A 115,343-nucleotide genomic window follows, 5' to 3' on the forward strand; every position below is an offset into this window, starting at 1 on the left:
AGATGAAAAGCTGACCACTTTTCATCCCCTTACATTAACTCGTCCCACTGACGATTTGCGCATCGGCATCCTGACACTTTCGGAGAAATGGGAGCAAGCGCTACATCCTACGAAAACCAACCGAATACTGCGTCCGGAGCTCACAGGGCTATTTGAAGGTGATGATATATCAACAGATGAGAACTGTACCTGGATAAACAGCCGATACCTGCCGACCGAACAACTGGTTACGCAACTCAACAATTTAAGTGGAGGTCAATACCTTACATACGGAGACACGATCATTGCCGCCAACGTAGATGGCGCAACCTCCCGGCAGTGGCTTGAAAATGGGGAACCCGATTTCAACACCCTTTTTGTGCTGGAATCCAATGATTTTTTATCTATTGACAACCTCTGGGATCTATTCCAGCTGAACGGGCAGGAAATCGTTCGCGATATCGAACTGCTAAGAATCAATAACAATATAAATGGCACCGTTTCGGATCACGCCGTGCTCGAAAAAAAAGACCAGATCTATATACAGGACGGTGCCACCATCGAAGCCGGCTGCGTGCTTAATGCTTCAAAGGGACCTATTTTTATTGGCGAAAATGCCACCATCATGTCGGGGACTCATATTCGTGGCCCGGTAGCCATCTGCAAAGATGCTACTGTTAAGATGGGCGCTAAAATTTATGAAGATACTACTGTCGGGCCGGTCTGTAAGGTGGGAGGCGAAATAAACAACTCCATCTTCCATTCCTATTCCAACAAAGGTCACGACGGATTTGTCGGCAACTCCATTATTGGCCAGTGGTGTAATCTGGGGGCTGATACCAACACCTCTAACCTAAAAAACAATTACAGCACCGTGCGTATTCCCGACTGGTCTAACAGCCAGGAGATTGAAACTAACCAGCAGTTTTTTGGAACCGTTATGGGCGATCATACCAAAACAGCCATCAACACGCAGCTGAATACCGGTACAATCTGTGGGGTCAGCTGTAATATTTTTTCGAATGATTTCCCTCCCAAACAAATCCCGTCATTCAGCTGGGTGGGCTCCAACGTCATTCAAACATATCGCCCGGATAAGGCTTTGGAGGCCATGGAAGCCATGATGGCGCGCCGCGACGTATCCCTCACCGAGGAATACAAACAGATGATAGAAGCTATTTTTGACACAAAAAATCATCCCCAATAACTACCGGCAGAAAAATATTTGAATAATAAATAGGTATTGTACAGAAATAACACTACCTTGGGTTGTTATATTTAATTACCCACCCAGTAAGTTACTTCTTTGAAACGACGCGTTAATTCAACTCCTTTCATCAAACAGAGCCGACAGGTGTACACAAAGACACAGTTATATAGTTATGAAACAAGGAAAAATAAAGTTCTTCGACACTAAAAAAGGATTTGGATTTATTGCACCTGATGAAGGCGGCGATGATATTTTTGTCCACAGAAACAATGTCGAGAACCTCGATTACAACCAAGGACTTGAAGACGGCGAAGCCGTTGAGTTTGAGGTAGAAGAAACTCCCAAAGGCTTAAGTGCTACTAACGTAACAAGCCTGGATTACAAATAGATCCGAGATTTTATATTGGATTTTAGAAGCCCGCTTTTTAGCGGGCTTTTTTTATGGCTTATATTTTGTTTGGAAACTTGCCTATACAAGAATGACCCACAAATAAGCCCCTAATAGGGTTTCAAATTAGTGATGAAAACTCCTATATTTGAAACCGCTAAAAATTCAGTAACTCTGTTAGTTTTTAAGCCCAAGTGGTCCTCCTACGCTTGCAAAGCTTCGGAGGATAAATTAATACTGCCTGACGGCAAAATGACAAAAATATAAGCTCAACGCAGCTTTAGCATAGTTGAGCCCAAGTGGCGGAATTGGTAGACGCGCATGCTTCAGGAGCATGTGGGGATTATCCCCGTGGAGGTTCGAGTCCTCTCTTGGGCACTCAAATCCCTGTAAGTTATTGGCTTGCAGGGGTTTTCTACTTATATCTATTCCCCCCCTTGCTCCCTATATAAACCATACTTCCATAGTAATTCAATGAAGAAATATACTATTAGAAATAAATATTTGTCTTACCTCAATTAGCCAATATGACGTCTTGTGATCTAACTTTTGAACATTTGGAAACACAACAAATCCGTATTTCGAACAGTTAATCATTGGATTCTCCCAAGATACCATCAAGAAAAAATATTAGACAGGGGTAATTTATATCAAGGATTTCTCTAAAACCTAATTACAACTTTTCTGCTGCCCCTTCCAATTGTCGATCATTAGCTTATAACTAATTATTATATTTTCTCAAGAAATTTTGCCCATTCTAAATAGTATCAAGCTTGATAATTAAGATAAATTTCTTAAGCAGCACATTGATTAACCGATAAATACATGACGTGGTATAGATTTATGTATTTATAGTTCAAAATACTTCCAAGTAAAGTTTAAAGAAAGTGAGGAATAGTAATCAAAAAAATCATCCAACAATTTTTCCCTTATTTAAAGTTAAGGCAATTGCTGATATAAATATATGTGTTAAAAAAACAATTTTTCTATCGTTAAAAATAAGTAGTTAAGCCATCACGATAAAAACACAATCTGCTTTTTGTAGATAAGTTTGTTCATCGGTCGAATAAAAACCATACAAGAAATTTTAAGCGACGAACAATCATCCCTTAGACTTAAGCTGGTGAATACATTAACTAAACAACTAAAGGGTAAGTTAGAAATTAACGGCGTAAATTTTCCACTTTACGACTCGTTTTCACAAAGGGATAAATTCCTTTGTTAATCCCAATGAAATACACAAAAAATGGACACCAATGTTAAAGTATTAGATCAGGAACGACCGTTTAAATATCACGAATTATTTTTTTCTATTACGGACTCAAAGTCAAACATTACCTACGCCAATGATGTATTTATCCGTATCAGTGGATACCAACCAGAAGAAATTGTAGGAGAGCTACACAAAGTTATTCGGCATCCGCATATGCCAAGATCTGTTTTTAAAATATTTTGGGACCACCTCAACGAAAACAAACCCGTGGCAGCTTATGTCAAAAATCTGGCTAAGAACGGAGCCTACTACTGGGTAATGGCACTTGCTTTGCCCTGTGATGGGGGATATATGTCAATTCGGCTGAAACCAGGTAGCAACCTATTTGATAAAGTACAACGTATCTATAGAAATACCCTGAAATATGAGAAGAAAAAAGAAACAGAATTGGGGAAACGTAAAGGTATGTATCAGTCTGAGGAATATATTATTAAAGCACTCAAAGAAGAAGGATATAGTTCCTATGATGATTTTATGTGGAATGCTCTTAAAAAAGAGATGCGTAATAGGGAAAATGAACTGGAAAAGCAGAATTTTGACTTCTTCGAAGAAGCCCAAAACGTGCCAAGTCATTTGAAAGCACTACAAATGGTCTTGGGAAAACTTTTTACCCGCTTGGAAAGCCTTAGTAACCTACACGATGTTTTATTAGAGCACTCTGATTATATGTTGAAGCTCTCCCGATCAATTTTACTACTTTCCATAAATGCCCAAGTGAGTTCAGCCCGACTTGACGGAAGTGATGATTCAATTTCAGTTGTCGCAGAGAATATGGGCATGCAAACCCAAAAAGGCGAAGAACAATTGCTGGATATACAAGGTCTTGTAAAAGAACTCAACGAATTACTTCGATCACTAAATTTCGATATTATTTCGTCGAAACTTCAAGTAGAGATGGCGAATTCATTTCTACATGAACTTACCGGTGAACAAAACATCGATAATTTCAACCAAGAGATTACCGGTGAGACGACCATAGATCTGCTATATCATGGATTTGTACCAAAGCTAACATCCATTCAAAAAAGTGTAAGGCAGTTGCCTCGATATATAAGGGATTTGCGCTCACAAGTGGATGGAATTGAAAAATTTCTACAGATTTTACGGTACATCCATACCACTGGTAAAATTGAGGTTTCTAAAATGACTCAAAAAGCAAGTTCATTTAAAACTACCTTCCAAGATTTAATTGCTGAAGTTGATTCTGCCCAAACCAGGTTAGAAGAACTTTCTGATGTTCTTTATAATAATGAAATAACAAGCTCCATTTTTGCCGAGAGTGAAACAACCTTACAAAATGCCGTCCTCAAGATTAATGCTAAATAATTTGCAGTGATTTCTATCCTATAAAATACATTATAATTTCAATTCATTATATAAATAGCTTTTAAACTATGTGGCATACTTGCCATACAAATACTCGACCATTAGAACGAGCCCTCCTAAAAAACCGCCTCCCAATATCTGTACGAAGGGCAGCAGCACTATGGCCACTCCCGCCTGTGCATTTTGCGGGATTTCCGGCGTAAAATAGAACGTTTTCAAATACACCGCCAGTGATGTAGCTACCAAAAGAATGGCAATACCCAGCACAAGCCAAGCTTTTAATCCTTTATCATCCACCCTATAGCTTAACAACCCTAAAACTGCATAGGGACTTATGACCAAGCACAGCATTAAAATATCAGAGATAAAAGAACTTACTGTAAACTGGTATGCTACCCCGGGAGCTGCTTCTATGAGAAGCATTATCATTTTTGCAAGTGCCCCCAAGAGCAAAATTATTCTGGATATCCTCGGAATCATACCACTGTAACTACTTGGATCGGTCCGTTCAAATCATCGTTTAAAAAGTAACGTGTTGATGACGTAAACAAATACAATTTCGTTAACATGGCAAAATATGTAAACGGAACAACCAATATATCACCCGTAAAAATTTGTTATCACCCTTCACCCCTGCCCCATTTCACAAATCTACTTTTACACAGTTATTAATTTATCGTACATTAAAATTCATTTTTCACCATATATATTTGATGCATGCGTACAATCGGTATCATTCTTATAGCTATTACCTTTATTTCATGTGCCTCCACGCTTCCGCCTGCAGAGCCGGATCCACAAATGATGGAACAGGCCGATCGTATTATCCTCACTATCGATGAAGCCCCCTCCCAGGCTTATCGGAAATTTGAACAACACCTGGGCAATATGGGATTTACTGTAATACGGTCTAACGAAAAACCGCTTACGCTCGAAACGCGGCATAAAAAGTTTGACCCAACCATCTTAAAACTTTTTGGAAGCTACGCAATGAAGGTAAATGCCACGATCCAAGATTCAACCCTCCAAATAACAGGCACCTTGGTCAGCGGTACCCAAGTAGAAAATGCAGGTGGAAAGAAAAGTCCCGTAAAAGATGGATGGAATAAGTTGGTTAAACTGGCAAAAGAATTTCCCCACCAACAGATGTACTACAGCAGAAATTAGCGGTTACTGTCGGTTATATTTCTATCAGCCAGTTCAAAATATAGAGCTCTGATCGTCTGCTCTACAGGCTGATCGGTCTGTACAGAAATAAAGGTTTCATCCCCCATTTCGCTTGGTGCGCTGTATCGATTTTTAAGCGTTTCAAAATCCTCCAAACGGGCATCCGAGACCACCCCATCTTCCTCATCGCGCTGCCTCAAACGCGATTTCACCACGTCTTCGGGGGCTTTGGCTTCAACAAACAGGTAGTTGACTTCCAGCTCCCGGAATTTTTGAACAAGCTTTTCCCGGGCCGTCCTGTCGCTAAACGTGGCATCCAGAATTACGCTTTTCCCCTCTTTAATATCCTCTTCCATCTTCTCCACAATCGTCTGGTACGTTCGCTCCGACATCGATTTAGTGTATAGCTTATCACGCTGCTTCTCAGGAGTTCGTTTTTGCAGGGCAAGTCCGGCCATGGATTTTCGGATGCGATCAGAAGAATATCGGTCGATATTAAATTTTTGCTCAAAATGCCTGGCAAGCGTTGTCTTCCCTGTGCCCACGCCGCCCATAAATATCAGTACAATGGGCTTAGATCCCAACAGTGCATATCGCAAGGACAGATCAAAATATTGGGATGCCGTCCGGACCGCTTTCTCGCGATCGGCCTGCGGTACCTCCTCCTCTGTGCTCTGTAAACTTTTAACTTTTCCCTTTACGTATGCCCGGTAACACTTGTAAAAATCAATGATCTCCAACAGGTCAGGATCATCCAGCTTGTCGGCCATCTGATCAACGAAATAGCGCCCTTTTTGCCACTGGTTATTAAAGTCGAGATCCATGGCAAAAAACGCTAAATCTACTGCCAAATCTCCATAGCGGAACCGGTCATTAAACTCAATACAATCATAAATCTGTACTTTTTCGGGCGTAATATGAATATGCTCCAGGTGCAGATCGCCATGGCCGTCCACGATGCGCTTTTGTGCAATCCGCCGTTCAAAGAGTTCACTGCGGCGTTCAAAATAGTGGTTGGTAAAATACTGTATGGCCCGGTACATGTTGTCATCAATCGTTTCACCGATAAAATCCTTGGTCTGCTCAAAGTTTTCATCGGTATTTACCTTGATGCTCTCAATTTCTCCGTACTGCAAAATCTGTTCATCGGGCTGCTGGTTGTTATAAAAGTCAGCCAGCTTATCTGCTACGCGATCGAGGTGTGATTTTTTAAGCGTGCCTTTTTCCAGATAGCTGTGCAAAAAGTATTCCTCGGGCAGCTGCTTCATCTTTACCGCATATTCGACCACGGAATCGGATTGCAGTACCTCATCGAATATTTGAAACGAGTCGCCCTCTTTAGTAACCGATACCACTCCCAGGTAAATATCATCCGAAAGCCTTCTATTCAGCTCGACCTCACGGTAACAGTATTTCTTTCGTTTGTCAACTGAGCTGTAATCCAAAAAGCCAAAATCTACCGACTTCTTAAATTTGTAGACGTACGGTGGGGCTAAAAATACGTGCGAGATGTGAGTCTGTACATGCTCAACCGTTTCCGGCTGGTGAGGATAAGCGTTTTTCTTTTGAAGAAATGTTATAAGCTGCGAGTCCATAGTATATTACCTTAGCTTTGGGAGCGTGTTACCAATCATCAGTAATTAGCTAACAATATTTTAAAGTAAGAAATCACCTCCCCAAAAGTGAGCATTCTTACCGATTTTCTTTTAGATAATTCTTTTTTATGGAAACTTATTTTCTATTTGGGTCAACCCTTATGCAAAATTCGGAATGAATAAATTCCCAAATAAATAAGTCATATTAATATTGATATAATCGGCAGTCATCCCTATCCTCATTTATCAAATGCGAAAAATAAATGTGTGAAGTGTTACTATGGAAGAACTGAAAGTAAAGGGCGAAGTGATCGAAATTCTGGAAGAGCAATCCGGACAGGGAAAAAACGGTCCGTGGAAAAAACAGGATTTTATTCTCGAAAAACCCGGCAAGTATCCCAAGAAAATTTGTATCACCCAATGGGGCGATAAAATTGATCAGTTCAACGTACAAGAGGGCGAAGAAATAACCGTATACATTGATCTCCAAAGCCGTGAATACAAGGGCAATTGGTATACCGATGTAAAAGCGTGGAAAGTAGAGCGCGGCGACGAGGTTGGCTCACAAGAAAATGATCCCGATAAAAACGTCATTGATATGTCTGATATGGATCACGATGTGCCTTTTTAAACTTTAAATGACTTGGGTAATCATATATACCGTACCAGCCGTTATTAATGAGAGTATTGCCAAAACGCTATAAGCTTCTACAGCACTGCTGCCATTCCTTTTCATTGCATTTACTGTTTTTTGGATGGGTACTTTCCAAATCCAAACCAAAGCAGCACTTCCTAAGACAATGCTCAAAATTATTAGTACCATAGCGTGATTCCGCAAACTTATTCTTTTTCAGGATAAAATTACAAATCATGATCTTCGTTTGCACCCCCTTAATTTGCACTTTTTGTCTTTATTTACATTCTTGCTAAATAATTGTATCGGGATGTAAATAACACATAACTAAAATAAAAAGAGGAGAGTTTATGAAATGGTACATCAAAGTATTAAAACAGTATGCCGACTTTGAGGGGCGTGCCCGCCGAAAGGAATTTTGGATGTTTTCGTTAATTCATTTCCTGATTGTAATGGCTTTGCAGACCCTGATGGTTATGGTTGGCGGAATGAACCCTGAATCTGGCCTCGGATTAGCAATATCGGGTATATTAGGATTATATGGATTGGCACTTTTTATTCCCAGCCTTGCCGTATCTGTAAGAAGGTTACATGATACCAACCGCAGCGGCTGGTGGATACTTATCGGCTTGGTACCAATTATTGGAGTTATTGTTCTTATCGTTTTCTATGTGCAAGACAGTCAACCCGGAACAAACCAATATGGGGAAAATCCGAAGGGCGGCGTTGATACGGCTGTTGCTTAATTTACCACGCCATTTACAATACGCGTCGGGCTGCCAAAAAGCGATTGCGCCAATAGCTTTTCCCGAGTTTACTTATCATTACGCCGTTCGAGGTTGAGGCATGTAAAAACTCACCGCTATTAACGGCAATACCTACATGCAGGGTCTTACGACCGGTTCTGAAAAATACCAGATCACCGGTTCGCACCGCAGCCCGACGTATACCATTTCCCACATTGAGCTGTTCGCGGGTATTAGTCGGCAGGTCGATACCGAAATAGTCATCAAAAACAATATTTACAAAGCGAGAACAATCTACCCCTTCCTGGGAGGCCCCTCCCAACACATACGGCGTCCCCTTCCAATCACGGTAAGCTTGTATTAGTGATGCTTTGGCCTCATTTAATGATGATACAGCCATAGCTGCATTCGGTGCCGACGATTCCTGATCAGATGATGCCGTATCATCCTCAGCAGATGAAGAAGGATTCCTCTCTCCTGTTCGAGCAGGATTTGTATCTCCTGTAGTAATAGCAGGAGGCTGTGAGGATCGCGGGACCACTCCACAGCTCACAGCAAATCCTCCGATCATAAATATGACTAAAACCTTCCGTAGATCCATTCCCTGCCGTTTCTAAATTTTGAACTTACAATCTCCCTTAAATGATCTATATTTAAGGGTTTAAAGACAACCCTAAATTAAGTGTTTTATTACGATGCAACTTCTGGTAAATATTGATCATGTTGCCACCCTCCGCAATGCACGCGGCGAAGGGTATCCCGATCCTGTTGAAGCAGCTAAAATTTGCGAGCAGGCCGGGGCTTCGGGTATCGTCTTTCATTTACGCAAAGATCGGCGTCATATTAAAACCGAGGATGTGTATCGATTAAAAGAAACCGTCAAAGGCGATCTCGATTTTGAAATGGCTGCTACCGAAGAAATGCTGACTATCAGCAAAGATGTAAATCCCAAACTGGTGACCCTTGTCCCCGAGAGCCGAGAAGAGCTTACCACCGAGGGCGGACTCGATATGGAAAAAGTTTTTGAGGATTTTCGCGATCGGGTATTCCCTGCTTATGCGGATACTGATATTACCACAAGCTTATTTGTGGATCCCAATGAAAAAGATATTGAGCTGGCCGCCAAGCTGGGTAGCGATGCGATCGAACTTCACACCGGTACCTACGCGAATGCAACCACCGAGGCCGACCGTAACCACGAATTAAAGCGACTAAAAGAAGGGGCTGAGCTGGCCCATAACCTGGGCATGAAGGTTAATGCCGGCCATGGATTAAATATTGATAACCTAATCCCCCTTGTTGAAACCGTGCCTCACCTCAATGATATCAGTATTGGTCATGCCTTGGTTTCATCTGCCTTATTTGATGGTCTTGATGAAACGGTGAAAAAATTCTTACTCATTATGAATACTGCTACTAATTAATTGTATTAATTTTCGGAGCTGAAAGCTCCCAATATTTATTACCTCTATGGAAAATACTAAAGATCATCGTTCGGGATATGTTGCCATTTTAGGCAAACCCAACGCCGGTAAATCTACGTTAATGAACCGTCTGCTTGGTAACAAGATCTCGATCACTACCCACAAACCGCAGACCACCCGCCATCAGATTATTGGAATTCATTCCGAAGAAGATCTTCAGATTATCTTCCTGGATACGCCCGGGGTTATTGATCCCAAGTACGAACTCCAGAAGGCGATGATGAAAACAGTGGACCGGGCCCGGAGGGATGCGGATATCCTGCTGCTTATTGTGGACGTGAAGGATCACAATATACCGGGACGCATTTACAAAATGTTTTCCTCCATGAAGGGCAAGCAAATATTCCTGATCATTAACAAGATTGATAAAGTTACTGATCAGGAAGCTGAAGGAGTGGCCCGCAAACTTAAAGATGAGTTCGATTTTGATGACACCTTCTTTGTCTCGGCTCTTAACGGGAACGGGCTGCAAAACCTGATGGATAATATTAAGGATAATATTAAACCGGGTCCGCCCTTCTATCCCAAGGATATGCTGAGCGAACAGCCGGTGCGATTTTTTGTAGCCGAGATGGTTCGCGAGCAATTGTTTCTACTTTACCACCAGGAAATTCCGTACTCCTCCACCATTGATATCGTCCAGTATGATGAACGCGACGATCTGGACTACATCAGTGCCGATATTATCGTAAATCGCGATTCGCAAAAAGGAATACTTATTGGAAAGGGCGGAAAGGCGATTAAACAACTGGGGAAGAATGCCCGGGAGGTTATCGAAGATTTTGTGGGTAAAAAAGTGTACCTGGATCTTCATGTAAAAGTGCGCGAAAAGTGGCGTGAAGATCCGAGCCGCGTACGGCATTATGGGTATTGATACCACCAAAGAAATCCGCAAAGTTTAAAAACTTTGCGGATTTCTATCAATCTCTATCATGTTTATGAGCCTCAATAAAATTTTCTCTCCCGCCAAACCAACTGAGTACCTCTTCTCGGTTTAAGTTAGTTGGCTGTTCAGATAGAAAGCTATGATACGAACTGTATGGCCAGTCAGTAACGTTATCTACAAATCCATGTTTTATTGGATTTCGATGGATACTTCTTTTTAGCAAATCCCATCAACTCTTCCCGACTCTTTATCCTCACCATAAAATGAAAATGATTCGGCATCAGGCAATACGCAAAGGTATCTGCAATAGGCGGAATATACTTTTGATATCTCTTTAAAAAGAATGCGTAATTTGTATCTTCTCTGAAGATGAGATCTTCGGCATTCCCGTGATTATAAACATGATAAATTGTATTCGGCTCAAAAGATTCTCTATTATTCCCCATAACAAGAATAAGTCCTGATGAATATATTAAATAATCTACTCAACGGTTTTTATTTACGAAAACAGAATCTCTACAATGTGCTGAGCTTACTTCTTTCGTTAACATTGCTATTTCCAATTCTCACAACAGCTCAGGATTCCGGCGTACTTACTACTAAAAAAGATTCTCTTCGCGGCTCAATTACCGCCGAACGCGACTGGTGGGATGTGGTCTATTACAATTTAAATGTTACCGTCCAGCCGGAGGACTCCTCCATTACCGGGTATAACAATATCACCTATCGCGTTACCAACGAGCCAAGACAAATGCAGATTGACCTACAAGATCCGCTTACCATCGATCAGATAACACAAAATGGCCAAGCACTTGATTATAACCGGGCCAAAAACAGTTACGCCTACATGGTGGATATGCCCAATGACCTCAAAAAAGATTCGCTTTATACCATCTCGGTTTATTATCAGGGTAAGCCAAAAGTAGCCGAAAACGCCCCGTGGGACGGCGGATTTGTCTGGGAACAAGACTCACTCGGCAACCATTGGATTGCAACGGCCAACCAAGGCTTGGGCGCCAGTGTCTGGTGGCCTAACAAGGATCATCAATCCGCTGAACCCGATAGTATGAGTATCAATATTACCGTGCCCAGTGAAATCAAAAATGTATCCAACGGACGCCTGCGCGATACCACCCGGCACGATAACGGCATGACCACCTGGAGCTGGTTCGTATCTAATCCCATAAACAACTATAACATAGCCGTGAATGCCGGCAACTATGTTAATTTTAAGGATACCTACGAAGGAAAAAATGGCACCCTCGATCTAAGTTACTGGGTGCTGGAACACAACCTGGAAAAAGCAAAAGAACAATTTCAGCAAGTTAAACCGATGATGCAGTGTTTTGAGGATTGGTTTGGCCCCTATCCCTTTTATGAGGACAGCTTTAAACTGGTCGAAACACCACATCTGGGAATGGAACACCAGAGTGCAGTGGCCTATGGCAATGAATATCAAAACGGGTACAAAGGAACGGACCTTTCCGGAACGGGCTGGGGTTTAAAATGGGATTTCATCATCATCCACGAAGCGGGTCACGAGTGGTGGGGCAATAACATCACCACCAATGATGTAGCCGATATGTGGGTCCACGAAGGATTTACCAGCTATTCGGAATCCATCTATGTTGAGTGCCAATTTGGAAAAGAAGCAGCCGCCGAATACAGCCGGGGATTACGGGATCGCATTGAGAATAAAAGTCCTGTTACCGGGCAATATGGATTAAATAACGAAGGTTCTGGCGATATGTATTACAAAGGTCACAATATGCTGCACATGATTCGTCAAATCGTAGATAATGACTCGACCTGGAAAAATATCCTCCGCGGCATACAAAAGGAGTTTCATCATCAAATTGTAACCGCCGACCAGATCGAACGCTACATCATCGAACAATCGGGAGAAGATCTGGATGACGTTTTTGATCAATACATGCACTATGCCGACATTCCAACTTTCCAATATTACATCAATAATGATGTTCTGTTTTACCGTTGGAAAGCCGATGTCGATCATTTTGATATGCCCCTCGAAGTAAAACTTGACGATGATGGATACTCCATGATCTATCCAACATCTGAACGATGGAAACGTTCTAACCTGGAATTATCTGATTTGTCAGATTTTTCATTACATGTTGATTATTATGTAAACAAAGATTCAGTAAATCATGTTGAATAGTTGATGCCAAAGGCAACAAATAAAAAATGGGAGTACAATGACAAAACACACCATAGATAAACTCCAAAAGAATATTTCAGATGGGAGAGACTCCGGTAAAAAAATTTCGAGTATTTTACTTAAAGCCATCGAAACAACAAGCGAGATGGTTGTGGTAACAGATGCGCCGGACAAAATCGGCAATGAGCAAGTTATTTTTGTAAACAAGGCATTCGAACGCATCACCCAATATTCAAGAGACGAAGTTGTGGGCAAATCTCTGTCTTTTTTACAAGGTCCTAAAACGGATCCCGAAGTCATTGAAGATCTCATTCAAAAACTTAATACAAACCAACGCTTCGAAGGAGAAACTTTCAATTATAAAAAAGATGGTACCCCCTATCGTGTCCGCTGGAGTATCGATCCCATTTATAACGAAGAGGGAGACATAACGCATTATGTGTCCGTACAACGCGACCTTACCGAAGATTGGGAGCGGGAACAAAAAATGAAGGAGATGATTGAAGAACGAGAAACACTGATTAAGGAAACACATCATCGCATTAAAAATAATTTGGCCACGATTACCGGCCTGCTGGAATTACAAATAATGAAGACTGACTCCCAGGAAGTTACCGATGTACTATCTGAAAGCATGAATCGCGTGCAATCTATCGCTTCCATTCATGAAAAGCTTTATCAAACAGATGGTTTAGCAAGCATTAAGCTGGAAAGCTACATCCACGATCTTGTAGATCAACTTAGCAAATCAATGGAGAATTTGGGCGGGAACTCAAACATCTCATTCGATTTAAATCTTGCCCCCATATCGCTCAGTACCAGTCAAGCAGTACCATTGGGATTAATTTTAAACGAGCTGATCACCAATGCCAATAAACACGCTTTTGATGAAGATGGCGGTATCATTTCAATATCCTGCTCCGAAAAAGACAATCAGATTCATGTTACAGTCAGTGATAATGGAAAAGGTCTGCCCGATAATCTGGATATACAAAATACAAGTTCGCTGGGACTCAAGCTTATTGAAACTCTCAGCAACCAATTGGATGCTGAACATACATTGCGTTCCGAGAATGGCGTCCATTTTGAAATGAAATTTAATATTGGTGAATAGCTTGGTATACATTCATAAATGGTAATTAAATATCAACTATTTAATACTTGTTTGATTTAAAACAATCACTTATGTTTGATTTGAAATTCAAAAACCAAGACATGAAACGAATTAAAAAACATATTTGTCGCCTCTGTTGTATGTGCATGTGTATGCCGCACCTACAACCGGAGGACTGATTCGTTTTACCTTGTAAAACAGACTCAAAGCCCTTCGGTCGATCCCGAAGGGCTTTTTTAGTTTCTATACGATTGTTCTTTTGATTTAGTGAGCACTCTTATCCAGAAAAGCTGAGGGATCAGGCCCGAAGACGCTTTGGCAACCGTCCCGCACATAACAGTGCGGGGAAAAGGTGCCACTTCCTGCTCCGGTTATCCGGGGAAAGATGAGAGAACAGGCAAACTCATTGCGAGTTTTCTAAGCCTCTTCTGAGATCTTTACCCGACCGGCGTAAGATCTCAGAAGAGGCTTTTTTATTTGCATGAAATTTTAAAAATCCACGGATAAAAGACTCCGGAGAATATTATCAACTAACAACATTATGAAGTCAACATTTAACAACTGGTACGACAAAAAGATGCGGGCGACGGAAGCGCTCAGTGCCGAAACCGATCGCGCCGAGAAAACGCTCGATACTATTTCGACTATTGCTATTGTGGGACTGTCGCGCAGCTTTCATAAAGACAGCCAGTTCGTAGCCCGCTATCTCCAAAATGCCGGATATAACATTGTACCCGTAAATCCCAATGCGGATAACATTCTCGGCGAAAAATCTTATCCGGATCTTAAAAGTATCCCCCATCCCATTGATGTAGTGGATGTATTTCTGCCGCCCGATCACATACATAAAGCAGTTGATCAGGCTGTGGAATTGGAACCAAAACCGAGAGCAATATGGCTGCAGCTGGGAACCGGCGAACAGCCTGAAGAAATTGAAAAAGTGAAAGGAACGGGCATTGAGATTTATGAAAACCGCTGCATCAAAGTGGACCACCAGTTTTTAATACGACCGAAAAAAGAATCAACCAATAACAACTAATCTATAAACCCCAATACTATGAGTACTAACGGAAAAGAAGAACGTAATTTAAAATTTGAAACCCTGCAACTCCATGCGGGACAAGAGCCTGATCCCACAACGGGATCGCGCGCCGTTCCCATTTATCAAACAACTTCCTATGAGTTTGATGATACCGAACACGCAGCTACGCTCTTCGCACTTAAAGAATTCGGCAACATCTACACCCGGATCATGAACCCCACCAGCGATGTCTTTGAAAAACGTATTGCTGCATTAGAAGGCGGCGCCGCAGCTGTTGCCACGGCATCGGGACAATCGGCCCAATTTATGACCATCGCTACCATCGCCCAAGCTGGCGATAATATTGTTTCCACCAGCTTTCTGTACGGGGGAACGTATAATCAATTCAAAGTTACACTGCCCCGCCTGGGTATCGATGTAAACTTTGTTGAGGATGATACTCCTGAAAGCTATGAAGCTGAAATCGATGAAAATACCAAGGCGATCTACGTCGAATCCATCGGAAATCCGCGTGGAAACGTACCCGATTTCGAAGGACTATCTGCCGTTGCTGAAAAACACGGCATCCCGTTAATAGTTGACAATACGTTTGGCGCTGCAGGATCAATCGCTCGTCCCATTGATTACGGCGCTAACATTGTTGTGGAATCCGCTACCAAATGGATTGGCGGTCACGGCACCAGTATCGGCGGCGTTATTGTAGATGCTGGAAACTTTAACTGGGGCAACGGAAACTTCCCAGTGTTTACGGAACCTTCTCCGGCTTATCACGGGCTTAATTTCTGGGAAACGTTTGGTCCCGATGGTCCCTTTGGTAACATCGCTTTTGCCATTCGTGCACGCGTAGAAGCATTGCGCGATTTCGGGTCTGCACCCTCACCATTTAACAGCTTCTTGCTGTTACAAGGACTCGAAACTCTATCACTACGCACCGAACGTCACTGCGAAAATGCTCTTGCGTTGGCCAAGTGGCTCCGTAAGCAAGACGTCGTGGATTGGGTAAACTACACCGGTCTTGAAGATCATCCTTACCACGAACGAGCCAAAAAGTATCTAAATGAAGGGAAATTTGGCGCTGTACTAACCTTCGGCGTGAAAGGTGGATTCGATTCTGCCCGAACCTTTATCGAAAATGTGGAAGTGGCCAGCCACCTTGCCAATGTTGGTGATGCCAAAACGCTGGTTATTCATCCGGCATCTACTACGCACCAGCAACTCAGCGAGGAGGAGCAAGCATCCAGTGGCGTAGAACCGGATTTGATTCGCGTTTCGGTAGGCATCGAGCATATCGATGATATCAAAGAAGACTTCGAAATCGCATTCAGTAAAATTAAGCAACAAGCTTAACCTATAACCCATCGGATGGCACATTCAGCCATCCGATGGGTTATTAAACAATATCAGGATGACATTTTTATCATGAGTAACAAGCAATCACATACTTTTGAGAAACCTTTTGTTACCGAGGACGGAGCTACTATTCCCGATCCGACCATAGCATATCAAACATGGGGTAAGCTAAATCCCGAACGTGATAATGTTATTCTGGTCTGCCATGCTCTTACCGGGAATACGTCCGTCGACAAATGGTTTAAAGGAATTTTCGGTCCAAATAATGCCCTCGATCCAAAGAAGCATTTCATTATTTGTCCCAATGTATTAGGCAGCTGCTATGGATCAAGTGGGCCCAAGTCTATCAATCCTGAAACCGGAGAACCATACCGAGCTAATTTTCCAAAAGTCACCATTCGCGATATCGTGCGTAGCCAACAACAGCTTCTGGACGAGCTCAACATCAATGGCATTAAGTTAGTTATCGGCGGATCGATGGGTGGCATGCAGGCGCTGGAATGGTGTATTACGGATGAGCGTCCCAAGTCGGCCGTTCTTATCGGGATGGGCGAAAAGCATAGTCCCTGGGCAATTGGAATTAGTCATACCCAGCGGCAAGCTATTTATAATGATCCCAACTGGAATGATGGATTTTATTCCGAAGAAAATCCTCCTAAGGATGGATTGGCGCTGGCGCGGATGATTGCCATGAATAGCTATCGGCACCCCTCCGATTTTGATAAAAAGTTCGGGCGCAGAGTCCAAGACGAGCAGTCCCAATACGAGGTGGAGTCGTATCTCAATTACCAGGGCCAAAAACTTGTCAATCGGTTTGATGCGGTCTCCTACGTTCGCCTCACCGAAGCGATGGATTCTCACGATATCAGGCGAAGTCGCCCGCGAATCCAAGAAACGCTTTCAGCATTAACTATCCCAATTACTGTTGTCGGCATCGACAGTGACATGCTTTATCCCGCAGAAGAGTGCCGGGAATTGGCCAACCTATTGCCAAATGGACGTTACGAGGAAATATCTTCTCCACACGGACACGATGCCTTTTTGATCGAGTTCGGGCAACTCAATTCCATTGTAAAATCATTGCAATCAGAACTTTCAGAACAAGCGGTTTAAATTCAAATGTCATACAGAAAAATACATACTCTCAAATTCGGCGGTTCTTCATTACAAAATTCAACACTAATCCGTCAATCAGTCAAAATTGTACGCGAGCGAATGCAGCAAGCACGCCCTGTTGTAGTGGTATCGGCTATTGGCGGAGTTACTGACAAGCTAATTGAACTGGCTGATCAATATCATAAAATTAATCACACATCATACCAGATTATAAACGAGCTTGAAACTCAACACCGACGTATCTTTGACGAGTTGGCACCTCCGGGAGATCCTAAACGGGGTGATCTGCAGGATCTTTTCGCCGAATTGAGAATGACTCTTGAAAACAAAAATTTGAAGGGTAATAATTTTAACGCCTGGAAAGATCACATCTTATCGATTGGTGAGCGTGCCTCGGCACTTATCTTTGCCGCTGCTCTATCTCAATTTAATATTGATTCGGTGGCATACGAAGCATCTCACTTTATTAAAACCGACTCCACCTTTGGTAAAGCACGAGTACAACGCGATGCCACCCACAAACTGATTCAAAAATTTCTTCATCAGTCAAAATCAGTCCCTGTGATTACCGGTTTTATTGGCTCCAACGATCAGCAGCAAATTACCACACTCGGTCGGTCAGGATCCGACTACTCGGCCGCACTTATTGCTGATGCTCTTGATGCCGATCATCTCGAAATTTGGACTGATGTAAACGGTGTACTCACGGCCGACCCGAACTGGGTACCGGATGCAGAATCCATCGAACAGCTCAGCTTCGGCGATATTGCTGAACTCTCATCTCACGGCGCCCGCGTCATTCATCCTAAAACAATTCAACCCATCCAAAACAAAAAAACTACTGTGTTAGTCAAAAACAGCCACAATCCCCAGCATCCCGGCACACTCATTACATCAGACTTTAACACCAATGGCTCTCTCAAAACCATCACTATAACCGGTCCGTTTGTAAGACTACAAATTGATCAAGCACACGCTTATGATCTTTTTGTAAAACTGAACGAATGGAGCGTTGGACATCCTGATGCCAAGCCCATAGAGTTTACACAGCAAACTGAATTTGAAGCAGCTCGATTTTTATTAAAACAATCATTTTTTGATGAAATAAAAGAACAGCTTTCTGCGTGGTCGGCAAATCAAAATACGCTCTTTAATCTTGATGATAACCTGTATAAACTAAAAAAGTTCAGCAATCAGTTTAATGAGGGAGAACAACTATCCGGACGGATCATTTCATTGCTGGATAACAATGGAATTCAACCGTTGCACACCCAACGAAACTACGATGAACGATTCATCTCCTTTTTATTGCCCGAGGATGAAGCGCGTCTGGCAGCGCATTTGATTAACAATGCAATTTCAAAAACAAAGCCTGCTATCGACCTTTTTGTAGCCGGCACCGGGGCGGTCGGGGAAACACTTTTGGAACAACTTAATGAACTGGAAACTTCTGATTTTCAATTTCGATTGCTTGGTACCTGCAACAGCCGAAAAATGCTGTGGAATACAGATGGAATCGACTTGGATGCAGAGCTTAACTGGGATAATGCGGAACAAACAAAGTGGGATAATCTACTGAACAAAATAACAAAAAATCGCCCGCGAAATTTAATTTTTGTGGATGCCACCGGCAGTGAAGAGGTCGCACGGCTGTACCCCAAGCTGTTTGCCAACGGGATCCACGTAGTTACCCCCAGCAAATTGGCCAATACGTTTGAGCAATCATATTTTGATAAGCTGAAAAATCTGACCAAGAAACACCGTAACTCATTTAGATATGAAACGACCGTTGGCGCAGGATTGCCGGTCATTTCTACTATTAATGATTTACAATCCGCGGGTGATCACATTTCTGAAATATCAGGCGTGGTTTCTGGAACGATGACCTACCTGTTTAATCAGCTCGAACAGAGGGTCCCATTCAGTAAAGCTGTTATTGATGCCCGCGAAAAAGGGTACGCCGAACCTGATCCGCGTGATGATCTTTCCGGAGAAGATGTAGCTCGCAAATTCCTGACGCTGGCACGAACACTTGGCATCAACATAGAGCGAGAAGACCTACAGGTAGAATCATTAATTCCAAAAGAGCTTAAAGATGTTGACGGGAATACCTTTTTAGAAAAGTTATCGGATTATGATAACGAATGGAACCAACGCATTCGTTCTGCCCAAAAACAGAATGAGACACTCCGATACACGGGCAAACTTAAAGACGGTAATATTACGATTGGAATAGAATCGGTTCCTCAGGGTTCTCCGCTCGGGCAGCTTAAAGGAACCGATAACCTAATCCAGATTTATTCTGAATTTTACAATCAAACGCCCTTGGTTATTCAAGGTCCGGGTGCCGGTAAAAAAGTTACGGCGGCAGGTGTGCTAAGCGATATTCTTAACACTGCGGATCGGCTAACCTAATACTAATCAACATTTTATAAAAGTCTTTAACCAACGTTAGATTGCTCTTAAAAATATGCTTTTTTGTTTCAGCTTATGTAATGTAGTTGAAGAACAATGACAGTTAGGTTTGAAAAGGGAGTTATCACAACATTCATCCAAAAAGAGCAATTATTCAAAAAGTGAGTAACCCGTTCACAAGAGTAGGAAGATTTAAATATTCATTGAGAATTACTGAACAACGTAACTGTCTATATATAAATATCTACAGCAGCTAATTACATTTGTATGATGGAGTGGCTATTGGGGTAGTCAACTCTGTAAAAGTAAAGGGACTGATCGGAAGATCAGTCCCTTTTTATATTGATGGCTTTTTTGTTCGGTATCTATCTGTGATAAACATCCACGCTCATCACCTATACGATTGAATCGTAGGTGTTTTGGCTACCGGATATTATCATCAAAATTAAATTCTTCCGGAGGGGATATCCCTTTTAAATGCTTTACAAAATAATCCCATCGCATATTCATAAAGTACCGCGAATTGCCAAAACCGTGACTTGCGTTGGGAAACACCATCAGGTCAAAATCTTTATCCGCTTTGATCAGGGCATCGACCATAAGCAGCGTATTCGTAGGCGGAACGTTATCGTCCATTAATCCATGGGCAATTAACAGTTTTCCTTCAAGATTTTCAGCCAACAGCTGATTGGCCTGTTTATCATAATTATCGCCCTGCTCATACAGACCAAGCTCATCTTTATCTATATTCTCTTTCTTTTCTAAAAGCCCGTGCCATTTCTCACCCCAGTCGGCCTCATAATTTCGGTTATCATGATTACCCGCGCCAGAAACCGCAACTTTATAAAAATCGGGATACTCCAGTATAGCACGCGTTGAAGCAAATCCTCCACCTGAGTGTCCCCAGATTCCTACGCGCGTAGTATCTATCCAAGAATGGCGATCGGCCAACTGCCTGATTGTAGCTATTTGATCCGGGAGTCCATTATCTCCCATATCACCGTAATAGGCATCATGGAACGACTTGGTTCGACCGGGCGTGCCCATGGCATTTACTTCAACAACAATAAAACCCAATTCGGCCAGTGACTGCTTGTCCGATCGCGAAGCCCTAAACCCAAATGATCGAATACTGCCCGATTGGGGGCCCGGGTACAAATAATTCAATACGGGATAGGTTTTGGTCGAATCAAAATTAGTCGGCTTATACATCAATCCATACAGGTCTGTTTCATCGTCACGGGCTTTTACGGTAAACTGCTCAGGCGCTTGCCAGCCCATTTCTTCTAACTTGTTGATGTCAGCTTCTTCCAGCTCCATAACGATTTCGCCCTTTAAATTTCGTACCACTGAAACCGGTGGCAAGTCAACGGTTGAATATATATCGGTAAAATATTTTCTATTGTCCGACCACGTTATCTGGTGATGCGCATTTTTGGGCGTCAGATTCGTCAACTCCGAACCATCTAAATTCACCTTATATAAATAGTAGTAATAGGGATTTCCCTCCTCTCGATTCGATCCCGTAAAATAGATCGTGCGGTTTTCCTCATCCACGTAATGCAGATCGAGCACGCGCCAATCGCCTTCTGTTATTTGCCGTTTCATCTCACCGCTCTCCAAGTCATATAAATAGAGATGGCCCCAGTTGTCGCGCTCCGAGAACCAGATCACCTCATTGGATTCTTCAAGCACCGTCCAGCTTTCCTCGCTATATCCCGATTCAAAATAGGTATCGACTTCCTCCTTCAGTATATCGCGCACTTCACCGGTCTCAGGATCGGCTTCACGAAGTTGGGCAACTTTGTGATCGCGGGATGAGGATACAAAAAACAGCTCCGAACCATCAGCACTCCACGCGTTATCCAAAAACCGTCCGTCCCAGTCGGCAATATGATCAGAAATGGTGGAGCGGTGAAAATCAGGCTCCATATCCAAATCAACCACTTTGGGATCTTCTTCATCAGCATGAACAACTATACGCTCAATTTTGAACACCGTACTGTCACCGGGTAGCGGATACTTCCATCGCTTTAAATCAGAGTGTCCTACTTTCGTATTATAGAGATACATCTCTCCTACGCCGCGGCTGTCGTGCCTGAAAGTAGCTATCTTTTCAGAGTTTGGTCCCCACAACAACACCGGGCGATCATTTCTATACCAACCGGCATTATTGGTGGCGTAGCCATAATATTCTTTCCCGTCGGTTGTGAGCTGCGTATGTTCATCGGTTTTGGTATTGCGCATCCACAAATTATGATCTTTGATATACACCGCCTTTTCCCCGTCGGGTGAAAGGATTTCGTTGTCTTTTTTAGTCTGCGGCAACTCCTCGGTTTCATAAGATGATAAATCAGTCTCAAACCGTTTTCCATTCATGCGGTAGGTATAAGCGTTTGCATCTTCATCATAAGAAATAGACTGCAGTGATAGGGTTTCCGGATCAACACTCCGGTCTATATTATTTGACAACGTATCGGCCAATCGCTGATGATCAAACGCCAACTTCTTTTCCCCGGATTCGGGATTAGCCCTGTAATACTTGGTTCCCTCATCAGTCTGAATATTATAGACAAGAACACCGGAGCTCCAATTCTGCCCTGAAACATCATTCAATACTTTATCATGAGTATTCTGCCACAAGAATTTTTCGGCCCGCTTGTAATCCTTAACAGAAACTATCTCGTTTTTTTCGGATTCAGAAACAGATTCCCGGGTAGCATCCTGCTGCATTACGGACTGCTGAGACGAACAGCTCAACATGATGAAAGAGACCACCAAAAGGACAGCAGAAAAAGAGGTTTTAAATCTTAGCATATCGCAAACAGTATTTTTTAGGTGTTCAAATATAGAGTCGATAAGGATAGCTGAAATTTCAATGGGAGGCAAAACTCTACCAGGCTTTTAGTCCATGCCACTCGAAAGTTTACATTTTTCCAAATCCCTACCACACTCTACCACACTTTCCCCATTTTCTAACACTTTAATATCTTGACCCGATTATACTTATAAAAGTGCCTTTATATATAAATAAGGACACTTTTCCCATCTATCATACACTATATGATATCCAGCCATACCAATTTCTACATCTTTCTGCAATAAGTGCTTGACAAATTACATCCTTTAGGGGTACATTGTGGGGTGAAGTGGGAGAATGTGGGAGTTCTAAATCCACTTGTCGAATTCGATAATATTTGCTGTTAATTCTGGGGACCATATGCCAAGTTTCAAGGGTCAATACGAACATAGTGTTGATAATAAAGGACGCGTTAGCTTCCCGGCTAAACTGCGTAAAGCTCTCAACCCCCAGGCCCAAGAGCGTTTTACTATTTTAAGAGGTCTTGAACCCTGCCTTTATCTGTACCCAGAGGATGAGTGGCAGAAAGTAGAGAATCAGCTCTCCCAAATCAACAGCTTTACCAAAGAGGGGCGCACGGTTAAGCGCAATTTCCTGCGTTTTGCCGAAGATGTGAACCTCGATAATCAGAATCGCATTCCTCTCCCTTCACAATTAACAGATTGGGCTGGCATTGATGGCAAAGCCATTTTTATCGGTAGCGGCGAACGTATCGAAATATGGTCGCCCGAGAAACTGAATGAAATCGATTCTGGCCTTGACTTCGAATCGTACCAAGAACTTTTTGAGCGCGTGATGGGTGACGATGATAACCATAATGATGAACAATGATACATATCATGAGCATCAGCCGGTACTGCTGGAAGAATCCGTAGAATACCTTATTACGGATCCCAGCGGGATCTATATCGATGCTACACTTGGCGGTGGTGGACACAGCCTGGCATTGTTATCTCACCTAAATGACGACGCTCAACTTATTGGTATTGACCAAGATGACGAAGCCCTTGCAGCAGCAAATGAACGCATCGGCGACGACAAGCGATTTTCTTCCATAAAAGGCAATTTCGGTTACCTCTCCAGGCTATTACCCCCAGAACTCCATGGGGAGGTAGCCGGAATCCTTCTTGATTTGGGACTCTCAACACATCAAATAAAAGAAGCCGAGCGCGGATTTACGTTCCAAAAAGAAGGTCCGCTCGATATGCGCATGAGCAACCTCCGTGGTATTACAGCATACCAGGTGGTGAACGAATACTCCTACGAAGATCTGCGTGATATCATTTACCACTATGGAGAGGAGCGTAACAGTCGAAAAATTGCCAGTGAAATTATAGACAGACGACCGATTGAAACGACCACCGAACTGCGCAATGCCGTTGAAGCCGTGGTAAAAGGCCAATACCAAATAAAAAGTGTGGCCCGAGTTTTTCAAGGAATCCGAATCGAAGTTAACCGCGAGCTGGATATGCTGCGCAAGGTGCTTGAGCAATCGCTTGAGGTACTAAAAATGGATGGACGCATTGTCGCCATCAGCTATCACTCGCTGGAAGACCGCATCGTCAAGAGATTCTTTAAAGCAGGCAATCACGAGGGAAAAATTGAAAAGGATTTTTACGGCAATCCGCTCACTCCCATAGAAGAAATTTCCGGCGGTATCATTCGTCCCACAGAAGAAGAGATCGAAAAAAATTCTGCGGCACGCAGCGCAAAAATGCGTGTTGCCCAGAAAATAGAAGAACCGGAGGTGAGTTGATATGCTTATAAAATCTCCGATGAAAAAAGACAAAGTAAAAAAGAACAGGCGATCTAATAATAAAAAATCGTCTCGTTCCTCCAACCGCATCCTTATTAACGGAAGTAACGGCAATAAACGAACCAATGGATCAGCAAAAAAGAAAAAGGGCATATCTTTTCCCAAGCTGAAACCCTGGAAAGTAATTGTTGGAGCTATCGTCTTGGGAGCATTGGGTATCGTTTACCTCAATCACGTATTTGCTACCCAGCAGCTGCTGCGCGAGGTCAATCAGCTTGAAGCCGAATATAATCGCGTTCATCGAATGCATACCGACTACAAACTTATTTACGATCGAATGATTGGTCCGGCCGAAATTTATGAAAATGCTCAAGAAGCAGGCTTCATTAATGGCGGACCAGCTGAAAAAGTAATTGAGGTGGAAAAGTAGATGAAAAATACTCGTTCTGCCATATTAAATCGGATGTTTATGGCCTTTGGCCTGGTACTATTGATACCTTTTGCCATAGGACTGCAGCTTTTTCGCGTCAATTTTATAGAGGGTGATGAGCTACGCAATCTCTGGAACGAACAGGCTATTGATTATATATCCATACCTGCACAGCGGGGTAATATCTACGACCAAGATGGCAGCTTGCTTGCGACGAATAACGTAGTATTTAAGGCGGCCATCGATCCTAAAATTGAAGGGCTGACCAATACACAAATTGGTCAAATTTGTGATACGCTGGCTAAATACACCGGTAAACCTTCACGATTTTATCAACAAAAAATTAGGAAAGCTCCCAACCGGTCACGATATGTTGTTTTAAATAAAAGCATTGATACCGAAGCCCACGAGGCGCTGCGCCAACTCAATATTCGGGGCGTCATCCTGGAAGAGGAATATAAGCGAATGTACAATTTTGGAACATTAGCAGCCCATACCCTTGGATTTGTAAATCACGACCTTAATGGCATGACGGGCCTTGAAAAAGAATATGATAATCAGCTTCGTGGTGAAGATGGCGTACAGCAAGTTCGACGCGATCGCAACGGACACATCTATGCCTATTTGGGCGCACCTCGAAAGCAACCACAGCAAGGGCATTCGCTGCATACAACCATTGATTCTCACATTCAAGCTATTGTAGAAGAAGAACTTAAAGCCGGGATTGACAAAACCAGATCCACCAGCGGTTCCGCTATTGTTATGGATCCCCAAACAGGAGCCATTAAAGCGATGGCTAATTATCCCACATTCAATCCCAATAATCCTGCCTCCCTTAACAGTACGAACCGCAGGAACTTTGCGATCTCGGATATGATCGAACCCGGCTCTACTTTTAAGCTCGTCACATCCATAGCGGCCGTCGAGCAAGAGAAGGTACAGTTCGATGAGCAGTTTGAAACCCCCGAAGACGGCAAAACATTGATACACGGGCAATGGATGCGCGACCACGAACCAATGGGAACCCTTTCGTTCCCCGAGGTGATTCAAAAATCATCAAACGTGGCCACGGCCCAAATCGCTATGCGCCTGTCAAAAGACGCATTCTACCAATATGCACGAAATCTGGGATTTGGCACTCTCACTAATATTGATCTCCCAAACGAAGAGAGCGGACGACTCCCGAAACCGTACGAGTGGAGTCAGGTTACGCTGCCCTGGATGTCAATTGGATACGAAGTACAAGCTACCCCCATTCAGATTGCACAAGCATATGCTGCCTTTGCCAACGAAGGAACAATGATGCGTCCCTATTTGGTAGAAAAGATTACAAATGGCCAAGACGAAATTGTTCAGCAAACGAACAAAATACCCGTACGAAAAATTGCCAAGGAGTCTACCATTAACAAACTGTATCCCATTTTCAAGGATGTTGTTTCCGATTCGGGAACCGCTGAATACGCTCAGGTCGACGGACTTTCGATTGTAGGTAAAACCGGTACGGCCCAAAAGTATATCAATGGTCAATATCGTAACGAATATCGATCCTCGTTTGTGGGTGTATTTCCGGCAGATGACCCTAAATACGTATGCCTTATTGTGCTTGATGACCCCGATACCTATCCCCCATACGGTGGTGTTACGGCGGGACCCATTTTCAGAGAAACCGCCAACCGCATTGCCGGGCTGGATAATGAAATTGAAAAGCACATACTGCAAAAAGAACAAGAAGATGACGTTTGGGCTTTTGCTCCCAACCTAAAAGGGTTGACAAAGAACGATGCCAAAGCACTGCTACAAAAACAACAATTGCCTTACAAATTACAGGGCAATGGCGATTGGATTACAAACCAAACTCCCGCAAGCGGAACTGAATTAACACCAGACGATGAAATTGAATTAACGCTATCTAACACCATTGCTGAAACAGAAGTACAGGAGTTACCCGATGGATATTCTCTGATTCCTGATGTGGGTGGAATGAGTATGCGCAAAGCAATGGTACTGCTAAATAACCGCGGTTTCGAAACTCAAAAAATTGGCTCCGGAACAATATACAGGCAGTTTCCCCGTCCCGGTGATATGATGAAACAGGGACGTACCGTAACCATCCGCGGCAAAGCAAAACCACTGGAATCGCTAACAGCAAATAAATCAACCGAGTGACATTCGATAAGCTTATATCGCTTTGTAAACCGATCGACGTCTCCGGACCGGAGCCGAATAGCATCGGTATGCTCCGTCAGGATTCCCGAAAGGTAGAAGCGGGCGATGTGTTTATTGCTATTAAAGGGTTCCAGGTTGACGGGCACTCCTTTATTGATGATGCCATTGCCAATGGCGCTTCTGTAATTATTTGTGAAGACCCATTTTATTCTGATGATGACGTATGCGTTGTTGAAGTTCCGGATACGCGTTCACTGATTGGCCCGTTAGCACAGGCATTTTATGACAATCCTGCTAATAAGTTGACGCTCATCGGTATAACCGGAACCAATGGTAAAACAACGGTTGCCAACCTGGTTTATCAAGCACTACAAAAACTGGGAGCCAAGCCATCCCTGTTGGGAACGATTGCAAAACGCATCGGTGACCAAGAGATGGAAAGCAAACTTACGACTTCAGATCCCATTGAATTAGCCAGCGATATGGCTCAAATGGTTGAGTCTGGATCAACTCACTTGGTGATGGAGGTTTCATCGCATGCACTCGACCAGCAACGGGTTCATGGTGTCGATTTTCAGATTGCCGCATTCACCAATCTAAGCCACGACCATCTTGACTATCACGATGATCTGGAATCATATGCGAAATCAAAAAAGAAATTATTCGATAATCTTAATCCCGATGCAACGGCTGTTATTAATGGGGATGACGATTATGCCAGTTTTATTGTGATGGACTGCCCGGCCTCCGTCATTGACTTCAGCTTTAATAAGGCCCTTGAAGTTGATTGTCAGGTGCTTTCAAATACGATGAATGGATTGGTAGTCCGCATTGGCAAAGTTATGATTGAAAGCCCGTTAGTGGGTACTTTCAACGCCTATAATTTGAGTCAAGCCTTTTTGATTTGTCGTTCGATGGGATATCAAAATGAAGAAGTGAAAAATGCATTGGAAACTTCTACCGGAGCCGCCGGCAGACTGGAACGCGTTGAAGGTTCGGGCAAAGACGGTAATCCTGTAGTATTGGTGGATTATGCTCACACCCCCGATGCCCTCGAAAATGTGGCCTCAACACTGGCTGACATCAAAACCAAAGGCCGAACGTTGCATATTGTTTTTGGATGCGGTGGCAATCGTGATAAAACAAAGCGACCGAAAATGGCAGAAATTGCTGAATCGTATGGCGATAACGTTACCGTCACGTCCGATAATCCTCGTAACGAAGATCCCGATGCTATCATCGATGACATAATGCAGGGATTTGACAATCCAGAATCCATCACACGAATTACAGATCGCAAAGAAGCTATTGAACAAGCCATTAAGGACGCGGACGTCAATACCATGATTTTAATTGCCGGCAAAGGGCACGAAACCTATCAAGAAGTTGCAGATAAACGTCACGATTTTGACGACCGTGCTATTGCCCAGGCAGCATTAGGTAACAGAAAGGTGAATCCTAAAAATGAGGATACCTAATGCTATACGAACTCTTACATTGGTTAGAAGTTAACTATCAGCCGCCCGGCTTTGGCGCATTTGAATTTATCACTACGCGGGCGGCTATTGCCGCAGCCATGGCTCTGTTTATCAGCGTGATGATTGGCCGACGTATTATTGAATGGCTCGAAAAGATGCAGCTGCGCGAAGTTATCCGCGAAGATATTGGACTGGATACACACCTCGGCAAAGCACACACCCCTACTATGGGTGGACTGATAATCCTTCTGGCCATTCTTATTCCGGCAGTTTTTTGGATGAAGATGGATAGCATTTATACCTGGATGATTATCCTCGTTACGTTCATTCTGGGCGTAGTCGGCTTTGCTGATGACTATATCAAGGTAGTTAAAAAGGATAAGTCAGGTCTAAGCGGAAGACTCAAAGTAGCCGGACAGGTTACTGTAGGCTTATTACTCGGGCTTACGCTCTACTTTTGGCCGGAGTTTCAGGAATTCAATACGCTGTCCACTGTGCCATTCCTAAAGAATGTAAACATTGATTACGCCGTATTGGGAGAAGCACTCGGCTGGGTCATTTATATCCCAATGGTCATTTTCGTAATAACAGCTGTAAGCAACGCCGTGAACCTAACCGACGGTCTTGATGGCCTTGCAGCAGGAACATCGGCTATTGCCGGACTAATTCTCGGCATTTTTGCTTATGTATCCGGCCGAACCGATTTCTCAGATTTCCTCGATATCATCTACCTGCCGGGAGCCGGAGAGTTAACCATATTCGCGGCATCATTGGTGGGGGCCTGCATGGGATTTCTGTGGTACAATGCTCATCCCGCCTCCGTGTTTATGGGAGATACCGGTTCGTTAGCGCTGGGCGGGTCTTTTGGAGCCCTGGCTCTTATGCTGCACAAAGAACTGTTACTGCCTATTATCTGTGGAATATTTTTTGTAGAAACCGTTTCAGTAATTATCCAGACAACCTATTTCAAATATACAAAACGAAAATTCGGTGAGGGGAAACGAGTCTTTTTAATGACTCCGATCCACCATCACTTTGAGAAAAAAGGACTACCTGAATCCAAAATTGTAATTCGCTTTTGGATTATTGCCGTGCTTCTTGGAATTCTAAGCCTCTTAACCCTCAAGCTGCGATGAGAGAAGTTGCTAACAAACATATCGTTGTTGTGGGAGCCGCCCGAAGCGGGCTGGCTGTGGCATCGCTATTAAAGCGAAAAGGAGCCGAAGTATTTGTGACCGATCACGGTACCATTGACGAATCTGTAAAGAAAAAACTAAATACACTGGGCATCGATTTTGAAGAAAACGGACATACGAGTAAAGCAGAAGGGGCATCTTTTTTAGCCATCAGTCCCGGTGTACCAACCGAAGCACCCTTGGTGCAAAAGTATTTAAATAGTGATAAAGAAGTGTATTCGGAAATCGAAATAGCCAGCTGGTTTAATAAAAGTCCGATTGTGGCGGTAACCGGAAGCAACGGAAAAACAACGGTAACAAATTGGCTGGATCATACTTGGGAAAAAGCCGGGCGCGACCATATAACCGGTGGTAATATCGGATACGCCTTTTCTGATAAAGTAGACCAAACATCAGAAAACAGCGAAGCCCTATTGGAAGTCAGCAGTTTTCAGCTGGATCATATAGATACCTTCCACCCGAATATAAGTGTGTTGCTAAATATTACGGCGGACCATCTGGATCGATATAATCATAATTTTTCAAGCTATGCAAAATCAAAATTTCGAATTATAGAAAACCAAACTGGTGAAGACTGGTTCATCTACAATTATGATGATCCAACAATTGCCAAGCATATAGATTCGCTTAAAAAAAAAGAAGATGCTCCTCGGCTTCTGCCCTTTTCAACCAGCGAAGATCTTTCAGAAACAGATGGAGCTTTTATTCGAAATCAAAACATCATTTTAAAAATAAATAAACAAGAAGAGGTACTAATGCCAACTCGTGATGTTAAACTTTCCGGTAAGCATAATTTAAGCAATGGACTTGCTACGGCTCTTGCCGCTCGTGCTTCCGAAATTAAAAGTGATGTCATCCGTGAAAGCCTGCGTACTTTTGAAGGTGTAGAACACCGCCTTGAACTGGTGCGCAAGGTCAACGGAGTAAAATACATTAACGACAGTAAGGCAACTAATATCAATGCAGTGTGGTATGCCCTGGATAGTTTTGATGTTCCTATGACCATCATCTTGGGCGGACGTGATAAAGGAAATGATTACTCAGAGTTAGTCAATCAAATCCAAGAGAAAGTCCACACGATTATTGCAATGGGAGAAGCTCAACCAATGATCGAAGAGCAGCTAAAATCGGTCGTTCCTAATTTTAAAACTGCTGAGGATATGAATCACGCAGTACGATCGGCCAAGGAGGTAGCCAAGCGCGGCGAAGTAGTTTTACTGAGCCCGGCATGCTCCTCTTTCGATATGTACGACAATTACGAACATCGAGGAAACGAATTCAAAAAAGCAGTAAATCGACTTTAACAACTCAGCCTTGAGTTTTCAGCTATCTATATATCATCAGATAGCTGAAAGCTGAAGACTGAAAAACAAAAATTATGTTATACACAACGCCAAATAAAAACATATCATCCATACTGGGCACCAGTACAGATGACATTGATACCCCCAAGCAAGGGAGTGACCGTATCCTGCTGGTATCAGTAATTCTATTGATGATATTTGGTGTTCTGGCAGTGTACTCATCCATCGCCTTTTTTGCCGAGACCAAACATACTACGGCCGGCAATCTTGTTGCAGGTCATGCGGTAAAAGTGGGTATCGCTTTTCTGGCCATGCTCATTGTTTCGAAAATTGACTATCACCTCCTGGCCAGGTTTAGCCGGTTGGGCGTAGTATTTAGCTGGATACTGCTAATTGCCGTCATGGTATTCGGGAATGAAGTATTCGGTGCCAAACGATCACTAAGTATTGGCGGTGTTTCATTCCAGCCGGCGTCGTTTGCAATACCGGCACTACTCATTCACATTTCTGTGCTTTTAGAGCAAAAGCAGGAATACATAAAAGATTTTAAACGAGCTTTTCTACCCATCATGTTTTGGGTGGTTATTACCTGCGGCCTTATCGGTATCGAAGACTTTAGCACTGCGGCCTTGCTGTTTTCTCTGTCCCTACTGGTCATGTTTGTCGGACGTATTAGTATGATGCAGCTAAGTACGCTGATACTGATCGGCATTATGGGGGGCGGTGTTCTCATTTGGCAATCTCCTGAGCGACAGAGCCGCATCGATCAATACGTGGACCAAGTTGTAGAAATAAACAGCACCAAATTTAATATCGAAGAAGGATACCAGGCGCAACAGGCCCATATTGCTATTGCAAAGGGCGAACTATTCGGCGTAGGTATTGGCAAAAGCACACAGCGCAATTTTCTCCCGGCACCCTACAATGATTTCATCTTTGCGATCATCGCTGAAGAATACGGCCTATTAGGGTCTGGACTGGTCATACTATTATTTACAGTCATTCTATTTCGAGGTATTGCAAAAATCGCTAAAAATGCCCCGGATATCATGGGAATGCTCATTGCTGTAGGCTGTACTCTTACGATTGTCCTTTACGGATTTATTAATGCCGGCGTTGCCAGCGGGTTACTTCCGGTTACAGGACTACCGATGCCCTTTGTGAGCTATGGCGGAACCAATATTCTTTTCGCCGGAATTATGATTGGTATCCTCATGAATATTTCAAAATACGATAGCAGTAAAAAAGCAGTGTTTTATGCATAGTGCTGTAACAAAGGACATATCATCACAGGACAAACCAGACTCCGCTGCTATGGGCAAAGTAAAAGTGCTCATAGCAGCCGGAGGTACTGGCGGTCATGTATACCCGGCCATCGCCATCGCCGATGCGCTACGGGATTCCTCTGCCAATACTGAAATACTTTTTGTTGGTACGAAAAGTCACATGGAATGGGAAACCGTATCCAAGGCAGAATATGATATTACCAGTATCTGGATCAGTGGATTTCACCGACGATTTACAATTAAGAACCTGTTATTTCCTGTAAAACTGGCAACAAGCATTGCTCAGAGCTTATTTATCATCAAAAAGTTTAATCCTGATGTAGTAATTTCATGCGGAGGATATGTTGCCGGGCCGGTAGGATGGGTGGCAACAAAAATGAGTATTCCTCTTGTCATCCAGGAGCAAAATAGCTTCCCGGGGATAACCAACCGCATGCTGGCTAAAAATGCAGAACTCATTTTTACTGCTTTTGGTGATGCCGAAAAGTATTTCCCAAATGAAAAAACGCAACTGGCCGGTAATCCCACGAGAAAATCGCTGGGTCGGACCAACCGCAAAGAAGCATTGCAAGCATTTAACTTTAGCAACAATAAGAAAACGCTGTTGATACTCGGCGGAAGCGGAGGTGCGAGAAAAATCAACCAGGCAATGCAGAAACATATTAAAACACTGCACAACGACTTGGGACTTCAAATCATCTGGCAATGTGGAAAGCGCTATTATGACAAGCTCCGCAGTGATACAAAACCACAGAACTTTGAACATTTGAGGCTTAAAGATTTTATCCATGATATGCCAGCTGCTTATGCGGCTGCCGATTTAGTGATAAGTCGAGCAGGAGCTCTCTCCTGTTCGGAACTCGCTCTAACTGGAAAACCGAGCATTCTCGTACCATCACCTAATGTTGCCGGTGACCATCAAACTAAAAATGCACGATCTATGGTTGATAACGGTGCTGCAAAATTAGTGACTGATGACCAGTTGGTAAAAAGACTGCCGAATGCTGTTCAGGAAATTATTGATGATGAACAGCGACTTAAAGAAATGAGCAAAGCAGCTAAAAACTTAGCACAACCAAATGCTGCCGAAGAAATAGCAACTGAAATAATAAAATTGGTCCGTAATAAAAAACAAAATTAGTGTCACCTGAATTTATTTCAGGATCTAAATAATCCTGTTGAATAGATGCTGAAACAAGTTGAGCATGACATGTTCGAGATAAAATAAATATAAAATGAGTAAGCAAATACAAACACAACCTATTTTCGGTCGAACCCGCCATATTCATATGGTAGGTATCGGTGGAATTGGCATGAGCGGCATGGCCGAGATATTGCTCCAAAAAGGATATCACATTACCGGTTCGGATGCCAATATGGGGGAAACTATTGAACGACTGCAGGAACTTGGAGCCGAAATATCTATCGGGCACGATGCAAAAAATATAGAAGGAGCAGATGTGGTTGTGTACACCAGCGCGGTAAAAGCTGAAGAAAATATTGAAACCAGCGCCGCCCTCGGTCAGGGAATCCCGGTAATTAAACGCGCCGAAATGCTGGCCGAACTCATGCGTATGAAATACGGCGTAGGTGTGGCCGGTACTCACGGCAAAACGACCACCACAACCATGATTGGACACGTTATACAGGATGGCAGCTTTGATCCTACCATCATGGTAGGCGGCAAAGTGCACAGTTTTTCCGAAACAAACGCCGTGGTTGGAAAGGGCGATATTATTGTTGTTGAAGCAGATGAGTTCGATCGAACATTTTTACGACTTACTCCGAGCTTAGGCGTTATCACCAACATCGAGGCCGAACATCTGGATATTTATGACAGCCTCCAAGATGTGAAAGAAGCTTTTATAGAATTTGCCAATAAGGTTCCGTTTTACGGCGCCGTGGTGCTTTGTCTGGATGATCCCAATGTACGAAGTATCATTCCCGAGATTGAACGCCGCACCACTACTTATGGATTAACACCCCAGGCACAAATACGTGCTGTTGATATTGAGGTCGATCACTTTAATAGTAGATTTACGGTTATCAATGAAGGGGAAGAACTCGGTAAGATTAATCTACAGGCTCCCGGTGAACACAATGTAAAAAATGCGCTGGCTGCTGTAGCTGTAGGACTTGAGCTGGACATTGATTTTGAGGATATAAAATCCGGACTTGAACGGTTTGAAGGGGTGTTCCGCCGTTTCCAATTAAAAACAGAAAAAGACGGCGTAATGGTAATTGATGATTACGCACATCATCCCACAGAAGTACAGGCTACACTTAATGCAGCACGAAAAGGATGGAAAGATCGTCGCATTGTAGCCGTTTTTCAGCCACATCTGTTTTCGCGGACCCAAGAACTTTACAAGGAATTTGGACTCTCATTTTTCGATGCAGAAGTATGTGTCATCACCGATGTTTATCCATCCCGCGAAGAACCCATTGAAGGCGTAACCGGCAAACTTATTGCTGATGTAGCAAAAGAGTACGGGCATCGAAAAGTGCATTATGTAGAAGATAAAAACGACTTGCCGGTGAAACTAAAAGATATTGTAGAACCGGGTGATGTGGTCATCACCATGGGAGCCGGCGACATTTATAAATACGGCGAAGAATTTGTAGAAGCATTGGAAGCAGGAATATCAAAATTGAAATAAATATTAACACAGCTTCAAAGCATCTAAATGACTGAAAACAAGCAACATAACGAATCTCAAAACAGCAACGCCTGGCCGTGGATTGCCGGTGCGGTATTTGTTCTGGGATTAGCAGTTATGGCCGGGCTGTACTGGAACTCAACGATGAAGGTGCAGGAGGTTCAGTTTGAAGGCAACCATTTTGTGTCGGTTCAAGATCTGCAACTGGTGGAAGTTCCAACAGGCATTAGTCCCGACAGCATAAATTTTGGGGAAATCAGAAATCGATTTGAGGAGTTACCTTATGTCAAACATGCTGATATCAGTGTAGAACCAAGCGGTACTATGAATATCAGTATTTCTGAACGACAGCCGGTTGCCCTTTTAATAGATGATAAGAAGAAAATTTATATCGACGATGAAGGAATCAAGCTACCTATTGTATCGGGAAAAACTGTTGATATACCGATTCTCTATGGGTTTAGCGCTACGCCTATGCAGGATACACTGCAAAGCAAAGCTTTTAAAACCGCTTCTGATTTTCTAACAGCTGCTCGCAATAATGATGTGGCCGATGCTACGATAAGTGAAATAGCTTGGTCTTCGTCTAATGAGGGTATTGTAGCCCTGACGAATCAGAATGGTGTAAAACTAATTTTTGGAGAAGGAGATTTTGTTACTCGACTTCGTAACTGGGAAGCATTTTATGGCAAAGTCATCAAACAAGAAGGAATTGAAAAAATGCGTTCAGTCGATCTGAGGTTTGAAGGACAGATCGTAACGCGTGAAAAATAATATTGAAGCAAAGTGTCATGCTGAACTTGTTTCAGCATCTAAAACAGAAAATTGAATGATTACAGATCCTGAAACAAGTTCAGGATGACATAGAAAAAAGAGTTTAATCAATCACATAATAGTACGTGGATAACATTATGGAAGAACAAGAAGATAGAATTGTCGTTGGTCTGGATATTGGCACTACAAAAGTATGCGCGATTGTTGCATCTATCGATCCACAGGACAGAATAAATATCCTGGGAGTAGGTAAAGCACCAAGTGATGGACTGAATCGCGGCGTAGTTGTGAATATCGACAAAACGGTAAATGCCATCCAAACAGCTGTTGAACAAGCTCAGCTGGCTTCAGGTATTGAAGTTAATTCTGTAAACGTTGGCATTGCCGGAGACCACATCCGCAGTATGCGCAGTAAAGGAGTAATTACCATCAACAACCGCGATAATGAAATTACGGTAGATGATGTGGAGCGACTGCTTGAAGATTGTCAGCGCATTATGCTACCGACCGACCAACAAATTATCCACGTGATACCACAGGAGTTCGTTGTTGACGGACAGGATGGCATCAGCGATCCTGTGGGCATGAGCGGCATGCGCATGGAGGCCGAAGTCCACATCATTACAGGACTTGTCTCGGCCGCCAAAAACATTTACCGATGTGTTGAACGCGCCGGCTACCAGGTCGCCGATATTATTCTGGAGCCGCTTGCTTCTTCCTATTCCGTACTCGATGAAGAAGAAAAAGAAGCCGGTGTAGTACTGGTGGATATTGGTGGCGGTACTACGGATGTAGCTATTTTCCAGGACAATACGATTCGCCATACGGCCGTCATTGCCATTGCAGGTAAAAAGGTAACTGATGATATCCGGGTCGGATTAAGTGTGCTCGATGACCAAGCAGAAAAGCTTAAACGGGAGCACGGCGAAGCCTATGTAGATTTGATCGAAGAAGATGAAGCCATTACCGTGCCCGGCATTGCAGGACGTCCACCGAAGGAAATTACAAAAAGCATTCTTGGCAAAATTATCCAAGCTCGCATGGAAGAGATCCTGGAAATTGTGGCCATTGAAGTAAAACGCAGCGGCTACGCCGACAATCTCAGCGCCGGGGTCGTACTCAGCGGCGGCGGTTCGCTAATAAACAATATATGTCCCCTAGCCAACGAAATACTCGGCATGGATGCCAAGATTGGCAAGCCGATCGGGCTCAGCGGCGGACTTATTGAGGAAGTCAATAACCCAATTTATGCAACGGGTGTGGGACTGGTAATGCATGCTATCAAAACCGGTTCCGGCCCTACAAACCAAGCTATTGTTCCGTCATCCACCAAAGGTTCGAGCGTGGAGAAAGTGATGAATCGTATCGCTGAACGGATGAAGAGCTGGTTCAAAGAACTTTAAAAAAATGCCGACAGCCATATCTGCTGTCTCAAAGAGAAAAATATATAGCAATCAAATAGCAATAAATAGTACACAGCAATCTAAAAAAGGAGTAAATATTATGTCTAACCTCAACTCTCGTTTTAGTTTTGACATCGACGGTCAAGACAATGCGAAAATAAAAGTGATAGGTGTTGGAGGCGGCGGAGGTAATGCCGTTAACAACATGATCGAAAAAGGCCTGACCAGTGTAGAGTACATCGCTCTTAATACTGATGCACAGGCCCTAAAAAACAGCATGGCTGACCTTACCATCCAGGTGGGTGCCAACCTTACCAATGGACTTGGTGCCGGGGCACGCCCCGAAATTGGCAGGGAAGCCGTGGAAGAAAATCGACATGAAATTGAAGAAGCCATCGAAGGCGCCGATATGATTTTTGTTACGGCCGGCATGGGTGGCGGAACCGGGACGGGTGGCGCGCCTGTAGTTTCAGGTATTGCCAAACGCAAAGGTATCTTAACAGTCGGTATTGTAACTACTCCCTTCGACTGTGAAGGTCCCAAGCGGATGAAATACGCCCTTGAGGGTATTACTGAACTCAAGAAAAATAGCGACACCGTAATTGTGATTCCCAATGAGCGGTTGATGGATATTGCCGATGAGGATACCACCTTGCTCGAAGCATTTGAGCAGGCTAATCAAGTGTTATACAATGCTACCCGCGGTATTTCGGATCTTATCCTGATGCCCGGACTCATCAACCTTGACTTTGCTGATGTGCGTACAACCATGCTCGACGGTGGTGCTGCCATTATGGGGGCTGCCAACGCAACCGGTGAAGATCGCGCTGAAATTGCGGCTCGTGAAGCCATCAATTCGCCTCTACTCGATGGCGTAAGCATTAACGGTGCGCGCAATGTATTGGTTAATATTTCGTCTGGAGCAAACCTTGGAATGCAGGAAACCAATACGGCAACCAGCATCATCCAGCAAGAAGCCGGCGAAGACGCCGAGATAATTCTCGGTACGGTGCTCGATGAAAGCTTTGAGGATGAGCTTCGGGTCACCGTCATTGCCACCGGATTTGACCTGGCTGAAAGTAACAAAGAAGCCCGCGTAGCTCCCAATGAGAAAAAGAAAAAGGCCCAAAAGAAAGCGGACAATGAGGAACTGGATATGCCAAAAGCCAGTGATGTTACCGGGCACAGTCGGTATTCTGCAACGAATGAACCTTTTTATAAAGGTGAGAAAAATCTCAAGCAGATGGATCAGCCGGCATTCCACCGACGTGGACTTAAAAACGTGCGACCCCTAAACGATGATGAGAAAGAGGAAAAAGAAATGCAGGACGAGCAGGAAAAAAGTAACGAACTACTCAATAATCGTCGCGAGCGAATCGACAAAACTGATTCTGATCAACCGGCGTTCCTGCGCAAAATAATGGATTAATTGTTGATTTGAATCCTGTTTAGATTGCTATGTACATAACGGATGACTGATAACTATCAGCTTCATCCCAATCCCTTTACTCTGGGATTTTGATTGCTATAAACAATAAAGGAGTCCTTTGATCGGGACTCCTTTTTATTTGCCTTCCCTTTAAAACTTTATAGATATAACAAACTTATAATGAAATCGTAAACAAGAACTGTTTTCCATAAAGAATCATTTTTTGTACTGTTAAAGCCTTAACATTCAACAAAAAGTCATCACAATGCGGTTTTCAAAACTTTTTTTACTTTCGCTTCTAACCTTTCTCTTCTCTTTCCATTCACTTACAGCCCAAGATCAAAAGCAAAAACTCGAACCTGAAGATTATGACCAATGGCAACACATTTCTTCAACTGATCTTTCTGCAGACGGGAACTGGTTTTCTTATAACATAAGTCTGGAAGATGGCGATGGATGGTTAATCATCAAGGAGGTCGGGGCGGACTCTACCGATGAACATAAATTTATGCATGGAGAACGAGTTGACTTTTCTCAAAATAACAAATGGGCCGCTTTTCTGATTGGGGTCTCCGAGGATAAAAAAGAACAGCTCAAAGAACAGAAAAAGAAGGTTCGCTTCAAATTGGGGCTCATGAATTTGGAAACCACCAATGTAGATACCTTTCAAAATATTCAGGAGTATACTTTTTCCGATGACGGGAAATACCTGGCTATGAAAAAATATAAGCCCGAAGAAACCGAGAACGATGGAGCTGACCTGATCCTGCGTGATCTTTCCCAGGGAACAAACCAGTTGATTGGAAATGTCTCGGAATATGCCTTTAACGATACCGGATCACATCTGGCTGTCCTTCTTGATTCGAATGAAAAACTTGGAAACGGCGTGCATCTTTATGACTTGCCTTCCAATCGAGTTACCGTTCTGGACAGTGATACAACAACCTATAAAGATCTAAGCTGGCATGAGGATGAAAATGCATTGGCATTTCTAAAAGCAAAAGAACACGAGGATTATGAGGATGTCACACACCGTATTTTAGCATTCAAAAATCTCGATGGAAGCTCCCAAAGGTTCGAATTTCATCAACAGAAAAACAACGCTTTCCCAGAAGATTTTCGTATTGTTGATTACCGCTCACTGGAATGGTCAGAGGATGGTAACACCCTGTTTTTTGGGATTAAAGAGTGGGAAAAGGCTACGACGCCAGACACAACAAAAGCTGAATCAAAGGATGATCTTGATCCCACTAACGTAGAAGTATGGCACTGGCAAGATGCTGATATCCAGCCTAAACAAGAGGTGTTGGTCAATCAGCTCAAAGAAGAGAACCACCTATCGGCCTGGCATCTTGATGAGAAATCTTTTGTCCGGCTCGGCACCGAACAGTTTGATCAGCTTAATTTAACAGGTGACCAGCAACATGCCGTAGCATACGATCCGCATCCCTATGAACCACAATTTGAGGAAGACTGGCGGGATGTCTATTTAGTAGACGTCACCACGGGTGAATCCCAGCAAATTCTGGAGCGTCAAGAGCAAGTACGCACATCTCCCGATGGCAGATACCTGCTCTATTTTAAAGATCAGAACTGGTGGACCTACGATATTGAAAATCAGAAACATCGCAATTTAACAAATGATATTGATACACGATTCGAGAATTATACAAACGTAAATGGACGCGAACACCGTAGACCGTTCGGAACGGGAGAATGGTCAGAAGACGATTCCTGGATGCTGCTTTATGATCGGTATGATACCTATAAGGTTTGGGCGGACGGCAGCAATTACCAAAAAATTACAGAAGGCAGCAACGACAAGATCCGTTACCGACAAGTTCGCTTTAAGTATGACAATGATGGGATAGCACCTGATGAAAATATTTACTTCTCTATGTACGGTGATAAAACCAAAGATCGTGGATATGCTCGTATCAAAGACAACCAAACTGCCGAGACACTGATTTATGATTCCAAGATGTTTAGCAGTCTTGGCAAAGCCGATTCAACAAAAAATTTCGTTTATCAAAAACAGTCGGCTACCGATTCTCCCGATTATTTCTATGTTGATAATGACTTTAATGATCCGATTGCACTTACGTACACCAATCCGCAGCAAGATAAATATCACTGGGCGGACGATGAACTGATTACCTTTACCAACGAAAATGGTAAAGAGCTCGAGGGACGCTTGCTTTATCCGGCGGATTATGATCCCGATAAATCCTATCCGATGATTACCTATATTTATGAAGAGCGATCACAGACGATGCATAGCTACAGTCCGCCGTCAAAGAAAAGTCCATATAACTTTCGTCGCTACTCTTCGGAAGGCTATTTCGTTTTTCAGCCGGATATCACCTATGAACTGAGCGATCCGGGTGTATCAGCGGTTGAAAGTGTAGTTCCAGCTGTAGAAGAAGTTATTAACACCGGCATGATCAATGAAGAACAGATTGGACTTACGGGACACTCTTGGGGAGCTTATCAAACCACCTTTATTATCACCCAGACCAACCTGTTCAATTCTGCCGTCGCAGGAGCCCCGCTTACGAATATGATCAGCATGTATAATTCGATCTACTGGAATACGGGTACCACAGATGCCAAGATTTTTGAAACGAGCCAAGGCCGATTTCCTGAACCCTGGTGGAAAGACTGGGATAAATTCGTAGAAAATTCTCCCATCTTTAATATGGAAGGCGTCCAAACGCCGTTGCTGGTTGAGTTCGGTACCGACGACGGAGCCGTCGACTTTAACCAGGGTGTGGAGCTATATAATACAATGCGACGCATGCAAAATCCTTTTGTGATGCTCGTATATGAAGGAGAAAATCATGGATTGGCGCGCGAAGAAAATCAAATTGATTACGCCACCCGTGCCTTTGAATGGCACGAACATTATCTGCTTGGCAAAGAAGCTCCGGAATGGATTACTGATGGGCTTCCCTACCTGGAAAGACCGGCAATGCAAGAAAAAGAAGAGCAACAAAACGAGTGATTTGTAATCTCGTCAGGTGGCATATCATGCTACCTGACGATTACTTAAAGTATTTGTTCTTTACTGCTATGCAATAATATTACCTTTACACGGTTTGCTGCGGAACCCGTATCTCAATCATTGATGTTTTCTTATCGACAATTTCAATCTCTCCCTGTAGCTGTTTAACCAGCGTGCGGATTAACTTAAAACCCAGTGTATCTTTCGTTACCTCTTCAAAATTATCCGGTAGCGGATGACCGTTATCCCTTACTTGCAAGAAAAGCTCATCATCTCTCATATCCAGCGTTACAAATACCACTCCCTTCGGCAGATCAGTAAAGCCGTGCATAAATGCATTTACCATAAGTTCATTCAAAATCATGGCAAGAGGTACGGCCCGCTCGATATGGATATCAACATCTTTGGCATTCATTGATACTTCGATCTGCTGTTGTGCAGTTTCAAACGATTTTTGTAGCCGATTGGAAAGTTTTATTGCAAAGCTTTTTAAGTTCACTTGCTCAAAGGTTTGCGATTGCACCATTGTCTCATGGATTAACGCCAGTGAACGAATCCGAGAATAGGAATCTTTTAAAATCTCATCATTTGATTTTTCCTCCTCCCCCTTTAGCTGTAGCTCGAGCAAAGCTAATACCATCGTTAAATTATTGCGTACCCGGTCATGAATCGTATCCAGCACGATATCACGTTCATCGAGCGCTTCTTCTAACTTTTTTTGACTCTTTATCAGTTGATCAGTCTTTCGATCCACTTCTTCTTTGAGATTCTTATTCCAACTTCCTACCAGATAAGTGCTCCCCGTCCCTAAGACAAGCACCAAACCGATAGATATCCAGGAAATAATCTCCAGGGAATCGTTTGATTGTATAATTCTTTCTCCAACACCGGCCTCCAGTGCATTAACTTGCTGATACAATGTTTCGGTACCTAAAATCTTAGCAGCAATAATAAAAAGTAATAGCACTACGGTAACACTTGCTATAGAAGTGTAAATCCATCCCAACGTAACATTGGGCAATGGGAAATCAGGAAAAGTTCTCTTGCGGAATCGTCTCACTAAAGGAGTGAACAAATACAAAATAGGACCAATAATAAAGACTGATTGTAAAAACATACCCGTCCACCATCCCTTCCAAAGAGTTATGGTTTCAAACGCATTTAATCCAAAAAAGTCGCTCCATACAAATGATCCCAGTGAACTTGCAATAGCCGCGAAAAATGATATGACTACAAAAAATGCGATACTCTTAAAATCCTGTAAGGCAGGATCAAACGGCAAGCAATAATACGCCAGTCCATAAATAGCTAACCCCAACACAAAGGCAATCCCAAATAGCAGTCCCCAGTAATAGGTTATTGAAGCCGAAAAAGTGATAACAAATCCAGATAAAAAAAGAGGTATAAATCCCCATTCAAATCCCATCCAAAACAGTAGTAACGTACCCAGTATTAATGGGGGATAAAACAAAAAAAACTGGTTTATAGTCGTCTGGTCTTCCTCGAATAACAGAAATTCGGTTGGAGATATCCAAACTACAGAAACGATGGATATGGCTATAATAAACACCCATACTACCAACAATGATACTACTCTTGCTGATGTAGGATTATACTCTTTTAATAAATAATCAAGCGGCAGAGGCAACCAGCGATCAGAAGCAACATTATCTATCAACTGTTTCTCCATTTTTTATCCCAACCAATTTTTAATCACACGCTTAATTTTATTCAATCTGTGAAATTTATGCTTTGAGTCCAAAAGTAATCTCTATGATAAATATCTCTTTGAGTCATTCGGCTCAATAATAACTACTTATCCAATCGGCTTTTCAGATCAAAAAACTTCGATAATTAATTTAATAGCCATGGCAATAGCCAATACCGAAAACGCATACTGCAAATAACGACGATTGATTTTCAGATTAAACAGAGCCCCGAGAAATCCACCTAACAATCCTCCAACCGCCAGCGGAAAAGCCGCCCCAAAATCCACATAGCCCCAATGAAATTTCGTGAGTGTTCCTATCCCGCTTTCAACCAATCCGAGCTGCACCCAGCCCGAAAGAGAAATCAAAACAATAGCCAAAGAAGAAATACTAACTGAGCGAGCAAAGCTTTTTTTAAAGACTAAATTCAGCAACGGCACCATTACACCACCGCCGCCAATACCGGCCAAAGCAGCTACCAATCCCCCAAGTCCACCGGTAACAAACGATTGAGGCAACGTTACAGCTGTATCATTTTGCTCAATTTCTTTTTTATTTCTTGCACCTCGGCGATAAAACATATAAGCCACATATAACAGCAACAGACTAAAAAAAATGACAAACTCTTGCTGGCTGTAGTATGACGATGTAATTACAAGCTTGCCCAAGTACACTCCACCCGCTCCCATCAAGCCAATTGTCATACCCTCTGACCAATAAAAGTTCTTCTGTTGAAATTGACGGACAGAGCTTCCAAAGGCCGCAATAAAAGTACAGAAAAGCGAGCTTCCAATAGTTAGAACCACAGGATTTTCAATACCCGCATCGCTAAATACGATAAACAAAATAGGCGTAAACAGGATGCCGCCGCCCAAACCAAAAAGCCCAGCGACAATACCTGCCACAACTCCCAATAGTAAAAGTATCAGTAATTCCATTATATTTCCATCTGTCCTTGCATCACCGTACAAGCTTCACCTGCTATCTCAACACGGTTATCCTTGTGATGGCAATATACCGTTCCCCCGCGCCGTGAGACTTGTCTTCCTACCAACTTCTTTTTCTCCAGCCGCCTGCCCCAATACGGCGTCAACATGGTGTGAGCCGAGCCGGTCACCGGGTCTTCATCCACCCCGGCATTGGGAGCAAAAAATCGCGATACAAAATCAAAGTTATTACCGTCAGCGGCCGCCGTAACAATAATACCGCGCACATCTGCTTTAGCCAACGCTCGAATATCCGGATCTAAATTACGAACTTGCTCTTCAGATTCTACCACATACAAATAATCTGTATCCCGATAGAGTTCTTTAGGCGGAACCCCTACAGCCTCCTCCAAAAAGTTAGGACTCTCTGTCCTATTTAACTCTGCGGCCGGAAAGTTCATCACCAATCTATCTCCTTCTTTCCGTACCATCAATTCACCACTGTTGGAATCAAAACGAATGATTTGCTGACTATAATCCAGATGCTCAAAAAGTACATGAGCTGAAGCCAGCGTGGCATGTCCGCACAAATCTACTTCGGTGGTAGGAGTAAACCAACGTAGCCGATAGCCCTCATCCTGCTCGACAAAAAAGGCCGTTTCCGAAAGATTATTTTCCATTGCTATCTGCTGAATCAGCTCATCAGGCAACCAATTATCCAGCGGACATACCGCGGCAGGATTACCCTCAAAAGGTTCTGAGGCAAAGGCATCAACTTGGTAAATTGGTAACTTCATATCGATTTCGGTAGTTAATTCTTTGATTACATCTCCCCCTCGAGGGGAGTGTCCTGATTTATCAGGACGAGGGGTATTTATGATTTACACCTCCCGATCCAATCCGTGTTAGCAGATTGGCCCACCCTCCTCAAGGAGGGATTTTTCATTGTGACTTCAATTAAGAATAATTTTACTCTTTTCAAATTCATCATTTCCGCGGGAAGAAGCTTATATTAAGAACTATTTAAAACTATCAATCTACTTATACATTTACAGATTCTGATCCCGGAAGCCTTCGGGATAGGATGACAGGAGACAAAAAACAGATATGCACTTATTCCCGGAACATCTGAGCGATAAAATTGGATTTGAGTCAATTCGTGAAGCTACCGTTAAAAAAGCTCAATCGGATATAGCGCGCAACCGGCTCAAATCCCTAATGCCTTTTTCCGACCGGCAGGTTATTGAACGCAGGTTGGCACAAACCAAAGAGATGATGGATCTGCTGCTTAACGACTCGGCTTTTCCCTTGCGCAACTTGCATGATATCCGCGACTATCTCGATAAAGCCCGGCCAGAAAACAGTATTATACCACTGGAAGCTTTTGTAGAAATTCTGGAACTCAGTATTACCGCGCGTGTCGTTAAATCCTACATCGATCAGCGCAAGGAACACTATCCTGCCCTCAAAGACATTTCGGTTGGACTTATTCCACTGAAAGATTTGGAAGAAACCCTGCAAGATGTTCTTACTGAGAATGGGGAACTTCGAAGCGATGCCAGTCCCAAGCTGCAATCCATCCGAAATAAGATTAATAAGCGAAAAAATGATCTGCGTACAACTATCAATCGGGTGATGGGGCGGCTTTCCAAGGAAGGGATGACCTCTGATGAAGGTGCCACCATCCGCAATGGACGAATGGTGATTCCTGTTCAGGCCGAGTACAAACGGAAAGTACAGGGATTTGTGCATGACGTCTCCTCATCGGGCCAAACGGTCTACCTGGAACCGGTAGAAGCACTAGAAATCAACAATGAAATCCGTCAGCTCGAATCCGAAGAAAAACAGGAGATCGAACGCATTCTCCGCGAGCTAACGACGCATGTTCGGCAACAGAGGGATTCCATCCGTCAAAACCTGAAAACATTAACTACCTTCGATATTATTTTGGCCAAGGCGCAGCTCAGTATCGATCTGGATGGATTTGTGCCCGTCATTTCAGAAACATCTCATCTCTATCTAAAAGAAGCTTACAACCCTCTGTTACTGCTTAAAAACCGGCAAATTCCCAAAGAAAAACAGGAGAAAGTGGTTCCATTGAATATGGAACTTACCGAAGATGAGCAATGTCTCGTTATTACGGGCCCAAATGCCGGCGGTAAATCGGTCGCACTCAAAACGCTGGGCTTATGCAGCATGATGATACAGTCCGGATTTGCCATTCCAGCCCGAGACAGTTCAGAGATTCCCATTTTCAACAGCATTTTTGTAGATATGGGCGACGATCAATCCATCGAAAATGACTTGAGTACATTTTCATCGCGTCTTGAATGGATGAAGCATACCTTGGATAATGCCGATGACCAAAGCCTGGTTCTGATTGATGAGGCAGCAGCGGGAACAGATCCCGAAGAGGGCGGCGCACTGTTTCAATCCCTTATTGAAATCCTGATGGAACGCAAAGCTAAAACGCTGGTTACCACACACCACGGCTCACTCAAAGTTTTTGCCCATGATCATAAACATGCCGTGAATGGCTCGATGGAATTTGATCAGGATACACTTTCTCCCACCTATCGATTTAAAAAAGGCGTACCCGGTAGTAGCTATGCGTTTGAAATTGCTGAGCGGATGAAGCTTCAAAACGAACTTCTGCGTCGATCTCGTAGACTCCTCGGCGAAGCTAAAAGCGACATGGAAACGCTAATTACTGAACTCGAGTCCAAAACACAGGAAGCTGAAGAAATCAAAAGGAAGTACGATCAGCTCAAATCCAAAACGGAAAAAGAGCGGCATCGTTACGAAGAAAAACGCTCGGCCATCGAAAAAGAAAAAGAGCAGATTAGAGAGAAAGCGCTCAAGGAAGCCAAAGAAATAATGGACTCCGCTAACAAAAAAATTGAGGAAGCGGTACAGCGAATCGTCGAGCAGGGACAAAAAGATGATGAAACGATTAAAGAAGCCCGTGAAGAGGTAGAAACGCATCGCAAGAAAGTGACCTCAGAACTCCAAGAACTGGAAGAAGAACAGGAGGGGTATCAGGATTCATCCGACAAGCCGGAAGTGGGTGACTTAGTGCGTTTAAAAGACACCAACACCACAGGAGAATTAAAAGATGTAAATGGTAAAAAAGCCGTTATATCTGCCGGTGGGTTACGCGTCAAGACAAAATACAATAAGCTCATTAAAGTTGAGGACGCTTCAGATCGCAAACCTACAAAGCAAAAGGTAAAAGTTAATTTTGAGGACGGAAGCCGATTTAAGATGGTAAAGCCCCAACTCAGCATTCGGGGCATGCGCGGCGATGCCGCAATGAAAGAAGTGCAGCGTTATATTGACGATGCTGTGGCCGCCGGTAGAAGTGATGTTCAAATTATCCATGGCAAAGGTGAAGGAATTCTCAAAAAGCTGGTACACGAATACCTCGACAAACGCAAAGAAGTTCAAGGGTATGAGATGGCTCCTATTTCACAGGGCGGAGCTGGCTGTACTATTGTGAAATTTAAATAGTATCAGCCACAGATTAACACAGATCTTATCTGATTATATTTCTTTTTCAATAATCTCCCGAATTGAATCCCAGCTTCCCTCGGCCTGTTCATCAACGGTAACATCCTCTGTTTCCAGTTTATCAGTTACGGCCTGATCCCCGGAAATAATATAGGGATCACTAAAATTGGCATTCGGAAAAGCTGCCAACGTTCGGTTCACTGAACGACGAGAGTGAAAGATTACAAACTCAGGTTGATGTGCTGCAAAGTCTTTTCGATACTCCTCCAGTTTATTTTCTTCGGGCCCTTCCAACGTGAACAGCACCAGTTCATTAACCTCAATATCCAGCTCACGAAGCAGAGCGGGCAGATCTTCCGCGGTTTTATCTCCGCAGGGATATAGCGTTTTGCCAATGCGCTTAATCCGCAGCATAAATTCCAGCAGGTTAATCGCCTTTCCCTCGGAATGTGGATGCACCGCCGGAATGCCCTGTTCCTCCAGATAATTCGCAGCATGCTGATTGAGCGCCAAATTGAGCTGATTACGCGCCTTCTCCATCTTATCAAACTCTTGCAACCATTTTACCCAAAACTGGGCATTGCGCTTACTGCCGTGAACGATATTCTCATATTCTTCGAGATTCTCCAAAGCATCCAGAATATCCCCATTATCTTCCAGCGCTTCATAACGCTCCAAGGGATAGTGCAAAATGGATACGGGTTTCTCCTTAAACTTCGATCGAAAGACTTCAGTGTCTTCTCTTGCTGCTGTTAATAAAATTGATCGACTCATATTATCAAAAAAAAAATTAAAATTTAATTAAGCTCTTAGAAAAGAACAGATCTTAAAACATATATCCTACACCAATATATATACGGCTCACATCTTCAGAAAATCCAATTTCCCCGCGCAAAATAAAATCAGGGTTAAAAATAGACATCGCTCCACCGAATCCCACGGTTTGATGGTATCCCTCAAATAAATCATTTACATCGTCTGTTTCAGTAAATACTCTTCCCGCATCAGTAAAAAGCTGTCCCCCAAATTTAAGACCGTAAAGCTGCGGGAATCTTAACAACCATGTTCGTAATTCCAGCGTATAAGCCAATGACGTATTGCCTTTAAAACGATTCAGTGGATAACCGCGAAGCGTTTTTTTATTACCGAGTGTAGAGAGTTCCCAATACGGGGTATCGCCCATAGCATGACGTGCTTCCAATCGATTTGCCACTGTCAACCAATCAAACAGGTAAAAATATTGTCGCAGTTCCAAACGCGCCGTAGCTAAACCATAATTCCCAATCCACTTTGGGGCTGCACGAAGTTCCAGCTCGGCCCTGTTTCCATGATGGGGATCAAATTCGCTGTCGCGATTCTCCCAAATCAATCCCGTATTTAAATTGTTAACCCAGCCCCCCTCACTTCCGTTGGGCGTTTCTAAGGCAAAAGATGATTGAGCATCACTTATATAGGGAATATGATACTCGGTAGCTCCCCCCAGCTGGAGATCGAGCTGCTTTCGTCCCCACTCATATATTGGTTTCCGAATGCGGTAATCAAAGCTAAATCCTATCGATCTGAAAAAATAGTATTCATCATCCCATTGGGCATCAGAAAATGTTGTTCCATTTCCAATCCCAAAAAACTGATCCTGCGTATAGCGATAAAAATAAATATCTGCTATCGATCTAATATTTTGACCGAAGGTCTGGGTTTGTTCATATCGCGCATCCACCTCAATAAAACCTTTTGTGGTAGCTATAGCTGATGTCTCCAGCAAATTATTAAACGGCTGTTGGTTTCCGCGGTAATCGTACCGGCTAAAGATCAGTCCACCCAAAAATCCTTCATTAGAACTATAGCCCGCGGCCGGTACCAGTGCCGTCGATACAGAATCGGGCCCTACATGGGCATCCATCATCTGGGCATTACCCGATGAACTTATTAAGAATAATATGAGAAATGATAGCGATGCGTAGCGAATCAAAATGACGATATTTTATGAATCGAGGTGGCCTTCTTCTTCCAATATTTCGAGGGTTTCCACAGCACGACGCAAATGGGGGATTACGATACTTCCACCAACAACAAGCGCAACATTTAATGCATCAATAATTTCATCTTTGGTAGAGCCATTTTTAGCACATTGTTCCAAATGATAATCGATGCAATCATTACAACGCAGTACTGTGGAAGCCACTAATCCCAACAGCTCCTTGGTTTGGCCCGGAAGTGCTCCATCTTTGTAGGTATTATTATCAAGATTAAAAAAGCGTTTGATCCCTAAATGATCAAGATCAAATACCTTTTCATTTGCTTCTTCACGCTCTTTACGAAATTGTTCCAGTCGGTTGCTTTCTATTTTGCTCATCCTTTTACTACATTCTGTTTGAAAAAAGACCTGTTAAGATACGACATATTCTCAGGAAGTTTAATCATAATTCCAAGCCGGTAGCTAAAACTCCATTTTACCTGTGAGCAGTAAAACAAAACATCCTGAACATAAGCTCGTAGTTCTTGGTGATAGCGTCAGCCAGGGATTTCAAAACGGGGGTATATATCGGACTGATCTGAATTTTCCCAATTTTTTGCGCCAGTGCTGGGAACCTGCACCGGATTTTAATCAGCCACAATTCACTGGACAAGCAGGTATTCCACTTAATCTCGAAGTATTGGCCCGTGGTCTTTCCGATGAGTTCGGTGACTCTATTGAATGGAACGAATATCTACCCGCCATCACTCATCTCTACTCAACACTGCGGCGGGTAAAGCGCTATTGGGAGGGAAATAGAAAATCCCTCAAACAAGATCGGGAGATACCCTACCACAACCAATCGATATGGGGTTTTGCCATGAACGATACCTGGATGATTACCGAACAGAACAGTCGGGAATATATTGAAACCCAACCCGAGACATACTCCATGTTTGATATGCTCCCCGATCACGCCATGTACGTTACTGCGCGATTGGTACTCAATCCATCATTCGATAATAAATTCAGTCAATTCACGCAGCTCGATAATGCAGAATACCTGCAAAAGCACGGGGGCATCGAAAACCTCATTGTTTCAGCGGGACATAATAATGTTATTGGTGCAGTATCCGACCTGAATTTTGAACTTTCCGAAGAAGAGGATTTGGATGAATTCCCATCCAAACGTAACTATACGGTCTATCGTCCCGAACATTTTGAGCAGGAGTATCGCAAGCTGGCCGAAAGGGTGAGTAAAATTGGGGCCGAACGCGTCATCACCCAAACCATTCCTTATGTCACAATTCCTCCTGTCGCGCGCGGAGTCAACGCAGATAAATCCCGCGAAAAGCATACCGGCTACTTCGACTACTATACGCGCTTTTGGATTTGGGATGCCGATTTTGATCCCGACAAACATCCCCATCTCACTAAAGAACAGGCTATCTCACTTGACCAATATGTGGATGAGTACAACACCATTATTCGAGAAGTTGCAGACGAGTACGGCTGGATTACCGTGCCCCTCAATCGATATGTGAGCGGTATTGCGCGCAGGCGACTGGGCGGACGAAAACGCATTCCTTATCCCGAAAAATTTCGAGATGCCTTGAAGCGAAATCCCGCAACCAAACATCTCGTTGACGGAGATGGCTTACCCCAATTAAGTACCGACTATTTACGCATTCACCGGGATTCAGGGAATGTCTACAAAGGAGGTATTTTCAGCTTAGATGGTATTCATCCTACCACCATTGGCTACGGACTTATTGCACATCTGTACAAAGATACAATGGAGAAACACGGTATTAAATTTCAACAACCGCTGGACTGGGATCATATCATTGAAAGTGATACACTGGTCACCGATCCGCCATTCATTCTCGTAGATCTCCGTAAATTTTTACGCTTCTTATCACTTGGAAGACAGGAAAAGCTTTCCATGGTTGGAAACGGATTACTCAATCAGCTTATGGATCTATTTTCTGATCGGGATTAATTCTAACCACTTATGCGAATCGCATCTTACGTCAACCGGCCCATCAAGGAGCAACAAAAAAGGCTACTTTTATTTAGAATTAGTCTAAATAGTTCCTTATTTTCTCCTCGTTACTAATTGGAATTAATATAAATAAAAACAAGCATTGATGCATTCCTCAAATCGCACCCAACTGTTAATAACTGTACCTTTGTTGGCTATTGCACTGCTGATTTCTTCTTGTGATATCAGCGACAGTGACGGCGACAACAATTCTACTATCGAACCTCCCGAAAACTACGAATTTACTCGTGACGGTGAATCCACCGTAGCTTATCCCGGCCAAACCGACCGACTGGACATGGTTGAAGAGATGAAAGAATATATTGCTACAGCTCATGGCGGAGCAACCCTTTATGAGCAAGCACTGAACGACATGTTTAAGAACACAAACGGAGATGGAGGAGGAAACTTTTCGTTTACTTCAGATCGCGATCTTAAAAGCAAAACCTTCAAACCCGACCTCGATAACAATCTTTTCAAAGATTTTTTTGCTAAAGCCGCTGCTGCCAGTGAAAACGGGGAAGCAAGTAATGGAGTTCCAGGTTTGTTGCCACGTGGCGATGGTCATATTCTGGTAGATGCCAAAGGCCGTGAATTTACCCAACTCGTAGAAAAGGGATTGATGGGCGCTGTATTCTACAACCAAATTTTCAATGCCTACCTAACCGATGAAAAAATCGGTCCGGATGTTGAAAACAGCGAGACCGAAGAAGGAGCTAACTACACAACCAAAGAGCACCACTTTGATGAAGCTTTTGGATACTTTAATGCGCCCGCTGATTTTGAATCTGACTGGCCGGATTCGCGAAAAGGTGAGCTACGGTTCTGGAGCAAATATTCCAATGGCTCTGACGCCCAGCTCGGTTTTAATGACACCATTATGGATGCCTTTATTCAGGGAAGAACAGCCATCGTTAACAACAACCAAGACAAACTGAATGACCAAGTTGATGTACTGTATGACTCGCTCGAGCTACTCGCTGCAGCAACTGCTGTTCATTACATCAACAGCACGATATCTAACTTCAACAATACAGGCGAAGCATTTCATGCTCTTTCTGAAGCCTGGGCTTTTGTAAACGCGCTAAAATACAGCCCCAACCGCAAAATCACCAATCAACAAATTGATCAAATCCTCAATACCGATTTTGGTGAAAACGGTAACTTCTGGAAGGCAAAAAAAGAGGGTTTAAACAATGCTAAATCTACCTTAATAGAAACTTATCCTGATCTCGAACCCGTTCAAGATCAGTTGTAAGAATTTCAATCACAGAACCGGATCCTTTTGAGGATTCGGTTCTTATTTAATTCAGCAATCCTATGCTATACTTTCGAACCCCATTTATTGTTACGTTACTTTTGATCTTTATCGGAGCATGCAGTAGTACATCATCCGATGAACAGTCAAACTTTAATCGGGCAGCAATGCTCGAAAATTACGGCAATAACATTATCTTACCAGCTTTTGAATCGCTGCAAACTTCCGTTAATGATTTTCAGGTAGCAGCACAGGATTTTGAAACTGAGCGCACATTGGAGAACTTAGCAACACTTCAGAAAGCCCTCAAAAATACTCGGTTGGCATGGCAGGATGTAAGTCCATTTCGGTTTGGTCCTTCCGAATCCATTACCTCATTAAATACCTATCCGATTGATACCGAAAAAATTTCTGACAGAGTGTCCAGCGGCAAATACTCATTTGGCACCATAGGCAGTGCCAATGCCGAGGGCCTTCCCGCACTCGGCTACCTGCTACACGGTGTGGGCCAAACCGATGAAGAAATCCTGTCGATGTACACCATCGACGCAGATGCCGAAAACCGCCTCAATTACCTTCTTGATAATATCGCATTCATAAAAGATAAAGTAGATACAGCCACAGAAGACTGGAAATCTTCAGGCGGTGATTACATCGGCATGTTTTTAAGTGAAGAAAATGCCGGTACCGATGTGGGAAGTTCATTAGGGATGCTTATTAATAGTTATGTAAAACATTATGAGCGCTTTTTGCGCGACGGAAAGATTGGTATTCCGGCGGGAGTACGAAGCGCGGGAACTCCTCGTCCCGTAGCTGTTGAAGCATATTATGGGGGCTATTCCACAGAATTAGCCGTTGCCAATCTTAAACAAATTGAAAAGACATTTACCGGCGGTAACGGCCGAGGACTGGACGACTACCTTGAAGCCCTGAATGCCGGCGATTTGTCAAACGAAATACAAACACAAATGGATGAAGCACAATCTGCACTCGAGGGACTCAACGATCCCCTTTCGCAACAAATTGAAGAAAATAATGATCCTGTTTTGTCCACCTTTGAAGAAATGCAGCAGGTCGTAACACTTATTAAGGCAGATATGACCTCCATTCTCGGCATAACTATTACCTACCAAGATAACGACGGTGACTAATGACCTATGTTGCCTGAAACAATAAAAAAATACTTTACTTCACGGGTATCCATTGCTCCGTTGGCGGTATTCCGATTCCTTTTTGGATTTATCATGCTTATCAGCATCATCCGCTTTGCCGCCAACGGGTGGATCTACGAGCTGTATGTAAAGCCCGACTATTTTTTCACCTTCTACGGCTTCGATTGGGTTACCCCATTGGGTGAAACCGGTATGTACCTGCTTTTTTTGGGGATGGGACTCGCAGCCCTGTCCATTATGCTGGGCTATTTTTATCGCTTCGGCATCGTTTTCTTTTTCCTGGCTTTCACCTACGTTGAACTCATTGATAAAACCAACTATCTCAATCACTACTATTTTGTCAGTATCATCAGCTTTCTGCTGATGTTAGTACCGGCCAACCGTTACTTCTCTCTGGATGTCCTTCGAAAGCCCCAGCTACGCAGAAAGTATGTCCCCGCCTGGACCATCAATATTTTTAAACTACAACTGGGTCTTGTTTACTTTTTTGCCGGGGCAGCAAAGCTCAATCCCGACTGGCTTATAAATGCTATGCCCATGCGGATCTGGCTACCCGCCAGGGCCGATCTCCCACTAATCGGTCCGCTACTGGAATATACGTCTACAGCCTACATCTTCAGTTGGGCGGGAGCACTTTACGATTTAACGATTGCTTTCTTCCTGCTCTGGAAACCTACCCGCATCTTCGCCTATATCACCGTTATTGCATTTCATCTTCTGACCTATGCCCTCTTCCAAATCGGCATGTTCCCCTTTATCATGATTCTGTGTACGCTGATATTCTTTTCCGCTGATTTCCATCAAAAAATCATTGCCAAGATTTCCCAATTGGGCAACCTCCTTCCTTTCGATTTTCAAGCTTCCGAAACTACATTACAAAAAGAATTTCAGCTTAATAAAAACAGTAACTCGATTATTGGAGGTATTCTAATCCTCCACTTTGTCTTGCAATTTCTGTTACCCTTACGCTTTGCATTATATCCCGGCAACCTGTTTTGGACCGAACAGGGCTACCGCTTTTCGTGGCGGGTTATGCTGATGGAAAAAGCAGGACATATCACTTTTAACGTAACGGACAGGGAAACGAATCGACAATGGCAGGTTCAAAACTGGAAACACCTTACGCCCAATCAAGAAAAAATGATGGCGACGCAACCTGACATGATTCTGCAGTTTGCTCACTATCTCGAAGGCAAATATCAGAAGCAGGGCATCAAAGATGTAAAAATTACCGCTGATAGCTACGTTACGCTCAACGGCCGCCGCAGCCAGCTCATGATTGATCCCAATATGGATCTAACCGAACAAGAACGCGGGTTCGCACATAAGGATTGGATTTTACCCTTTAATAAAAATCAACAAAACTGGTTTAAGAATCTGCAATGATCAAGCTTCGTGTATTATCCTTTTTACTTTTTTTGACCATTTTCTCTGTTAATATAGTATATGCTCAAAGCTTTACTTTATCTGGGACGGTTACTGATAAAAGTGGTGATCCTATTGAAGATGTAAGCATTTTTCTTTCTAAGGATAGCTCAAAAACCGGTAATTCCCTGCCTGTTCAATATCAATATAAAACCTTTACCAATCAGCAGGGGCAATATATTATTCCTGACTTATCGGCTGGCAAATATATTGTTATAGCCTACTATCCCGGCAAACAAACACAAAGCAAAACCGTAAGTATCACTAACAGCGATACCGAAAAGAATTTTCAGCTGAAAGGTTTTGAAAATGAAATGCAAGAGGTTGTTGTTGGTGGTAAACAACAGCAACAAACAAACGGAATTACCCGGCTGCAATCTGTTGAAGGAGTAACCATCAACGAAAGCAAAAAAAATGAGGTTCTTGTCCTCGATGACATGGTTGTTAACAAAGCAACCAATAACAGCCGACAGGTCTATTCCAAAGTGCCGGGACTTAATATCTGGCAAAGCGGTGATGCCGGTATACAAACCAGCGTGGGTGGACGCGGGTTAAGCCCCAAGCGAAACTCTAATTTCAATACCCGGCAAAACGGATACGACATCGCCGCCGATGCCCTCGGGTATCCCGAAAGCTATTATACACCTCCTGTACAGGCCTTGGAACGTATCGAAATTATTCGCGGTGCGGCTTCCCTGCAGTACGGGACCCAATTTGGCGGTATGCTTAATTTCGAATTTAAAGACGGGCCCGAAGATACGCCCTTCGAGCTAAATACCAATCAATCCTACGGCTCATTCGGGTTGTTCAATTCTTTTAATAGCGTGGGAGGCACAAAAGGTGATGTCAGCTATTACGGCTTTTACCAGTATAAAACCAGTAATGGTTGGCGGCCGAATTCACAACTCGATCAGCATACCGGCTATATTTCCTTTGATATAAATCTGACCGAAAAACTTACGTTGACGCCAGAGTATACCCACATGTATTACCTGGCGCAGCAGCCCGGCGGTTTAACCGATGCCCAATTTTACGATGATCCCAGCCAATCGAACCGAGAGCGTAACTGGTTTAAAGTAAACTGGAATATTTTTGCCCTTGATGCCGATTATATATTTAACAGTAAAACCAGGCTCAACAGCCGCTTTTTTGGCTTGCTTGCTGGCCGCGATGCCCTTGGAAACCTGCAGCGAATAGATCGAATTGACTTCGGGGGAGAGCGCAACTTGCTTAAAGATGACTTCCAAAACTGGGGCAACGAAACGCGCCTCATTCACCGCTATAACTTTCTCGATGGGATATCTGTTTTCTTGGCCGGTACGCGTTTTTATAACGGCTATACCCATCGCCGACAGGGTAATGGTCCAGATGGTAGCGAACCCCGATTCCGATATCTCAATCCCGCAAATCTCGAAGGATCTGATTTTGATTTACCCAGTCAGAACCGATCAGTTTTTGTTGAAAATATTTTTAACATTACCCCTAATTTTAGCATTACTCCGGGATTACGATTTGAATATATCAAAACTGAAGCCGAAGGGTACTATCGCAATATCATTCGCGATTTAGCAGGTAACATCTTGGTAGATGAACGCATCACCGAAGACCGCAGTCGAGAGCGATCGTTCTTTCTTTTTGGTATTGGATCAAGTTACCGACCCAATGCTTCGCTCGAAATTTACGGAAACTTCTCCCAAAACTATCGCGCCATGAATTTTAATGATATCCGCGTAGATGTGGGCAATTTAGAAGTCGATCCTAACATACAGGATGAAAGCGGCTTTAATGCCGACTTGGGCATTCGCGGTCAGATTAACGATGTGTTTCAATACGATGTCACCGCTTTTCATCTTTCTTATAAAGATCGCATCGGTACCGTACTACGCACCGAACCAAATCCCAAATTTAATGATTTAATCGATCGTACTTTTCGATACCGCACCAATATCGCCGATGCCAAAATTTACGGCATCGAATCATTTGCCGAGGCTGATCTACTAAAACTTTTTGACTTCGATACAGAAACCCGTCTATCAGTATTTACAAATCTCGCACTTATTCACGCTACTTATACCGATTCTGATGAACCCGGCATTGAGGGTAATAACGTAGAACTGGTTCCTCCGCTGAATTTTAAAACGGGACTTACCTTTTCAAAGAATGGGTTCGAAGCCTCCTACCAGTTCAGCTATGTGGCCGAACACTTTTCTGATGCTTCCAATGCACGCCGCACTCCTACTGCTATCGAAGGTATTATTCCCTCTTATAAGGTGATGGACTTATCCGCCAAATACAGCTTTAATCGATTTACGCTGGGTGGAGGCGTAAACAACATGATGAACGAGAAGTATTTTACGCGTCGCGCTACCGGCTACCCGGGACCGGGTATCATTCCAGCCAAAGTTCGCAACTTTTATATTTCACTGGGGTTTCAACTTTAAACTATCCCATATTCAAAATATATACAAAAAGGGAAAAATAGCTGACTTTTAACAACTCAAATCTTCAATTTTAGTTCAAATTTCATTCAGGTTTGGTACATATTATCACCTTATACTACCTATGTATTTTTCGCAAAAAAAGTTTTCTTTATATCTTATTACAGAATTCGTTTAAGCCTTTCCTTATACTTTAATTCACTTTCCAACACAAATAGAACTCATCATATCTCTGATAGTATTTTAAGAATAATGCTGAAATCATATCTGTATCCACTACTTGCGTTACTTCTCTTTCTTGCACCAGAAACGTTACTTGCACAAGATTCTACAAAAACAATTAATGTGTATCTGGATTGCCGCCGGGCGTGCGATGAAGGGTACGTTCGAGACGAAATTAATTTTGTCAACTATGTGCGAAATCAAGAAGATGCAGATGTTCATCTTCTGATAACGAATCAGCGGACTGGTAGTGGTGGAGAAGAATACACCCTCAAATTTATTGGTGGAAATGAGTTTAAAGGAATGGATCGAACCCTTATATATTTTTCTGCGGAATCAGATACTCAAAATGAGGAGCGAGTTGGACTTAACCGATACATTAAAAGAGGCCTTTATTACTATCTAATTGATCGACCAATAGCTGATGATCTAAATATTAATTATAACGCTACAGAAGAGAGTTCCCAGTCTGATTCAGAAGCTGATAATTGGAACTACTGGGTATTTAATATCAGGGCTGACACTGATATTGAAGGGGAAGAATCTGAGAAAGAGTTTTCTATTAGAGGGCGTATAAGTGCTGAGCGAATAACTCCGGAATGGAAAATCGAATTTGATATAGACCAATATTACGAACGCCAAACATTTGAGGACGACGAAGAGTCCAGAACCTTTATTAGAGAAAGTCGCGGCGCCGATCTGTTATTAGTTAAAAGCCTTGGGGACCATTGGTCAGCGGGTATTTCCACAAGAGCAGGTCATTCTACCCGGAACAATTATGATCTGCGTATCGAAGGAAGTCCTGCTTTGGAATACAGTATTTTTCCTTACCGTGAATTCACCGAACGCCAAATTACATTTATGTACCGGTTAACTGCTGGTTATTATGATTACAACGATGTAACAATTTATGGCAAAAATTCTGAACAACTAATGCGACAACAGCTGAGTTCTGATATTGAATTTACGCAGCCTTGGGGTGAATTTGAAGCAAGTATAAATGCCTCTGCCTACCTTCATGATTTTAACAAAAATCGACTTGATACAGAAGCCCAGCTTGACTTTCGGATCTTTCGCGGACTCTCATTTTATATCTCTGGCGAATATGCTTGGATCAATAACCAACTTTCCATATCTGCGGGAGAAATAACCGACGAGGAACAGCTACTTAACCTTCGTCAACGGCTTACTTCTTTTTCGTATGAAGTACGTTTCGGACTCGAATTCAGCTTTGGCTCTATTTATAACAATGTAGTTAATCCTCGTATATAAGCTTTTATAAATTAATTAAATAAAAAAAGCCCTGCCAAAATTGACAGGGCTTAAGTATGTTTAATCTAAAATGATCTCTAAATAAGCCCTACTTCACGAAGTAGATTCAGTGTCCCCTCTAACTGTTGTAGCTGTTCATAATCGTACTCCGGACTCAATTGTGTCGCCTTTTTAGCATCCAGCATATAGTCTGGCAAGGTAACATTATCCATAACCGGATACTCATTTACAGATTTAGCAGCATATTCTTGCGCCTGCTTCGAAAGCAGAAAACTCAAAAACTGCTGTGCTAACTCACCATTATCAGCCGTCTTAAGCTGAGTAGCACCAGTTACAAGTGCAAGATTCCCAATATCGCCTTCCTCAAAGTGGTAGGTTTCAATATTTGCATCGGGATTGGGACCTTCCTCTCCATAATGCTCGTGATCTTCGAAATATCCTTCCTTACCGCCGTGTTTTGTTTGAATAACATAATAGTGGTTGGTCAATCCTAAATCAACCTCTCCAGCTAAAATTGCCTGTACCATAGGAGTGTTAGAACTGTAGGCTTTTGGATTCAGATCCTGCATATTATTCAGCCAGTTTTTAGCTGTCTCATCCCCTTCTGTAAGTCGCAGCGCCGTAATAAAATCATAGAAGCTGGAATAGGTGGGGGTCCATCCAACTCGATCCTTGAACTCTTCCATCTTAGCCAAGTCAAGTATGGAATTAGGCAAATTTGCCGTATCTACAGCAGTGGGATTATATGCCAGCACGCGAAATCGTACAGTCACCGGAATCCACTTACCAGATTTTGACTGATAGGCCGAAGGTTTTGAAGTCAACGAGTCGGGCAAGGTCGTCAACATTCCCTTCTGTGAAGCATTTGCAAGTGCACCCGTTGTATTCGCCCAATAAACATCGGCTGGACTTTGATCGCCTTCTTCGCTCATTACAGCCAGAAGTTCAGCATCATTGCCATAACGCACCTCAATATCGATACCAGTTTGTTTTTTAAAATCCTCAACAAGTGGGCTTACCAACGCTTGACTACGTCCAGAATACACCACTAACTGATCACTGGTCGTCTGTCCGCATGAACTCAGAAAGAAAGCAGCAACACTCACTGCTAATATTTTTAATACATTTTTCATAATATACAAATCCTCAATCTTCACTTATCATTTATATTGATTACCTATCATTTCTTTTCTTCTATCCTAACACAAAATTCTTAATTAGATTGAATCTAATTAAGAAGCAGAATGTATTGAATTTATGGTACAATGACCAATAATAAACCATCGATAGGAATACTTGGCGGAGGCATTTCGGGATTATCAGCAGCCTATAAATTATTCCAAAATAATATTGCTGTCACCGTCTATGAGAAGGATAATCAAGTGGGTGGAGCTATTAAAACTTTTCGGAAAAACAGCTGGGTGGTTGAAGAAGGCCCCAACACGCTAATGATTAAATCCCAGAAGGTTTGGGATTTGCTTGAGGACCTTGACCTCATAGATAAAAGCATTGAAGCCGGGAAAACGGCCAAGAAGAGATTCATTGTCAAAGATGGCCAACCAACGCCCCTCCCTATGTCGTTGGGAAGTTTTTTGACTACCGATCTCTTTTCTGCCGGAGCAAAATTGCAATTACTGAAAGAGCCTTTTATTCCTCAATCAAATAAGGAGGATGAATCCATTGCTGATTTTATTACTCGTCGTCTTGGAAAAGAGCCGTTAGATTATGCCGTAAATCCCTTTGTATCCGGAATCTATGCAGGCGATCCCAAAAAACTATCTGTCAAGCATACTTTTGAATCGCTATGGGATATGGAACAACAACACGGCAGTTTGTTAAAGGGGATGTTCAAACGTGATCGCAGCAGCAATTCCCCCAAACGGGCATTACTTTCTTTTGAAAAGGGAAATCAACAGTTACCACTGGCAATAGCTGATGATCTGGGCAAGGCTGTACAGACCGAAACAGAAATACAATCTGTTGTTAAACATGATGAAAAGTGGATTGTCAAAGGGCAGCAAAAAAACGATACTTTTACTGATGAACACGATATTATTTTATCAACCCTTCCGGCATACTCACTCTCCACTATTTTTGAAGATTCTCTATTTAAGCCACTAAACGATCTACCCTATGCTCCACTCAGTGTCATAGCATTAGGATTTACTGATAAGCAAATTCGCCATCCGCTTGATGGATTTGGAATGCTCGTTCCTGAAGCCGAAGACCGAAAGACATTGGGAGTACTGTTCTCCTCATCTCTATTTCCCGGTCGTGCTCCTAAAAATCATCATCTGCTTACTTGTTTTATCGGCGGCGCGAGGAATCCGCAACTTGCGGAAAAAAACAAGCAAGAATTGCAAAAAATCGTATTATCTGAGATTAGTGAACTGCTGGATATTACTGGAGAGCCGGTATTTTCCCATTTCCGCTTTTGGCCCAAAACGATTCCACAATATGAGATGGGGTATGATCGATTCCTTAACTATATGAATAGAGCTGAAGATCAACAAAAAGATCTATTTATCGAAGGTAATTTTCGGGGCGGTGTATCCGTACCCAACTGCATATTATGCGGATTTGAAACGGCAAAAAAGATACAAACGTTTTTGAAAGGACAGTAAATTTCCTCGGAGCCCAAAAACTCCAATTCTGTTAAAAATTTAGTACCTTCATACACGAAATTAGCAAGTATTATTTTCTAAGAAAATCCGAAATAAAAGCAACCTATTATTATGGCTAATGCATTTTTTGAAATTCGGGAACCGGAAAATGAGTCCTACAACTCGTATGCTCCAGGTACTCCCGAACGCGAAGAACTCCACAAAGAACTGGATCGATTAAAAAATAAAGAGATTGAAATACCTGCCATCATTGGCGGTAAAGAAGTGAAGACGGATCGCCAGCAAGATGTGGTCATGCCCCACAATCACAGCCACAAGCTGGGAACCGTTCACCTCTGCGGTGAAGATGAAGTGGAGATGGCTATTGAAACAGCTCTTGAAGCTCGTAAAAAATGGGCCGATATGCCATGGCAAGATCGTGCCGCAATCTACCTTAAAGCTGCAGATCTCATCACCGGTCCCTATCGCTACACGATGAATGCTTCTACCATGCTGGGACAATCAAAGACCCCCCACCAATCAGAAATTGAAGCTGTGGGAGAGTTTGCTGACTTCTTGCGCTTTAACGCTTATTACCTGCAAGAGATCTATAAAGATCAGCCCTACTCACCGGACGGCATGTGGAACCAGATGGAATACCGTCCGCTTGAAGGCTTTGTCTTTGCTGTTACACCCTTCAACTTTACCGCTATTGCAGGGAATTTGCCCCTTGCTCCTGCGCTATGTGGAAATGTATCACTCTGGAAGCCGGCGCTATCCTCTATTTATTCCAGCTACTTTATCATGAAAGTATTGAAAGAGGCCGGCATGCCCGATGGTGTGATTAACTTCTTGCCGGGCAACGGTCCTGATGTTGGTGATCCAGTCCTGAAAAGCGAACACCTATCAGGATTACACTTTACGGGATCTACTGCAACCTTCCAGCACTTGTGGAAAAGCATTGCCGAAAATATTGAGCATTACAATACCTACCCACGCATTGTAGGCGAAACAGGCGGTAAGGATTTCATTTTTGCTCACGAATCTGCTGATGTCGATGCTGTTGTTATTGCAGCTATTCGTGCTGCATATGAATATCAGGGACAAAAATGCTCAGCGGCTTCGCGGATGTATCTGCCGGAATCAATCTGGCCGGAGTTCCGCGAGAAATTTCTCGACGAAGTCAAGGATGTGAAGTATGGCGACGTAGAAGACTTCACCAACTTCATGGGGGCCGTAATTGATCAAAAAGCATTTGATAACATTACCTCATACATCGATTATGTCAAAGAGTCCGATGACGCTGAGATTGTGTATGGTGGTAGCTATGACGATTCAGAAGGATACTTCATAGAACCGACATTGGTTCAGGCACATGATCCAAAGTTCAAGACCATGGAAGAGGAGATCTTTGGTCCGGTGCTTACGGTTTATGTCTATGAAGATGACAAATTCGACGAAACGCTTGAGCTGTGTGATAATACCTCACCATATGCATTGACGGGCGCTATTTTTGCTCAGGAGCGTTTCGCCCTCAATAAGATGGCGGATTACCTGCGTCAGGCAGCCGGCAACTTCTATATCAACGATAAACCGACTGCAGCTATCGTCAACCAGCAACCGTTTGGTGGAGCACGTAAATCCGGAACCAACGACAAAGCCGGTAGTGCTGCCAACCTGATGCGCTGGATTTCGGTCCGATCTATTAAGGAAACGACGGTCCCGGCCAAAGATTGGACATATCCGTATATGGAAGAAGAATAGTCCAAATAAAGAACGTTCCGCACGAGACGTACGGAACGAGCCAAAATGAGTTAAATAGATCCTGAAATAAATTTCATTGCAGGATGAAATTCAAGTATTAAAGGCTCCCACCCTTAGGTTGGGAGCCTTTTTTAATTTTAAAAAATAAGACAACTCGTTCCGCAGTGGAACAACCAAACGAGAATACTTTTATCATATTAGGAATCAATTCCAAGATCTTCTTTCAGATTGTTGAATGAATCCTTAACGCTATCAAGCTGATCGTCTATGCTCTCTTTAAGGTCATACCAGTTTTCATCGGCCTTGGCCCTTAACTCTTCCAAATCATTTTCGAGCTTATCCTTTTTATCGTTAAGGCTCTCCCACTGTTTTTGGAGCTCAGATTTTTTCTCTTCTGATTCTCCATCAATTTTCTGCTTCAACTCCTCCATTTCATCTTCCATTTCAGCAACTTGCTCCTCAACATTATTGAGAAACTCCTGCTTTTTAACCTCAACTTCCTTTTGAGCAGATTGTACCGTTTCTTTGACCTCCTCTTTGGCCTGTTGTGTTTCTTGCTCCGACTTTTCGGTGCATCCAACAACTCCTACACTAAAAAAAGCTACCAATAAATAAGTTGTTAATTGCTTCATGACAGAATAGTTTATTTAGCATTTCGTTAAATAACTTCACACTTATTGTTTAATTCCAAAACCCATATTGTGTTCCACAATGATATTGGGTTTTCCTTTTTAGATATTAAACCAAATTTCTTTTTAGGCAAACACATAACTATGAAAATCAGTATTTTGGGCTGCGGTTGGCTTGGCCTGCCTTTAGCCGAACGGCTCCGCGATGAAGGGCATCAGATTAAAGGATCAACAACCAGCAAAGAAAAACTCCAACTACTTAAAGGAAAAGAAATACAACCCTCTCTACTTAAGTTAACACCGGACTTACACTGCGAAAATTGCGATGATTTTTGGGATGCCGATGTGCTCGTTCTCAACATTCCACCCGGTCGAAGCAAAGATAATGTCAAAGAATTTCATCAACAGCAGATACAAGCAGTTATTGATCAACTTACCAATTCATCCATAAAATTTGTGGTGTTCATCAGCTCAACATCCGTATATCCGGAAAATGGAGGAATTGTAAGCGAAGAAGATACTGAAAAGGGAAAAGCATCCCGTGCTTCTGGAAATGCTCTTTTAGAAGCTGAAAAAATGCTTCGAAAGGAGTCGGAATTTGAGACTACAGTTATCCGATTTGGAGGGTTATACGGTCATGACCGCCATCCTGTAAAATACCTGGCCGGACGAAAAAATATATCCAAAGGTAATGCTCCGGTAAACCTCATCCACCAGAAAGATTGTATTAATATTATCCAAAAGGTAATTGAAGAAAATATAACCGACCAAACGTTCAACGGTGTTTCCGACGGACATCCACCTAAAAAAATGTACTACCCCGCGGTGGCCAAAGCGATGGGTCTGGAACCCCCTACTTTTCAGGATGACGAAAGTAAAGAGTACAAAATTGTTTCAAACCGAAAACTCAAGATGATGCTCAATTATAAATTCAGCCATCCCAATCCTATGGATTTTTAGCGTTCGAACCCGGTGGGTTATAATCCATTGCAATCCACTTTGCCTTCTTACCGCTTTCTATTGCTTTATGGATAAAATGCACGCCGCGTGCCCCATCTTCCACGGTAGGAAAGTCCAGCGCTAACTCATTCGGGGCATCTCCTGACCGCCGAGCTGTAATTACCTCGGCCACATTAGAATAGACATTGGCAAACGCCTCTATAAAGCCTTCGGGATGTCCTGCCGGAACACGATTATTATAACTTGCCGCATCCGAAAGATAATCGTTTCCCCTTTTATAAATTTCCTCCGGCTTATCAGGATATTTCAATCGTAAATAATTGGGGTTTTCTTGTCTCCATTCGAGGGCTGCCTCATCCCCATATAATCGAATTTTTAAGGCATTCTCTTCTCCTATGGCAACCTGAGATACATACAGAATTCCACGCAATCCATCTTCATAATGCACCAAAATACTGGCATCATCTTCAAGCTCACGCCCTTCGCCAAATGTGTGAATGTCCGCAAATAATTCTTTGAGTGTGGCCCCTGTAATATAGCGCACCAAATGCTCAGCATGGGTTCCAATATCAGCTACAGCCGAAGATACTCCCGCCACATTGGGATCTAACCGCCAAATATCATCATCCTCTACCGAACCAGACAACCATCCCTGGGGATATTCCACGACGACCTTCCGTAGTGTTCCCAGCTTCCCGTTCTCCACCAAAGCTCTTGCCTCCTTCACCATCGGGTAACCGGAATAGTTATGGGTAAGTGCGAATATTGTATCGTGTTCATCCACTAATCGACAGAGCTTTTCAGCTTCTTCAATGGTATTCGTCATTGGCTTATCACAGATCACATGAATACCCGCCTCGATAAATACCTTACACACATCATAATGCAGATTATTCGGCACGGTAACACTCACAACATCGATACGCTCGTCTTCAGGTAACGAAGCTTCTCTTCGGGCCATCTGCTGATAGGATCCATATACTCGTTCATTGGCGATACCGAGCTCCCGGCCCATTTTCTTCGATTTCCTGGGATCTGAAGAAAAGGCTCCTGCCGTGAGCTCCATCAACCCATCCAAATTAGCGGCCATCCGATGCACTTTGCCAATAAAACTTCCCGGACCCCCGCCCACCATTCCATACCGAACTTTTCTATGTAGATCCATGTATAATTACTTTGGGAATTACACTTCTTATAAACACTGTAATATATAAATCTTTTTATCCGTTTGACGATCTACTCAAATCATATATCTTATGTACAAAATGAATCAAGGATTTAGGTGTTATGGAAAAGAAGTTACATAGTTACGAATCAAACGATATTACAGTAGAGTTTGATAGTAAACGGTGCATCAATTCTGCGGAATGCGTCAAGAATTTACCTTCGGTTTTTAATCCGGATGACAAGCCCTGGGTTACCCCCGAAGAAGCTTCTGCCGAAAAAGTAAAAGAGGCTGTGCACCACTGTCCTACTGGGGCCTTGCATTATAAAGACGATGAAGAGGAGCTTCCTGCACGAGAGAATACAATTACTATTGTTCCCGACGGGCCATTGTACCTGAGAGGCGATATCGAGATTCAAAATGCGGAGGGAGAAACACTACTCGAAGATACAAGGGTCGCCATTTGTCGCTGTGGCGCATCTGAAAACAAGCCCCTTTGTGATGATACACACGAGGACGTTAACTTTGAAGCCCCGGCCTCATTTGATAAGGCTAAACTGCATCCTACCAAAGACGGAGATCCATCCCAAAATAAACTGATTTTAAAATTGATGGATGACGGACCGATTTTGCTTGAGGGCACTTATCGCGTACATTCTATAGCAAACGAAGCTGTTAACAGTTCTAAAAATGTGGCCCTATGCCGTTGCGGGCAGTCATCCGGCAAACCTTTTTGCGATGGTACTCATAAAGAAGTGGATTTTGAGGGATAAGCTGATATTTAGCCTTCTTTTTAGCCCATAGATATTCTCCTCTATCTGAGGTAGAGAAACAGATACCTTCATAACAGCTTCATCTACCATTTTTATATAGAGCCAGTCAAAAAATATCAATCAGTATTCATTATAAAGAATATTGATCAGATGGAGTCCAGATAAAAACTTTAGACTATCTATGCAGAAACTATTTTTGATTATTGGTTCAATTGCTATGGCTCTTGCTGTGGGATTAGGTGCTTTTGGCGCCCATGGTTTAAAAGAAATACTTACTGATGAAATGCTGGATATTTTTGAGACCGGCATCAAATATCACTTTTATCACGCTATTGGATTGTTAGTTGTTGGCCTTGTAGCGCAACTAATACCAAATTCCTCATTTCTGCAATGGTCTGGCTGGTTGATGCTTGCCGGAATCATCATATTTTCGGGAAGCCTATATATTCTTTCTATAAGCGGCATTCGCTGGATAGGAGCCATAACCCCAATTGGAGGCTTATGCTTTATTGTGGCCTGGATATTACTGGCCCTTGCAAGTTGGCAAAACCTATAAGAATTCCATACCAACTATCACAGACTCTCAAAAAACACTTGCAGTTCCCAATCATTATTATATTTTAAGACTAATTATTAAAAAACGTCTCATTTATATTGAGACTATCATCTATCACAAATAGACGCACAGTTATACTAAATTAACCGAAACTAATTTTTAGTTTTATATCGAGTAATACATAAACTGTAGGCGTTTTTTATAAAACAACTCTTTACTAAGCAATCATTACACATGAATTTAGAAGACTTCAGAGAATTTTGCCTGTCATTTAACGGTGTAACCGAGGAATTTCCTTTTGATGATGAGAAAAACCTTGCCTTTAAAGTAATGGGCAAAATTTTTGCTATCACTGATGTTGAGGAGTTCGACGGTATAAATCTAAAATGCGATCCGGTAAAGGCCGCCATGCTTCGTGACCTCTACAAAGACGTAAAGCCCGGTCAACACATGAATAAAAAACACTGGAATACTATCGCTCCCAAAGGCAAACTTGATGATGAGATTATCAAAGAATGGATTAAAGATTCGTACAACTTAGTGGTGGAGGACCTATCGCGTAAGAAACAGAAAAAGCTTGAAAAGATGGAAGATGAAGATTAGGAATCTTTTCACTTATTGCTTGTAAAAAGATTTTTAATCCTGTTGAGGCTTTTCTTTTCAAAATTCCATACAAATTCAAACTGTCCCATTATAAAACCAAACAGTAGAAATAAAAGCTGATAGGCCGGGAATACGATAAGCGCCCACGCTATAATCTCTAACCATAGTGGAGTTGCCGATCCAATACCGATCCAGTCAAAAACCAGTTTTCTCACATAAAGCGTTGATAATCCTGTTATCGAGAAAATAAACAGAATCAAAAGTAAGCCGCCGAACGTATCAACGCCCCACCTTTTTTTCATTTTTTCAATAAATTTGCCCACAACGACCCTCATATTATGCGTTATCCAGGGCTACTTTTATCGATTCGTCAGCAGCTTCAATAGTTTTTGTAAGATGATCTTCTGTAAGAGAATTAGCTAAGAAAAGAGCTTCGAACGGTGATGGTGGCAAGTAGATGCCCTTCTCCAACATCTGATGGAAATATGCTTTAAATAACGCCTGATCCGTCGTATTGGCTGTTTCGAAATCAATAACTTCTTCTTCCTCTGTAAAGAAAACACTCAACATGGAACCGACCTGATTAAGTACAAAAGGCACCCCATGTTCTTCTAAAACATCTTTCAACCCCGTGGCCAGCTTTACTGCCTTTTCTTCCAACTCGTCGTAATGCATGGGATTCTGATGCAACTCCGAAAGCAGTGCATAACCGGCGGCCATTGCCAGCGGATTGCCCGAAAGTGTTCCCGCCTGATAGACATCACCTACCGGAGAAACAACATCCATAATTTCCCGTTTGCCCCCAAAGGCCCCTACCGGTAACCCTGCACCGATAATCTTTCCATAGGTCACAAGATCAGCAGTAACACCGTAACGCTCTTGTGCTCCACCCATTGCTACTCGAAAACCGGTCATCACCTCGTCAAAAATAAGGACTACATTGTGAGCATTACACAACTCACGAAGACCGGACAAAAATCCTTTTTTCGGGGGAATACAGCCCATATTCCCGGCAACAGGTTCTAAAATAATAGCGGCAACTTCTCCCTCATATTCATTGAGCAGCTTCTTGACGGAATTCAAGTCATTGAAATTGGCTGTCAATGTATCTTTTGCTGTTCCCTCTGTTACACCGGGACTGCTGGGCTGACCCAACGTAAGTGCTCCGCTTCCTGCGTTGATTAGAAACGAATCTCCGTGGCCATGATAATTGCCTTCAAATTTGATGATTTTATCTCGTCCGGTATAGCCGCGAGCCACACGAATAGCACTCATGCACGCTTCCGTTCCGGAATTTGCCATGCGGATTTTATCCACGCCCGGCACCATCTGTTTCACCAGTTCAGCCATTTTAACTTCGATCTCAGTCGGTGCACCAAAAGAAGTCGATTTTGCAGCCGTTTCTTTAACGGCTTTGATCACCGGCTCATAGGCATGACCCAGAATCATCGGTCCCCACGAACCTACATAGTCGATATATTCTTTACCATCTACATCAGTAAGGATGGAACCTTTGGCCTTTTCCAAAAATACGGGTGTCCCACCAACTGATTTAAATGCCCGGGCAGGAGAATTTACACCACCGGGAATAAATTTCTGTGCTCGTTCAAATAATTTTTTACTCTTTTCTAACATAAATCCTCAAATAAATTCTATGTCATTTCGATTCCAACATGGTCGGGTGAGAAATCTTTGTTTTAATCATAGAAAACATAGATATCTCCCTCACAGTCGAGGTGACTATTTTGTATTGTTTAATACCTTCGATGCTGCCTTCGCAAAATAGGTAGCAATCAGATCCGCACCGGCACGCTTAAATCCGACCAGTGCCTCCATCATGGCCTCTTCTTCATTCAACCATCCCTTCTCGGCAGCAGCCTTTAACATAGCGTATTCTCCGGAAACATTATAGACCGAGACCGGCACCGAGACGTTCTCTTTGACGGCTCTAATAACATCCATATACGGCAATCCGGGCTTCACCATCACAATATCGGCCCCTTCCTGTTCGTCAAGCTTCGCCTCTTTAATAGCCTCCTGAACGTTAGCAGGGTCCATCTGGTACGTTTTTTTATCTCCGAATCCTGGCGCTGAATCCAGCGCATCACGAAACGGCCCATAGTAACTGGAAGCGTATTTCGCGCTGTACGCCATGATACCGGTGTGCTCAAAATCTTCTTCATCCAACGCTTCGCGCATGGCCCCAATACGACCGTCCATCATATCCGACGGAGCCACCATGTCGACGCCGGCCTCAGCATGACTTACAGCCATTTTTGACAGCACTTCAACAGATTCATCATTCAAAATCTCTCCATCCTCGACAATGCCGTCATGACCATAACTCGAATATGGATCCATTGCAATATCGGTCATTACTAACATTTCAGGGAACTCTTCTTTAATTGCCCGTACGGCTCGCTGCATTAGTCCATCGGGATTGAGCGCTTCGGTGCCCTTATTATCTTTGAGCTCGTCAGGCACTTTGGCAAATACCAAAACTGATCGGATGCCAACGTCTTTTAACTCTTGGATTTCATCCATCAGCAGATCCAACGTGTAACGGTAATAGTCCGGCATGGATGGAATTTCGACCTTTTCGTTTTCACCCTCCATTACAAAAACGGGGGCAATAAAGTCAGCCGGTTTCAGATTGTGCTCGGCCACCATATTGCGCAAAGCTGCCGAATTTCGTAATCGTCGTCCGCGTATATATGGAAATTGTCCGTGTGTCATAAAATAGCTTCAAATCATTAATTGTCATTTCGATCCCGACATAATCGGGTGAGAAATCTATGTTTTTAAACAAAGATCTCACTCCGTTCGAGATGACATTTAGTTTAAAATTTTATTCTCCTTTCCGTATTTAATCCAGTCAATAGGGTTTTTAAGTCGATCAATAAGATACGCCTCACGGCTTCCTTCTTCGATATTAAAATCGTAATCCCACCGGACGCGCGGCGGCAGACTCATCAAAATTGACTCCGTTCTGCCTTCAGTTTTCAGGCCAAATAATGTACCACGATCATGAATTAAATTAAACTCAACGTAACGACCGCGCCGAATCTCCTGAAAATATCGCTGGCGATCAGTATATGATTCATCTTTTCGCCGCTCAACAATCGGAACATAACTTTCTAAAAACGCATCCCCTACTTCAGTTGTAAAATCGTACCAATTCTCAGCCGAACGCTCTTCATTGGGACGCAGATAGTCAAAAAACAGTCCACCGATTCCGCGTCCTTCCGACCGGTGATCATTATAAAAATACTCGTCGCATTCTTTTTTAAAACAGGGATACAGTTCCGTGCCATGTTTATCACAGGCGCCTTTCAGCACTTGATGAAAATGAACCGCATCTTCATCCCACAAATAATAAGGCGTCAAATCCGCGCCACCGCCGAACCATTGGTCGCGCACTTCGTTCATGTCGGCATCATCATAAAGCTCAAAATAACGATAGTTGGCATGAACGGTCGGAATCATCGGGCTTTGCGGATGGAGCACGAGTGAGAGTCCACCGGCCCAAAACCAACCCTGATCAACTTCAAATCGCTTGCGAATCAATTCGGGCAGCTCTCCGTGCACGCTGGATATATTGACGCCCCCTTTTTCAAAAACATCCCCTTTTTCGATTACGCGGGTATGTCCACCGCCTCCGCCCTCGCGGTCCCAATCATCGTGGCGAAATTTAGCCTTCTCGTCGATCTGTTCCAATCTATCACAAATCTCATCCTGTAAATTTTGGATGTAGGCCTCAAATCGATTTTTAATAGATAACTTATCAGAGTCCCCCTTCGAAGGGGGCGCAGGGGGATGATTTTCTATCCATCCTTTAATAGATCGCTCTACATTTCTAATGTCATTCATAACTTCCTCATCAGAAAATCGCAATACTGTAAACCCTTTTTCTTCAAGTTCTTTTTGTCGCTCTTTATCCTCATACCACTTTCGTTCATTCTCGTGTGAGTATCCATCAACTTCGATCACAAGCTGGAGATCTTTACACATAAAATCAGCGATATAATTCAGCACCGGCCGCTGACGAAGAAAGGTATACCCTTTCATTTTACCCGCTCTTAACACTTCAGACCAAAGCCTTATTTCAGCTTTCGTTGAGTCTTTTCGGAGTTTACGAGCAAACTCTTTCAAGTCTTTGTTATAACCGTAATTGTCGTATTCAGTTGACATATTTTGATAGTTGACTTCTGTCATTCCCCTTAATCCCCTTCAAAGGGGGACACTAATTTACTTCAAGCCATGTTAATCTGTGGCTGAATACTCCTTAACAGTATCAACAAAAGCACGGGCGTTATCTACAGGGATATTTGGCAAAATTCCGTGTCCCAGATTCGCAATATATTTCTGTGCACCAAAACGGTCGATCATTCGCTTCGTCTGTCGCGTAATTTCGTCTCGTGGCATCATTAGTTTTGAGGGATCAAAATTGCCCTGCAGAACAACATCTCCACGCGTAGCATCACGTCCGTATTCGGGAGTGATTGTCCAATCAAGTCCCAGTGCCGAAGCATTACTTTTAAAGCTAAGTCGTTCCAGTGCATACCAGCTGCCTTTGGCAAACAGAATTACCGGTACCTCATCAATAGCATCACAAATTTCCATCAGGTACGGCATAGCCCACTCGTTAAAATCTTCAGGGCTTAGCAATCCCGACCATGAATCGAACAGCTGTACGACTTGGGCACCCGCCTCGATCTGGGCTTTCAAATAATCAATCGTTGCCTTTGTCAGTTCTTTCATTACGTGCTTGGCCGCATCAGGATGCTGATACATAAACGCCTTCGCCTTAGCAAAATTCTTGGAGCCTTCGCCCTGCACCATGTAGCAAAAGAGCGTCCACGGTGCCCCTGCAAAACCGATCAGCGGCACGCGCCCGTTAAGCTCTTTGCGCGTTAATGTAATCGCCTCCATTACATGATTAAGTTTCTCAGGAATATCCTCAGCCAAAATTGAAAAGGCATCATCCACACTTCGAATGGGATTATCCATCACCGGTCCCTTGCCTTTTACCAGATCCACATCAATGCCCAACGCTTGCGGAATTGTCAAAATATCCGAAAAAATAATAGCTGCATCAGGCTCCAGTTCGTCAATAGGCTGGATGGTAATTTCGCAAGCCAGTTCGGGCGTTTCAACGCGCTCGAAAAAGGTATACTTTTTACGAAGCTTCATATACTGGGGCAAATAACGTCCAGCCTGACGCATCATCCATACCGGCGGACGCTCGACTTCTTCGCCGCGAAGTGTTCGGAGTAGTAAATCGTTTTTTAATTCTGGAAAATTGTTGCTCATAAAATATATAATGATTAAAAGAATTGAATCCTTTCAGGTCATCCCCCCTCTATTCCTCATTCGAAGGGGAACTTTCAATCTTATTAAAAATATAATCGGCAGTGGTGCGTAAAAGCACCTCGGTATCGGGTTGCTTGGCAATTTCTATATGCTGATCGGTATGCTCTTTAAGTGCACCGGCCGTAGTAGGGCCAATCGCAAAAAGGGGCGGTAATTCCTCTTCAAACCCCGTGCCACGAGCAAAACCTTCTACCGCACTGGGGCTATAAAACAGAATTCCACTCACCGATTTATTAGGCATTTCAACCGAATTAATAATAGTTTCATACACCTCCAGCTCAATCACCTCAATACCATCATCTTGCAATCGGTCGGTCAGTTCATCCCGACTTAAATTACCATGAAAATAAATAACCGAATTAATTTTCCCTTCTTGAATAATTAACTCGGCCAGATGCTTTCCATCCTGTTTTCTTGGAATCTTAGCATCAAGTCCTAAATCCTGCAAGGCATCACGCGTTTTCGCTCCCACTGCAAAAAGCTGCACTTCAGGTCGAACTCGTAATCCGGCGTTCATCAGTTCTTCCAGTGCTTTTACACCATTGGCACTGGTAAAAACCCAATCCGATTTAAGATTCTCATTAATCACTTTAAGCACGCTATCCCAGTAGTCGGGAAAGTTGAACTGTAGAGATGGCTCAATAATAGGTTCTAATCCCAAAATACGGGCATATTCAAACTGCTGTGCAGATAAAGGTCGCGTTACTAAAATATTTCGTTTGTCTTGTCTCATTGATCGCTGATTAACATGTCATCCTGAACTTGTTTCAGGATCTATTCACATTCCTATTTAACAGATGCTGAAATAAATTCAGCATGACACCAAACTTCTAATTTCGCTGATTTATCAATTTCAACAGCCGTAATCTGACTTATCCATGGTCCGACTTCATTTGTTCAATAACTTTTATTGCGCCTTCACTCAATAGAGATTGTGCTGCAGAGTGACCAAGTTCACCGGCCTCCCCAACCGATACCCTTTCCTCAAAGTCATACCGCTCACCACCATCAAGAGTCAGGGCAACGGCCTTAAAATGAACTTGTTCATCTTCAATAAAAGCATAGGCTCCAACGGGGGCGCTGCAGCCCGCCTCCATATCGTGCAGAAAATCACGCTCAATCATCGTACAAAGTGCTGTTTCATCGTGATTCAGCTGCGATACAATCTCTTCCATCTCGCTGTCATCCTCACGAATCATCACGGCCATTGCGCCCTGGGCTGCTGCCGAAACCATCCAATCCAAATATTCGCTTATATGATGACCCAAATCGATACGTTCCAATCCGGCCGCTGCAAAAATGGCCCCATCCCAATCATTTTTCTCTACTTTTTCGAGACGGGTATTTACGTTTCCACGGATATTAACAATCTCATGATTAGGATAGCGATGCAGCCACTGCGCACGACGCCGATTGCTGCTGGTAGCAATAGTCGCTTTGTAATCGGGATCATCTAAAAAGTCGGTGCCGTCGGGAGCAACCAGCGAATCACGAGGATCAGCACGCTCCATCATAGCCGCCACTTTTAATGGAAGGGGATTCTCGGTAGGCAGATCTTTAAATGAGTGAACTGCAATGTCGATTTTATCATTAAGCTGTGCATCGTCGAGCGCCTTCGTAAAGACCCCTTTGCCCCCCATCTCCGTCAACGGTGTTGTAAGATCCATGTCGCCCTCTGACTTAACAAAAATAAGCTCGGTTTTATGGCCGAGCTTTTGCAATTCCCGGGCAACCTGTTCCGCCTGCCACGTAGCTAACTGACTGTCACGCGTCCCAATACGAATCGTTTTGTTACTCATCTCTGGCCTTGGTTTCGAGTTTAAACATATCATTCACCACTTTAGTCACTTGCTCCGACTCATGATGATCACGCAAATGCTCAATAGAATAGGCGGCTATTTTATTCACGATGCGACGAGTTAGATTTTCCACTTTTTCTTTATCGGTCTCCGAAATTTTATTTTTAAAAAACTCGTACTCGTCTTCACGGATAGAATCAAATTTATTCGTCAACGCCTTAATGGTAGGTACCACCTTCTGTTTGCTGAGCCAGTTTTTATAGTCAGTCAGCTCATCGTTGATAATCTTTTTGACCAGTGGAATATTCTCTTCGCGCTTTCGATAGGCCTCGTCGGTCACATCCGTCAGAAAGTCCATGTTCGCCAGATCTACAAATTCCATCTCTCCGATTTCCGGATCGATATTACGGGGAACGGACAGATCTACCATTACTTTAAATTGAGGATCGAGCAGTGAAGGCTTCATATCATCCAGCGTAATAACCGGTTCTTTAGCTCCTGTTGCTACGATAATAAGATCAGCCTCGGCAATTTCCTCGGGCAACTGCTCCATATCTGCTACCTGAAGATCAAACTTATCTGCCACAAACTCGGCGCGCTCTCGCGTTCGGTTAATAAGTGTGAGCTTCCTGGCTCCAAGATTAATCAAATTCTTACATGTTACTTTCCCAATCTTACCAGTTCCTACCAGCAAGATATTTTTATCTTTTAAATTGTCGAAGGTCTTTACCGCAAACTTTACCGCAGCATAAGCGGTAGTTGCTGCCCCTTCTCCGAGCGATGTTTCGTTGCGCGAACGTTTGTGGGCCCGAAAAACATGCTGCATTAGCCGGTGGAGCTCACCGTCCACGGCATCCATATCGCTGGCCAGCTCATATCCTTCTTTCACTTGCTTTACGACCTGAAGATCTCCAAGTATCTGAGAATCGAGTCCCACCGTAACCTGAAATAGGTGTTCTACGGCCTGTTGACCCTCCTTTTCAAATCCATAATTGTGAAATTCATCCAGAGAAGCATTGGAATAAGTCACCAAAAGACGAATAAGCTCTTGGGGGGTAACATCCTGTGCAAAAATCTCTGTCCGATTACAGGTCGATACAACAAACAGGCTATGAATTCCTTCACGTTTAGCTCCTTCCAATAACTTTTTTTTCTGGGATTTCTTTAAGCTAAACCGCTCACGTATATCAATAGTCGCCTCCCAGTGGTTGACGCCAACAGCACAAAAATCAGTTATTTGAGGTTGTTCTGACATCTATTTACGCAGAAACTTTTTGAGATGTTTGTTCTTCCTGTTCAACATCGACTTCGTGATCCAGCTTATCCAAAACCTGGTCGGCCAAAGCTTCAATATATTTGGGATGATCATTAATCCCTTCCATCACTTTTAGGTTTTCAAATTCGTAACCTTCCTCCTCGAGATCCTCAACCAGTTCAACGCCTAACTCATACAGCGTTTCCACATGATCGGTCACAAAAGCAATCGGAATCATGAGGAAATTCTTAATTCCATACTCGATATGACGCTCAACTAACTCGGCGGTATTGGGCTGGGTCCACTTTTGCGGACCAACTTTCGATTGGTATCCCAACCAATAATCGTGGTCGTATCCGCGCATCTCCATAATAGCTTCCATCGTCTGATTAATCTCCGTTGTATAAGGATCACCGCTTCGTACCTCGAGCTTTGGTGTACCGTGGGCACTAAAAATAAAGTGTGTCTTGTTGCGCGTTTCTTCATCCATCTCGGCCAGTGCCTCATCAATGCGATCGTTCATCGCCGAGAGATACTTTTCATCAAGGTGATAATTTTTAACGTGAAACTCTTTCCAAGGGGTCTCATCGCCAAATTTCTTATCGCGCTTAGTTTCCCAATCACGATAACTGCTCCCGGTAGTCGTCCACGAAAATTGTGGATAGAGAGGGACTATTACCGCATGCGTGATACCATCTTCTTTCATATCTTCGAGCGTAGTTTCAGCAAACGGCAGCCAATAACGCATGCAAGTATAGACTTTCACAAACTGATCGTCAGGCGTAATATTTTTGAGATATTTCTCAAGCCCGCGACGCTGCTTTTCGGTCAAACTATTAATGGGCGAACAGCAGGTAGAGGTAATACCTTTCTTTCGATTCAAGCAGTGCTTATTACCCAAGCACCCTTTGGGACATCCGTTGATCTCTTCATAATCTTCCTGCACACTTGGCGCTCGAAATTTTGAAATTATTTTTGCAAATAAATCCTGAACTTTTCCTCCCCCTAACTTTATAATATCCTCGTCCCGGAAAAGGTTGTACAAAAAGGGGCGGACAGCATAATCAGCTGTAGGACCGCCGAGATTCATCAACACTACACCAATCCGTTTCTCTTCTTCTGCCATAAAATAATTTTCTATTTCAAACCCGTTTAGGCTGATTTTACATTTAAGAGTTCAACTAACTATAGTCCTCAGTCATCATGGTGAAGAAAGTCATTCTTTGTGAAGGAAATTTGAAGAAGGGCTGGCTAATTCTATTTAGAATGAGTCTAACTGAAGGAATAAAATCCACACTTACCCTTTGGGCAGTGTAAACCAGAAACGCGTTCCTTCACCGACTTCACTTTCTACGTGGATATCAGAACCGTGGCCTTTTAAAATGCTCTTTACAACCGCTAAACCAAGTCCGGTTCCTCCCTTATCGCGAGATCGAGCTTTATCAGTGCGATAAAACCGATCAAACAAGCGATCCAAATGCTCGTCCGATATTCCGATTCCGGTATCTTCTATGGCAACCGTAACTTCAGAATCTTCGGCTGCATAGGTTACATCCACAGATCCCTCATTCGTATATTTCAACGCGTTTGAGATTAAGTTATCCATCACCTGCTCAATTTTTCCAGGATCCCCAATAACGTTACAGGAATGCTGTTCAATATTTAATTTCAGCCCCTTTTCTTTGGCTATATCGCTATACCAATCCTCCATATGGCTTGCAATATCAGCCAAATCAAATTCCTGCCTTTCCACAAAATACTCATCAGAATCGTATCGCTGAAGGATTTTTAAATCTTTAAAAAGATGTGAAATCCGTTCGGTCTGTTTCTTTGCCGTAGTGATATATTTATCCTTCTTCTCTTCTGACAGCTTTTCAAGTTCCAGCATGTCAAGCGCGCCGGAAATAGTGTGCAAGGGATTGCGAATTTCGTGGGTGATATCCGCAAAAAACTGACGCTGCTTCTCGGCAAACTGCTTAATTTGTTCAGTATCAGCCCGCAACTTAGAAGCCATTTGATTAAGCGAGGTGGCAAGCGTTCCGAACTCATCACTTCGACTAATATCGATTTCCCTCTCCACGTCCCCATCAGCAATATCCTGGGCAGCGTCTTTTATCTGTGTAATGGGCTTTGTCACATAACGGGCAATCCAAATACTCACGATCACCACCAATCCGATTGAAATAAACATCCCGTAATAGATAATCCATCGGATAGTTTTGATAGGCTCGTAAATTTCATCCTTAAATTGTGCAGCTTGCAAATATTTTGCTCCAGCCACAGGTTGATCCAATGCCACATAACTTGTCAACACTTCTGAACCCGGATTTTCCGGAAGCAATGGCAAGTTATTACGGGCTTTTACACTCTCCATAATACCTGCCGTCAATCTTTGGGGCATGGGAATTAGCGTGTCACTGCTGGCAAAAGTATTCAGTTTTTGTCCGCTTGAATCATACACCGCCAGCTGGTAACCGGAGGTGCGCGCAGTCTCACGCAACCGTTTTTCAAATTTGCTGTCATCCCCTAAACCGGATGCTGTAACGGCCAGCCAACGCGTATCGCGCTCCATTTCTGTACGTCCTTCTTCGAGAAGATAATCCCTGATAAAAACAATAGAATAGCTACTGATGGAGGTAATCCCAAAAATCAATAGTAGAATAAAAGTCCACGCAAGTTTCGAACGGATCTTCATGTCAGAGATGAAACTGATTATTTTATAACACTCATTATTATAAAATCATTTTTGAAAGCTGTAATTTCAGATTCTTAAATGATTATACTTTCACTATTTCACGGTTCAGGCCGTAACCGATACCGCGATACGTTTTAATCACTTCACCGGCATCTCCCATCTTCAGCCGCAGGTTTTTTACATGTACATCAACCGTCCGGTCAAACACGTATCGGTCATCTTCGGTGATATATTCCAAAATTTCCTGTCGCGTATACACACGTTTGGGATTCTTGTAAAAGAGCTCGATCAGCGTGTACTCCGTTGACGTTAGCTCTATTTTTTCATTATCTACATACAACTCCTTAGCATCAGTATCCAAATAGGTATCGCCGTACTGCAGCCAGTTGGCATTTTGGGGGTTTTGGCGGCGAAGAAGCGACTCCACATGCGCCTTAACTAACGGAAGGCTGGCGGGTTTGGGGATGTAATCATCGGCTCCAAGCTCCAATCCCTCAATCTCATCCTGCTCTTCATCTTTAGCCGTTAAAAATATTACGGGGATATCATTCAGTACAGGATGACTACGTATGTGCTTGCAAATCTCCTTGCCGTCCACATTAGGAACCATAATATCCAGAATCGCCAGATGTATTTCCCCGGCATGTTCCTCAATTAGTTCCAGTGCCCGATTACCTTCATGGGCTACGAGCACCTCATAATCGTTCATCTCCAGGAAATTTGCCAACATCTCTGCCGGCTCCTCTTCATCTTCAACTAATAATATGCTATGCTTTGGTCTCACAATAATTATTTTTACTTACAATAATGAATCACAAACAGCTTTTACTCATAAATCGTTGATTGCAATAAAATAGCAAATGTTATAGAGTATCTGAACAGATCTTCTACAGTACCATATACTACTTGTCAAACTTAACTCGTTTCTACATTTTGAGCCACATTAACCTTTGCACTGTTTTATTGATTTCTAATTACCTATTTCCCAATGTCATTTCAAAATAAAATTGCCTGGATTACCGGTGCTTCTTCAGGTATCGGTGAAGCACTTGCATACGAACTCAGCAACCAGGGTGCAAAACTCATACTCTCCTCGCGGCGCAAAGAAGCGCTAACAGAAGTTAAAAACAATTGCAAAAATCCCTCCGACGCTCACATCATCACACTTGATCTTTCTAAAACAGATCAGCTTGAAACCAAAGCGAAAGAAGCGATCAACATCTTTGGACATATTGACTACCTCTTTAATAATGGAGGCATCAGCCAGCGATCGGAGGCCATTGATACGAAGCTGGAAGTTATTCGCAGAGTGATGGAAATAAACTTCTTTGGATCCGTGGCATTAACGAAGGCAGTACTTCCCTCGATGATAGAGCGTCAATCGGGCCATATTGTCGTTACCAGCAGTGTGATGGGCAAGTTCGGCACACGCCTACGATCAAGCTATGCAGCATCTAAACATGCTTTGCACGGCTATTTTGATTCTCTACGTCAAGAAGTTTACGAAGATAATATAAAAATATCATTAGTCTGTCCGGGGTTTGTTAAAACTGATGTGACAAAAAATGCCCTTGAAGGTGATGGCAGCAAACACAATAAAATGGGCAGGGGACAAAAAAACGGCATACCCGCCGAGGAGTTTGCTGAAAAGCTCATCCCAAAAATTCTAAAAGAGAAAGAGGAGATTTATATTGGGGGAAAAGAAATATGGGGCGTTTATCTAAAACGGTTTTTCCCTCGTCTGTTGAATAAAATGCTGCGCAATGCTGAAGTTACATAAAAAAGGCCCTTCTGACCGAAGGACCTTTTCAAATAGTAATAACTTGTCTATAAGAAAGACTATCGTTTTACGACTTGATCAACAATATAGACAGTACCATTGGCCGCAGATTCATCCTTATCCTTTATCTTAACTCCCATCGAAGATTTTACTTTTTCTGTAGAAATATCTCCCTGGTATAGATGACTTTGCACAACTTTCTGAGCCTGTTTTCTGTTTTCCTTCGCAGCATCAACATCTACTCCTTCATTTTCAAGAGCTTTGTTTGTTGGGGCCAGTACAGTGTAAGTTCCCGGCTGAGTCAACACTTGGCCAAAACCAGATGCCTCAACAAGGGCGGTGAAATCTGATAGCTTTTCGTTGCTATCTATCTTATCAACAACAGTTTCTCCATCTACCTGTCCCTGTTGACCGGTATTTTGTCCGACCGTTACATTGGCAACGAACGCCATTACCAACATTACTGCAAGCGAAGCTGAAACGAGTCTTTTTATATTAGATCTCATAGTGTAATTAATTTAATTAAAATTATTACAGAGCTATCCACTCCTATTTTGAGATCTTATAAACACTCAAACTTTCCAGTTATTATTCAAAACTTATAATTAATTCTATCCCAATCGTTTACGCTTATTCAGATAAGCCAGAAGTGCCAAATCAAACTCGCTTTGCGTATCCAGCTGTTCGAAGTCAATCTGGAACTCACTGCACGCCATCTTAAACCGGTGGGTCAACTCCTCAACTTTTTTCTGATAATCTTCGCGAATCTGTGCCGGCACCACCTCCATCTGTGATCCCGTTTCCATATCCTGCATCACCAGTCGGCGATCGGGAAAATCGAGCTCCCGCTCACTTTTTTCTTCCAAGACGTTAAAAAGTAACACCTCATGCTTGCAGTGCCGCAGATGCTTAAGGGCTGAAATCAGCTGATTATGCTTATCTACATTTTCAAACAGGTCAGTAAGCACCACAATCAGACTCCGATGGTTGAGACGTTCGGCCACCTCGTGCATCGCCTGCGCCGTAGCAGTTTGACGTTTATTATTATCCATATTCTTTTCCTGTTTCAGCAACTTCTCAAACTCGGCAAATAACATCCGAAGATGGGAATACGACGATTTTGCGGGAATAAAGTTGTTAATTCCTTCATCAAACGTAATCAGTCCACAGGCATCGCGCTGTCGATTCATCAAGTACATTAGCGAAGATCCAAAATGGATAGCATACCGCAGTTTGCTCCACGGGCTAAAATACTTGTAAAACATGGAGCTGCTGGTATCAAGCAATACATAACAGCGGAGATTCGTCTCCTCCTCATACTTTTTTACATAAAGTCGCTCCGTTTTGGCATACACTTTCCAGTCGATATGCTTAATTTCATCCCCGGGATTATAGGGACGATGCTCAGCAAACTCGACGCTGAATCCGTGATGCGGACTTTTATGCAGCCCGGATATAAAGCCCTCTACAATCTTTCGAGCACGTAGCTCCAGTGGAGCTAATTGCGACAGTAATTCGTGATCCAGCAGCATATCAGTGTTTTTTAGTTGAACTTTTAAACTAACGAATCTTTTCCTAAACCTTTATTCAATAATAACCGGAGATAAAAACGGGTTTAAAGTTTATTCTTTTATACAAATGGTTATCTTAGGAGCCCGAATTACGGAAGAACCTTTCTGAAATACTGTAACTAAGCTTAATATTTATGCCGCAAGTAATTACATCTGCAGATCAAATTGATTTCACTGTTGATGAACGTCCATCAATGCCGTTACCCACCGAGGTACTGATGGTACGCCCACTCCATTATTCTGTAGATTATGTTATTAATCCCCACATGGCGGATCAAGTGGGCAAGGTCGATAAAATTGAAGCCAATAATGAATGGAATCTCGTGCGATCACTTTTCGATCAAATCGGGATGAACATCCACATTATTGAAGATCAGGAAGGACTGCCCGATATGGTTTTTTGTGCTAACCAGAGCCTTCCCTATATCGACGAAGACAACAATAGACAAGTATTTATGAGCATCATGCATGCTGATGAGCGCAAAGATGAGGTACCCTATATTGAACAGTGGTACCGCCAAAACGGTTATGAAATTCATTATTTAAATGAGGATAAAATTAGTGACTTCGAAGGATGCGGCGATGCTATATGGCATACGGGCAAACGATTACTCTGGGGTGGGTATGGCTACCGATCGTCATTAGAGGCATACGAAACTATTTCTGACACCTTTGATGTACCCATCCTGGCCCTCGAACTCGTTGACGAATCATTTTACCATCTGGATACCTGTCTGTGTGTGTTGGATGAACATACTGCTCTGATTTATCCCGGTGCCTTTACCGAGGAAGGGCTCGAAATGATTCATAAAATGTTTGATACTGTCATCCAAGCTTCTAAATACGAGGCCGAGGAACTTTTTGCCTGCAATGCATCCTGTCCCGACGGGCGTAATATAATTATTCAACAGGGCTGTACCGATGTAAATAAGAACCTGCGCGATAATGGATTCTCAGTTCACGAAGTAAGTACCTACGAATATTTAAAAAGTGGTGGCAGTGTCTTCTGCATGAAGATGTTGCTTTGGTAGGATAGTATTGCAGTTCGGAGTGTTAAGGTTTAGTAGTTTACTTAATTTGACTTCGTAAATACTTGATTAAAGCAAGGGATAAATTTCTAACATCACTCGCTTTGCGATATGCTTCCTTTAACTCTACTTCATCAATATAATTTTGATCATAAGCTACGTATAATAGACTTTTGATTTCCTCACATGACTTTGCATGTAGTCCAAAAAGCGAATGAATTCTTTGGGAGAATATCTTCCAAATCCCTCAGCTATATTAGTCATAGCAGAAACTGATGCTCTTTGAATCTGGTCTCGTAGTCCAAAGTCCTTTCGAAACCTTGGCTTTTTTAGTCAATTCATACACTTGGTGGACTATTTTTCTTGATTCTTTCCAACAGTCTAACTCTTCAAAATTTTTAACAGTTGGCATTTTCCAGAAGCTTTTTTCGTTGTTTAGAAGTAAGATCACTCTAAACCTCAATCCTTACAGTAGAATCAAACTTCAACACTCCAACACTCACAAACTTACAACTTGATGAAACATAAAGGAGAGTCCCAGGGGGCTGAATACCGTTGTGCGTACTGCGGAGAAGTTAATCACACCTTCGTAGATCCCTCTCAAGGCAAGACCCAAAAATATATCGAAGATTGCCAGGTTTGCTGTCGTCCAAATAAACTTTCTGTTTCTTATGATAAGTGGAATAAGGAATTCATCATCCAAAGCAGTCAGACGCAATAAGAGCCGAGTGTTGCAGTATTGAAGTTTTAAGTTTCCTATCTTTTAAAACTCCGTTGATATTTCTAACAAAAAACTTACCATTGCAATACTTTTCCACTTTAAGACCCCAATAAATTGATTAAATCTTCCGTTGAAAATAGATTCTCGGATTTGTATCTTTCCACAGTTTTGCGCTGGAGCTGAACAAAGCGCACAAATTTTGAAATCTTGATGCTCTAACAGTAATCTTTTGATCTACCAATCTACTAAATTTGAAGTAGGTGGCAGGCTCAACTGCCTCGCAAAGTTTCCGAATGGCACTTCGATTCGGAAATCTCACATTCCATTCCCTTTTTTAAAATCCGACTCTTTGTTAGTCGGATTTTTTTTATGTCTAAACTTTAATACCACAAAACCAATATATCCTCAATATGTCACTCTATCCCAGAGATAAAGCTATCATTGCTCTATCCGACGGTACGGTCGAACACGGCTTTGCCATCGGTAAAAAAGGCACCACCGGCGGTGAACTTTGTTTCAACACCAGCATGGTCGGATACCAAGAAATATTTACCGATCCCAGTTACTACGGTCAGCTAATGATGATGACCTATCCCCATATCGGAAATTACGGCACCATGAATCGCGACAACGAAGCCCGTAAAGTCATGATTGCCGGGCTTATCGTTCGCTCTTTTTCGTGGGAGCACAGTAATCAACAAGCCGACGGTAATCTTCAGGAATATTTGGAACGCAACGAAGTAGTTGGCATCACCGGCATCGACACCCGCAAACTGGTACGTCATATACGCAGCAAAGGAGTAATGAATGCCGTCATCTCATCCACTGAACTGGACGAAGATAAGCTGGTGAAAAAAGCCAAGAACTGGGATGATATGGTCGGCCTGGAACTGGCGACTGAAGTTACACGCCCGGAGCCGCAAACTGTTCACAGTGACGGTCCTTTTAAAGTTGCCGCCTTTGACTACGGAATTAAGCAAAGTATCATTGATAACCTTGTTGAGCGGGGATGCACGCTACGCGTTTTTCCTGCTAAAGGCAATTTCAAAGAAGAGCTCGACCAATGGAATCCCGACGGATTCTTTTTTAGCAACGGACCCGGCGACCCGGATGCCACGGCTGAATATGCTTTAGATGCTGTAAATTACGCCAAGAGAACCGGCAAACCAATATTCGGAATTTGTCTCGGCCATCAGCTGATGGCACTATCCGAAGGTATCCAGACCACCAAAATGTATGTAGGTCATCGTGGAGCCAACCACCCAGTAAAAAATCTGGATACGGGATTAGTCGAAATTACCACTCAAAATCACGGTTTTGCCGTAGATGAAGAAGCTCTTGATGAATCAAAAGTAGAAGTAACACATAAAAACTTAAATGACGGTACAATTGAGGGGCTTCGATTCAAAAACTTCCCCGGCATGTCAGTGCAATATCACCCAGAAGCATCGCCCGGACCGCATGATTCTCGATATCTATTTGACCAGTTCCTGGATATGATCAAAGAAGGAAAAGGAGAACCCGTTTAAATCTAAGATACGGGCGTATCGCAATACCCCCAACGCTTCAAATTATAATCTATCAACGAATAGACCAGCATAAACCAAATGCCACGACGCGACGACATCAACAAAATTCTTATCATCGGATCAGGACCAATTGTAATCGGACAAGCAGCAGAATTTGACTATTCCGGATCTCAGGCCTGCAAATCACTTCGGGAAGACGGTTACGAAGTAGTGCTAATAAATTCTAATCCAGCGACCATCATGACAGATCCTATGATGGCCGATGAGGTTTACCTAAAGCCGCTTACCGAAGAGTCCATCAAAGAAATCGTAGAAATTGAAGAACCTGATGCAGTACTTCCTACAATGGGAGGACAAACAGGGCTTAACTTGACCCGAAACCTGCAACAGGAAAATTATTGGACAAAACATGAAATTAAAGTCATCGGTGTAGATATCGATGCCGTTGATATTACAGAAGATCGCCAGCAATTTCGCGATCTGATGGATGACATTGACATTCCGCAATGTAAAAGCCGGGCCGCTGAGTCAATGCTGGAGGCTAAAGAAATAACTGAAGAGCTGGGCGGGCTGCCGATTGTAATCCGTCCCTCATTTACCATGGGCGGAGCCGGCGGCGGTATCGTATGGAGTGAAGACGAATTTGAACGAAAAGTTCGCCGCGGACTGGAAATGAGTCCGGTGCATCGCGTACTTATCGAAGAATCTATTTTTGGATGGAAAGAGTACGAGCTCGAACTGCTTCGTGACCCCAATGATAATGTAGTGATCATCTGTACTGTCGAAAATATTGATCCGATGGGCGTGCATACCGGAGATTCAATGACCGTGGCCCCATCCCAAACGCTCACCGACAAGCAATTCCAGATGCTGCGCGATGCGGCTATCAAAATGATGCGCTCAATCGGAACCTTCGCCGGTGGATGTAACGTGCAGTTTGCCGTTGAGCCCGGCAGTGACCGTTTTGTTGCTATCGAAATTAATCCGCGCGTGAGTCGATCTTCCGCTCTCGCTTCCAAAGCAACCGGATACCCCATTGCTAAAATTGCAACCAAACTTGCGGTGGGATACAGCCTTGACGAACTGCCCAATCCTATTACCGGAAATACCTCGGCCTGCTTTGAGCCATCCATCGATTATGTAATTGTGAAAGCGCCCCGCTTTAACTTTGAGAAGTTTCCCAATGTTGATGAAGAACTGACTACACAGATGAAAGCGGTGGGCGAAGTAATGTCGATCGGACGCAACTTTCCCGAAGCACTAAATAAAGCGTACCAATCTCTGGAAATTGGTCGGGCCGGATTGGGCTCTGACGGTTATAACGAGATTGATCGCAAGGAGGTCCGCGAACGACTCAAAAAACCATACTGGGATCGCATGCTGAACATCCGAAACGCCTTTAAGCTGGGCGCATCGGTCGAAGAAATCGCAGACATCACCAAAGTTGATCCGTGGTTCCTACAACAGGTTCGGTATATGGTTTCGCTGGAGAATCGAACCGAGGGGCAATCGCTCGATACCATCTCGAAAGAAGATCTGTTTGAATTAAAACAAGCAGGCTTTGGTGATAAGCAGATTGCATGGATGCTGAGCCAAAGCAATGGTGAAGTCACCCAAAAACAGGTTCGTAAAAAGCGCCACGAGCTAAATCTCAAACCATCATTCAAGGTTGTAGACACCTGCGCCGCAGAATTCCCCGCAGAAACACCCTATTTTTACTCTGCCTACGAAGGGGAAAACGAAAGTGAGGTATCTGACAAAAAGAAAGTGATTATCCTGGGTAGTGGTCCCAACCGCATTGGCCAGGGCATTGAGTTTGACTACTCCTGCGTCCATGCTGTACAGGCCGCACAAGAAATGGGCTATGAAGCCATCATGATTAACTGTAATCCTGAAACTGTTTCCACTGATTTCGATACTGCTGACAAGCTCTACTTCGAGCCGGTCTTCTGGGAGCGCGTGATGGATATTTACGAGCATGAGCAACCGGAGGGTGTCATCCTACAAGTTGGCGGACAAACAGCCCTAAAATTAGGCAAAAAGTTTGTGGAAGAAGGAATCAAAATTTTTGGTACTGACTTCGAGAAGATCAACTTTGCCGAAGATCGCGGATCATTCTCAGAATTTCTCCGAGATCTCGATATCCCATTTCCCTCCTACGGAACGGCTGAAGATGTGGAAGGCGCACTCAAAATTGCTGATCGCATTGGCTATCCGGTGCTTATTCGACCAAGCTATGTACTCGGGGGACAGGGTATGCGCATTGCTGTTAAACAAGAAGAACTTGCATTCTATACAGAACGCGTTCTCGATACTCATCCCGAAAATGCCTTCCTCATCGACAAGTTTTTGGAAAATGCCGTTGAGGTAGATGTAGATGCCGTTTATGACGGAGAGGATATGCATATTGCAGGTATCATGCAGCATATTGAGCCGGCCGGTGTACACTCTGGTGATTCAACAGCCGTAATTCCGACTTATTCACTGAGCGATACGGCCATTGATAAAATCAAAGAATATCACGAGAAAATTGCCTCAAACATGAATATCAAAGGCTTCTTGAACGTGCAGTATGCTGTTAAGGGTGATGAAGTTTATGTGTTGGAAGCAAATCCACGATCAACACGGACTATCCCATTTCTTGCCAAAGCAACAGAACGCCCCGAAGCACAAATTGCCGTAAAAGTTATGCTGGGCGCCAAGCTCAAAGACTTTGATAAAGAAGATTTAACCTCGAAGCTTAATAAGTGGGCTATCAAAGAACCAGTATTCCCATTTGATAAGTTTCCGGAAGTCAAAAAAGAACTCGGACCCGAGATGAAATCCACCGGAGAAACCATCTACTTTATGGAGGATTTCAATGACGAACACTTCAAAAAACCATACGAGTTTAAAAACCTTTATCTGAGCAAGTAATAATCTTATATTTATTTACTTTTTAGCGGATGCCATCGTGATGAACGGTGGCATCTATTTTCAGAACTAAACCCTACTTTCAGCACATTAATTTATAATTACGATTTACTCGGACTTACCAAGTAAATCAGATTTTACCAGCAATAAATGATCAAAGAAGCACGCAATAAGCTTAATAATGTTTTTGGTTTTGAGGATTTCCGTCCTCTTCAGGAAGATATTATTTCGAACGTCATGGACGAGAAGGATACGCTCGTCATCATGCCCACAGGAGGCGGAAAATCACTCTGCTATCAAATTCCAGCCCTCCTCTTTGATGGATTGACCATCGTCGTATCGCCGCTTATTTCGCTGATGAAAGATCAGGTTGAGCAGCTTCAACAATATGATATCCCTGCGATTTATCTTAACAGCTCACTTACTGAACAGGAATACGAGCACAACGTACAGCGATTAAAAAACAAGGAGATAAAACTGCTGTATCTTGCGCCAGAAACGCTGTTGATGGACCGAACACGCGATCTGCTTTCTAATCAAAAGATCGACCTGTTTACGATTGATGAGGCACACTGTATCTCGGAATGGGGGCATGATTTCCGTCCCGACTATCGCGAGCTCACCAAAGTTCGAGACGAACTTCCCAATGCAACGTGCCTGGCACTGACGGCCACAGCCACTCCACGCGTGCGCCAGGACATTAAAAATGTGCTGGAATTTGAAGAATCCGATACTTTTTTAGCCAGCTTTGATCGCAAAAACCTATTCTTGAAAGTAGCCGACAAACAAGATCCGGTGGAGCAAACACTCGACTTTCTTTACACGCGAAAAAAACAGTCGGGCATTATTTACTGCTTTTCCCGCAAGCAGGTAGAAGAACTTTTTGTGGAACTGAAAAAAGCCGGACATTCCGTCAAACCCTACCATGCGGGATTATCAAAAAAGCTGCGCAATAGAAACCAAGAGCTATTTATTCGGGATGACATCTCTATTATCGTAGCTACTATTGCTTTTGGGATGGGAATCGACAAATCCAATGTGCGCTTTGTAATGCACTACGATATGCCCAAGAATATCGAATCGTACTACCAACAAATTGGTCGGGCCGGACGTGACGGACTGCGTTCGGATTGCCTGTTACTCTACAGCCGATCCGATAAACAAAAGATTCAGTACTTCATTAATCAAAAAGAAGGCAAAGAAAAAGAGGTGGCTGAGAAGCATCTCAAAGACCTGATGAAATTTCTGGAAACCGATGAATGCCGCCGTGTACCACTGATGAAATACTTTGGGGAAACGTATGAAAAAGATGAATGCGGCATGTGTGATAACTGCTTATCGGTAGATGCCGAAGTAGAAGACTTAACTGTACAGGCACAAAAAATGCTTTCCTGCATTGCACGTACAAATGAAGACTTTGACGCCTACTATATTGCAGATGTTTTGCGCGGATCTACCAAGGAAAAAGTGTTAAAAAACGGTCACGATGAACTTTCTACTTATGATATTGGCAACGAATGGGCAAAAGAGCACTGGATTCTACTGGCCCGCCTGCTCGTTAAACAGGGATATCTGGGACGCGAGGAACAACACGGAGCGCTGAACATTACTGATCAGGGACAAGCCGTTTTAAACGGGAAAGAAAATGTATTTGGCGTACTCGACCGCAGTGACACTGTTGTAGATGATGAGGCTATCGATCGAACCTCAGCTGATGTCGAAAACAATTATGATAAAGATCTGTTTGAGCAGCTGAAAAAGAAACGTAAAGAACTGGCCGATCAGCAATCAGTACCTCCTCATGCTATTTTCCCGGATACTACACTGATGGAAATGGCATACTACTATCCCCAATCCAAAGATAATCTAATACCCATTTATGGAGTGGGAACGGTAAAGCTGAAAAAGTACGCCACTGATTTTCTAAAAATCATCAACAAATACTGCCGGGCTAACGACATCGAAGAAAACACCGATTCGCTGCAAGAGAAAAAAGAGAAGCAGCAGGAGCACGGCGAACCATACGAGCGAATTGGTAAAGAGTTTAATGCCGGCAAGTCAATTGATCACCTGGCTGAACAATTTGGCGTCAAAGATGTTACTATCATCAATTATCTGAAGAAATACCTTAAGGAAGGTAATAAACTACGTCCGGAAGGTATTGTAAAAGCCTCGTCGCTTTCTAACCGTAAGCGCGATGAGGTGCTGGAAGTTATGGACGAAGTGCCTACGCATATGCTGCGCAAAGTTTATACCGAGCTCGACAAATCGGTAAGTTACAGCGAGCTACGCATTATCCAGCTATATTACATGGCAAAAAATAAAAAATAATTCGATCGGCAGTACTTGTACTTCTTAATTCCTGGTATTCGAGGAGAATAACAGCCCTGATCCATTTACTTCGCAAGCAAAATCCCCTCTTCTTTTTTGCATTTATATCACATCTGAGGCGATCTTTTCTTATTATTCGGGGTGCACATTAACCTAAATTCGAATACTGTTTTATGAGTTCTCGTAATCTCGTTGTGGCATTTGGTGGCGTTTCACCCGAGCATGAAGTATCAGTACTTACGGCTATGCAGGCCATCGCCTCTCTGAAGGGAACCAATTACAGCATCATTCCGCTTTATATTTCAAAATCGGGACGATGGCTAACAGGCGATTCGCTTCTGGAAATGGAAAACTACCAGGACCTCGACGAGCTGAAAGAACAGGCTACTCACTGTACATTTTCGCATGATGATTTAGGAAAACCGGTACTGCTGGAAACAGAAAAAAAAGGATTATTCAGCTCCCCAAATAGTTACCCTATCCATGCCCTCATCCCGGCTTTTCACGGCTCGGAAGGAGAAAATGGCGCTTTCCAAGGGACGTGTGAAATGTATAATATTCCCTATGCCGGCAGCGGTGTTTTCGCATCAAGTCTGGGTATGGATAAAGTAAAAGCAAAAGATATTTGCCGGGCTCATGACATCCCCATTGTAGAGGGATTCGATTTCTATGAATCAGAATGGGTTAAAGACCAGCAATCAATTTTAAAATTTGCCGAACAGCTCGGTTATCCCGTCATCTTAAAACCGGTAAATTTAGGCAGTAGTATTGGTGTTTCCAGAGCTGAACACGAGGATGAGCTTATTGAGGCTATAGAAACGGCTTTTCGTTACGATGAAAACCTGATGGTAGAAAAGGCCATATCGCCTCTTACTGAGATCAACTGCTCTGTATTAGGTACTGCACATGACCTTCAAACGAGTGTTTGCGAACGTCCACTTGGACAAGACGAAACGCTTTCTTTTGAGGATAAGTACCAGTCTGACAACGGATCTCAAAAAGGAATGGCTTCGGCTGATCGTGAAATACCCGCTGATATTTCAGATGATCTAACCCAGAAAATTCAATTGCTGTCAGAAAAGATATTTAAATTATTTAGAGCCTCAGGCATTGCCCGTCTCGATTTCCTGGTTAATGGAGATACCAAAGAACTCTATTTCAATGAGATTAACACCATTCCAGGATCGTTCTCGTTTTACCTTTGGGAGGAAAGCGGAATGAATATGCGTGAATTAATGCTGAAGTTAATTGATATAGCTACCGAACAGCATCAGAAAAAAGTAGGACGTATTCGTTCTTATGATACGAATCTCCTCAATGAAAAAGCTGTAAAAGGCATAAAAGGATTAAAAGGAGCTCAACAACAACGAGCATCGGATAAATAATTATTATTAACCATAATTTTCGGATTCATGAAATTACTTAGCTCCCAGAATTATTTACCTGCACTTATTTTATCATTGGTGTTGCTGTGGGGATGTAAACAGCCGGAGACAGTGGTTATAGAGAACGCACCTACTGTATCGGCGCCCTCCGATACTACTGAAGAATATCCCACCGGTGATGACGATTCAGATTTTACAAAATTGGTTATCGGTGAATACCAATCAATTACAAGTTTTGATCCTTTGCTGGCAGACAATGGGGCAACAATGCGAGCGCTGCAGTTGGTTTACGAAGGCCTCGTCCGCCTGGATGCTGATGGAAATACCATTCCCGCCGTGGCAAAAAAATGGGAAGTCAGCAATGACTCACTTACCTATACTTTTACCCTTCATCAAAATATATACTATCACGACAGTGATGTATTTAACACCGGAACCGGCCGACGCCTTACCCCACGGGATGTTAAATTTGTCTTTGAGCGAATGGCCAAAGTTGGTAATCCTCCCACAGCTGCAAAGTTATTTTGGGATATCAAAGGTTTTGAGCCTTTTTATCAGGAGCAGCACAAGGTTTATGCACCAGAAAAACGGACGCTCTCTGATGTATCAGGCATTCAAACACCAAATGACAGCACCATTGTTTTTGAGCTCCATGAACAAGATCCAAAGTTTTTAAAAAAGCTGGCTACACCCTATGCCGTAATCTATCCACGGGAGGCAGTAACTGCTACACCAAATTCTTTTGCTCCTGTAGGTACGGGTCCATTCACACTTTCATCCCAAACCGCCGATTCGGCTTATATTTTTGCCAAATCGCAAAAATATCATGAGTCCAAAACCATTCGCCTAAACAGAGTTGATATTCTTACACGGAATTCCAAATCCAACCTAATGCGACAAATGGGATCAGGCGACATCCAATTACTCCCTGAACTTGGACCTAATATAATCAAGAATGTGACAACAGATGCAGGAACACTTAAAACAGGATTCAATGATCGATATAAATTGACGAAACGGAGCAGCTTTAACGAAATCACAGTCCGCTCCAATTCGAATGCAAATATCACTGATGAGGACGCAGACCGCATCTCACACTTGGCCTATTCGAATACATCATCCTACTTTGAACAGCTGCCAAGTTCTATTGTCACTGTTGATTCTACTGCAAGTCAGCAACCATCAGATACAACTATTACTGAAGAGAATTTGTATGCGGTTTTTTCTGAAGACCCATTTGCCCGGACGTACCTGGCGAATCTTGCAAAAATATTGGGCCGTCAAGACGTAGAACTTAGTATGACCAAACTGCGTACTCCTACCAGAAATACAGACCTATGGGTTACACAACACGCTCCGCTCATACATAACAAGATGGATAAATTGAACAGTGATTATCCCGAACTCTTTCGCTTTCGGGTGTACCCAACGGCACTGCAGCGCAATGAAATAACGGGACTCAATTTTAATCAATACGGATGGTGGCTTGACTTGCGCGGCGTTTCCCTTCCGACTCCCGACAAACTAAATTAGCATCATGAAATTTGCGGTTATAGCAAACCCCCAAAAGTATTCCGTTAAAGAGCCCTTTATCGACCTGTTAACGTGGTCGGACGATCACGAGGTAAAGGTTTACTTCTGTTCGGATTTAAAAGATCTATATGATGGTAAGGACCATCCCTCGGCAGTAGTAGTTGAGGATGAAGAATCAGCTATCGACAAAGCTGATATTATTATCGCTCTTGGGGGCGATGGTACCATGTTATATACCGCTCGTCTAATGAAGAGCATCCAAAAACCGATTCTTGGCGTCAATAGTGGTCGTCTTGGCTTTATGGCCTATACCCAGAAAGAGAATCTTCATCAGGCCCTTGACCATCTTGTCAAAGATGAATACCGCATCGAAAAACGTTACCTACTTGAGGCGAAAGACAACCAGGGTAACATCTATCACGCGCTTAACGAGTTCCTATTTTCCAAGAAGGACTCCACCTCTATGGTAAATGTAAGCGCGGAATACAATAAGATGTTTATCAACAATTATTGGGCGGATGGTTTGATTGTCGCCTCCCCTACGGGATCTACCGCTTATAATCTATCTTCCGACGGCCCTATTGTAATGCCTAATACCGATGTAATGGTAGTAACCCCTATCAATCCCCATACACTTACAACCCGTCCATTGGTTTTATCTTCAAACAAGGATCTAAAGGTAACCGTCCAAAAACAAGAGCATGAGGTGTTATTTTCTTATGACGGACAAATAAAGGAAATCTCTGATTATCCTTATGAGGTCAATATTAAACGCTCCAACTTTACGATTGATCTGATTGAACTACCCAATCAAAGCTATTTTGATACCCTCCGTAACAAGCTGATGTGGGGCATGGATTCAAGACAGAGAAGTTAGGGAGTGCTCAAGTATTGAAGTGTTTGAGTATGTAACTTCAGAACTTACCAAACTTTAGCACTCCAACACTTCCTCAACTTCCATACTTAAACACTTCGTACGCCTGATATTCAGGAGATAAAACATTATCTTAAACCTGAAATTTTTAACCCCCAAAACTATTAGTCTCATGAAAGTAACAGTAGTCGGTGCCGGCGGTAATGTCGGTTCAACGGTATCAATGGCCGTAGCACAACGCGATTTTGCCAAAGAAGTTGTAATGGTCGATATCGTGCAGGAGAAAAACGGAGATAAAATCTATCCATCCAAAGGACGCGCACTCGATCAGTGGGAATCATCGCCCATTCATCAGTTTGACACCAAGCTGACCGGAACGGTTGATTATGAAGATACAGCCGGATCAGACGTTTGCGTAATAACAGCAGGTGTACCTCGTAAGCCGGGCATGAGTCGCGACGACCTGCTTGAGATTAATGCTAATATTGTTCAGGATGTTACTGAAAAGCTCGTAAAGCATTCTCCAAACACAATCATTATTGTTGTTTCCAATCCGCTTGATGTAATGGCACAGGTTGCCCTCGAAACCAGCGGATTCGACTCAAGCCGCGTGATGGGTATGGCCGGTATTTTGGATACGGCTCGCTACCGCTCCTTCCTTGCCGAAGAAATTGGTGTATCCCCCAAAGACATTCAAGCACTGTTGCTTGGCGGACACGGAGACACCATGGTGCCCCTTCCCCGCTTCACCACTGTTTGCGGTATGCCAATCACTCAGTTTGTTGATGAAGACAAACTCGAAGAAATTGTTGAACGTACCAAAGGCGGCGGTGGTGAGCTCGTCAACCTGATGGGAACTTCTGCATGGTACGCTCCGGGCGCTGCTGCCGCACAGATGGTAGAAGCTATTATGCTCGATCAAAATCGGGTATTTCCCTGCGCTGCTCATCTGAACGGCGAATACGGACAGGAAGATCTGTTTCTTGGCGTTCCCGTTAAGCTGGGCAAAGGCGGAATAAAAGAAATAATAGAGGTTGACTTAAACGACGAAGAACAACAACTTTTAGATGAGTCGGCTGATCACGTACATTCTGTACTTAAAGAATTCCGTCAGCTGATGGACAAATAAATCGCAATAAATTGAGGACGTAAGGCCCTCACTACTTGCATTTTTTAAAAAAGGACTCCGCAGATCATACCGGAGTCCTTTTTTTATTGTGATTTCTTTTTGCCAGTAAAACAAGATTTATTTTGTTTGCTCAAAAAGAATTTTGAGTAATATTATGTAGCTGGCCGCTTCTCTATCTCGTTCTCAGTCGCTATACATCCCTTTTCATCACTCCGGCAACTCTTAGCGATGAGAGGACTGTCTTGGCTTTCGTTTATTATTGTTAAACTTTTATAAGATTATATTTTTTAGCGTTAAAAACCTTCATCAAAAAATATTTAAGTCTTATGAAAAACATTCATCATTTAATGATCATATTACTTTTATCGATCATCGTAACCGGCTGTAGTACATCCGGGGCATTCTATTCGGCTAATCTCACTGAGGTTCAATTAACAGAAGCCAATTATGAAGTGGTAGCTACGAATGTAACCGGTGAAGCCACTTCCGGATATATATTGGGTGCAAGTACCGGTATTGGATACCAGCAGATGCAAACATTTGCCATCGCACGTGTTTCCGGAAGCGGCAAGATATATGGAGAAGCAATTGAAGATTTATGGCAAAATTTCCGCAAAGAAAATGGTGATGTAGAGGGACGTAATTTAGCTCTTGTTAATCTTAGTTATGATACTGATGCCCTTAATTTATTCCTTTATACACAACCTCAAGTATCAGTTAGAGCTGATGTAATTGAATTTAAGGAATAGTAGGAAAGAGTGGGACTATTTCCTCAACTCAACTTTCTATTGGCATACTCGGAAACAGACGCAAAGCGTCTTGATTACCGTTAGCACTTGCTTTTTTAAAGGACTCTGCCGACCATAGCAGAGTCCTTTTTCATACCATCCAAGCCTTACAGTTGCTTAAAACAGACCGGTAATAACTCCGTCATCATCCACATCCATATCCTCTGCTGCAGGACGCTTGGGCAGTCCCGGCATCAGCATCATATTCCCACAAATAATTACCAGGAATCCCGCCCCTGCTGATAATTGCACATCCGTTACCGTAAGCGTAAAGTCTTTGGGCGCACCTTTCAATGATGAATCATCAGAAAGCGACGATTGCGTCTTTGCAATACAGATCGGCAGATCTCCATAACCAAGCTTCTTATATCTTGCCAGATTTTTAAGTGCTTTTTTCTCAAAGTAGATATCATTTGCTCCATATATTTCAGTAGCAATGGTATGGACTTTATCCTCGACCGGCTCATCCAAATCATATAGCGTTACCTTTTCGGGATCCGGATTAGCCTCAGCAAGATCAACCGTTTTTTCTGCCAATTCCGTTACTCCTTCTCCACCTTCGGCAAATCCATCGTGGGCTGCACATTCTACCCCCATCTCTTTGCAGAACTCATAGATGCGATCAATCTCATGCTGACGGTCACCCTCAAACTTGTTGATAGCCACTACAATCGGAGCCTTGAACTTCTTCATATTCTCGATATGAGCTCGCAAGTTCTCCAGTCCTTTTTCAAAAATCTCCGGATCGTCATATCCATTCTGGGCCTGCTCTACTGATAATCCGCCATGGTGTTTTATAGCCCGACAAGTTGCTACAAGTACTACCGCCGACGGCCAGATATCAGACGTTCGACAAACAATATCAAAGAATTTTTCTGCACCGAGGTCCGCACCGAAACCAGCTTCTGTGACCACGTAATCCGCAAGTTTCAGTCCGATCTTGTTACCCAAAATACTACTTGTACCATGGGCAATATTGGCAAATGGTCCGGCATGTATGAGGGCCGGCACGTGCTCGAGCGTCTGCACCAGATTCGGCATAATGGCCTCGTTCAAAACAACCGCCATCGCCTTATGTGCATCCAGGTCACGAGCCCGAACCGCTTCGCCCGATCGGTTGTATCCTACTACAATTTTACCGAGTCGTTCTTTTAAATCTTCGCGAGAAGTTGCCAGCGCCAAAATAGCCATAATCTCTGAGGCCGCCGTAATTAAAAAGCTGGATTCACGAGGCACCCCATTTACCTTTCCCCCCAGCCCCACCACGGTATTGCGCAGGGCACGGTCATTCATATCCATCGCGCGATTCCAAAGCGTATTCGTCACATCAATATCCAGTTCGTTACCTTTGTAGATATGATTATCCAGTATGGCCGCCAACAGATTATGTGCTGTTGACAGGGCATGAATATCCCCGTTAAAATGGAGATTAATTCGTTCCATCGGTATTACCTGTGAATAACCACCGCCGGCAGCTCCACCCTTAATACCGAATACGGGTCCAAGGGACGGTTCCCGAAGGGCAACAAGGGGCTTCTTACCAATTTTCTGTAATCCTTGGCTCAATCCAATCGATGTTAACGTTTTGCCTTCTCCCGCAGGCGTTGGGGTCATAGCCGTAACCAGAATGAGTTTACCGTCGGGACGATCTTTGAATTTCTCTAAAACATTCAGTCGAATTTTTCCCGTATATTTTCCGTAAAATTCAAAATTCTCTTCATCCAGTTCAAGATCCGCCATAAACTGACGCATGTGATTCAGAGGGGCTTCTTGCGCAATCTTAATACTTTCTTCCATAATGATATTTGTTACTTTAGACTCTCTAAGATACACATATAAGAAAACTTATATTAGACAAAAGAGTCTTTTATTTCTTTTAGGAAATAGGCTAACAAGAAATGTATTAAAGCGCAATATTTAATTGTCATTTAGAATTTTTTTAGGAGCTAATTCCCCTCTTATCCCCCTTTCATTACCGATTACTTTTGGATCATTTTTTTTGTCATTAATTGAATTACGGAGCCGATATCAAGACGATATCTTCGGCAACCAGTCCTTTCTCATTTTCGACAAGATCAAATTCAAAAATAAGATCTCGGCTGGGTAGAAAATCGGTATCAAAGTTATTTTCGAACTGGGAAATGTGCGCAAATACCGTACTGTATGGCGATTCTTCAAAACGGGAATCGGTAATCCAAAGATTTTCGCCTATATCTGTTAGAAAGCGCAGAAACCCATAACCATCTTCATGTGAAAAATCATAGCAGACGCCGCGTACACGAGAGCCGGGCTTACCCCATCCGTAGGGCGATTCGATGGGCAGAAGCCCCGGAATCAGGTACCCTGAGATATAAACATCTGTCTCTTTCTTCAGATTTTCAGACATATCATCAAAACCGACGAGTTCTACACGCGTGCCTTTGCGCTGCACAGCATCCACCACACTTACATAACTACCATTATTAGTCAAGAGCACAATTTTATCCAAGTCATCCGCCTGCGTAACCATATCGACGGCCATATCCATATCGACGGTAGATTTCGTAATTGTCTCCTGGGTTTCCTCATCCCGATAGTATTGAACGGGCTCTTTTATCACCTTGTACTCAAAATCACGCAGCACTTCGCTAAAGCGTGTCGTCTTATTCTCATAGTCTTGATCTTCTTCGGCCCTTCGCTCATCAAACGCAAGGTACACATTCATCCGTGAGGGCCTCATACCATCGCGACAGGCAAACTTACGCAGCACATCATACCGAAGACCAAAACCGCCATTCATAGTTACATTTACCGCGTCAACATAAATACCAACTTTGCCCTTCATAATAATATCACCAAATAGTTTTAGGAATTATTTGATCAATAATTTTTTAAGCAAGGCAGGAAATCCCATTTGATAATTAAGAAAAGACTATAAGGGAAAATGGTCTATCTTTTTATGAAATACTTTGGTACTGCCAACAAGACCATTCCTGCACTCCCTACAAATAACATAAGGAAGCGACTTGTCCATTCCGACCCCATCCACCCTATTACCCACGGCAAGGCATACAATGAACAGGCAGCAATTAACATCATCAGAAATGTGCGCACGAGTTGATAATTAACGGGATATACGCTGACACTTTTGTAATAAAGCATCATCGCCATAGAGGCATAACTTATAAAGGTGGCATACGCTGAACCCATCATTCCGAAATAGGGAATCAGCAAAAGATTGGCTATCACCGTTATTCCCGCCCCTATAAGGGTAATAACAGGTAATATTTTGGTTTCCTCCTCGATAAAAATACCGGCCGAAAAGTTCATATACCAACCCTGAAACCAGTAGGCTCCCAACAGTACAGGTACTATACTAAGTCCTGACCAGTATTGTTCGCCCACCAAATACACATCCAACACCGGTACTTTTATCTGCACAATATGCTGGGCAAACAAGGCAACCACCAAAAAACATATTCCGGCAACTACGTTAAAGTACCTAAATACATCGCGGTAAAGTTGTGGAGCATCAGGATCGTCAGATTCTTGTAGAAAGAAAGGCTGCCACGCCATCCGAAACATCTGTACCAGCAACAGCATAAATACCGATAACTTATAACAAGCACTGTAGATACCCACTACATCGTCAGGCGTCATATTGGGACTGTAAAGTTCGGCTACCGTAGACTGTGACATGTAATTACCCAGGAAAAAACGGTCCAGCGTTTCGTTGATGGCATAACCAAGGCCCGCAGGTACGAAGGGTAATCCAAATTTTAATGCTTTTTGAAATATGGGCGTATCCCAACTACCTGAAAGCATCGGGGCAGTAGCTATCCATAAAGCAACTGCTGTTAATCCTGATGCTATGAGACTTGCAAAAAATACGGCTTCGATGCCCCATCCGAGTCCGAGGATCAGATAAAACTGGAGACCAACATTTACCAAAATATTGCCGGTTTTAAATATGGCAAACAACCACTGACGGCGCACCAATCGCAGCTCGGCAAAAGGGACCAGCACCATGGTATCGAACCAGAGGATACCGAGCATCATCCAATACAAGTTTTCGCTTCCGGTGGATTCCAGGCTCATGGCCGGCATTAGGGCGGGGGCAAGAAACACAAGCAATACAACCAAGACTGTGGAAAGTGCTCCCAATCCTATCTGCAGGGTTTTGAAAATATTTTTTGCCTGATCCCGATCTTTGGCGTAGCGCAGGTAGGCTGATTCCATCCCAAAGGTGAACACCACATTGAGGAACGCAAGACCGGCATAGACCAAACTCACCACCCCATACTCCGACGTGGGGAACACATCGGTATGCAGCGGCACCAGCAGGTAGCCAATAAAACGAGCCAGAACACTGCTAATCCCATAAATAAGCGTATCGGAAAGTAGTTCGCGTAGCTTTTTCAAATGGATACTGTTATTTCATAACTCTGTTGCAGATCCTGAAACGAGTTCAGGATGACACCCTGTTAGAATTTATTACTATTGATTTCTCGTTTTTACTCGAAATGACTACTTAATCAACTTCTCAAGAGCATGTACCCCAATAAGATAGCTTTGTTTCCCAAATCCGGTAATAATACCATCTGCTACTGCTCCCGTAAGCGTACGCTCTCGGAATTCTTCGCGGCCATGGATATTGGACAGATGCACTTCCACAATGGGGATATCAATTAAATCCAGGGCATCGCGGATAGCAACAGAGGTATGTGAGAACCCTCCACAGTTCACAATAACTCCATCAAAATTACTATCCATTAACGACTGAATAGCCTCGACCAGTTCTCCCTCTAAATTACTCTGAAAAAAGGTCATCTCATGCTCCGGAAACGAATCAATAAGCAACTGCTCAATATCTTCCAGCGTATCATTACCGTACTGCTCGGGATCACGCTTGCCAAGCATATTTAAATTGGGGCCATTAAGAACTGATATTTTCATAAAGACACCTCAGCTGTAATCTTTTCTTTCAGCTCGACCATTTGCTCCTCGCTGACCGACACATTATGTCCCAACGCCATCACCTGATTCTCCTTATATAACGGAATCAAATGCACGTGGGCATGCGGCACTTCCAATCCCTGGACAATTATTCCGGTTCGCAGCGGATTCAAACCTTTATCAATTGCTTTTGCTATATGTCTTGATACCGCCATGGTACTTTGCATCAGATCGTCCGGCAAATCAAAAAAGTAGTCAATCTCTTTTTTGGGAACCACCAGCGTGTGTCCCTCAGCAATGGGATTAATATCTAAAAAAGCGATATGTTCGTCGGTTTCGGCTACTTTGTGACAGGGAATTTCACCTTCAATAATTTTCGTAAATATCGTAGACATAGCAGTTAGCAGTTAGCAGTTAGCAGTTAGCAGTTAGCAGTTAGCAGAATCCCGATTGATTACCTTATTGTCAAATCACACGACCACAATTTTTCATTTTTAATCCCTAATTCATAATCCCAGTTCAGAAACTGCTTAGTTAGTAGCACGATAATTCATATTCGACTCATCAACTTCGATGGTACCTTCCTCTATGCCCCAGTCCAAATACCCAAGTACTTCTGACAGCACCAAAAACAGGGCTCCTTTCTTTATAGCGTCATCAAAAATATGATACGATAAACCCAAGAGTGTCATTGGCTTTTTTTGTAATAGTTGCTGGATTTTCTGATATCGCTTTTTGTGTTCGTTAAGATGATGATCGGCAACGGCTGCAGCATTTTCTATTATTTTTCCATGGCCGGGCAATACCAGTCCACCCTGCTCACGAATCCATTTAAGCGATTTCCGATACTGCAATAAACTCTTATTCCTTCTATCCGTTTCCACATCAAAATTTATAAGGGCATTCGTACTAATATGCTCCAACAGTAAATCCCCACCAAAAATAATACCGCTTTCATTTTTGAACGATACATGACCGGGAGCATGGCCGGGGGTATGCACAACTTCAAAAGAAAGCTCCCCGCTGCTAAGTACCTTTCCCTCTTCTATCCATTTAGGTTCAATCGCCAGCTGAAACTGCTGCAGCCAATCCAGCTGATTAACCATATTCTGAATATCATCTTTGGGAATACTATGCTTTTGAAAAAACGCTTCAAACAAATCCGCATCATCATTCCCACCAAAATTTGAACGCTCCAAGGGATGACCGAACACCGTTGCTCCCGCACGATCAGCAAGTCGCGCAGCCTGCCCGTGATGATCCGGATGCCCATGCGTAAGCCAAATCTCATCGATATCTTTGACCATTAGTCCCTGTTCACTTAAATGTTGACGAACACACTCAAAGGCATCATCGGTATATTGGCCGGTATCAACCAGTACCGTTTTCTCGTCATTTATCAAGTAGCTAAAAACATCGCCCACGGCAAATGGAGTGGGAATCTTAACAGGATAGATAGAATATTTTGTTAAAATATCGGGGTGCAACACACTTTTTGTTTAAATTCCAAAATACGTTGAAAGTACTATTTTTTTATCAAAACTGATGAATTTCTCTCCCTTTATTCTAAATAACAGGAAAATAAAATTTTACCTGATTTTTCCTTGAAATTAGTCGGGTGAAATCCGTATATTTGGAATCTGTTTTTGACCCGAGAGTCGGTAGCTCAGTTGGTAGAGCAACGCCCTTTTAAGGCGTGGGTCGTGGGTTCGATCCCCTCCCGACTCACAATATGCAATGAAACTCTCTCTAAGCCTCTGCTGGTTGATAGCCTCAGAGGCTTTTTTTGTATATTCCAGAGTAAAAAAGGAAAACGGTACAGAATCTTAGAATTTAAATACCGTTAACTTTCGTTAAATGTGATACATATTTATTCCAATTTTAGTTGATTTCATTTAATTCGTTTCTATGCCTGAGAATAAAAAGAAGCAAAACCCGAACAAAAACGATCAAAAAAAGAATAAAGGACTCCAGGGACCCGGAGGCAAGCATCAGTACACGTTTTACTGGATTATCTTAGCAGCGCTTTTTGGCTTTTGGTTATTCAGTTCGCAAAGCGGCGGAATTTTTGGCGGCCCTCCCACCATTGATTACAGTGAGTTTCGTAATCAAATCACCTCCGATAATGTCGAGAAGGTTCTTATTCAAGGTGAGCAAGTCACTGGTGATCTTAAAGAAGCAACACGACTTAAAGCAGCCGAGAACGATACCACCCACTATAAAAGTTTTAACACCTATCTTCCTTCTTTTGGGGATGATAAGTTGATGAGCATGCTCGAGGAACACGAGGTGAAGGTGGAAACACGGCCTAAAAGTGACTTTAACTGGTGGACCGTCTTACTCTGGGGTCTGCCTCTTATTTTCCTCATCATGATCGGCTTCCAGTTCTTCCGACAAATGCGCATGCAGGGACAAAATATGTTCAAGATCGGAGAAAGCAAGGCAAAGCTACAAGATGCTGAAAAAGTCAATACTACATTTGATGATGTCGCTGGTCTTGAAGGAGCCAAAACGGAACTTCAAGAGGTTGTCAGCTTTCTTAAAAATCCCGACAAATTTGATTCGCTGGGTGGAGAACTTCCCCGTGGTCTATTGATGGTGGGCCCTCCCGGTACCGGTAAAACATTACTTGCGCGAGCTGTAGCCGGCGAAGCGGGCGTACCATTTTTTACCATTACAGGTTCCGATTTTATGGAGATGTTCGTAGGTGTTGGCGCCAAGCGCGTTCGCGACATGTTCAACAAAGCCAAAGAAAAAGAACCTGCAATCATTTTTATTGATGAACTTGATTCCATCGGACGTAAGCGCGGAGCCGGACTTGGTGGTGGACATGACGAGCGAGAACAAACACTCAACCAACTACTCTCTGAACTCGACGGATTCGAGAAAAATGAAGGAGTAGTAGTAATGGCTGCAACCAACCGTCCTGATATTTTGGATAAGGCCTTGCTGCGTCCCGGCCGTTTTGACCGACAAATTACCGTACATCTTCCTACACAAGAACATCGCGAGGAAATCCTGGAAATCCACTCACAAAACAAGAAAATTTCAGATGATGTGGATCTTGAAGAAATTGCACGTTCGACTCCCGGCTTTAGCGGTGCCGATCTTGAAAACTTGCTCAATGAGGCTGCTCTTATTGCTGCACGATACGAACGTAAGGCTGTCGAACAACAGGATATCGACCAAGCCCGGGATAAAGTAATGATGGGACTAAAACGTGAAGGCATTAGGCTTACTGATCATGAGAAAAAGCTGTTAGCCTATCACGAGGCTGGTCATGCTATTGTTGCAGCAGTATTGCCTAACACTGATCCCATCCACAAGGTAACTGTAATTCCACGTGGCAAAGCAATGGGCGTAACTATACAGATGCCCGACAAAGAGAAGTACTTATACGAAAAGAAATACATGCTCGATCGTATGGCTGTTATGATGGGCGGACGTGCTGCAGAAAACCTCATTTTTGACACTGCCACCAGCGGGGCCGAAAACGATCTCAAACAGATTAGAAAGCTGGCGCGAAAGATGGTGCTCGACTGGGGTATGAGCGATAAATTTAACAACATCGCTTTCGGTAGCCAGCGCGAACAGGTATTCCTGGGTGAACAAATGGGTAGCTCAAAAGAATACAGCGAAAACACTGCCCGTGAAGTAGACGAGGAAGTTCTGAGGATACTTAAAGAAGCATATGATCGTGCAAGAACAGCCATTACTGAACACCGGGATATCTTGGATAAACTTGCTGATGAACTTATCGAACACGAAGAAGTTTCCGGTAAAAAAGTAATGGAATGGCTTAACGGATCAGCAGAAGATGAAAAAACAGTTGAAGAAGGTGATCAAGAGAAAGCAAAAGATGAAACTAAGTTAAAAGAGAACGAAGAAACTGCTGACGAGGAAGAATAACTGCTATATTCTTCAAGGTGTAGCGCATCTGAATGAATGCATTACAGTATCCATTTATGGAATTGTAATGCATTCATTCAGATGCAACTATCTTGTGTACTTTTAAAATAAAAGCACCTATATGATGACTGACTATAAAATTATCTTTGAGAGCGGAGTAACGATAGAAATTACAGCCGGAAGCATTGAGCTAAACGATGTCTTGGATAAAGTTGACGTTAAGGATGACGATGGCAAAGAGATAGAAGATGTATACCTAAACTTTGAGGATATTTCTGCTATAATTCCACAATCGTAAAACTTCCTACTATCCTCACAATCCAAAACAAGATAGTAAACCCCTTCCTATAGGTTTTTACCCCATATTTTTGTAAAGTTATTTTTGCAGAATCTAACTTTTATCAAAAACAATAAGAAGAAAATATGCTAAAAGAGTTTAAAGAGTTTGCCATTAAGGGGAATGTGGTGGATATGGCCGTGGGTATCATCATTGGCGCAGCTTTTACCGGTGTTGTCCAATCACTTGTTAAAGATCTATTAATGCCCCCGCTGGGATTGCTCATGGGGGGAGTCGATTTTTCGGAATTTTTTGTTGTACTCAAGGAAGGAAGTATCCCACCTCCATATGCTACCATATCTGCTGCCCAGGAAGTAGGAGCTGTCACCTTAAACTACGGACAATTTATTAACACAGCTATCAGTTTTGCTATCATAGCTTTTGCTGTATTTATTCTGATACGCTACATCAACAAGCTAAAACGACCGGAGGAAAAACCCGAGCCGGTTGCCCCTTCGATAAAGAAGTGCTCTTTCTGCTTTTCAGACATTCCTGTAAAAGCTACACGTTGTCCACATTGCACTTCGAAATTAGAAGGATAGCTTTTTTAAAGCTTTCAGAATCAAAATTTTCAGCAGTTAACCAGATTAAGAGTTTCCAAAACCCTTGGAGTTTTTAGCAATCTAAACGAACACTGCAACAATTAGCGTATATAATACGGCACCAATTCCCGCAGCCATAAGGGCCAGAGGAATCTGGGTTTTCACGTGATCCATTAAGTCACTACCGGTAGCCAATGACGAAAGAATAGTCGTATCAGAAATTGGCGAACACTGATCCCCAAAAACGCTGCCACCCACAACTGCTCCAAAGCAGAGCGTAATAAAGAATGGATCAGGCAATATAGCCCAAGCCAGCGGCATCGCTACCGGAAATACCACAGCATAAGTCCCAAATGACGTACCCGCTGCAAAAGCAATTAACATACATAATCCCATTAAAATAGCAGGTAAAAACATGGGAGCAATGGAATCGCCCACCAGGGCAACTACATACTCAGCCGTACCTACCGACTCAGCCACCTCTTTCAGCGTTACTGCTAAAGCTAACACAATTGCGCCAATGGTTACTCCTTTGCAGCCATCCACAAAACCATCCATTACTGTTTTCAGCTCCATCCCTTTCGCCAATGCCACAAACATTCCGGTCAACACAGCCAGCACAAAAGCCTCGGCAATAAGCAGCATAGGATCTTCGGTATTGCCCATAATATAAAAGGTAGTGATGTACGGGATGATAGCTACCCCTAGGAGCGTACCAATAGGACCAAAAAAATCAATCAATCCCGAATTATAATCTTCCGGAATATCCATTTCTGTCAGTTCTTTCGAGGACATCGGCTCAGAATCATCCCGATCAAGCTTTCCTGTTTCACGAGATCGTTTAATAGCGTCACGCATTTTCTTGCTCGGAATCCACGGCAGCAACTCCCAGGCAAAAAGCAGAGTCATCAAAAGGGCTAAAATGCCGTAAAAGTTGAAGGGAATAGCCTGAAAAAAGAATGCCACAGCATCTTGCGTGGTTTCGAAAAGTGGTATCGTTCCTACCACCAATCCACCGATATAGATGGGCCACACATTGAAAGGAATTACCGTAGCTGCAGGAGATGCCGTAGAATCTACCATATAGGAACTTTCTTCGTGCGAAACACCCTGTTCATCCGAAATAGGTCGCACGGTTGCTCCTGTTAAAACCGTACTGATTGTTCCGCCCTGGTGAAAAACCAACCCCATCATCCAGGTAAAGAACTTTGCGGATCTTGGTCCGCGTACGACTTTACTGCCGGCCCACTCGGCAAATCGTTCGGCGCCGCCGGTCCGCGTCCAGATCCCAATCAATCCGCCCAGCGACCATAGGTAGACCAGCAAAATTAGGGCAAAGTTCTCAGTTCCAATTGATGGTATCAGGTAGGCATCCACAATATTAATATTGCCGGAAATAAATCCCCCTAAAACAATACCTACAAACAGGGAACTAACTACCTCTTGGGTCCAAAAAGCTAACACAATGGCAATAAGGGGCGGCAGTACCGACCAAAATCCGTAATGGTCACCATATTGAGGAAGCTCACCGGCAAAGATAACTCCCAAAACAATTACAATAAGAGCAACAACAATGTTAATCCGGTTTCCTTTGGATAGCTGGCCAAGAATTGAGTTGTTTATATCCGTCATTCTCTATTTGGTTGGTGTTCAAAAGGTCAGTGCAATCTGTATAAAAGCCACCATCAAATCAAATGACATATTCTCGCAATAAATCATCATTTTACTATATTAGGTCTCAAGCTAATATATTTAGGTAGAATACATTAGGGACATTATGAGCTACTCGGATTTTGGCTTTAAAGAATACCTGCGTAGCATTCTGGCGGTTGCTACTTTTTTTCTGATCTTTCTGCTCTTTACCCCTATTATTCTATTTCTGCTTCTGATTTCCTTTGGCAAAGCCTCCAACTTTGTCGTCGAACAAATTGCCCCCATTATGGTACATCCCGTAATGTGGGTAAGCGGGATCTCTTTTAATGTTAAGATACATGCCGATGAGTTAACCAGCCCCGCCGTTTTTATTATCAATCACAGCTCTACACTCGATGTCCTTACCCTGCTGGCTCTGGGATTACCTAAAGTTCGTTTTGTCGCCAAATGGGAGTTTCAATACAATCCTATTTTTCTGATTTTGGGTCGACTCACCGGACAGATTTTTATTAAGCGCGGAAAAACTGAAGAGGCCATCCAAACGCTAAAGAAAACACACCGCCGAATTAAACGTGATAAGCTTTCTGTAATGATGGCCCCCGAAGGGTCACGCAAACATCCCGGCATAATCGGTCCATTTAAAAAAGGCCCCTTTCGAATGGCGATGGATTTGGACTACCCCATAGTACCTATCTATTTTGAAGGAAATCGTGACCTCAGCAAAGGAGGAACCATGATTACTAAGTCAGGACAAGTTACCGCTCACATTCACGAAGCCATTGACGTTTCGGGCTGGACCGTTGATAACTTGTCAGAGCATATTAAAGAAGTACGAAACCAATATTTAGAATGGGCCGGGGTTGAAGAAGATGACGTACGACCAATTGCGTGAAACTTAAATTTCGGTAGTAGGACTCTCTCAAAACGTTAAAATTGGAACGAGATGAGACATAGACTAAGAAAAACTCACAGTTAATGAGTTCAAATCAGATATCAAATTCACGGTTTTAACAAAGGGCCTTGAATTGTGTAATGACGCCAAAGGATACGTTTATGGATTTTGTACTGGTGGCCAATATATTGCTGAACCTTCAATACAAAAGACCATCAAAATCCATGTATCCTGCTGACGGAATTGATCTCACAATTCATCGCCTTGATTTTTTTAGTACCTTTTGGATCAAGCCAAAAGGTACACCTCAATAGTATTCCCAGATTAACTTATTTTACCTCAAAACTTCATAGAAGAGCTATTGACCTGAAATGGGAACCTATAATCAAATGATTCAATCCTCCTGAGCTCCTTCTCCAAGGAGGAACTCTTAAAACCACACAAAATAATAATGAGTATCCTTAACATCGAAATAAAAGCCCACTGCGATCAGCCCGATCGTATCCGTAAAATACTTAACAGGCACAATGCTGATTTCAAAGGCACCGATCACCAAGTTGATACCTATTTTGAAGTACCGGAAGGAAGGCTAAAGCTGCGCCAGGGTACCATCGAGAACAACCTCATTTTTTATACACGGGATAACCAATCCGGACCCAAGGCTTCTAACATTAATCTGGTTCCAGCCGAACATCCACAAAAACTACGAGCACTGCTCGACAATGCACTTGGAACTAAGGTAGTAGTGGATAAACAGCGAGAGATTTACTTCATCGACAACGTAAAATTTCATATTGATCAGGTTAAAGAGCTCGGCAGTTTTATAGAAATCGAAGCCATCGATGAAGATGGCACTATCGGGGAAGAAAAGCTTCGTGAGCAATGCCAACAATATCTTGAGCTGTTTGAAATTACCGACGAGCAACTAATTGCTCATTCCTATTCCGATATGCTCTTGGAAAATTAATTTCACTTCTTCACCAACAACACTTTCTTTTCTATCCCTCAGTTAGTTACTTGCATCTACAATTGGCCCACAAATAACTACTGCTATGAAATATATATTATCATTAGATCAAGGAACTACAAGTTCGAGGGCCATTCTGTTCGACCATCACGGAGCAATCAAAGCCATAGCTCAAAAAGAAATTGAGCAAATCTTTCCACAACCCGGCTGGGTAGAACACGGTCCCAATGAAATCTGGTCGTCACAGGCCAGCGTCGCCGCCGAAGTAGTTACAAAAGCTGATATCCGCCCCAATCAGATAGCAGCCATCGGTATTACCAATCAGCGTGAGACGATCATCGTTTGGGATCGTAAAACCGGCAAACCCATCTATAATGCCATCGTCTGGCAAGATCGGAGAACCGCACCAACAACTGACCGGCTTAAGGATGAAGATCTTGAAGAAACCTTTCAATCAAAGACAGGACTGGTGCTCGATCCCTATTTTTCGGGCACAAAAATTAAATGGATCTTAGATAACGTAGATGACGCTCGTCAAAAGGCGGAACATGGTGACCTTCTTTTTGGTACCGTAGACTCGTGGCTGATCTGGAAAATGACGGGCGGCCAAAAGCACGTCACCGATGTCACCAATGCCAGCCGAACATTGCTTTACAATATCCACGACCACAAATGGGATGAGGGGCTTTTAGAAATATTGGACATCCCCAAATCAATACTGCCCAAGGTGAAATCATGCAGTGAGATTTACGGACATACCGCCGGAAATATTTTTGCAGCCGAAATTCCTATAGCCGGTATTGCGGGAGATCAGCAAGCGGCCCTATTTGGACAAATGTGTAACCAAAAAGGGATGGCTAAAAACACCTATGGTACCGGCTGTTTCATGCTGATGAACACCGGACAGCAACCTATCGCTTCCCAAAACAAATTACTTACCACTATTGCCTGGCAAATCAACGGAACCACCGAATACGCACTTGAAGGAAGCGTATTTATAGGCGGAGCAGTTGTGCAATGGCTTCGGGACGGACTCGGAATCATCAATGATTCATCAGAAATAGAAGAGCTCGCCTCCCAAGCTGATAGCACAGACGGTATTTACCTGGTGCCTGCCTTTTCGGGCTTAGGGGCCCCACACTGGGATCCGCATGCCCGTGGTACCATCATTGGGATTACGCGCGGCACCGATGGATCTCACATCGCCCGGGCGGCCTTAGAAGCTATCGCCTTTCAATCTGCTGATCTGCTTAAAGCAATGGTAGCAGATTCGGGTATTGAGCTCAAAGAACTTCGCGTCGACGGCGGAGCCTCAGTGAACAAACTGCTGATGCAATTTCAGGCCAATATCCTGGGCGTGCCAGTTGTGCGGCCTAAAACAACCGAAACTACAGCTTTGGGTGCTGCCTATTTAGCTGGACTTGGCGTAGGATTTTGGGATGATATTTCCAGCATTGCCAACCAGTGGAAGGCCGATATCACTTTTTCACCCAGCATGGATGACCAAAAAATTTTGGACCACTACGCCGGATGGCATCGGGCCGTCGAACGTGCCAAAGGATGGAAACAAGAATAAATATTCACCAAGCATTTTTTTCTATGGATCGCAATAAACTACTTCAAGAAGTACAGAACGATACTGAGATATGGGATTTCATCATCATAGGCGGCGGCGCAACGGGGCTCGGTACAGCGGTTGAAGCAGCCTCCCGGGGATACAAAACGCTGCTTCTGGAACAGCACGATTTTGCCAAAGGTACTTCGAGCCGAAGCACCAAACTGGTCCACGGCGGTGTACGTTACCTCCAGCAAGGTAATGTGGCACTTGTACTTGAAGCTCTTCGCGAACGCGGACTGCTTCGTCAAAATGCTCCACACCTGGTAAAAAACCAATCATTTATCGTACCCAACTACGAATGGTGGGAAGGGCCATTTTACGGTATCGGACTCAAAATTTATGACAAGCTGGCCGGCAAACTGGGACTCGGTCCCTCCAAAAATTTATCCAGAGAAGAAACGCTCGATTACATTCCCACGCTCGAACCCGATGATCTGAACGGCGGTGTTATTTATTATGATGCACAATTTGATGATGCCCGACTGGCGATTAATCTGATGCAGACCATTTTTGATCACGATGGAGTCGCCCTCAACTACATGAAGGTGACCGATTTGCTTAAGGCTAACGGTTTGGTATCGGGGGTAAAGATCGAAGATCAGAAAGGCGATCATAATATGGAAATACAGGGACGTGTTGTCATTAATGCCACCGGCATGTTTACTGATGAAATACGCCAGATGGATAACCCACAAGCCAAGCGGCTTATGAAACCGAGTCAAGGTGTTCATGTTGTACTCGACAAATCATTCCAACCGGGTGAAAGTGCCATTATGGTACCTCGAACCGATGACGGACGGGTCCTTTTTGCCGTCCCGTGGCACGACCGTATCATTGTTGGTACTACCGATACCCCTCTCGAAGAACCCTCACTTGAACCCCGCGCTCAGGAAGAAGAGATAGAGTTTCTGCTAACCCACGCCGCAAGATATCTTACCAAAGATCCTGAACCCGAAGATGTACTCAGCGTCTTTGCCGGTATTCGTCCGCTGGTTTCTCCCGAGGGCGATGACGACACCGCTTCAATCTCCCGCGATCATACTCTGCTGATCGATCCGTCGGGATTAGTAACCATCACTGGCGGAAAATGGACGACCTACCGCAAGATGGCCGAAGATACCGTTAACGAAGCTGCGGTTGTAGCGGGACTTGATGAGCGAGAATCCGTAACCCAAAATCTGCGCCTGCACGGCTGGCTTAAGAATACTGACGCCGCCGAGCCCTATGAGCTATACGGTTCTGATGCGCTTTCACTTAAAAAGATTGCGGAAGAGAATGATGGCTGGGGCGAACCTATTCATTCAAATTTACCCTATACCCCCGCTGAAGTTGTCTGGGCAGCCCGTAATGAGATGGCCCTCACGGTCGAAGATGTCCTCTCGCGCCGCACACGCGCCCTGCTGCTCGATGCTCGCGCCAGTATCGAAATGGCTGAGCCGGTAGCTAATCTTTTAGCTAAGGAATTAGGTCGAAATGAAGAATGGCAACAGCAACAAGTCGAAGAATATACCGAGTTAGCGAAGGGCTATTTGTTGACAGGGTAAGTTTTCAACATTTAGATCCGCAAAGTTTCCAAAACTTTGCGGATCTTGCCGTGGCGATAGATTAGGTTATGTTTATTCTTTTTCCCACGTCTCCCGTGACCCCGATCTTAAATCCTCCGGCATAAGAATTGTGAGCGATGGCTAAAGAATATGGATGTGCATTTTATACTGATCCGTTGCTATAAAAGCAGGCTAATCCTGCGAAGGATCATTAAAATGCACGTATTCTGCAAAGCCAGAGTAATTTCACAATTCTCAGCCGGTGAGTTTTTTGGTTACTTTTTTGCTCACTCAAAAAAAGTAACAGCATATTCCACAGCCAAGGTTGTGAGAGAGTTGTACTCTCGAAAAACCCAGTATTAATAAAAAATTTCCGGGAGTATAACTTCCTTAAAACTCTGAAATATATTAGAACCATCGGATGGCCAACCCAGCCATTCGATGGTATCACAATTTATCCCGTTGTATTACGGGCATGTTTTTATATTTTCTGAAGTCCTTTACGAATTTCATTTTCATTATCGACTTATGGCCAAGAACGATCCCGAAGCAAAACAAAAGCAGTCCGAAGAAGGTCAACAACGCAAAACGGACGTTTCCTACCAACGTCAACCCAACAACATAGCCGACTACCGGGTTGACGGACAACAGTTAACACTCCGCTCCGAAAATGATATCCGGCTGCAGATCACCGTTCACACTCCCGAAATCATCCAGTTGAAATACATTCTCGAAGGCGATCGTCCCACCGATTTCTCCTACGCCATTGCCCCCGATTTCGACCCCAATAATACTTATTTCGCGATACGCGAAACGGATAAACATATAGAAATAACCACTGATTCGCTTCTATGCCGCATATCTCAAAAGAATATGCAGGTAGACTTTCTGGATACCGACGGCACGCTACTATGCAAAGACAAGAAACCCTTCCTCCGTAAAGACAGCATCATGAAGGGCATCACCGAATTAAAAATCACCAAAGAGGCACCCGAAGGCACCCACTATTTTGGACTGGGCGATAAAATCACCGAAGACGGATTGCGGGGCGAATCGTTCGAAAACTGGAATACCGATTCCTACGCCTATGAGCTCGACAAGCATCGCGATCCGCTTTACCGAAGCATCCCTTTTTACCAGGCACTTAACAGCGACGGCAACGCCTACGGCATCTTCCTCGATAATACCTACCGCTCGCATTTCGATTTTGATTCAAACGACAATGGCACCTGCACTTTTTCGGCCGACGGCGGATGCATGAACTACTACTTCATTTACGGTCCGGAGCTGAAAACCATATCCGAACGCTATGCCAAGCTGACCGGAACGCCCGAGCTGCCGCCCCTGTGGGGACTCGGCTACCACCAGTGTCGCTGGAGCTACTATCCCGAAAAGCGCGTTAGAAAACTGGCCGAAACCTTCCGCGATAAACAGATCCCCTGCGACGCCATCTACCTCGATATCGACTACATGGACGATTACCGGGTCTTTACCTGGAACCACGATCGATTTCCTGATCCCAAAAAATTAATTAGCGACCTCAAAGAAAAAGGCTTTGAAACCATCGTCATGATCGATCCCGGTATCAAAGTGGATGACGATTATC

General features: G+C 43.2%; 97 protein-coding genes, 2 tRNA genes, 1 pseudogene and 1 riboswitch (2 of these 101 running past the window's edge). Of the genes and pseudogenes, 63 read left to right on the forward strand and 37 right to left on the reverse strand.

Annotated features, from left to right (window positions below):
* From ACQ4LT_RS06465 to ACQ4LT_RS06480, 4 genes are all read left to right on the forward strand, one after another.
* On the forward strand, positions 1-1,186 hold the 3' portion of the coding sequence (locus ACQ4LT_RS06465) for a GlmU family protein (protein WP_445665216.1). It extends 20 nt beyond the left edge of the window; the window shows 1,186 of its 1,206 coding nt (coding positions 21-1,206); the start codon falls outside the window, past its left edge; it ends in the stop codon at positions 1,184-1,186.
* Positions 1,187-1,361: 175 nt separating this feature from the next.
* Entirely contained in the window at positions 1,362-1,577 is a 216-nt protein-coding gene (locus ACQ4LT_RS06470; RefSeq protein ID WP_095606012.1) for a cold-shock protein, read from the forward strand.
* A gap of 293 nt (positions 1,578-1,870) precedes the next feature.
* Positions 1,871-1,955 (forward strand) — tRNA-Leu (locus ACQ4LT_RS06475).
* Between the two features lie 868 nt (positions 1,956-2,823).
* A complete protein-coding gene (locus ACQ4LT_RS06480; RefSeq protein WP_445665217.1) occupies positions 2,824-4,176 on the forward strand; it encodes a PAS domain-containing protein in 1,353 nt (450 codons plus the stop codon).
* A gap of 66 nt (positions 4,177-4,242) precedes the next feature.
* On the opposite strand, the gene ACQ4LT_RS06485 is transcribed toward ACQ4LT_RS06480, so the two are convergent.
* Complete coding sequence (locus ACQ4LT_RS06485) at positions 4,243-4,599, reverse strand: hypothetical protein (protein ID WP_445665218.1); 357 nt, start codon at positions 4,597-4,599, stop codon at positions 4,243-4,245.
* Between the two features lie 294 nt (positions 4,600-4,893).
* Between ACQ4LT_RS06485 and ACQ4LT_RS06490 the strand changes: the two genes are divergently transcribed.
* Complete coding sequence (locus tag ACQ4LT_RS06490) at positions 4,894-5,343, forward strand: hypothetical protein (protein WP_445665219.1); 450 nt, start codon at positions 4,894-4,896, stop codon at positions 5,341-5,343.
* Here ACQ4LT_RS06490 and ACQ4LT_RS06495 read toward each other — a convergent pair.
* Positions 5,340-6,938, reverse strand: a complete 1,599-nt coding sequence (locus ACQ4LT_RS06495; protein WP_445665220.1) for a bifunctional aminoglycoside phosphotransferase/ATP-binding protein — start codon at positions 6,936-6,938, stop codon at positions 5,340-5,342. The two genes, ACQ4LT_RS06490 and ACQ4LT_RS06495, sit on opposite strands and share 4 nt — an antisense overlap.
* Positions 6,939-7,218: 280 nt before the next feature.
* On the opposite strand from ACQ4LT_RS06495, the gene ACQ4LT_RS06500 reads away from it, so the two are divergent.
* The gene (locus ACQ4LT_RS06500; protein ID WP_445665221.1) at positions 7,219-7,569 is read left to right on the forward strand and encodes a DUF3127 domain-containing protein; all 351 of its coding nucleotides are present in this window, start codon (positions 7,219-7,221) and stop codon (positions 7,567-7,569) included.
* A 3-nt stretch (positions 7,570-7,572) separates the two neighbouring features.
* On the opposite strand, the gene ACQ4LT_RS06505 is transcribed toward ACQ4LT_RS06500, so the two are convergent.
* Positions 7,573-7,746 carry a hypothetical protein gene (locus ACQ4LT_RS06505; RefSeq protein ID WP_445665222.1) on the reverse strand — a complete coding sequence of 58 codons (174 nt, stop codon included), beginning with the start codon at positions 7,744-7,746 and terminating at the stop codon, positions 7,573-7,575.
* 176 nt (positions 7,747-7,922) lie between these two features.
* Here ACQ4LT_RS06505 and ACQ4LT_RS06510 point away from each other — a divergent pair, with 176 nt between their 5' ends.
* Positions 7,923-8,318: a DUF805 domain-containing protein gene (locus ACQ4LT_RS06510; RefSeq protein ID WP_445665223.1), complete on the forward strand. Its 396-nt coding sequence runs from the start codon at positions 7,923-7,925 to the stop codon at positions 8,316-8,318.
* A 13-nt stretch (positions 8,319-8,331) separates the two neighbouring features.
* On the opposite strand, the gene ACQ4LT_RS06515 is transcribed toward ACQ4LT_RS06510, so the two are convergent.
* Entirely contained in the window at positions 8,332-8,889 is a 558-nt protein-coding gene (locus ACQ4LT_RS06515; protein WP_445665224.1) for an NlpC/P60 family protein, read from the reverse strand.
* A gap of 124 nt (positions 8,890-9,013) precedes the next feature.
* Between ACQ4LT_RS06515 and ACQ4LT_RS06520 the strand changes: the two genes are divergently transcribed.
* Both ACQ4LT_RS06520 and era read left to right on the forward strand, forming a co-directional pair.
* Complete coding sequence (locus ACQ4LT_RS06520) at positions 9,014-9,742, forward strand: pyridoxine 5'-phosphate synthase (protein ID WP_445665225.1); 729 nt, start codon at positions 9,014-9,016, stop codon at positions 9,740-9,742.
* A 46-nt stretch (positions 9,743-9,788) separates the two neighbouring features.
* Entirely contained in the window at positions 9,789-10,676 is an 888-nt protein-coding gene (era, locus tag ACQ4LT_RS06525; protein WP_445665226.1) for a GTPase Era, read from the forward strand.
* A 182-nt stretch (positions 10,677-10,858) separates the two neighbouring features.
* On the opposite strand, the gene ACQ4LT_RS06530 is transcribed toward era, so the two are convergent.
* A complete protein-coding gene (locus tag ACQ4LT_RS06530; RefSeq protein ID WP_445665227.1) occupies positions 10,859-11,134 on the reverse strand; it encodes a hypothetical protein in 276 nt (91 codons plus the stop codon).
* A 17-nt stretch (positions 11,135-11,151) separates the two neighbouring features.
* Here ACQ4LT_RS06530 and ACQ4LT_RS06535 point away from each other — a divergent pair, with 17 nt between their 5' ends.
* The 6 genes from ACQ4LT_RS06535 (at position 11,152) to ACQ4LT_RS06560 (ending at position 19,907) form a co-directional block, all read left to right on the forward strand.
* A complete protein-coding gene (locus ACQ4LT_RS06535; RefSeq protein ID WP_445665228.1) occupies positions 11,152-12,870 on the forward strand; it encodes a M1 family metallopeptidase in 1,719 nt (572 codons plus the stop codon).
* 37 nt (positions 12,871-12,907) lie between these two features.
* The gene (locus ACQ4LT_RS06540) at positions 12,908-13,984 is read left to right on the forward strand and encodes a sensor histidine kinase (protein ID WP_445665229.1); all 1,077 of its coding nucleotides are present in this window, start codon (positions 12,908-12,910) and stop codon (positions 13,982-13,984) included.
* A gap of 274 nt (positions 13,985-14,258) precedes the next feature.
* Positions 14,259-14,376: riboswitch (SAM riboswitch) on the forward strand.
* 149 nt (positions 14,377-14,525) lie between these two features.
* Positions 14,526-15,023: a CoA-binding protein gene (locus tag ACQ4LT_RS06545; RefSeq protein ID WP_445665230.1), complete on the forward strand. Its 498-nt coding sequence runs from the start codon at positions 14,526-14,528 to the stop codon at positions 15,021-15,023.
* 18 nt (positions 15,024-15,041) lie between these two features.
* Positions 15,042-16,373 (forward strand): O-acetylhomoserine aminocarboxypropyltransferase/cysteine synthase family protein, encoded by a 1,332-nt coding sequence (locus ACQ4LT_RS06550; RefSeq protein ID WP_445665231.1) that lies wholly within the window; start codon positions 15,042-15,044, stop codon positions 16,371-16,373.
* A gap of 15 nt (positions 16,374-16,388) precedes the next feature.
* Positions 16,389-17,489 carry a homoserine O-acetyltransferase MetX gene (gene metX / locus ACQ4LT_RS06555; protein WP_445665232.1) on the forward strand — a complete coding sequence of 367 codons (1,101 nt, stop codon included), beginning with the start codon at positions 16,389-16,391 and terminating at the stop codon, positions 17,487-17,489.
* A gap of 6 nt (positions 17,490-17,495) precedes the next feature.
* Positions 17,496-19,907 (forward strand): aspartate kinase, encoded by a 2,412-nt coding sequence (locus ACQ4LT_RS06560; protein ID WP_445665233.1) that lies wholly within the window; start codon positions 17,496-17,498, stop codon positions 19,905-19,907.
* A 423-nt stretch (positions 19,908-20,330) separates the two neighbouring features.
* Here the strand turns inward: ACQ4LT_RS06560 and ACQ4LT_RS06565 are convergent, their stop codons facing one another.
* Entirely contained in the window at positions 20,331-22,724 is a 2,394-nt protein-coding gene (locus ACQ4LT_RS06565; RefSeq protein ID WP_445665234.1) for a DPP IV N-terminal domain-containing protein, read from the reverse strand.
* Positions 22,725-23,127: 403 nt separating this feature from the next.
* Between ACQ4LT_RS06565 and mraZ the strand changes: the two genes are divergently transcribed.
* The 14 genes from mraZ to ACQ4LT_RS06635 all read left to right on the forward strand — a co-directional run bounded on the left by mraZ (position 23,128) and on the right by ACQ4LT_RS06635 (position 41,653).
* The gene (gene mraZ / locus ACQ4LT_RS06570; protein WP_445665235.1) at positions 23,128-23,598 is read left to right on the forward strand and encodes a division/cell wall cluster transcriptional repressor MraZ; all 471 of its coding nucleotides are present in this window, start codon (positions 23,128-23,130) and stop codon (positions 23,596-23,598) included.
* A complete protein-coding gene (gene rsmH, locus ACQ4LT_RS06575; RefSeq protein ID WP_445665236.1) occupies positions 23,585-24,523 on the forward strand; it encodes a 16S rRNA (cytosine(1402)-N(4))-methyltransferase RsmH in 939 nt (312 codons plus the stop codon). Before mraZ ends, rsmH begins: the two co-directional genes overlap by 14 nt.
* 19 nt (positions 24,524-24,542) lie before the next feature.
* Positions 24,543-24,953 carry a hypothetical protein gene (locus tag ACQ4LT_RS06580; RefSeq protein WP_445665237.1) on the forward strand — a complete coding sequence of 137 codons (411 nt, stop codon included), beginning with the start codon at positions 24,543-24,545 and terminating at the stop codon, positions 24,951-24,953.
* A complete protein-coding gene (locus ACQ4LT_RS06585; RefSeq protein ID WP_445665238.1) occupies positions 24,954-27,119 on the forward strand; it encodes a penicillin-binding transpeptidase domain-containing protein in 2,166 nt (721 codons plus the stop codon). It begins immediately after the preceding gene.
* Positions 27,116-28,597 carry a UDP-N-acetylmuramoyl-L-alanyl-D-glutamate--2,6-diaminopimelate ligase gene (locus tag ACQ4LT_RS06590; RefSeq protein ID WP_445665239.1) on the forward strand — a complete coding sequence of 494 codons (1,482 nt, stop codon included), beginning with the start codon at positions 27,116-27,118 and terminating at the stop codon, positions 28,595-28,597. The genes ACQ4LT_RS06585 and ACQ4LT_RS06590 overlap by 4 nt, the downstream gene beginning before the upstream one ends.
* A complete protein-coding gene (mraY, locus tag ACQ4LT_RS06595) occupies positions 28,597-29,733 on the forward strand; it encodes a phospho-N-acetylmuramoyl-pentapeptide-transferase (protein WP_445665240.1) in 1,137 nt (378 codons plus the stop codon). Before ACQ4LT_RS06590 ends, mraY begins: the two co-directional genes overlap by 1 nt.
* Positions 29,730-31,097 carry a UDP-N-acetylmuramoyl-L-alanine--D-glutamate ligase gene (murD, locus tag ACQ4LT_RS06600; protein WP_445665241.1) on the forward strand — a complete coding sequence of 456 codons (1,368 nt, stop codon included), beginning with the start codon at positions 29,730-29,732 and terminating at the stop codon, positions 31,095-31,097. The genes mraY and murD overlap by 4 nt, the downstream gene beginning before the upstream one ends.
* A 74-nt stretch (positions 31,098-31,171) precedes the next feature.
* Entirely contained in the window at positions 31,172-32,362 is a 1,191-nt protein-coding gene (locus ACQ4LT_RS06605; protein WP_445665242.1) for an FtsW/RodA/SpoVE family cell cycle protein, read from the forward strand.
* Between the two features lie 49 nt (positions 32,363-32,411).
* A complete protein-coding gene (gene murG, locus ACQ4LT_RS06610; RefSeq protein ID WP_445665243.1) occupies positions 32,412-33,524 on the forward strand; it encodes an undecaprenyldiphospho-muramoylpentapeptide beta-N-acetylglucosaminyltransferase in 1,113 nt (370 codons plus the stop codon).
* A 121-nt stretch (positions 33,525-33,645) separates the two neighbouring features.
* Positions 33,646-35,043, forward strand: coding sequence for a UDP-N-acetylmuramate--L-alanine ligase (gene murC, locus ACQ4LT_RS06615; RefSeq protein ID WP_445665529.1), 1,398 nt, complete (start codon positions 33,646-33,648; stop codon positions 35,041-35,043).
* Between the two features lie 27 nt (positions 35,044-35,070).
* Entirely contained in the window at positions 35,071-35,817 is a 747-nt protein-coding gene (locus ACQ4LT_RS06620) for a cell division protein FtsQ/DivIB (protein ID WP_445665244.1), read from the forward strand.
* A 137-nt stretch (positions 35,818-35,954) separates the two neighbouring features.
* Positions 35,955-37,220, forward strand: a complete 1,266-nt coding sequence (gene ftsA, locus ACQ4LT_RS06625) for a cell division protein FtsA (protein ID WP_445665245.1) — start codon at positions 35,955-35,957, stop codon at positions 37,218-37,220.
* A 100-nt stretch (positions 37,221-37,320) separates the two neighbouring features.
* Entirely contained in the window at positions 37,321-38,649 is a 1,329-nt protein-coding gene (gene ftsZ / locus ACQ4LT_RS06630) for a cell division protein FtsZ (RefSeq protein WP_445665246.1), read from the forward strand.
* A gap of 265 nt (positions 38,650-38,914) precedes the next feature.
* Complete coding sequence (locus ACQ4LT_RS06635; RefSeq protein WP_445665247.1) at positions 38,915-41,653, forward strand: prolyl oligopeptidase family serine peptidase; 2,739 nt, start codon at positions 38,915-38,917, stop codon at positions 41,651-41,653.
* A gap of 85 nt (positions 41,654-41,738) precedes the next feature.
* Here the strand turns inward: ACQ4LT_RS06635 and ACQ4LT_RS06640 are convergent, their stop codons facing one another.
* From ACQ4LT_RS06640 to ACQ4LT_RS06650, 3 genes are all read right to left on the reverse strand, one after another.
* Entirely contained in the window at positions 41,739-43,343 is a 1,605-nt protein-coding gene (locus tag ACQ4LT_RS06640; protein WP_445665248.1) for a sensor histidine kinase, read from the reverse strand.
* Positions 43,344-43,490: 147 nt separating this feature from the next.
* A complete protein-coding gene (locus ACQ4LT_RS06645; RefSeq protein WP_445665249.1) occupies positions 43,491-44,300 on the reverse strand; it encodes a sulfite exporter TauE/SafE family protein in 810 nt (269 codons plus the stop codon).
* Complete coding sequence (locus ACQ4LT_RS06650; protein WP_445665250.1) at positions 44,300-45,085, reverse strand: PhzF family phenazine biosynthesis protein; 786 nt, start codon at positions 45,083-45,085, stop codon at positions 44,300-44,302. Before ACQ4LT_RS06650 ends, ACQ4LT_RS06645 begins: the two co-directional genes overlap by 1 nt.
* 310 nt (positions 45,086-45,395) lie before the next feature.
* Between ACQ4LT_RS06650 and ACQ4LT_RS06655 the strand changes: the two genes are divergently transcribed.
* Entirely contained in the window at positions 45,396-47,798 is a 2,403-nt protein-coding gene (locus ACQ4LT_RS06655; RefSeq protein WP_445665251.1) for an endonuclease MutS2, read from the forward strand.
* A gap of 33 nt (positions 47,799-47,831) precedes the next feature.
* Here ACQ4LT_RS06655 and ACQ4LT_RS06660 read toward each other — a convergent pair whose 3' ends face one another.
* The 3 genes from ACQ4LT_RS06660 to ACQ4LT_RS06670 are packed head-to-tail and all read right to left on the reverse strand — an operon-like array spanning position 47,832 to position 50,151.
* Positions 47,832-48,572, reverse strand: coding sequence for a uroporphyrinogen-III synthase (locus tag ACQ4LT_RS06660; protein WP_445665252.1), 741 nt, complete (start codon positions 48,570-48,572; stop codon positions 47,832-47,834).
* A 52-nt stretch (positions 48,573-48,624) separates the two neighbouring features.
* Positions 48,625-49,767 carry a BamA/TamA family outer membrane protein gene (locus ACQ4LT_RS06665; protein ID WP_445665253.1) on the reverse strand — a complete coding sequence of 381 codons (1,143 nt, stop codon included), beginning with the start codon at positions 49,765-49,767 and terminating at the stop codon, positions 48,625-48,627.
* Positions 49,768-49,779: 12 nt separating this feature from the next.
* Positions 49,780-50,151, reverse strand: a complete 372-nt coding sequence (locus ACQ4LT_RS06670; RefSeq protein WP_445665254.1) for a carboxymuconolactone decarboxylase family protein — start codon at positions 50,149-50,151, stop codon at positions 49,780-49,782.
* Positions 50,152-50,254: 103 nt separating this feature from the next.
* Here ACQ4LT_RS06670 and ACQ4LT_RS06675 point away from each other — a divergent pair, with 103 nt between their 5' ends.
* The 6 genes from ACQ4LT_RS06675 to ACQ4LT_RS06700 all read left to right on the forward strand — a co-directional run bounded on the left by ACQ4LT_RS06675 (position 50,255) and on the right by ACQ4LT_RS06700 (position 59,583).
* Positions 50,255-51,754 (forward strand): hypothetical protein, encoded by a 1,500-nt coding sequence (locus tag ACQ4LT_RS06675; protein ID WP_445665255.1) that lies wholly within the window; start codon positions 50,255-50,257, stop codon positions 51,752-51,754.
* A gap of 148 nt (positions 51,755-51,902) precedes the next feature.
* Positions 51,903-53,054: a DUF4856 domain-containing protein gene (locus ACQ4LT_RS06680; protein ID WP_445665256.1), complete on the forward strand. Its 1,152-nt coding sequence runs from the start codon at positions 51,903-51,905 to the stop codon at positions 53,052-53,054.
* A 62-nt stretch (positions 53,055-53,116) separates the two neighbouring features.
* Positions 53,117-54,205: an imelysin family protein gene (locus ACQ4LT_RS06685; protein WP_445665257.1), complete on the forward strand. Its 1,089-nt coding sequence runs from the start codon at positions 53,117-53,119 to the stop codon at positions 54,203-54,205.
* Between the two features lie 6 nt (positions 54,206-54,211).
* A complete protein-coding gene (locus ACQ4LT_RS06690; protein ID WP_445665258.1) occupies positions 54,212-55,612 on the forward strand; it encodes an HTTM domain-containing protein in 1,401 nt (466 codons plus the stop codon).
* Positions 55,609-58,092 (forward strand): TonB-dependent receptor domain-containing protein, encoded by a 2,484-nt coding sequence (locus tag ACQ4LT_RS06695; protein ID WP_445665259.1) that lies wholly within the window; start codon positions 55,609-55,611, stop codon positions 58,090-58,092. The genes ACQ4LT_RS06690 and ACQ4LT_RS06695 overlap by 4 nt, the downstream gene beginning before the upstream one ends.
* Before the next feature lie 249 nt (positions 58,093-58,341).
* A complete protein-coding gene (locus ACQ4LT_RS06700; RefSeq protein WP_445665260.1) occupies positions 58,342-59,583 on the forward strand; it encodes a hypothetical protein in 1,242 nt (413 codons plus the stop codon).
* A gap of 77 nt (positions 59,584-59,660) precedes the next feature.
* On the opposite strand, the gene ACQ4LT_RS06705 is transcribed toward ACQ4LT_RS06700, so the two are convergent.
* Complete coding sequence (locus ACQ4LT_RS06705) at positions 59,661-60,716, reverse strand: iron ABC transporter substrate-binding protein (RefSeq protein WP_445665261.1); 1,056 nt, start codon at positions 60,714-60,716, stop codon at positions 59,661-59,663.
* Between the two features lie 132 nt (positions 60,717-60,848).
* On the opposite strand from ACQ4LT_RS06705, the gene hemG reads away from it, so the two are divergent.
* On the forward strand, positions 60,849-62,207 hold the full coding sequence (gene hemG / locus ACQ4LT_RS06710; RefSeq protein ID WP_445665262.1) for a protoporphyrinogen oxidase: 1,359 nt from the start codon (positions 60,849-60,851) through the stop codon (positions 62,205-62,207).
* Between the two features lie 111 nt (positions 62,208-62,318).
* On the forward strand, positions 62,319-63,950 hold the full coding sequence (pruA, locus tag ACQ4LT_RS06715; RefSeq protein WP_445665263.1) for an L-glutamate gamma-semialdehyde dehydrogenase: 1,632 nt from the start codon (positions 62,319-62,321) through the stop codon (positions 63,948-63,950).
* A 197-nt stretch (positions 63,951-64,147) separates the two neighbouring features.
* On the opposite strand, the gene ACQ4LT_RS06720 is transcribed toward pruA, so the two are convergent.
* Positions 64,148-64,582, reverse strand: coding sequence for an Rnase Y domain-containing protein (locus tag ACQ4LT_RS06720; protein WP_445665264.1), 435 nt, complete (start codon positions 64,580-64,582; stop codon positions 64,148-64,150).
* Positions 64,583-64,723: 141 nt separating this feature from the next.
* Between ACQ4LT_RS06720 and ACQ4LT_RS06725 the strand changes: the two genes are divergently transcribed.
* The gene (locus ACQ4LT_RS06725) at positions 64,724-65,539 is read left to right on the forward strand and encodes an SDR family oxidoreductase (RefSeq protein WP_445665265.1); all 816 of its coding nucleotides are present in this window, start codon (positions 64,724-64,726) and stop codon (positions 65,537-65,539) included.
* On the opposite strand, the gene ACQ4LT_RS06730 is transcribed toward ACQ4LT_RS06725, so the two are convergent.
* Complete coding sequence (locus ACQ4LT_RS06730) at positions 65,526-66,704, reverse strand: Gfo/Idh/MocA family protein (RefSeq protein ID WP_445665266.1); 1,179 nt, start codon at positions 66,702-66,704, stop codon at positions 65,526-65,528. The two genes, ACQ4LT_RS06725 and ACQ4LT_RS06730, sit on opposite strands and share 14 nt — an antisense overlap.
* 122 nt (positions 66,705-66,826) lie before the next feature.
* On the opposite strand from ACQ4LT_RS06730, the gene ACQ4LT_RS06735 reads away from it, so the two are divergent.
* The 3 genes from ACQ4LT_RS06735 (at position 66,827) to ACQ4LT_RS06745 (ending at position 68,636) form a co-directional block, all read left to right on the forward strand.
* Positions 66,827-67,477 (forward strand): CDGSH iron-sulfur domain-containing protein, encoded by a 651-nt coding sequence (locus ACQ4LT_RS06735; protein ID WP_445665267.1) that lies wholly within the window; start codon positions 66,827-66,829, stop codon positions 67,475-67,477.
* 181 nt (positions 67,478-67,658) lie between these two features.
* The gene (locus tag ACQ4LT_RS06740) at positions 67,659-68,033 is read left to right on the forward strand and encodes a DUF423 domain-containing protein (protein ID WP_445665268.1); all 375 of its coding nucleotides are present in this window, start codon (positions 67,659-67,661) and stop codon (positions 68,031-68,033) included.
* Between the two features lie 234 nt (positions 68,034-68,267).
* Entirely contained in the window at positions 68,268-68,636 is a 369-nt protein-coding gene (locus tag ACQ4LT_RS06745) for an MmcQ/YjbR family DNA-binding protein (protein WP_445665269.1), read from the forward strand.
* A gap of 8 nt (positions 68,637-68,644) precedes the next feature.
* Here the strand turns inward: ACQ4LT_RS06745 and ACQ4LT_RS06750 are convergent, their stop codons facing one another.
* The 12 genes and pseudogenes from ACQ4LT_RS06750 to ACQ4LT_RS06805 all read right to left on the reverse strand — a co-directional run bounded on the left by ACQ4LT_RS06750 (position 68,645) and on the right by ACQ4LT_RS06805 (position 80,542).
* A complete protein-coding gene (locus tag ACQ4LT_RS06750) occupies positions 68,645-68,938 on the reverse strand; it encodes a DUF6787 family protein (protein ID WP_445665270.1) in 294 nt (97 codons plus the stop codon).
* A 34-nt stretch (positions 68,939-68,972) separates the two neighbouring features.
* Positions 68,973-70,271, reverse strand: a complete 1,299-nt coding sequence (hemL, locus tag ACQ4LT_RS06755) for a glutamate-1-semialdehyde 2,1-aminomutase (protein WP_445665271.1) — start codon at positions 70,269-70,271, stop codon at positions 68,973-68,975.
* A gap of 105 nt (positions 70,272-70,376) precedes the next feature.
* Positions 70,377-71,372, reverse strand: a complete 996-nt coding sequence (gene hemB, locus ACQ4LT_RS06760; protein ID WP_445665272.1) for a porphobilinogen synthase — start codon at positions 71,370-71,372, stop codon at positions 70,377-70,379.
* A gap of 99 nt (positions 71,373-71,471) precedes the next feature.
* Positions 71,472-72,410: an oxygen-dependent coproporphyrinogen oxidase gene (gene hemF, locus ACQ4LT_RS06765; protein ID WP_445665530.1), complete on the reverse strand. Its 939-nt coding sequence runs from the start codon at positions 72,408-72,410 to the stop codon at positions 71,472-71,474.
* A gap of 72 nt (positions 72,411-72,482) precedes the next feature.
* Positions 72,483-72,851: pseudogene (locus tag ACQ4LT_RS06770) on the reverse strand (endonuclease domain-containing protein); the annotation flags it as partial.
* Positions 72,852-72,899: 48 nt separating this feature from the next.
* Complete coding sequence (gene hemE, locus ACQ4LT_RS06775) at positions 72,900-73,949, reverse strand: uroporphyrinogen decarboxylase (protein ID WP_445665273.1); 1,050 nt, start codon at positions 73,947-73,949, stop codon at positions 72,900-72,902.
* Positions 73,950-73,998: 49 nt separating this feature from the next.
* A complete protein-coding gene (locus ACQ4LT_RS06780) occupies positions 73,999-74,742 on the reverse strand; it encodes a uroporphyrinogen-III synthase (RefSeq protein ID WP_445665274.1) in 744 nt (247 codons plus the stop codon).
* Positions 74,743-74,881: 139 nt separating this feature from the next.
* Entirely contained in the window at positions 74,882-75,808 is a 927-nt protein-coding gene (gene hemC / locus ACQ4LT_RS06785; protein WP_445665275.1) for a hydroxymethylbilane synthase, read from the reverse strand.
* Positions 75,801-77,063, reverse strand: coding sequence for a glutamyl-tRNA reductase (gene hemA / locus ACQ4LT_RS06790; protein ID WP_445665276.1), 1,263 nt, complete (start codon positions 77,061-77,063; stop codon positions 75,801-75,803). Before hemA ends, hemC begins: the two co-directional genes overlap by 8 nt.
* Before the next feature lie 4 nt (positions 77,064-77,067).
* Positions 77,068-78,189, reverse strand: coding sequence for a ferrochelatase (hemH, locus tag ACQ4LT_RS06795; RefSeq protein ID WP_445665277.1), 1,122 nt, complete (start codon positions 78,187-78,189; stop codon positions 77,068-77,070).
* 171 nt (positions 78,190-78,360) lie between these two features.
* On the reverse strand, positions 78,361-79,758 hold the full coding sequence (locus ACQ4LT_RS06800; protein WP_445665278.1) for a sensor histidine kinase: 1,398 nt from the start codon (positions 79,756-79,758) through the stop codon (positions 78,361-78,363).
* Positions 79,759-79,840: 82 nt separating this feature from the next.
* Positions 79,841-80,542: a response regulator transcription factor gene (locus ACQ4LT_RS06805; RefSeq protein ID WP_445665279.1), complete on the reverse strand. Its 702-nt coding sequence runs from the start codon at positions 80,540-80,542 to the stop codon at positions 79,841-79,843.
* Positions 80,543-80,746: 204 nt separating this feature from the next.
* On the opposite strand from ACQ4LT_RS06805, the gene ACQ4LT_RS06810 reads away from it, so the two are divergent.
* Positions 80,747-81,538 carry an SDR family oxidoreductase gene (locus ACQ4LT_RS06810; protein WP_445665280.1) on the forward strand — a complete coding sequence of 264 codons (792 nt, stop codon included), beginning with the start codon at positions 80,747-80,749 and terminating at the stop codon, positions 81,536-81,538.
* Positions 81,539-81,597: 59 nt separating this feature from the next.
* Here ACQ4LT_RS06810 and ACQ4LT_RS06815 read toward each other — a convergent pair whose 3' ends face one another.
* Positions 81,598-82,044 carry a fasciclin domain-containing protein gene (locus ACQ4LT_RS06815; protein WP_445665281.1) on the reverse strand — a complete coding sequence of 149 codons (447 nt, stop codon included), beginning with the start codon at positions 82,042-82,044 and terminating at the stop codon, positions 81,598-81,600.
* 105 nt (positions 82,045-82,149) lie between these two features.
* Positions 82,150-83,070 carry a DUF58 domain-containing protein gene (locus ACQ4LT_RS06820; RefSeq protein ID WP_445665282.1) on the reverse strand — a complete coding sequence of 307 codons (921 nt, stop codon included), beginning with the start codon at positions 83,068-83,070 and terminating at the stop codon, positions 82,150-82,152.
* 173 nt (positions 83,071-83,243) lie between these two features.
* Here ACQ4LT_RS06820 and ACQ4LT_RS06825 point away from each other — a divergent pair, with 173 nt between their 5' ends.
* A complete protein-coding gene (locus tag ACQ4LT_RS06825) occupies positions 83,244-84,140 on the forward strand; it encodes a dimethylarginine dimethylaminohydrolase family protein (RefSeq protein WP_445665283.1) in 897 nt (298 codons plus the stop codon).
* Between the two features lie 153 nt (positions 84,141-84,293).
* Here ACQ4LT_RS06825 and ACQ4LT_RS06830 read toward each other — a convergent pair whose 3' ends face one another.
* Complete coding sequence (locus ACQ4LT_RS06830) at positions 84,294-84,425, reverse strand: four helix bundle protein (protein ID WP_445665531.1); 132 nt, start codon at positions 84,423-84,425, stop codon at positions 84,294-84,296.
* A gap of 229 nt (positions 84,426-84,654) precedes the next feature.
* Here ACQ4LT_RS06830 and ACQ4LT_RS06835 point away from each other — a divergent pair, with 229 nt between their 5' ends.
* The 9 genes from ACQ4LT_RS06835 to ACQ4LT_RS06875 all read left to right on the forward strand — a co-directional run bounded on the left by ACQ4LT_RS06835 (position 84,655) and on the right by ACQ4LT_RS06875 (position 97,301).
* The gene (locus tag ACQ4LT_RS06835) at positions 84,655-84,858 is read left to right on the forward strand and encodes a CPXCG motif-containing cysteine-rich protein (RefSeq protein WP_445665284.1); all 204 of its coding nucleotides are present in this window, start codon (positions 84,655-84,657) and stop codon (positions 84,856-84,858) included.
* A gap of 410 nt (positions 84,859-85,268) precedes the next feature.
* On the forward strand, positions 85,269-86,387 hold the full coding sequence (gene carA / locus ACQ4LT_RS06840; protein ID WP_445665285.1) for a glutamine-hydrolyzing carbamoyl-phosphate synthase small subunit: 1,119 nt from the start codon (positions 85,269-85,271) through the stop codon (positions 86,385-86,387).
* A gap of 78 nt (positions 86,388-86,465) precedes the next feature.
* Positions 86,466-89,303: a carbamoyl-phosphate synthase large subunit gene (gene carB / locus ACQ4LT_RS06845; protein WP_445665286.1), complete on the forward strand. Its 2,838-nt coding sequence runs from the start codon at positions 86,466-86,468 to the stop codon at positions 89,301-89,303.
* 147 nt (positions 89,304-89,450) lie between these two features.
* Positions 89,451-91,631, forward strand: a complete 2,181-nt coding sequence (gene recQ, locus ACQ4LT_RS06850; RefSeq protein WP_445665287.1) for a DNA helicase RecQ — start codon at positions 89,451-89,453, stop codon at positions 91,629-91,631.
* A 173-nt stretch (positions 91,632-91,804) separates the two neighbouring features.
* On the forward strand, positions 91,805-93,016 hold the full coding sequence (locus ACQ4LT_RS06855; protein WP_445665288.1) for a D-alanine--D-alanine ligase family protein: 1,212 nt from the start codon (positions 91,805-91,807) through the stop codon (positions 93,014-93,016).
* Positions 93,017-93,043: 27 nt separating this feature from the next.
* On the forward strand, positions 93,044-94,549 hold the full coding sequence (locus ACQ4LT_RS06860; RefSeq protein WP_445665289.1) for an ABC transporter substrate-binding protein: 1,506 nt from the start codon (positions 93,044-93,046) through the stop codon (positions 94,547-94,549).
* Positions 94,550-94,553: 4 nt separating this feature from the next.
* The gene (locus ACQ4LT_RS06865) at positions 94,554-95,426 is read left to right on the forward strand and encodes an NAD(+)/NADH kinase (protein WP_445665290.1); all 873 of its coding nucleotides are present in this window, start codon (positions 94,554-94,556) and stop codon (positions 95,424-95,426) included.
* A gap of 169 nt (positions 95,427-95,595) precedes the next feature.
* The gene (mdh, locus tag ACQ4LT_RS06870) at positions 95,596-96,552 is read left to right on the forward strand and encodes a malate dehydrogenase (protein ID WP_445665291.1); all 957 of its coding nucleotides are present in this window, start codon (positions 95,596-95,598) and stop codon (positions 96,550-96,552) included.
* A gap of 326 nt (positions 96,553-96,878) precedes the next feature.
* The gene (locus tag ACQ4LT_RS06875; protein WP_445665292.1) at positions 96,879-97,301 is read left to right on the forward strand and encodes a DUF6567 family protein; all 423 of its coding nucleotides are present in this window, start codon (positions 96,879-96,881) and stop codon (positions 97,299-97,301) included.
* A 156-nt stretch (positions 97,302-97,457) separates the two neighbouring features.
* Here ACQ4LT_RS06875 and ACQ4LT_RS06880 read toward each other — a convergent pair whose 3' ends face one another.
* The 6 genes from ACQ4LT_RS06880 to ACQ4LT_RS06905 form a co-directional block, all read right to left on the reverse strand.
* Entirely contained in the window at positions 97,458-99,137 is a 1,680-nt protein-coding gene (locus ACQ4LT_RS06880; protein WP_445665293.1) for a formate--tetrahydrofolate ligase, read from the reverse strand.
* A gap of 217 nt (positions 99,138-99,354) precedes the next feature.
* Positions 99,355-100,164, reverse strand: coding sequence for a LabA-like NYN domain-containing protein (locus ACQ4LT_RS06885; RefSeq protein ID WP_445665294.1), 810 nt, complete (start codon positions 100,162-100,164; stop codon positions 99,355-99,357).
* A gap of 104 nt (positions 100,165-100,268) precedes the next feature.
* Positions 100,269-101,741 carry a lipopolysaccharide biosynthesis protein gene (locus ACQ4LT_RS06890; protein ID WP_445665295.1) on the reverse strand — a complete coding sequence of 491 codons (1,473 nt, stop codon included), beginning with the start codon at positions 101,739-101,741 and terminating at the stop codon, positions 100,269-100,271.
* Positions 101,742-101,846: 105 nt separating this feature from the next.
* A complete protein-coding gene (aroQ, locus tag ACQ4LT_RS06895) occupies positions 101,847-102,275 on the reverse strand; it encodes a type II 3-dehydroquinate dehydratase (protein ID WP_445665296.1) in 429 nt (142 codons plus the stop codon).
* The gene (locus ACQ4LT_RS06900) at positions 102,272-102,670 is read right to left on the reverse strand and encodes an HIT family protein (protein ID WP_445665297.1); all 399 of its coding nucleotides are present in this window, start codon (positions 102,668-102,670) and stop codon (positions 102,272-102,274) included. Before ACQ4LT_RS06900 ends, aroQ begins: the two co-directional genes overlap by 4 nt.
* Positions 102,671-102,805: 135 nt before the next feature.
* The gene (locus ACQ4LT_RS06905; RefSeq protein WP_445665298.1) at positions 102,806-103,762 is read right to left on the reverse strand and encodes an MBL fold metallo-hydrolase; all 957 of its coding nucleotides are present in this window, start codon (positions 103,760-103,762) and stop codon (positions 102,806-102,808) included.
* A 168-nt stretch (positions 103,763-103,930) separates the two neighbouring features.
* Between ACQ4LT_RS06905 and ACQ4LT_RS06910 the strand changes: the two genes are divergently transcribed.
* The 4 genes from ACQ4LT_RS06910 to mscL all read left to right on the forward strand — a co-directional run bounded on the left by ACQ4LT_RS06910 (position 103,931) and on the right by mscL (position 107,063).
* Positions 103,931-104,003, forward strand: a tRNA-Lys gene (locus ACQ4LT_RS06910).
* 180 nt (positions 104,004-104,183) lie between these two features.
* Positions 104,184-106,184 carry an ATP-dependent zinc metalloprotease FtsH gene (gene ftsH / locus ACQ4LT_RS06915; protein ID WP_445665299.1) on the forward strand — a complete coding sequence of 667 codons (2,001 nt, stop codon included), beginning with the start codon at positions 104,184-104,186 and terminating at the stop codon, positions 106,182-106,184.
* 121 nt (positions 106,185-106,305) lie between these two features.
* Positions 106,306-106,482, forward strand: a complete 177-nt coding sequence (locus ACQ4LT_RS06920) for a hypothetical protein (protein ID WP_445665300.1) — start codon at positions 106,306-106,308, stop codon at positions 106,480-106,482.
* 125 nt (positions 106,483-106,607) lie between these two features.
* The gene (gene mscL, locus ACQ4LT_RS06925) at positions 106,608-107,063 is read left to right on the forward strand and encodes a large-conductance mechanosensitive channel protein MscL (RefSeq protein ID WP_445665301.1); all 456 of its coding nucleotides are present in this window, start codon (positions 106,608-106,610) and stop codon (positions 107,061-107,063) included.
* A gap of 81 nt (positions 107,064-107,144) precedes the next feature.
* On the opposite strand, the gene ACQ4LT_RS06930 is transcribed toward mscL, so the two are convergent.
* The gene (locus tag ACQ4LT_RS06930) at positions 107,145-108,695 is read right to left on the reverse strand and encodes a Na+/H+ antiporter NhaC family protein (RefSeq protein ID WP_445665302.1); all 1,551 of its coding nucleotides are present in this window, start codon (positions 108,693-108,695) and stop codon (positions 107,145-107,147) included.
* A gap of 145 nt (positions 108,696-108,840) precedes the next feature.
* Between ACQ4LT_RS06930 and ACQ4LT_RS06935 the strand changes: the two genes are divergently transcribed.
* The 6 genes from ACQ4LT_RS06935 to ACQ4LT_RS06960 all read left to right on the forward strand — a co-directional run.
* Positions 108,841-109,608 carry a lysophospholipid acyltransferase family protein gene (locus ACQ4LT_RS06935; protein ID WP_445665303.1) on the forward strand — a complete coding sequence of 256 codons (768 nt, stop codon included), beginning with the start codon at positions 108,841-108,843 and terminating at the stop codon, positions 109,606-109,608.
* A gap of 161 nt (positions 109,609-109,769) precedes the next feature.
* Positions 109,770-109,922 carry a hypothetical protein gene (locus ACQ4LT_RS06940; RefSeq protein ID WP_445665304.1) on the forward strand — a complete coding sequence of 51 codons (153 nt, stop codon included), beginning with the start codon at positions 109,770-109,772 and terminating at the stop codon, positions 109,920-109,922.
* A 137-nt stretch (positions 109,923-110,059) separates the two neighbouring features.
* Positions 110,060-110,575: a class IV adenylate cyclase gene (locus tag ACQ4LT_RS06945; RefSeq protein WP_445665305.1), complete on the forward strand. Its 516-nt coding sequence runs from the start codon at positions 110,060-110,062 to the stop codon at positions 110,573-110,575.
* An 85-nt stretch (positions 110,576-110,660) separates the two neighbouring features.
* Positions 110,661-112,151: a glycerol kinase GlpK gene (gene glpK, locus ACQ4LT_RS06950; RefSeq protein ID WP_445665306.1), complete on the forward strand. Its 1,491-nt coding sequence runs from the start codon at positions 110,661-110,663 to the stop codon at positions 112,149-112,151.
* Positions 112,152-112,174: 23 nt separating this feature from the next.
* Complete coding sequence (locus ACQ4LT_RS06955) at positions 112,175-113,737, forward strand: glycerol-3-phosphate dehydrogenase/oxidase (protein ID WP_445665307.1); 1,563 nt, start codon at positions 112,175-112,177, stop codon at positions 113,735-113,737.
* A gap of 441 nt (positions 113,738-114,178) precedes the next feature.
* Positions 114,179-115,343, forward strand: partial view of a glycoside hydrolase family 31 protein gene (locus tag ACQ4LT_RS06960; protein ID WP_445665308.1) — the beginning only. Its footprint extends 1,433 nt past the window's final position; the window shows 1,165 of its 2,598 coding nt (coding positions 1-1,165); the start codon lies at positions 114,179-114,181; its stop codon lies off the right edge, out of view.

Source organism: Fodinibius sp. AD559 (assembly GCF_052712805.1).

What these genes read in the sequence shown, in the direction of transcription:
- hemL (WP_445665271.1), bottom strand. Translation starts at nt 70,271, where the DNA reads ATGTTAGAAAAGAGTAAAAAATTATTTGAACGAGCACAGAAATTTATT.
- ACQ4LT_RS06720 (WP_445665264.1), bottom strand. Translation starts at nt 64,582, where the DNA reads ATGAAGCAATTAACAACTTATTTATTGGTAGCTTTTTTTAGTGTAGGA.
- ftsH (WP_445665299.1), top strand. Translation starts at nt 104,184, where the DNA reads ATGCCTGAGAATAAAAAGAAGCAAAACCCGAACAAAAACGATCAAAAA.
- pruA (WP_445665263.1), top strand. Translation starts at nt 62,319, where the DNA reads ATGGCTAATGCATTTTTTGAAATTCGGGAACCGGAAAATGAGTCCTAC.
- hemA (WP_445665276.1), bottom strand. Translation starts at nt 77,063, where the DNA reads ATGTCAGAACAACCTCAAATAACTGATTTTTGTGCTGTTGGCGTCAAC.
- ACQ4LT_RS06920 (WP_445665300.1), top strand. Translation starts at nt 106,306, where the DNA reads ATGATGACTGACTATAAAATTATCTTTGAGAGCGGAGTAACGATAGAA.
- ACQ4LT_RS06480 (WP_445665217.1), top strand. Translation starts at nt 2,824, where the DNA reads ATGGACACCAATGTTAAAGTATTAGATCAGGAACGACCGTTTAAATAT.
- ACQ4LT_RS06810 (WP_445665280.1), top strand. Translation starts at nt 80,747, where the DNA reads ATGTCATTTCAAAATAAAATTGCCTGGATTACCGGTGCTTCTTCAGGT.
- ACQ4LT_RS06735 (WP_445665267.1), top strand. Translation starts at nt 66,827, where the DNA reads ATGGAAAAGAAGTTACATAGTTACGAATCAAACGATATTACAGTAGAG.
- ACQ4LT_RS06645 (WP_445665249.1), bottom strand. Translation starts at nt 44,300, where the DNA reads ATGGAATTACTGATACTTTTACTATTGGGAGTTGTGGCAGGTATTGTC.
- mraZ (WP_445665235.1), top strand. Translation starts at nt 23,128, where the DNA reads ATGCCAAGTTTCAAGGGTCAATACGAACATAGTGTTGATAATAAAGGA.
- ACQ4LT_RS06540 (WP_445665229.1), top strand. Translation starts at nt 12,908, where the DNA reads ATGACAAAACACACCATAGATAAACTCCAAAAGAATATTTCAGATGGG.
- ACQ4LT_RS06690 (WP_445665258.1), top strand. Translation starts at nt 54,212, where the DNA reads ATGTTGCCTGAAACAATAAAAAAATACTTTACTTCACGGGTATCCATT.
- ACQ4LT_RS06530 (WP_445665227.1), bottom strand. Translation starts at nt 11,134, where the DNA reads ATGGGGAATAATAGAGAATCTTTTGAGCCGAATACAATTTATCATGTT.
- ACQ4LT_RS06935 (WP_445665303.1), top strand. Translation starts at nt 108,841, where the DNA reads ATGAGCTACTCGGATTTTGGCTTTAAAGAATACCTGCGTAGCATTCTG.
- carB (WP_445665286.1), top strand. Translation starts at nt 86,466, where the DNA reads ATGCCACGACGCGACGACATCAACAAAATTCTTATCATCGGATCAGGA.
- ACQ4LT_RS06800 (WP_445665278.1), bottom strand. Translation starts at nt 79,758, where the DNA reads ATGAAGATCCGTTCGAAACTTGCGTGGACTTTTATTCTACTATTGATT.
- ACQ4LT_RS06510 (WP_445665223.1), top strand. Translation starts at nt 7,923, where the DNA reads ATGAAATGGTACATCAAAGTATTAAAACAGTATGCCGACTTTGAGGGG.
- hemG (WP_445665262.1), top strand. Translation starts at nt 60,849, where the DNA reads ATGACCAATAATAAACCATCGATAGGAATACTTGGCGGAGGCATTTCG.
- ACQ4LT_RS06495 (WP_445665220.1), bottom strand. Translation starts at nt 6,938, where the DNA reads ATGGACTCGCAGCTTATAACATTTCTTCAAAAGAAAAACGCTTATCCT.
- hemC (WP_445665275.1), bottom strand. Translation starts at nt 75,808, where the DNA reads ATGAGTAACAAAACGATTCGTATTGGGACGCGTGACAGTCAGTTAGCT.
- ACQ4LT_RS06515 (WP_445665224.1), bottom strand. Translation starts at nt 8,889, where the DNA reads ATGATCGGAGGATTTGCTGTGAGCTGTGGAGTGGTCCCGCGATCCTCA.
- ACQ4LT_RS06490 (WP_445665219.1), top strand. Translation starts at nt 4,894, where the DNA reads ATGCGTACAATCGGTATCATTCTTATAGCTATTACCTTTATTTCATGT.
- murD (WP_445665241.1), top strand. Translation starts at nt 29,730, where the DNA reads ATGAGAGAAGTTGCTAACAAACATATCGTTGTTGTGGGAGCCGCCCGA.
- ACQ4LT_RS06750 (WP_445665270.1), bottom strand. Translation starts at nt 68,938, where the DNA reads ATGAAAAAAAGGTGGGGCGTTGATACGTTCGGCGGCTTACTTTTGATT.
- ACQ4LT_RS06520 (WP_445665225.1), top strand. Translation starts at nt 9,014, where the DNA reads ATGCAACTTCTGGTAAATATTGATCATGTTGCCACCCTCCGCAATGCA.
- hemB (WP_445665272.1), bottom strand. Translation starts at nt 71,372, where the DNA reads ATGACACACGGACAATTTCCATATATACGCGGACGACGATTACGAAAT.
- ACQ4LT_RS06705 (WP_445665261.1), bottom strand. Translation starts at nt 60,716, where the DNA reads ATGAAAAATGTATTAAAAATATTAGCAGTGAGTGTTGCTGCTTTCTTT.
- ACQ4LT_RS06700 (WP_445665260.1), top strand. Translation starts at nt 58,342, where the DNA reads ATGCTGAAATCATATCTGTATCCACTACTTGCGTTACTTCTCTTTCTT.
- ACQ4LT_RS06930 (WP_445665302.1), bottom strand. Translation starts at nt 108,695, where the DNA reads ATGACGGATATAAACAACTCAATTCTTGGCCAGCTATCCAAAGGAAAC.
- era (WP_445665226.1), top strand. Translation starts at nt 9,789, where the DNA reads ATGGAAAATACTAAAGATCATCGTTCGGGATATGTTGCCATTTTAGGC.
- ACQ4LT_RS06885 (WP_445665294.1), bottom strand. Translation starts at nt 100,164, where the DNA reads ATGAAGGGCAAAGTTGGTATTTATGTTGACGCGGTAAATGTAACTATG.
- ACQ4LT_RS06820 (WP_445665282.1), bottom strand. Translation starts at nt 83,070, where the DNA reads ATGCTGCTGGATCACGAATTACTGTCGCAATTAGCTCCACTGGAGCTA.
- ACQ4LT_RS06680 (WP_445665256.1), top strand. Translation starts at nt 51,903, where the DNA reads ATGCATTCCTCAAATCGCACCCAACTGTTAATAACTGTACCTTTGTTG.
- ACQ4LT_RS06940 (WP_445665304.1), top strand. Translation starts at nt 109,770, where the DNA reads ATGGATTTTGTACTGGTGGCCAATATATTGCTGAACCTTCAATACAAA.
- mscL (WP_445665301.1), top strand. Translation starts at nt 106,608, where the DNA reads ATGCTAAAAGAGTTTAAAGAGTTTGCCATTAAGGGGAATGTGGTGGAT.
- recQ (WP_445665287.1), top strand. Translation starts at nt 89,451, where the DNA reads ATGATCAAAGAAGCACGCAATAAGCTTAATAATGTTTTTGGTTTTGAG.
- ACQ4LT_RS06945 (WP_445665305.1), top strand. Translation starts at nt 110,060, where the DNA reads ATGAGTATCCTTAACATCGAAATAAAAGCCCACTGCGATCAGCCCGAT.
- ftsA (WP_445665245.1), top strand. Translation starts at nt 35,955, where the DNA reads ATGGAAGAACAAGAAGATAGAATTGTCGTTGGTCTGGATATTGGCACT.
- carA (WP_445665285.1), top strand. Translation starts at nt 85,269, where the DNA reads ATGTCACTCTATCCCAGAGATAAAGCTATCATTGCTCTATCCGACGGT.
- ACQ4LT_RS06585 (WP_445665238.1), top strand. Translation starts at nt 24,954, where the DNA reads ATGAAAAATACTCGTTCTGCCATATTAAATCGGATGTTTATGGCCTTT.
- ACQ4LT_RS06470 (WP_095606012.1), top strand. Translation starts at nt 1,362, where the DNA reads ATGAAACAAGGAAAAATAAAGTTCTTCGACACTAAAAAAGGATTTGGA.
- ACQ4LT_RS06825 (WP_445665283.1), top strand. Translation starts at nt 83,244, where the DNA reads ATGCCGCAAGTAATTACATCTGCAGATCAAATTGATTTCACTGTTGAT.
- ACQ4LT_RS06875 (WP_445665292.1), top strand. Translation starts at nt 96,879, where the DNA reads ATGAAAAACATTCATCATTTAATGATCATATTACTTTTATCGATCATC.
- mdh (WP_445665291.1), top strand. Translation starts at nt 95,596, where the DNA reads ATGAAAGTAACAGTAGTCGGTGCCGGCGGTAATGTCGGTTCAACGGTA.
- ACQ4LT_RS06620 (WP_445665244.1), top strand. Translation starts at nt 35,071, where the DNA reads ATGACTGAAAACAAGCAACATAACGAATCTCAAAACAGCAACGCCTGG.
- ACQ4LT_RS06730 (WP_445665266.1), bottom strand. Translation starts at nt 66,704, where the DNA reads ATGGATCTACATAGAAAAGTTCGGTATGGAATGGTGGGCGGGGGTCCG.
- murG (WP_445665243.1), top strand. Translation starts at nt 32,412, where the DNA reads ATGGGCAAAGTAAAAGTGCTCATAGCAGCCGGAGGTACTGGCGGTCAT.
- ACQ4LT_RS06745 (WP_445665269.1), top strand. Translation starts at nt 68,268, where the DNA reads ATGAATTTAGAAGACTTCAGAGAATTTTGCCTGTCATTTAACGGTGTA.
- ACQ4LT_RS06955 (WP_445665307.1), top strand. Translation starts at nt 112,175, where the DNA reads ATGGATCGCAATAAACTACTTCAAGAAGTACAGAACGATACTGAGATA.
- ACQ4LT_RS06880 (WP_445665293.1), bottom strand. Translation starts at nt 99,137, where the DNA reads ATGGAAGAAAGTATTAAGATTGCGCAAGAAGCCCCTCTGAATCACATG.
- ACQ4LT_RS06780 (WP_445665274.1), bottom strand. Translation starts at nt 74,742, where the DNA reads ATGAGACAAGACAAACGAAATATTTTAGTAACGCGACCTTTATCTGCA.
- ACQ4LT_RS06560 (WP_445665233.1), top strand. Translation starts at nt 17,496, where the DNA reads ATGTCATACAGAAAAATACATACTCTCAAATTCGGCGGTTCTTCATTA.
- ACQ4LT_RS06815 (WP_445665281.1), bottom strand. Translation starts at nt 82,044, where the DNA reads ATGAGATCTAATATAAAAAGACTCGTTTCAGCTTCGCTTGCAGTAATG.
- rsmH (WP_445665236.1), top strand. Translation starts at nt 23,585, where the DNA reads ATGATGAACAATGATACATATCATGAGCATCAGCCGGTACTGCTGGAA.
- ACQ4LT_RS06860 (WP_445665289.1), top strand. Translation starts at nt 93,044, where the DNA reads ATGAAATTACTTAGCTCCCAGAATTATTTACCTGCACTTATTTTATCA.
- ACQ4LT_RS06485 (WP_445665218.1), bottom strand. Translation starts at nt 4,599, where the DNA reads ATGCTTCTCATAGAAGCAGCTCCCGGGGTAGCATACCAGTTTACAGTA.
- ACQ4LT_RS06670 (WP_445665254.1), bottom strand. Translation starts at nt 50,151, where the DNA reads ATGAGCAAAATAGAAAGCAACCGACTGGAACAATTTCGTAAAGAGCGT.
- ACQ4LT_RS06550 (WP_445665231.1), top strand. Translation starts at nt 15,042, where the DNA reads ATGAGTACTAACGGAAAAGAAGAACGTAATTTAAAATTTGAAACCCTG.
- ACQ4LT_RS06650 (WP_445665250.1), bottom strand. Translation starts at nt 45,085, where the DNA reads ATGAAGTTACCAATTTACCAAGTTGATGCCTTTGCCTCAGAACCTTTT.
- ACQ4LT_RS06725 (WP_445665265.1), top strand. Translation starts at nt 64,724, where the DNA reads ATGAAAATCAGTATTTTGGGCTGCGGTTGGCTTGGCCTGCCTTTAGCC.
- ACQ4LT_RS06565 (WP_445665234.1), bottom strand. Translation starts at nt 22,724, where the DNA reads ATGCTAAGATTTAAAACCTCTTTTTCTGCTGTCCTTTTGGTGGTCTCT.
- hemH (WP_445665277.1), bottom strand. Translation starts at nt 78,189, where the DNA reads ATGGCAGAAGAAGAGAAACGGATTGGTGTAGTGTTGATGAATCTCGGC.
- metX (WP_445665232.1), top strand. Translation starts at nt 16,389, where the DNA reads ATGGCACATTCAGCCATCCGATGGGTTATTAAACAATATCAGGATGAC.
- ACQ4LT_RS06835 (WP_445665284.1), top strand. Translation starts at nt 84,655, where the DNA reads ATGAAACATAAAGGAGAGTCCCAGGGGGCTGAATACCGTTGTGCGTAC.
- ACQ4LT_RS06660 (WP_445665252.1), bottom strand. Translation starts at nt 48,572, where the DNA reads ATGAGTCGATCAATTTTATTAACAGCAGCAAGAGAAGACACTGAAGTC.
- hemE (WP_445665273.1), bottom strand. Translation starts at nt 73,949, where the DNA reads ATGAGCAACAATTTTCCAGAATTAAAAAACGATTTACTACTCCGAACA.
- ACQ4LT_RS06545 (WP_445665230.1), top strand. Translation starts at nt 14,526, where the DNA reads ATGAAGTCAACATTTAACAACTGGTACGACAAAAAGATGCGGGCGACG.
- mraY (WP_445665240.1), top strand. Translation starts at nt 28,597, where the DNA reads ATGCTATACGAACTCTTACATTGGTTAGAAGTTAACTATCAGCCGCCC.
- aroQ (WP_445665296.1), bottom strand. Translation starts at nt 102,275, where the DNA reads ATGAAAATATCAGTTCTTAATGGCCCCAATTTAAATATGCTTGGCAAG.
- ACQ4LT_RS06500 (WP_445665221.1), top strand. Translation starts at nt 7,219, where the DNA reads ATGGAAGAACTGAAAGTAAAGGGCGAAGTGATCGAAATTCTGGAAGAG.
- ACQ4LT_RS06535 (WP_445665228.1), top strand. Translation starts at nt 11,152, where the DNA reads ATGAATATATTAAATAATCTACTCAACGGTTTTTATTTACGAAAACAG.
- ACQ4LT_RS06740 (WP_445665268.1), top strand. Translation starts at nt 67,659, where the DNA reads ATGCAGAAACTATTTTTGATTATTGGTTCAATTGCTATGGCTCTTGCT.
- ACQ4LT_RS06605 (WP_445665242.1), top strand. Translation starts at nt 31,172, where the DNA reads ATGTTATACACAACGCCAAATAAAAACATATCATCCATACTGGGCACC.
- ACQ4LT_RS06685 (WP_445665257.1), top strand. Translation starts at nt 53,117, where the DNA reads ATGCTATACTTTCGAACCCCATTTATTGTTACGTTACTTTTGATCTTT.
- ACQ4LT_RS06695 (WP_445665259.1), top strand. Translation starts at nt 55,609, where the DNA reads ATGATCAAGCTTCGTGTATTATCCTTTTTACTTTTTTTGACCATTTTC.
- ACQ4LT_RS06855 (WP_445665288.1), top strand. Translation starts at nt 91,805, where the DNA reads ATGAGTTCTCGTAATCTCGTTGTGGCATTTGGTGGCGTTTCACCCGAG.
- ACQ4LT_RS06635 (WP_445665247.1), top strand. Translation starts at nt 38,915, where the DNA reads ATGCGGTTTTCAAAACTTTTTTTACTTTCGCTTCTAACCTTTCTCTTC.
- ACQ4LT_RS06900 (WP_445665297.1), bottom strand. Translation starts at nt 102,670, where the DNA reads ATGTCTACGATATTTACGAAAATTATTGAAGGTGAAATTCCCTGTCAC.
- ftsZ (WP_445665246.1), top strand. Translation starts at nt 37,321, where the DNA reads ATGTCTAACCTCAACTCTCGTTTTAGTTTTGACATCGACGGTCAAGAC.
- ACQ4LT_RS06655 (WP_445665251.1), top strand. Translation starts at nt 45,396, where the DNA reads ATGCACTTATTCCCGGAACATCTGAGCGATAAAATTGGATTTGAGTCA.
- ACQ4LT_RS06580 (WP_445665237.1), top strand. Translation starts at nt 24,543, where the DNA reads ATGAAAAAAGACAAAGTAAAAAAGAACAGGCGATCTAATAATAAAAAA.
- ACQ4LT_RS06865 (WP_445665290.1), top strand. Translation starts at nt 94,554, where the DNA reads ATGAAATTTGCGGTTATAGCAAACCCCCAAAAGTATTCCGTTAAAGAG.
- ACQ4LT_RS06640 (WP_445665248.1), bottom strand. Translation starts at nt 43,343, where the DNA reads ATGGAGAAACAGTTGATAGATAATGTTGCTTCTGATCGCTGGTTGCCT.
- glpK (WP_445665306.1), top strand. Translation starts at nt 110,661, where the DNA reads ATGAAATATATATTATCATTAGATCAAGGAACTACAAGTTCGAGGGCC.